The following is a 98,227-nucleotide window of genomic DNA, read 5'->3' as shown; positions in this document are numbered from 1 at the left end:
GGCCCGGGGGGCCGTGCGCACTGCCCCTCCGCACGCCGACTTAAAGGCGATCCCGCCGCGGCGACGAAGTCGACGCCATTAAACTCGGCGCCATTAAACACAGCCCAAGCACCGGGATCAGCGTCAGTGCCGAGATCACCGCCCCCACCGCCACCGGCCCGACAGTACCCAGCCCGGATTCAAGCGCCGCCCCGCCAACCCACGACGCGACCGCGGTCCCAAGATTGAAAGCCGCGACACTCAGCGAAGACCCCAAAGTCGGCGCGTGATCAGCGTAGCGAACGGCCAGCGAGATCAGAATCGGATTCGCGCCGAGCCCGAAGAACCCCAGCAGGACAACCAAAACCGTGGTCGGCACCGCCGCGCTGGCAACGAAGCACATCGCCAGCAGAACGAGCGCGGTCGCCGCGGGTGCCGCGATCGTGGCCGCATGCGGATGGGTGTCGCCGAGCCGGCCGCCCGCGATGGAGCCGGCCAGCGACCCCGCGCCGAATCCGGCCAGCACGAGCGGCACCAGGTTCTCGGCGATTCCCGCACGGCCGGTCAGCAGCGGGGCGAGGTAAGAGTACGCCGCGAGGACGCCGCCGGTCGTAGCCGCGCAGGCCGCCAGCGCGAGCAGCAGCCGACGAGACCGTAGTGCCCGCAGTTCCGCCCGGATCGACACTGCCTGGTGCGCGTCGCCGCTCGCGGGCACGTGCCGGGCGATCAGCGGGATCGCCGCGACCGCGAGGACCGCCAGCGCCCAGAAAGTGCCGCGCCAGCCGAAAAACTGCGTCGCGAGCGCACCGAGCGGGACGCCCAGCACGGTCGCGAGCATGCCGCCCGCGTTCACGACGCCGACGGCCCGCGAACTCGTGCCCGCCGGAGCCACGCGGGTCGCGACCACCGCGGCGAGCGCCCAGAACGCGCCGGTCGCCAGCGCGGTGAGGAACCGGGCGGCGAGCAGCATCGCGAACGCGGAACTCAGCGCGACGATCACGTGTCCCGCGGCGAACGCGGCCAGGGCGAGCATCAGGGTCAGCCGGTGCGGCAGCCGCAATGTGAGCATCGCCATCGCCGGCGCGCCGACGATCATCCCAACGGCGAACACCGTGATCAGCAACCCCGCCTTCGCGACGTCCACCCGCACGTCGACGGCGATCTCGGGCAGGATGCCGGCCACCACGAACTCGGTGGTGAGCATCAGGAAAGTGCCGACTGCCAGGACGTAGACGACCAGCGGCAGACGGGAAGAAGCCGGAGCGGCTTCGTCGGGCATGGCGAACCTCGTGTCGGGATGAATGCGTTTCGCGGACACTGCCCACTACACCCGCGCGGGCCGCGCGCAAGAAGGTCGAGCTTGCGGGGGTACCGGCTCAACCCCCCTCCGGAGGCGCACGGCGCTTATCGTGAGGGAATGGACAACCGTGCCGACATCCGCGACTTCCTCGCCAGTCGCCGCGCGAAAATCACGCCCGAGCAGGTGGGCCTGCCGACCAGCGCGCGCCGCCGGGTCCCGGGCCTGCGCCGCGAGGAGGTCGCGGTGCTCGCCGGGGTCAGCACCGAGTGGTACACCCGGCTCGAGAAAGGACACATCGGCGGCGTGTCCGAGGAAGTCCTGGACGCGGTCGCCAAGGCCCTGCGGCTCGACGACGACGAACGCACCTACCTGTTCGACCTCGCCCGCGCCGCCCGGCCCGCCCGGCGCGCGCCCTCGCGACGCAAGGACGTGCGGGTCCCGGACCGGATCCAGTGGCTGCTCGACTCGATGACGCTGTCGTCGGCCTTCGTCCGCAATGGACGCCAGGACATCGTCGCGAGCAACGCGCTGGCCAGGGCCCTGCACGCGCCGGTGTACGAGAGCCCGGCCACCGCCGAGCACGGCCGGGCGAACATCGCCCGTTATCTCTTCCTCGGCCGCGAATCCGAGAGGTTCTTCCCGGACTGGGACGCTGCCGCGAGCGCGACCGTCGCCCTGCTGCGCGCCGAGGCGGGGCGCGAGCCGCACGACCGGGCCCTGCGCGAACTCGTCGGCGAACTTTCCACGGCCAGCCCGGTTTTCCGCGATCATTGGGCCGCGCACGACGTCCGGATCCGGCACGAGGGCGTCAAACGGCTCCAGCATCCCGACGTCGGATTGCTCGAACTGACGTATCAATCGCTCGAGCTGCCGCTGGGCCAGCGGGCGATGCACGATCTGACGACCTACACCGCCGAGCCGGGCAGCACGTCGGAGGAACGGCTGAAGGTCTTGGCCAGCTGGAAGGCAGCGCCCGCCGAAATTTCCCACCCCGCGACGTGACTGTCCTTAATAGACAGATACTGGTCAGCTGTTCTGTTGCGCGGCAGCGTATTGCTCATCGGTGACCGGTTCGAGCCAGGTGGTGCCGTCTCCGTCGTCGACGCCTTCGGTGACGTGCAAGGTCTGGCCGTTGGCATGAGAGTGCCAGTTGGTGCGGGCTCCCGGAGTGAACCGGACCAGCGCGGCGATCAGCCTCGACGGCGCCTGCGCCTTCTTGATCGGAGTGACGTAAACGTCTCCGGTAAACGCCGCGGCGGGAGCCTTGGCGGTGTCGTTGACCGGGATGAGTTTCATGGAATCGTCCTTTCGTCGCGGTGGCGAGGTTATTCGCGGAAGACCTTCTTCGCGACCGCCATGGCCGCCATCGCCTGCGGCCAGCCCGTGTAGAACGCGAGGTGCGTGATGGCTTCGATCAGTTCGGCTTCGGTGTTGCCGTTTTCCTTGGCCAGGCCGAGGTGATACCCCAACTGCCCGGTGTTGCCGTTGGCGGTCAGCGCGGCGACGGTCACCAGGCTGCGTTCTTTCGAGGTCAGCTCGGTGCGCCGCCATACTTGGCCGAACAGCACGTCGTCGGTGAACCGCACCAGCGCCGGGGCGAAATCGCCGAACATCTTCTCCGCGCCGGTTTTCTCTTCGGTCATTCTTTGTCCTTTCCAGACAGTCCTTTGTAGGCCGCCAAGGCGGCGAGCACCGCGACTCCGGCGGCGAGCAGCAAGCTGAGCCGCGTCCCGCTCCCCATCCCGGCCGAGAGCAACGCCCCGAACACCGCGACAGCCAGCGCACCGCCGAGCTGACGGCTCGTGTTGAGCACCCCGCTCGCCGTCCCCGCTTGATGCCCCGGCACCGCCGCGAGCAGCACCGCGATCACCGGCGGGATCACCGTCGGACCGCCGAGGCCGACCAGCACCATCAGCGCCGCTGTCACCCACACCGGTGCACTGCCGACGGTCAGCGCGACCGCGGTGAGGCCGAGCGTCATCACCAGCAACCCGGTCACCACGACGAGCCGCGCGCCGACGCGCTCCACCAGCCGGGGCACCAGCGGAGTCAGCACCAGCCCGGCCAGCATCATCGGCAGGAACACCGCACCGGCGTCCAGCGCCGAAAGCCCCCGCTGCTGGAGCGACAGGCTCAGCACGAACGGCATCCCGTAGTAGCCGACCATGAACGCGAACCCGATCACCACCGCGACCGCCACCGCCCGGGTCCGGATCAGCTCCGGCGGCACCATCGGATGCCTAACCCTCGCTTGGACCGCGACAAACCCGGCGAACGCGACCACCGCGACCCCGAAAGCCACCCGATCCGCGTCGATCGCCCCGAGCACCAGCGCCGCCATCGCGACCGCCCCGCTGACCTGCCCCGCCCAGTCGAACGGCACCCGATGCCGGACCGACCGCGCGACCCGGGCCAGCAGCACGAGCGCCACCGCGCCGACCGGCACGTTGACCAGGAAAATCCACCGCCAGCTGGCGAGCGTCAGCACCCCGCCGAGCGCCGGCCCGGCCGACGACGCGACCGCGCCGCCCATCGCCCACACCGCGACCGCGCGACCGCGCCTGACCGGATCCGGATAAGCCTGCCCGATCAACGCCATCGACGACGGCATCACCACCGCCGCCGCAGCGCCCTGCACCAGCCGAAACACCACGAGCGCCCCGAGCGACGGCGCGAGCCCGCAAGCCGCGGACGCCACGACGAACCCGCCCAGCCCCCAGCCAAACGCCCGCTTCGCCCCGATCCGGTCGGTGAGGGACCCGGCGGAGAGCAGGAACGCGGCGAACGCGAGGGTGTAGGCGTCGACGACCCACTGCAGTCCGGTGATCCCGCTGCTGAGGTCGGCCCGGATGGCGGGCAGCGCAACGTTGACGATCACGGCGTCGAGGGTGACTACGAAGAAGCCGAGGAGGGCTGCGAGCAGGGTGGCTGTGGTGCCTCGGGCATTCGGTGAGGTGGGCTTCGGAGCCACGGTGCTGGACGATGTTGCCCTCCGCCCGCGCGACAGGCCCCGAATCGCGCCGAAAGACGTCGCAACACTGCCCAGCCAGGCAGGACCCGACGCAGCCGCTCTCCGTTCGAGCGGCAAGCCCCGCCCGCCGAAATCGCCCAGGCTCGCGGGCAGCGGCACCGAGGTGGTCGCAGCAACCCCGCGAAACCGGCGAACATCCGAAGCACTCACCCCACGAGCGAACCCCGCTCCCCGCCGTTTCGGCAGGTCGCGTCGTTCCGGGTCCTGGCAGAACCCCCCTCGCGCGCGGGGCCCGTCGTACCGTGGTGGGCATGAGCGCCAAGAGCAGCGAGGCCCGGGACTTCCTGGTCACCCGCCGGGCCAAGATCACGCCCGCGCAGGCCGGGCTGACCGTCTACGGCGGCAATCGCCGGGTCCCCGGGCTGCGCCGGGAGGAGGTCGCGCTGCTCGCGGGCGTCTCCGCCGACTATTACACCCGCCTCGAAAAAGGCAACCTCGCCGGAGTCTCCGACAGCGTTCTCGACGCCGTCGCCGCCGCGCTGCAGCTCGACGAGGCCGAGCGCGGCTACCTCTTCGACCTCGCCCGCACCGCCAACTCCGCCGGCCGGCCCCACAGCGGCGGGCAGCGGCGCCGTCCGCCGCAGCGCGTCAGTCCGATCGTGCAGCGCATTCTCGATTCGATGACCACCACCGCCGCGTTCGTGCGCAATGGCCGCCTCGACATCCTCGCCACCAACCCGCTCGCCCGCGCGCTCTACTCCCCCGTCTTCGACAGCCCGACCCGCGCCGGCGAGCACACCCCGCCCAACCTCGCCCGCTTCGGCTATCTCGACCCGGCCGCCCATGACTTCTTCCCCGAGTACGAGAAGTCCTGCCACACGTCCGTCGCCATCCTGCGCACCGAGGCCGGCCGCGACCCGCACGACAAGAGCCTCTCCGACCTGATCGGCGAACTCTGCACCCGCAGCGACGATTTCCGCACCCGCTGGGCCGCCCACGACGTCCGCCTCCACCGCACCGGCGTCAAGAACTTCCGGCACCCGGCGGTCGGCGAACTCACCATCGACTTCGAGGCCATGCAGCTCACCACGGACACCAGCCTCACCCTCACCGCCTACACCGCCGCGCCCGACACGGCGTCCGAGGAATCGCTCCGGCTCCTCGCCAGCTGGGCGGCGACCGAAATCGCCGCCGGATCGGGCCGCTAGCGCCAGAGAACCGCCGCGGCCGCCCGAACCGCCAAGGGCCACGGGCGAAACGCCAGAAAGCCGCTCCACACAAGCCCGCGCCCGAGGTACCACTCCGGCCCCTCGCCACCGAAATCCCCGGCGCGATCAAGCCGTGGGCACGGGAAACCCGCTACAGTTGCCCGAAAACTTCTCCCAGGGGGGCAGCGATGGAGTTTCAGGAAGTCGTGCGGCGCAGGCGGATGGTGCGCAAGTTCACCGACGAGCCGGTGCCCGAGGAGAGCCTTCGGCGGATCATGCGCAACGCGTTGCGCGGGCCGTCCGCCGGGTTTTCGCAGGGGCAGGCATTCCTGGTGCTGCAGGGCGACGACGTGCGGCGGTTCGCCGGCATCCTCGAGTCCTGGACGCTGGACGAGGGTCTCAAAGCCGCACCGGTGATCGTGATCCCGTTTTCGGTGAAGGACGTTTACCTCGACCGCTACGCCCAGCCGGACAAGGGCTGGACCGACCGCAGCGAGGACCACTGGCCGGTGCCGTTCTGGTACATCGACACCGGCATGGCCGTCCTGCTGATCCTGCAGACCGTGGTGGACGAGGGGCTCGGCGCGGTGTATTTCGGCATCGGCGCGGAGGATTACGCCAAGGTGCGCACCGAATTCGGCGTGCCGGACAGCCACGAGCCGGTCGGCGCGATCGCCATCGGGTACGACGCCGACGCCAAGATCTCGGCGGGAGCGTCCCCGGCTACTCGCAGGCGGAAGCCGGAAAGCGAGACTGTCCACTTCGGACAGTGGTAGCCCGGCGCGCGGCGGCGGCCGGTTCGGCGAGCCGCAGCACGCCGGATTCGTCGAGCCAGCCGCGGTCGCCGGTCAGGTAAGCCCGCTGGGACACGCCGTCGATGTCCAGTTCCGGGAAGACAGCGGTGCGTTCCGGTGCAGGCAGGCCGCCGAGCGCCAAGCCGGCGCCGGTGAGCGCGATTTCTCCGCGTTCACCGGCCGGTACCGCTTTGGCGCCGTCCCACACTGCGACACCGGTGCCCGCGACCGCGCGGCCCAGCGGGATGCCGCCGTCGGCGTCGAGATCGGCCTGGCTGACCCGGTGGATCGTTGCGACCCCGCAGTTTTCGACCGCGCCGTAAGCGTTGTACAGCGCCAGAGACGGGCAGGCCGCCAGCACGGCCCGGCAGCTCGCCGGGTCGAGCCGGTCGCCGCCGACGGTCAGGGCTCGCAGCCCGGACAGACAGGACGCGTCGTCCGCGACGGCGGCGAACTGGGCCGAGTCCAGAAAGAGATGAGTCGCCCCGCGCCGGACGCCGCCGGAGATGTCGGCGGGCGCGAGTTGATCTTTCCGGTACGGGAGAACGGTTCCGCCGGACAACAGCGTCGCCCACAGTTCCAGGGCGAAGACAGTCCCCGACGTCGCGGCGGCGCAGAGAGTGACGGCGGCCGGACCCAACGGGACGCATCCGCACGCCGCGACCAGCCGAATGGTTGCCCGGTGCGGCGAGAGAACAGTCGTCGAGTCCGAAGTCCAGAACACGGTCGCCGGGTCAGTCGGCCGCGGGCCGGGAAGCGCGGGTCCGTCGCCGGGCTTGCGGAGGCGTTCTACCGGTACGTGGTCGATCGACGCCGCGGCCAGGGCGCGTCCACCGGCCGCGTCGCCGGTGACGACCGCCGGACGCAGGGCGGACACCAAGGCGGCAAGCCGGGTTTCGGAGCAGCGCACGTCTAAGACGCTGTACGCGCAGCCAGCCAGAAGAATTCCGAGTAGCAACGGCGGCAATTCCGGAGTGCGCTTGGCGGCCACCGCGACGATTCCGCCGGGAGGAGCGCCTGACACCGCCAGATTCCGCGCGATACGGCGAGCTTCGGCGACCAGCCGCGCGTAGGTCACGACGTCCAGCCGGTCGCGAATGGCCACGGCGTCCGGCCGGTTCGCCGCCTGCCGGAGAAGCATAACGGTAATCGTTTTCGCACTCGCGGCGTCGGACATTGCCGCATCACCCGAATCTCAGCGCGGACGAGAGCACCGGCTCCACCTTCATGTTTTCCCCTCTGGCGCGATCCGGGAAATCCGGACAACACGAAAATGTTTCAATACAGCCAGAAAACCATGAGAAGGGACATAATTCCAGAGACCGGGCCGACGCCTCCGCCCCGCCGCCGCCGGACGCGGGAATACCGCGTTCGGCCGTTTCTCCCAGGAATCCCGACGCGCGGCCCTCCGGCAGACCTCGGCTCCGGACGGCGCACCTGCGGCGAAACTTCGGCAGAGCAGTGCGACATACCCCGAACAGCGCAACGAAATCATCCGTTCGCCGCGAATCTCACCTCAATGGCACAAACCCACGACCCGGGACGACAATTCCCTCGAAAGTGCCATCAATCCCGCGAAGCAGCGCTTGCATATTCAGGTCCGGAACACAATGTCACCGAATTCGAGGACCAAGGAACCTTGACGGGCGCCCTCCGCGAGCACGGCGGAGCCGGACCGCCGCCCGAAACCGTCTCCGCACAGCGACTTCGCGCCACTCGTCGTGCCACGGATTTCACCCCAGCGGACCAGCCCAACCTCCGCCAACAGGGGAATCCGGCCCCCGAAAGCGGGGAAATCCTGGTAACATCGCCCGTGCGGAGGATCGGTTTGCGGTAAATGCACGACGACGATCAGACTTCACCGGAACCCTTCGCCGGACCGTCCCGGATCCGTCGACAACCGCCACTGGCTGTTGAAAAATAAAGGGTATTCACGGCGTTGGTCCCCTTTGCCAGATTAATGGTTCTTTGCGTGGTCTAGACCTCAATCCCGGCTCGTGTCGTATTTGTCAACCGGGACTCGCATCGAACAGGTCACGAAATTGTCAACACCGACGTCCGTAGGTTACGTCGGCGTTACATCCACCGATCATTAGGCATATGGATCTCACCGAGTACCCGACCGCCCGCCCCGGTCCGGCACCCGACACCGAAGAAGCATTCGCCCAGGTGATGGCCGATGTCACCGGGCAGGAAAACGTGTCGGTCGACAGCAACTTCTTCGCCGATCTCGGGGCCAACTCGCTCGTGATGGCACAGTTCTGCGCACGAGTGCGCAAGCGTGCCGATCTTCCCGCCGTCTCCATCAAGGACATTTACCGGAATCCGACCATCGCCAGTCTCGTCTCCGCTTTGGCCGAAACCGAAGAGGTCCCGGCCGAGGAGCCGGCGCCCGCCCCCGCGGAGCCGCCGAAGCGGGCGAGCCGGCTCGAATACTTCGGCTGCGGGACGCTGCAGCTGCTGATCTTCTTCGCTTATTCCTATCTCGTGGCCCAGGTGCTCGGCGTCGGCACCGACTGGATTCTGGCCGGCACCGGCCTGCTCCACTACTACCTGCGCGCGGTGGTCTTCGGCGCCGTGGTGCTGGCGGTGCTGTGCACCCTTCCGATCGCGCTCAAATGGATCCTCGTCGGCCGCTGGAAGCCGGGAGAGATCCGCACCTGGAGCCTCGGCTACGTCCGGTTCTGGGTGGTCAAGACGCTCGTCCAGCGGAACCTGCTGGTCCCGCTGTTCGTCGGCTCCCCGCTCTACTCGCTGTACCTGCGCGCGCTGGGCGCGAAGATCGGCAAGGGCGTCACGATCTTCTCGCGCTTCGTCCCGGTGTGCACCGATCTGCTCACCGTCGGGGAAGGCGCGGTGATCTGCAAGGACACCTACTTCACCACCTATCGCGCGCACGAGGGCGTGATCCGGACCGGCCCGGTCGCGATCGGCGCGCACTCCTACGTCGGCGAGATGTCCGTCATCGACATCGAAACCCGGCTCGGCGCAGGCGCCCAGCTCGGGCACGCGTCGTCCCTGCACGCCGGGCAATCGGTTCCGGAGGGGCAGAGCTGGCACGGCGTCCCCGCCGTTCCCGCCGACGTGCAGTACCGGCGCGTCGAACCGCGGGCCTGCGGCAGCGTCCGGCGGGCGCTCTTCGCCGTGCGCCAGACCCTGACCGCGGTCTTCCTGCTCGCCCCGCTGGTGCTCGGGCTGCTCGGCTTCGTGCTGAACACGCTGCCGAACCTCAGCCCGGCGATGGGACTCGGCACAGCCGTCCTGGACTTCGCCGAGCCGCAGTTCTACTGGAAAGCCTTCGTCGTCTCCTTCATCCTGTACTTCGGCCTGCGGCTGACCGGCTTCCTGATCGTCACGTTCGTGCCGCGGCTGCTGAACCTCGCGCTCAAACCCGGCGAGGTCTACCGCCTTTACACCTTCCGCTACACCGCGCACCGCGCCATCCGCGTGCTCACCAACCTGCGGTTCTTCAAGACGCTTTTCGGCGACAGCTCGGCGATCGTGCACTACCTGCGCGCGCTGGGCTGCAGGGTGTCCAAGAAAGAACAGACCGGGTCCAACTTCGGGCTCGAGGAGAAATACGAGAATCCGTACCTGTTCGAGGCCGGGGCGGGCACGATGGTCGCCGACGGGCTCTCGGTGATCAACGCCGAGTACACCACCACCTCCTTCCGCCTTTCCCGGGTGCGCGTCGGGGCTCGGAACTTCCTCGGCAACCACGTCGCCTACCCCGCCGGGGCCAGAACCGGGGACAACTGCCTGCTCGCCACGAAGGTCCTGGTGCCGCTCGACGGCCCGGTGCGCGAGGGCGTCGGCCTGCTCGGCTCCCCCAGCTTCGAAATCCCGCGCTCGGTGGAGCGCGACAGCCAGTTCGACCACCCGAAGACGCCGGAGGAATTCCGCCGCAAGCTGGCCGCCAAGACCCGGCACAACGCCGGGGGCATGCTGCTGTACGCGCTGTCCCACTGGCTGTTCTTCTACGGACTGCTCCTGCTGACCTGGGCCTCGGACGTCTACTACGACCTGATCGGCGCCCCGCTGTTCGCGATCGACACGCTCGCTTTCCTGCTGTACGGCATCGTCTATTTCGTCGCCCTGGAACGGATCACCGTGCTGATCCGGCCACTGCGCCCGCTGTCGTGCTCGATCTACGACCGGCGGTTCTGGCGGCAGGAACGGTTCTGGAAAGCCGCGGCGACGAACACCCACCTGCGGGTGCTCGACGGGACCCCGTTCAAGAGCGTGCTGTGGCGGCTGCTGGGCGTCAAGGTCGGCAAGCGCCTGTTCGACGACGGCACGGGCATCATCGAAAAAACGCTGGTGCGCATAGGAGACGACGTCACCCTCAACATCGGGTCCGTCGTCCAATGCCATTCGCAGGAGGACGGCGGTTTCAAGATGGACCGCATCTCCATCGGCAGCGGCTGCGTAGTCGGCACCGGCGCGCTGGTGCATTACGGCGTGACGATGGGCGACCGCTCGACGCTCGCCCCCCATTCCTTCCTCATGAAGGGCACTGAGGTCCCGGACCACGCGCACTGGGGCGGGAACCCCGCGCACGAAATCCGGGCTGTCCGCCGCCAGCTGGCGGGGAAATCGTGACGGAGCAACGACAACCACGGGAAGGACGACCCATGAGAACCGGACTGGGAGCGGTTCGCGAGCACTGGCGCGAGGTACTCACCGCCGGCGGACGCACCAGCGTCCCGCGCTGGACGCTGGAGGCCGGCTCCGCGATCGGCGACCACGAGACGCCGATCCCCCGCGGGATCGCGACCGGGCTGCGGCTGCTGGCCGAACAATTGCGCGTGCCGCTGAGTTCGGTGCTGCTCGCCGCGCACGCCAAGGTCCTCGCCGCGCTCTCCGGCGAGCCGCAGGTGTGCACCGGCTACGTCGCGGGGCCCGGCGGGGCGCCGCTGCCCTGCCGGCTGAGCACCGAATCCGGCACCTGGCGCGAACTGATCGAGCACACCGCGGAGGTCGATGCGCAGACCCTGGCCTTCCGGGACTTCCCGGTCGACGAACTGCGCACCGAGCTCGGCATCATCGCGCCGCCGTTCGAAACGGTCTTCGACCCGACCGGCACCGCCGGGGATCTCGCCGGGGACACTGTGCTGCGGCTGGACGTCTCGCCGGATCTGGAGACGCTGCGGCTGCGCTTCCGCACCGAGGTGCTGGATTCCGAAAGCGCCGAACGCGTTCTCGGCTACCACTTGAGCGCGCTCGCGCTGATCCGCACCGACGTCACCGCGCCGCACCGCGAAACCACCCTGCTGTCGTCCGCGGAACTGAAGCTGCAGCTGGAAGGCCTCGCCGGGCCGCACGTCGAGGTCCCGGATCTGCGCTGCCACGAGCTGTTCCAGCGCAACGCCGCCAGCCGTCCGGACGCGATCGCGGCGGTGCACGGCGACCGGCAGTGGACGTACCGGGAGCTCAACGGGCGCGCCAACCGCCTGGCGCGGGCGCTGGTGGCGCGCGGGCTGCGGCGCGAGGGCGTCGTCGCGGTGGTCACCGAACGCAATCTGGACTGGATGGCCGCCGTGCTCGCGGTGTTCAAGGCAGGCGGCGTCTACCTGCCCATCGAGCCGCATTTCCCGACCGACCGCATCGCGACCACGCTGCGCCGGGCCGACTGCGAACTGGTGCTGACCGAACCCGGCAGCACGACCACGCTGCGCAAGGCCGTCGAATCGCTGCCCGGCGTGCGCACCTTGTTCGTGGACGCCGCGTACGAGGAGGACCACTCCGACGAGGATCTCGCCGTCGCCGTCGAGTCCGGCCAGCTCGCCTACATCTACTTCACCTCGGGTTCGACCGGCGAGCCGAAGGGCGCGATGTGCGAGCACGCCGGGATGGTCAACCATCTCTACGCCAAGATCAACGACCTCGGCATCACCGAGGACTCGGTGGTGGCGCAGGTCGCGCCGCAGTGCTTCGACATCTCGCTGTGGCAGCTGGTTTCCGGGCTGCTGGTCGGCGCGAAGACCCTGCTGATCGAGCAGGACGTGATCCTGGACGCCGACCGGTTCGTGGGCCGGCTGGGCAGCGGCGGGGTTTCGGTGCTGCAGGTCGTGCCCTCCTACCTCGAGGTCGTCCTGACCGCGGTGGACAAGAACCCGGTCGCGCTGCCCGATCTGCGCTGCGTTTCGGTGACCGGCGAGGCGCTCAAGACCGAACTGGCGCAGCGCTGGTTCGCCACGATGCCGGACGTCAAGCTGGTCAACGCCTACGGCCTCACCGAGACCTCGGACGACACCAACCACGAGGTGATGGACCGCGCGCCGACGCGGGAGCGGGTGCCGCTCGGGCCGCCGGTGCAGAACGTGCGCGTGTACATCGTCGACGAAAACCTCGACCCGGTCCCGCTCGGCGCGCCCGGCGAGATCGTGTTCTCCGGGGTGTGCGTGGGCCGCGGCTACATCAACGATCCGGAGCGCACCGCGCGGGCCTTCACCACCGACCCGCACCGGCCGGACGCCCGGCTCTACCGCAGCGGCGACCACGGCCGCTGGCTGCCCGAGGGCAAGGTCGAATTCCTCGGCAGGCGCGATTCGCAGGTCAAGATCCGCGGTTTCCGGATCGAGATCGGCGAAATCGAGAACACGCTGCTGCGAGTGCCCGGCGTGCGCGACGGCGCGGTGGTCGTGGCCGAACGCGGGCAGAGCAAACGGCTGGTCGCGTTCTATTCCAGCCGCGAGCAGCTCGACCTCGAACTGCTGCGGGACCAGCTCGGCGCGGCGCTGCCCGAGTACATGCTGCCCTCGGCGTTCCATTGGCGGGAGCAGTTGCCGTTGACCGCCAACGGAAAAATCGACAAGAAGAACCTCGCCGCGCTCGCCGCCGAACTCGACGCGGTAGACGAGGACTACGACGAGCCGGTCACCGAAACCGAACAGCGGCTCGCCGGCGCCTGGGCGCAGGTGCTCGGCATCCGGTCCGGCCAGATCGGCCGCCGGGACAGTTTCTTCGGCCGGGGCGGCACGTCGCTGTCCGCGGTCAAGCTGGCGATCGCGCTCGACCGCGCGGTCTCGATCAAGGACGTCGCCAAGCACCCGGTGCTCGCCGACCTGGCCGCGCTGATCGACAGCCGGTCCGATTCCTCGTCCCGAAGCTCCTGACCCTCTGCAACCGCGGAAATCGAAGGGATTCCACGATGTCGTTGTCCAAATTCCTGCCGAAGACTTCCCCGCCCGAGCCGGATTTCTGTCCCGGGCTGCCCGCGGTGCTGCGGGCCGAGGCAGGCGGCGACCCGGCCGGCTGGGCGAGCACGCACCGGGAGACGGTGCGAAGACTCGTCGCCGAATACGGCGCGGTGCTCGTCCGCGGTCTCGGGCTCGCCGACCAGACCGCGGTCGCGGCCGTGTTCGGGAGGCTGACCGACCTGCTGATGACCGAGCGGGAAGCCTTCGCACCGCGCGCCGCCTACCCCGGCGGGGTGCACTCCTCGACCGAATGGCCGCCGAACCAGCCGATGTGCATGCACCACGAACTGAGCTACACCCTCGAGTTCCCGGGCCTGCTGCTCTTCGCCTGCGTCAGCCCGCCGTCCTCGGGCGGCGTCACCGGCGTCAGCGATTCCACCGCCGTGCTGGCCTCGCTGCCCGCCGACCTGCGCGCCCGGTTCGAGCAAGACGGCTGGCTGCTCACCCGCAGCTTCAACGACGAGATCGGGGCGTCGGTCGCCGAAGCGTTCGGCACCGAGGACCGCTCCGCGATCGAGGACTACTGCCGCGCCAACCGGATCGAGTTCGAATGGCAGTCTGAGGGCGGACTGCGCACCCGGCAGCGCCGCCACGCGATCGTCGGGCATCCGGTCACCGGCCAGCGCTGCTGGTTCAACCAGATCGCCTTCCTCAACGAGTGGACGATGGCGCCCGAGGTGCACGAGTACCTGGTCGACATCTACGGAGCGGACGGGCTTCCGTTCAACACCCGCTTCGGCAACGGCGACCCGATCGGCGAGGACGTCGTGCAGTTGCTCAACGAGGTGTACGAGGAGCACACCGTCCGCGAACCGTGGCAGGCGGGCGACCTCCTGCTGGTCGACAACGTCCGCACCGCGCACAGCCGGGACGCCTACGAGGGCCCGCGCGAGGTGCTCGTCGGGCTGGCCGACCCGGTACGACTTTCCGACTGCTCGCTCGCTTCCGAGGGGAAAACCCAGTGACCACGCAATCTTTCACCGCCGAATCCGCGCCCGCGGGTCCGGGCGCGGTGCCGCCGTTCGCGGTGATCTCCGGCGCCCAGGTCCAGCAGGCGCTGGCCGGGCGCGAACGGGAGGTCGTCGACCTCGTCGAGACCGCCTACCGGGTGCACGGCACCGGCGATTCGGTGAACCCGCCGTCGTATTTCCTGCGCTTCCCGGACCGCCCGGCCGACCGGATCATCGCCCTGCCCGCCTCGCTCGGCGGGGACACGAACGTCGCGGGCGTGAAGTGGATTTCCAGCTTCCCGGGCAACGTCGCCGCCGGGATCCCGAGGGCGTCGGCGGTGCTGATCCTCAACGACCTCGCGACCGGGTATCCGTTCGCCTGCCTGGAAAGCTCCATCATCAGCGCGACCAGGACCGCCGCGTCAGCCGCGCTCGCCGCGGACTGGCTCAGCCGGACGCGGGAACGGCCCCGGCGCGTCGGGTTCTTCGGCGTCGGCCTGATCGCCCGCTACATCCACACCTTCCTCGCCGGCACCGGCTGGGAGTTCGACGAGATCAACGTGCACGACCTGCACGCCGACAGCGCCGCCGGGTTCCGCGGCTACCTGGAGCAGTCCGGGTTCGCCGACGACATCAGCGTGCACGACACGGCCGAAGGCCTGATCCGCGACAGCGATCTGGTGATCTTCGCGACCATCGCCGGCGAGCCGCACGTGCACGATCCCTCGTGGTTCTCGCACAATCCGCTGGTACTGCACGTTTCCTTGCGCGATCTGGCACCGGAAGTCCTGCTGGCGTCAGCGAACCTCGTCGACGATGTGGACCACTGCCTCAAGGCCAACACTTCGCCGCATCTGGTCGAGCAGCGCACCGGCAGCCGGGATTTCCTGCTCGGCACCCTGGACGACGTGCTGACCGGCCGGATCAGCCCGCCCGCCGACCAGCCGCTGATCTTCTCCCCGTTCGGGCTCGGCGTCCTCGACCTCGCGGTCGGGGCCTTCGTCCACGAGAGAGTGTCCGGCACCGGCGGACTGCACGTCATCGAGGACTTCTTCCACGACCTGCGCCGGTATGGCTGAGCGCCGTCCGCCCCTGAGCTTTTTCTGACGAGGAGAAAAACCGTGCCAGTCATCACCGTTCCCGAAGCCTTCAACGAGGAGGCGCTGTACGTCGACCTCCGCTGGAGTTTCGGCTATTCGCTCTTCCTCAAGTGCGAGGGCTTCAACTTCGCCGGCTCCATCAAGCTGAAGGCCGCCACCGAAATGGTCGACGCGGCCGAACGCGACGGCCTGCTGCGGCCGGGCTCGATCATCGTCGAGTCCTCTTCGGGCAACCTCGGCGTCGCGCTGAGCATGATCGCGGCCAGCCGGGGGTACAAGTTCCTGTGCGTCACCGATTCCCGCTGCAACCTCGCGACGCGGCGCGCCATCGAGGCGCTCGGCAACGAGGTGCACATCATCACCGAACCCAGTCCCGAGGGCGGTTTCCTCGGGGCGCGCATCGACCACGTGCGCATGCTGTGCGCGTCGGACGAGCGCTACGTGTGGCTCAACCAGTACACCAACCCGGACAACTGGGGCGCGCACTTCCACCGGACCGGGCCGGAGATCGCCGCCGCGTTCCCCGCCCTCGACGTGCTGTTCGTCGGCGCGGGCACCACGGGCACCCTGATGGGCTGCGCGCGGTTCTTCCGGCAGTGGCACCGTCCGGTGCGGATCGTCGCGATCGACAGCGTCGGCTCGGTCACCTTCGGCGGCCCGGCTGGTCGGCGGATGCTGCCGGGTCTCGGCACCAGCGTGCGCCCGGCGATTCTTGACGAGTCCTATGTGGACGACGTGGTCCTTGTCGAGGAACCGGATTCGGTCCGGGCGTGCCACCGCTTGGCGCGCAACGGATTCCTGTTCGGCGGCTCGACCGGGACGGTCGTCAGCGGAGCCACCAGCTGGCTGTCCGAACACGACGCGCACCACCTGACCGCGGTGGCCATCGCCCCGGACCTCGGCGAGCGGTACCTCGACACCATCTACCAGACCAACTGGCTGCAGGGCATCTACGGAGAGGACGTGCTTTCCCCGCAGCCCCGCCAATCCGTTTGATCCGTTTGACCAGCGCGGGCGGCGTACCGGCATCCCCCGGTGCGCCGCCACCCGGCGGGGTCAGACCTTCTTCTGCCATTCGTCCCAGCTGAAGCGCCAGTCCGTCCAGCCGTCGCCGGGTTTGAGGTCCGCTCCGGTGTCGGTCACCGTCACGACGTCCCCGCGATGGGAGTTCTCGTAGAACCACTTCGCGTTCTCCACGCTGACGTTGAGGCAGCCGTGCGAAGTGTTGGAGTGCCCCTGCTGCCGGACCGACCATGGTGCGGAGTGCAGGAACTGGCCCGAGTTGGTGAGCCGCAGCGCGTATTTGACCGTGGTGCGATAGCCGCCCGGCGCGTCGGTGGGCACGCCGTACGTGCTGGAGTCCATTGTGTACGGGGACTGCACGGTCATGATCAGCATGGTGCCCGAAACGCTGCGCGCCGACGGCTTGCCGAGGCTGACCGGGGACGTCAGGACGAGCTGGCCGTCCTTGTACGTCCGCATCTGCTTTTCGTTGTCCGACACCTTCGAGATGATCGACGCGCCGGTCTTGAAGCTGATCTTGCGGTCGGCCTTGCCGAACACCCCGTTGCCGAGCGCGCGGCCGGCGATCTTGATGTCGAGCGTGATCGTGGAGTACGCGGGCCAGTATTCCTTGGTGCGGTAGTGCACCTCGTCGTCGCCGAACCAGCGCCACGCTCCGGTCGCGGGCTTGTCGGAGGTGACGGTGAGCATCTTTTCCGCGGCGGCCTTGTCCGCGACCGGCGCGGAGAACTTGATCGTGATCGGCATGCCGACGCCGGTGGTCTCGCCGTCGAGCGGGATCACCGACGGGTACGCCTGCGCCTTGGCGGTCGCCGTGGTGAAGGTGCTGGTGCGGGTCACCGGATTGCCGTCCGCGCCGGTAGAGCGCGCGGTGAGCGTGTACTTCGTGCCGTATTCCAGGGGCTTTCCGCTGCTCCAGCGCTGCTTCGCGGCGTCCATCTCGCCGGGTACCGGAGTCCCGTCCGCGGCCGCGAGGGTGACCTCGTTGAGCGTGGAACCTCCGGCCGCCGCCGTGACAGGTTCACCGGGCGCGACGTCGTTCGAGCCGTCCTTCGGCCCGAGGTCGAGGGTCGCGGGCACCGGGGCGGCGCTGGTCTTCTGGTCGTTTCCGGCGGCGGGGCCGGGCTCCGGTGCGGACGTGCACCCCGCCGTCAGCGCCAGCCCGGCGAGGATCCCCGCGATGATCTGCGTTTTTCGCCCCAGCACCTGATCTGCCCCCGTTCGCGATTACTAACGGACATAGTAGTCATAGCGGTCAGGCGTGGAGCAGGGCGGGAGCCGCCGTCCATGCTCCGGCGACGATCAGGGTCGCGGCCGTGCTCACCGGGAGTAACGCGGCCGTCGCGAGGGCGAGAATGCCGGTTGCCGCGTGGCCGCGGGCGAGGTGCTCGAGCCTGAGCGCGGTGGCCGCCGAACGCACCGGGTGCATCCGGTGCAACGCCGCGCTGACCGTCGCCGGTCCGTGTCGACGGCCGGCCGCGGCGTCCGCGCTCAATTCCACCGCGGCGGCAACGAACTCCGGCGACTGCCGAGCCAGCGGAACGAACGGCAACGCCGCCGACACCGCGTGCGCGAAGCCGACCAGCCGATGGTGCCGTCCGCGCAGATGGGACCGTTCGTGGTCGACCACCGCCGCGAGTTCCGGCTCGGAAAGGTCCCTCGCGAGCCCTTCGGAAAGCACGACGAGATCAGGTTTTCCGGCGATGCTGTAGGCGAACTTCTCCTCCGACGGCAGCCACCAGACACCCGCACTGGCCCGGCACACCATCGACAATTCCGCGAAATGCCTGTCATGCAATCGAAGCTGACGCCGGTACCGGCGGATCGAGGCCAGCGCGAACGCTCCTGCCGCACCCAGCGCGAGCAGCGCGCCGGACACGCCGACCACCTCGTCCAGGTGCAGCACTTCTTGGTGGCGCAAGGTGTCGAGCCGCAGCCATGCGACCAACCGCCGCGCCGCCTCGTGCCCCGGCCCGAACGCCGTCGCCACCGCACCGGCTCCGGCGGCGATCATGCTGCCCAGCAACAGAATCCACGCGGCAAACCGCAGTCGCGCAGGCATCCGCGCCCGCAACACCCAACGCAGGAGGAGCGGTCCGCAGAAACCCACCACCGCCGCAGTCACGACGAGCGCCGCCGAGACGATCACGAGCGCTTCCGCAACCCGCGCCGCAATGCCGCCCGCTCGCCCTCGGACGCCGACTGCGCGAAATGCAGCAGCACTCCTTCGGGATCGCCGACGTCAGCGAGCAGATTCCGCATCGCCCGAGCCGCGGCTTCCTCGCGCGAGAGCGTCGGCGTGTAGCAGTAGGCGCGGCCGCGCTTTTCGCGTGCCACCCAGCCCTTGCTGTGCAAATGATCGAGCACGGTGAGGACCGTCGTATAGGCCAGGTCCCGGTTCAGCTCCTCCAGCACTTCGCGGACCGTGCGCGCTTCGCCCGCGCGCCACAAGACGTCCATCGCCGCCGATTCCAGCTCGCCGAGTCCTTGCACGCCACGCATCCTAGGGCTCGATCATTCCGGTTCGTCCCCGCTCTCCCCCTCGCTTTCCGGAGAGCGCCGGGCCGGATCGCGGGCCTGCGCGACGCCGATCGCGGTCAGCAGGATCGCGAGCACCACGAGAATTGCCAGGAGCGTCCAGCCGCCCGCGGACGAAGCCGCGGCCAGATTGGCTTGCATGCGGGTCCTTTCGTTCGCGGACTCAGCTGCGCCCGGTGAACCGGTAAGTCGGCCCGTGCGATCCTTCGCAATGCTCGGCCCGGTCCTCGTCGACGTGGTCCACCTGCAGCGTCGTGTGGTCCAGCCGGTGCCGGGACCGCATGATCTCCTCGATCCCGGCCCGCACCGCGTGGCAATCCGCCGCGGGCCGCACCAGCACGTGCGCGGACAACGCGGGCTCGCCCGAGGTGATCTGCCAGATGTGCAGGTCGTGCACCTGCACCACGTCCGGTACCGACGCCACCTGCTCGCCCACCGCCTCCGGATCGATCCCCGCGGGCGCGGCCTCCAAGAAGATCCGGCCGGACTCGCGGACCAGCCCCCAGCCCGCCTTCGCCATCAGCGCGGCGACCACCAGCGCCGCGATCGCGTCGGCGCGGGCGAACCCGGTCAGCCACACGATCGCGCCGGCCACCGCGGTCGCGATGAACGCGTACAGGTCGTTGAGGATGTGCTGGAACGCGCCCTCGACGTTCAGGCTCGACCGGTTCGCCCGGCTGATGCACCAGCTGGCCGCGACGTTCACGACAATCCCGGCCAGCGCCGTCACCAGCACCAGCGCGCCCTGGACCTCCGGCGGATCGATCAGCCGGGTCACCGCCTCGTAGAGGAACCACGCGGTCAGCAGCAGCAAGGTGATCCCGTTGGCCTGCGCGGACAGGATTTCCGCGCGCTTGAGCCCGTAGGTGAACCCGCCCTTCGCCGGACGTGCCGCCAGCCGGATCGCGACGAGCGCGAGCACGATCGACGCGGCGTCGGTGAGCATGTGGCCCGCGTCGGTGATCAGCGCGAGCGACCCGGCGATCAGGCCGACGACCAGCTCGACCGCCATGAACCCGACGATCAGCACCAGCGCCCGCACCAGCCACGTGCGGTCCGCGCCCGCCGCGACCCCGTGGCCGTGGCCGTGCCCCGTCTTGTGCTCGCTCACCCCGCACCATCCCCGACATATAGTGAAACGTGCATGTATTGTGGCGCACGCTCCGGCCCGACGTCCACCCGAGGTCACCCGCCCGGTTCGATCCGCACGCCGAGCCCCCGCAGCCAGCGCAGCGGATCGGTCTTGCGCTCCCCCGCCGTCCAGACCTCGAAGTGCAGATGCGGCCCCGTCGACTGCCCGCGATCGCCCACCTCGGCGATCACCTGCCCGGCCGCCACGCGCTGCCCGGCGGAAACCGAGTACCGGTTGATGTGCCCATACACCGTGACCGTTCCGTCCTCGTGCCGGACGCGCACCCACAGCCCGAACCCGCTCGCCGGACCGGCCTCGATCACGGTCCCGGCGAGCGGAGTCCGGATCGGGGTGCCGATGGCGTTCGCTACGTCCAGGCCGTAATGGGTCGTTCCCCAGCGACCGCCGTAGTTCGAGGTGATCGTGCCGGTCACCGGCGCGTACGCGCGGGGTTCTTGACGAGCCTTCTCGCGCTCCTCTCGCTGAAGCCGATCGTCGCGGGTTTTGACCGCGGACTTCAACACCGCCAGCTCCGTCTCCGGCGGACGCGCGGCGATGGGCAGCACCTCATGCCCCGCTGTCACGGGCGGCAGTTCGCTTTTGCGCTCGACTGGAGCCGCCCGCGCAGCCGCGGCGAAAGCCGCCCCGCCCGCGAACCCGGCCAGGACGAGCCCCGCCCCCAGCCCGCCGCGAGCACCAGCGGAAACCCGGCTCGAACGCCGCCTGCGGGCACCCGTCATGGTGTTCCTCTCGCCGGACCATGTACTACGCCGGATAGTAGATCACGCCGGTGTCAGTACGCGGTGAGCCCGCCGTCCACCACCAGTTCGGTTCCGGTGACGAACGAGGATTCGTCGCTGGCCAGGAAAAGCATCGCGTGCGCGACCTCGGCGGGACTGCCCGCGCGGCGCATCGGCGTGCGGACGATGTCGGGCTGCCGGTCGCCTTGCTCGTCGAGCAGGTCCTGGATCATCGGCGTGGCGATCACGCCCGGATGCACCGAATTGACCCGGACCCCACGCGTCGCGTACTCGACGGCGGCGGTCTTGGTCAGCAGCCGCACCGCCCCTTTGGACGCCTGGTACGCGGCCGCCGCGCCGCTGCCGACCAGGCCCAGCACCGAGGAAGTGTTGACGACCGATCCGTTGCCGGAGGCGCGCAGCAGCGGCATCGCGGTCTTCATCCCGAGCCAGGTCCCGGTCTGGTTGACCGCGATCACCCGGTCCCAGGCCTCCGGCGTGGTCTCCTCGATGCCCGGCCAGTCCACGATCCCCGCGACATTGACCAGAACGTCGAGGCGGCCGAACCGCTGCCGGGTCCGTTCGATCGTGCCGCGCCAGTTCTCCGGCGAGGAGACGTCCAACCGGTCGGCCAGGACCTCGGTCCCCAACCGCTGAGCGAGCTTCTCCACCGCCGCTTGATCGACATCGGTGACGACCAGGCTGGCCCCCTCGCGCGCGAACAATTCCGCGGTGGCCTGTCCGATACCGCCGGTCGCTCCGGTGAGCAACACGACCTTGCCGCTGAGCCGCATGGGATAATCCTTTCGTCGGGCGGAAATCAAGCCGCGGTGTAGCCGCCGTCGGCAGCGACGACCGCGCCGGTGACGAACGCGGACCGCGGCGAAGCCAGAAAGCCGATCACCTCGGCGATTTCTTCCGGCTGCGCGACCCGGCCGAGCGGATGGGCGTCGCCGAAGGACCGCAGATACTCCCGGCTGTCAGCGCGGAAAGTGTCGAGCAGATCGGTCTCGATCACGCCCGGGGCGACAACATTCGCGCGAATTCCGTGTGGAGCGCCTTCCAAAGCGAGCACCTTCGTCAATTGCGCCAGCGCTCCTTTGGACGCGCTGTACGCCGCCGCTTCGGCCAGCCCCACCGTGGAAGCGAACGAGCCGACAGTGACGATCGCTCCCCCGCCGTTGTCGCGCATCACCCGAAACGCCTCTCGCGCATGCAGAAACGCGCCGCGAGCGTTGACGGACATCACTTCGTCCCAGTCGGCCGCGGTCGTCTCGGTGAGAGGTTTGTTCACCGAACGACCAGCGTTGGCGACCAGGATGTCGAGCCTGCCGAACCGCTCGAGCGCCGCGGCCGCCGACCGCATCGCGACGTCCTCTTCGGACACATCGCCGACCAGCACGGCCACGCCGTTCTCGTCGGCGAGCTGCGCCACCTCGGGCCGGATATCCGTGGCCAGCACTCGCGCCCCCGCGGCGTGCAGCCAAGCGACCGTCGCCGCACCGACCCCGCGCGCGGCACCAGTGACCAGCGCGACCTTTCCCGCCAGTTCTTTCGTCATGCCGCCCAGTCTCGGCGGCAACGGATCTCGCTGACAGGACGTGCCACACCCACCCAGCCGCCGCCTACGCTGGTCCGCATGGGCAGTACGGAACTGGGCGACTTCCTGCGGGCACGCCGCGCACAACGCTCCCCGGAGGACGCGGATGTGCGCTATTCCGGCAGACGCAAGGTCGCGGGCCTGCGCCGCGAGGAAGTCGCCGTGCTCGCCGGAGTGAATGTCGATTACTACGCGCGCTTGGAACAGGGCCGCGAAACCCGCCCGTCACCGCAGGTCCTCGACGCCCTCAGCCGCGCATTGGACCTGGACCCCGACGCCCGCGAACACCTGCACCGCCTCGCCGGCGCCGCCCCGCCCGACCTGCCGTCCCCGGCGCCCCAAACCGTGAGCCCCGAACTGCGGCAGCTCATGGACAGCCACCCGCACGCACCCGCGTTCGTGCTCAACCGCGTCCTGGACATCCTGGCGGCGAACACCCTCGCCGACGCGCTGTTCTCCCCATTCCGAACGGCCGACAACCTGGCGCGCATGACCTTCCTCGACCCGGCGGGGCGGCAGTTCTACGCCCGCTGGGACTGGACAGCCCAGGCCACCGTGGCGAACCTGCGCGCGGCAGCGGGAGACCCGGCCCTGCCGGGATTGGCCGCGGAACTCAGCGAGGGCAGCGACCAGTTCCGGGCGCTGTGGGAGACCCATCAGGTGCGCGGGAAGACCCGTGAGCCCAAGCAGCTCGTGCATCCGGCGGTCGGGCCGCTGACGCTGACCTATCAGGCGTTCGATGTGCGCAGCGCGCCTGGACAGCAGTTGATCGTCTATCAGGCCGAGCCGGGGAGTTCGAGTGCGGACGCGCTCGCGTTGTTGCGGAGTGTTCCGTTACCGGCGCGCCGATAGCCTGATCACAGACCGACCTCAGCAGGCGGTTTTTCGGAAAGAACCCGCTTCGCCCAACGGAGCACGAAGTGGCCTGCGACAGCGAGCACGACCCCGCTCGCCACGACCAGCCAGACCGGCGCGCCCGCGTTCAGCACAGCGATCACCACGAACGCGTCCAGCAGCGCAACCAGAGTGAACCCGACGTGTTCCACGTATGCGGGAGACGACAGCTGGCCAGCGCGCCGCATACGCCTGGCAAGAACGCCTCGGACCACGAGCACCACGGCCAGCACCACGAACGCGCTCAACAGCACGCGGCCGCCCGAGGGCAGCACGGTCCATTCAACCGCCACCGCCAGCGCCAAGAACACCGTGGTGGCGGTCAGCGAGACAAGGTACGTGTCGAAGAACCGCCCCGCGCGCAGCAGGGCGACCGTGCCTGCCACCAGCGCGATCACGCCGGCCGCGGCATGCAGAGCGATGAAGACGGAGTGTGCCATCCGCTCGACCTTCCACTGTGGGATGTCTCCAGTCTCGACCTCCCACTGTGGGATGTCAACCGGTCGCCGCAGGGCTCCGGCGGACGACCGGGCTGGCACAATGACGGGCCCGACTCGAAGATCAGGAGCATGGATTGGGCGCCCACAAGGTCAACGCCACCGAAGCGTCGCTGCTCGGCTTCCTGCACGCGGGGCCGATGACCGGCTGGGATCTGGTCGCGGCCGCGCAGCAGCGGATCGGGGCGTTCTGGTCGCTCACCCAGAGCCAGGTGTACCGGGAACTCGCGGCGATGAGCGAGGGCGGCCTCATCGAGGCGGGCGAGCAGGGGTCGCGGGCCCGCCGCCCGTACCGCCTCACCGACGCGGGCAGGCAGGCCTTCGAAGACTGGTGCGGCAGCGAACTGGCCGCCGAGAACATCCGGTTCCCGTTGCTGCTCGTCGTGATGTTCGGCCGGGACGTGCCCGGCGGCAGGCTGGCCGAGATCATCGCCGAGCACCGGAAGATCCACGCCGAACGACTGGCCGAGTATGAACGGTCGCGCGCCGCGGTCCCGGAGGAAGAACGCGACCCGTACGCGATGGCCACGCGCGATTTCGGAATCCGTTACGAGCGCGCGGTCCTCGAGTGGTTCGCGGCGCTGCCGGACGTCATCACCGGCGAAGATCGGCGATGAGCACGTCCAGGTGCGGCCGGAAAGCAGCCGACCGCAACGGCGGCACTGAACGGCACCTGCCGCATTCCCTCGCCCTGAATCCAAGTGCGTTTCCGACTCTACTCGCGAAACACACCGGCTGGACAAGGTTGCGAACCACTTCGGCGGCGGTGCGCTCGAGATCTCGGCCTATTCGCTATGGGCGGCCAGGTCAAAGACTGGCGTGCTTTGTCCTCGCGGCAAGGCGTGCGGCGTAAACCCGCCCGCACTTCCGCGAAACCAACCCGCGCCAGCATTCACGTCTGCACGACAAGTTGTGCGGCGCAAGCCCGCCCGCACTCCCGCGCAATAGACCGCGCCGTTGTTCGCGCCCGCACTCCTGCGAAACCAACTGCGTCGACATTCACGTCCGCACGACAAGTTGCGCCGCGCAAGCCCGCCCACACTCCCGCGCAACAGAGTGCGGCGTTGTTCCCGCTCGCACTCCCGCGAACCAACCGCACCAGCGTTCCGTCCGCACGACAAGCTGCGCGGCGCAAACCTGCCCGCACTCCCGCGCAACAGACCGCGCCATTGTTCCCGCCCGCACGGCAAGGCGTGCGGCGCAGACGGGCCCGTGTTCCCACAAAGCAGGCCCGTCCGCTCCGCACGCCGGCCGCCGGGGCGCGCAGCGGTGCCCGAGCGCACCGTTCGCGCGCGCGTGCACCGGCGGCCTCCGGCCGGGGTCGCGCCGCCCGGGGGAAAGCGGCGCGGGCCCGGCCAGGGCCTCAGCGAGGGTTACTTCGTGACGATCTTCTGGCCGACCAGGATCAGGTTCGCGTCCGGGATGAACTTCTGGTTCAGCTGCTGCAGGTGCTGCCAGCCGCCGTCCACGTTGAGGTTCTTCGCGATTCCGGAGAGGGTGTCGCCGGCGGCGACGGTGTAGCTGCCGTCCGGGTTCGAGGTCGGCGCGGCGTGCTTCGGCGCGGACTTGACCTTCGCCTCGGACTTGACCTTCGTCTCGGCCTTGACCTGGACCTTCGGCTTCGCGGCCACGGCCTCGACCTCGGCGGAGCCGCCGGAGGTGTCGCCGCCGAAGTTCGCGTAGCCCGCCGGGCCCGAGCCGCCGCGGCACTGCCACGGGGCCGAACCCTGCTTCGCGTAGATCCGGTCCGCGACGATCTGCTGCTGCGCGGGCGTGGCCTTGTCGGCCGTCGGGGCGAACTGGCCGCCGCCGTTCGCGAGCCAGGTCTTCGTGACGATCTGGAACAGGCCGGCGGGGCGGCCCGCGCGCTGGCCCGCGGCGGTGTTGTTGACCGCGGTCGGGTTGCCGCTGCTCTCGCACTTGACGATGCCGGCCTGCCCCGGGAAGGCGTTGGCCGTGCCCGCCCCGGCGAGGCCGATGCCGCCGAGGGTGGCGCCCGCGAGAGCCGCGGTCGCGCCGGTGCGCTGGAGGACTGTCTTCGTCTTGCTGGGTTTGCTGTGCCGTCCCACGGTAGGTGGGCTCCTTCGCTGTCACACCGCACGACCGTCCTCGTGCCTGGGTCAGGCAGCGAGCCGCGACGGTCCGCGGCGGCTTCGGGTCGCTGATCCTCGGGGTAGATCGCAGGTCACCGCAAAAGCTCGAGAAGATTACGAAACGGAAACAGCAGGTGTACAGAGGCAGTGGGATCGGCCACAGATCGCCTCGGCGCGTAGCAGCCAGACGACAGTCTGTCACACCCCAGGCGGCCTACTTGGTAAATAGTTCACAGCCCAACGGCAACGTTTTCCCTTGAACTATGAGCCACAAGTGGCACCAAACAGCGACGTTGGCAAGTTTCACACTCTCAACTTCGCGTGATAGTTCCCGGCCAACTGATCGTTATGTTTGAGATAAACACGGCTTCGTCACCCCCGTTCACTCCCCGCTACGGCACCCGGCCCGACCGGCACGCGTCCCGCCGGACCAGGCCCGCTCCCCCGGACGCACCCCGCCTTCCGCCCTCCCGCCGTGGTCTGAACCAGTACCGCACCGGTCCAGACCATCCCCCTGGTCTGGACCACCCCGCCGGACGCCCGGCCGAACCCGCCGCCGAAAACGCAGCCCGCTGCCCATCCCCCGCGGAAAACGGCGCCCGCAGCCGGACCCGGCGGCGAAAACGTCAGAAACAACCCGGCGACCTCGATATTTCTCCTGCCCGACATATCCCCGAACGCCTTCGGCAACCGTCCCGAAAACATCCCACGATGCGGTCCGCGGTCGCCGATTCACACGCCGGAAACAGAGCGTGAATATTCACGTTCCGTTTCGCGGAACCGCGAACACCGTTGCCGCTTCAGTCGTTCAGCCCAGCGCGGCGAACTCCGCGAAATCGCCGCCTTCACTCTCCTGGCGCATTGCCTTGCCTAATATCGGCCGATTCTTTTCTTTCCGCAGCCAAGCCCGGCGCGCCCCCGGCCGACGCGCCGCTGCGGCGGAACCGGCTGCGCTACGCTGTGCCCCGCGGTATTCCAGTGAGGTCAACCGGGGAGGGCGGCGCTCAGCGCGGCCCTCCCTCGCCTCTGCCCGCGAAAAACCGTTTCCTTCCTCGCCGGCCGTTTTCGGCGGTCCGCGAATCCCTGCGAAAAAGAGGAGGAGTGCATGACGAACTCGACGCCGGACACGCCGCGCGACGTCGACCGTACGCATCCGCGAGCCGGCACCGAGGCGGGCTGTCCCGAGGAAGGCGCCGCACTACCGCAGAAGCCGAGAGAACGGCTGCTCCGTTTATTCGAGGAGAACGGCCCTCGACGACTCTCCGCGAGCACCCGGCGGGAACGATTCGCCCCGAAGGTCTTTGTCCATTGTGGAGCCAAAGACAACGGCCCTTCCGCCGCGCACCGAGGCGGACCCGGCCGCCCCACCACCACTGCCAGGGGAGAACAGGCCAGATGACCACCCTCGAGCATCCCGCGCCGCTCACCGGCCCCGCCGTCTACTGCGATCTGCCCGGCCCGCGTTCGGCCGAGTACCTCGCCCGGCAGGACCGCCGCGAGCCGCTCCCCCGCGGCGGCCCGCGGCGGCTGCCGATCGCGATCACCGAGGGTTCCGGCAGCTTCGTGCGCGACGCCGACGGCAACGTCTTCATCGACTTCCTCGCCGGGGCGGGCGTGCTCTCGCTCGGGCACAACCATCCCGAACTGGTCGCGGCCATGACCGCGCAGCTGAGCAAGCTGACCCACGCGCTCGACTTCGCGACCCCGGTCAAGGACGAGTTCTCCGAGGCCCAGCTCGCGATGCTGCCCGAGGCGCTGCGCTCGCGGATGAAACTGCACTTCTGCGGGCCTGCCGGGACCAACCCCGTCGAAGCCGCGCTGAAACTCTGCAAAACCGCGACCGGACGCGGCGGCGTCGTGTCGTTCCAGGGCCGGTTCCAGGGCGGCGCGCACGCCGCGCTGGGCCTGACCGGCCGGCCGCGACCGTCCGCGAATCCCCTGACCGGCACCCAGTATCTCCCGTACTCCTCGTGCCCCCGCTGCCCGGCCGGGCACGATCCGGCCGCGTGCGCCGCGGACTGCCCGGACCAGCTCGAACGATCGCTGCACGACCCCGACGCCGGGCTCCCGCTGCCCGCGGCGGTGGTGCTCGAACTGGTGCAGGGCGAGGGCGGAGTGGTCCCGGCCCGGGCGGATTTCGTGCACCGGGTGCGCGAGCTGACCCGGGAGCTGGACATCCCGCTGATCGTCGACGAACTGCAGACCGGCTGCGGCCGGACCGGGACCTGGTTCGCCTTCGAGCGCTACGGCATCGAACCCGACGTGATCGTCGCGTCCAAGGCGCTCAGCGGAATCGGCTCGCCGGTCTCGCTGATCATCTACGACGAGCGCCTCGACAACTGGGCCCCGCGCACGCACACCGGCGCCTTCCGCGGCAATCAGCTCGCCTTCGCCGCGGGCGCCAGGGCGATCGAGGTCGTCAACCGCGACAGCGTGCTGGACAACGTCGTCGAACGCGGATACCAATTCGAAGAGCTGTTGTCCCCGCTGGCCAGCCACCCGTGGGTGACCGACGTGCGCGGCACCGGGCTGATGTGGGGCATCGAACTGACCGACCCGCGCACCGGAGGGCCGGCGTCGGAACTAGCGCTGGCCGTGCAGAACCACGCGTTGCGCCGCGGGCTCATCCTCGAACTGGGCGGACGCGGCGACAGCGTCGTGCGGTTGCTGCCGCCGCTCAACGTCACCGCGGACGTCGTGCGCACGGCCGCCGGGATCCTGCTGGCCGCGCTCGACACCGCGACCCGGGAGGCGCGCTAACCCGTCGGCTGCGCCACCGCCTCGGTTCCGGCGGTGGCGCGGCCGCCGTCTGTTCTACTGTTAGTACGGGTTTCCGGCGAGCGACGGCCAAAGACGTCTTCTGAGTAGGTTTTCGATCACCGGACCGACTGAGCCGCCCGGAATTCCCTTCGGCCGGACGCTCGCCAATACTACGGAAAGTAGCTCCGCAATTCGCACTGCGCGGGACGGGAAATGCGACTTCTTCCGCAGTGTGCGCAGAGTAACCTCCCCCAGCAAGGGGAGCCGGTGATCTTGCCGTTCCCGCCCGGAGAATGCGGTGCCCACCAGCGCACCGGCACCCGGGTCGAGCGGCGAAGATCACCGGCTGTCATTCACTCGAACGGGGCGTAGGGAAATCATGATCTAGTGCTGCTTGTCACCTTTTGCCAGACTGGGAACAACGCACCGTTTCGCCGGTGATTAATCGCCGATCGCGAACGTACGCACCGTTTCCAGGAGGCCTCGTCATGAGGTGTGACGGCACGACCCGAAAACACGCGAGCCGGACGGCTTGCTGGGTCGTGCGTGTCCTGTTCCTGGCGGGGACGGTCGCGGGCGGACTCCTTCTGACGTGGCTGATCTCGACCTCCTCCGCCGCGGCGGAGCCGATCCCGCCGACGCCGGACGTGCCTTCCCTGCTCTCGGACACCGGCGTCCAGCACATCGCGGACAGTGTTCCGCGTCCTGACGTAGCGGCGGTCGGCAAGAAAATCGTTGGCACGGTGGAGAAAACCGTCTCTCGTCTGGTGCGGACCGCGACTCCGGAGCCCGCACCGGTCATTGCCCAGCCACCCCGATCCGTCGTGCAGCCGAAGAAATCCGCCATCGCCGAACGACCGGCGAAATCGGCGGCGCGCGCGGCGGAAAAGGCCAAAGCACCGACGACCGCCGTCCAACGGCAGGCTCCCGTTACGAACGCCGCCCCGTCAGTCGCCCCGTCGGCCGCTCCGGTCAAATCGCCAGTTCGACGCACGATCCACCGGGCATCCGTACCCGAACACCTCACCCCCGCGCCGAAAACAAAGCACGCACACACCCCGACGATTCCGACGTCGCCTGGCGTATTCGTCTGGCAAAGCGGTTCGGCACCGGGCGGAGTACAGCAGCCGACGCGGTTGTCCGAGCCGACACCGGTGGCAATTCCGGCTCGTCCTGGCGACACGTCCTGCCCGGCGAATACGAACGCCCGTCCCGGATACGACCCGGACTAGCCCGGCTCGCTCCCCGTTTCCGGTAACAAGCCCCTTCTTCACGGGCTCTGAAGTCGTGCCCGAAATCTCCGTCCATCACAGAGAACAAAGGAATTCGTCATGCACATTTGGGTCAAGCGCGGCATGCAGACGGCACTCGTCTCGGGCGGCCTGTTCGTCCTCGGCACCGGGGTCGCCTCCGCCGCCGAAAGTCCGGACGCTCCGGCCAATCCGATCGACGCCGGGGTCACCGTGCCGATCGACATCGGCGACAACGTCCTCGGCACCCCGGCCGGGCAAACGAAACTGCCCGGGTACCAGGGCGAAGTCTCCACGAAAACGCTCACCAACCCGCTCCAGCAGGCTTTGAAGCCGAAGACGAGCAGCGCGGCGAAACCAGCGACCTCAGCAGCCCCGGCCGCCGCGAAGCCAACGCAAAAGACGGCGGCCAAGGCCGCGCCGAGCAAGGCCGCTCCCCCGAGCGATCCCTTGCGCGGCAACCGCGCGAACGCGGAACTGGCGGTCCCGGTCCAAATCGCGGGCAACGCCTTCGCCGCGGGCGGACCCGCCGAGGTCGACGGCTCGAACCATCACCAGACCTACCGCAACGACCACGACATCACCACCAGCGGCGCGGGCACCCCGCTGGGCGGAAACGTCGTCGACGCGCGCTGGGCGGTCCCGGTGCAATTCGCGAACAACGCGATCTCCTGGGCCGGCGCCGCGCGCACGAAGGGCGGCCGCGCCGAGCAAACCACCTCGACGACCGGGAGCGACACCACCGACGGCCGCGGCGGCACCGGGTCCGGCAACGTCCTGGCCGGGCAGTGGGCGACGCCGCTGCAGGTCACCGGCAACGCGGCGTCCTGGGGAGGTTCGGCCCAGACCACCGACTCGCAGGCGCACAACACCACCAGCTCCGGCGGTCCGATCTCCAGCGCCGGGAAGGACGGCACGCTCGCGGGCAACGTCGGCGCGGCACCGCTGGCGTTCCCCTGGGAATTCAACGGAAACGCCCCGACCTGGGGCGGTGTGTCCACAGTGGATTCCTCGGACACGACCGACACGGTGACCGCAGGCGGCACCAAGGAAGGGATCAACCACATCCCGTCCTACGTGCAGACCAACGGCGATCGCGGGACCGGCTCCGGCAACATCGTGCAGCCGCAGGGCGCGGGCATCGCGAACGTGGCCAGCGTCGCCGCCGCCTGGGCGGGCAAGTCCAGCACCGGCGGCGTGCACGGCAGCCCGCTGCCGGACCCGGTTCCGCTGCCCGGCTACCCGTTCCCGACCGGCAACCCGCTCACCGGCGGAATCAACCCCGCCGCGCCGACGCCGACCGGCCAGCCGACCCGTCCGGACGGCTCGCCGCTCTGGCCGGTCCCGATCCCCAGCCCGCAGCCGGTTTCGCCGGCGCACGCGCCGAAGTCGGCGTCCAGCTCGAAATCGACCGTCACGTCCGGCGGGTTCTCCTCCACCTCCGCGAAGGACGGCACGGGTTCGGGCAACATCGCCGACGCGCCGCTGGCGGTCCCGGCCGAGGTGTTCGGCGTCGCCGGGAACTGGGGCCTGGAGTCGTACGCCGGGCACGACAACACGTCCGACGTGAAGTCCGGCAGCGGCACCTACTCGAACGGCAACGGCGGAAAGCTGTCCGGCAACCTCGTCTCGGAGCCGGTCGCGGCCAGCCCGGACGTCTTCGGGTCGGGCGCCTCGTGGATCGGCAACAGCTACGGCCAGGCCACCAACACCAAGAACGTCCAGGCCGGCGGCTACGACGGCACCCAGGGCAACAACTCCGAGGGCTCCGGCAATATCGTCACCGCCCCGGCCGCGCTGCCCGCCGAGGTGTTCGGCGTCGGCGGTTCCTGGATCGGCCAGGGCGTCGGAGTCGCCGACGAGCACAAGAAGGTCACCGCCGGCGGCGACGGAAACACCAACGACGACAACGGAAAACTGTCCTCGAACGTCATCGCCGCCCCGCTTTCCGCGCCGACTCAGGTCTTCGGCGTCGGGGCCGCGTGGATCGGCCGAGGTGTCGGCGAAGCGAGCAACCACACCGATTCGAAGGCAGGCGGCGACTACCACGGCACCGGCGCGCTCGGCACGGTCGCCGGAAACATCGCGCAGGCCCCGATTTCCCAGGTCACCCAGGTCGACGGAGACGGAGCGGCGTGGGGCGGCTACGGACAGGGCGTGTCCGACAACACCACCAACTCCCGGGCAGGCGGCAAAAACCTCGCCGACGGCCGCGGCGGCACTCTGGCTGGCAACGTCGTCAACGCGCCGTCCGCCGGAACCGCGGGCGTCTTCGGCGTGGCCCCGGCCTGGATCGGCCGAGTGACCGGCGACGCGACGAACAACACCACCTCCACCGCGGGCGGCGACACCCACACCGCGGGCGACCGCGGCCAGCTCGCCGGTGACGTCGTGTCGGCCGAGGCCCTGCCGATCGCCCAGGTCTTCGGCGATTCGGCGGCCTGGGCCGGGATGGTCGACGGCAGCGCGGTAAACCACACCCGCGACACCTCCGGCGGCGACATCACCAGCTCCGGCACCGGCACGTCCGGCGTCGTGCAGGACGTGCCGACCTCCGAGGTGGCGCAGGTGTTCGGCGACTCGGCGGTGTGGGGCGGAGTCGCGAACGCCTACGGCGACAACGTCACGCACGGCAATTCCGGTGGCCACGTCGTCACGACCGGCCAGCACAACCAGACGCCGGTCGGCGCGGTCGGGCAGACCTACGGCGTTCACCCGGCGCTGCTCGGGCAGGCCACCTCGATCGTCCCGGAGAACGTCACGCAGGTGGTGGACGGGGACACTCCGGCGCAGCTGGACCTGCCGCTGAGCCCGTCGGCGTTGCCTGCCAACGGGATTCCGACCTTGCCGGGTCTGCCTGGCTGAGCCAAGCGGGGTGCCCGGGTCGCGCCGCCCGGGCACCCCGCCTACCCGGTCAGAAACTGAACCATTGCGAGGACACCAGCACCAGTCCCAGCGAGCACACGGCGACCACCACTAGTCCGAGCGCGGCCACGACCAGCGGCCGCAGCCCGCTGCGAGCCATCTGCCGCAGGTCGAAGTTCAGCCCGACCCCGGCGAAGCACAACAGGAACGCCCACTTGGACAGATTCCCCAGGTTCGCGACCTCCGCCTTGGTGAACACGTGCGCGGTCGCCAGCGCGGAAACCGCGATGAACCCCAGCACGAACTTCGGGAAGGTGCGCCACACAAAGCCCGCACGGCCCTTCACCCCACCAGCGACTGCCTTGCCACCGCGAGTCGACCAGTACGCCGCGTACCCGAGCACCACAAGACCGATCAACGCGTTCCGGGTGCTCTTCACCGCCACCGCGACGTCCTGCGCATGCGGCGAGTAAGCCGCCCCAGTCGCGGTCGTCTCCGCGGTGTTGTCCACCGCGAGTCCGGCCCACAGGCCGAATTCGGTGTCAGTCAGGTTCAGTGCGTGCCCGATCGCCGGGAAGGTGAACAGCGCGACCGCACCCAGCGCGAGGATCGCCGCGATGGCGTAGCCGGAATCCTCGTCGTCAGCGTCGATCGAGCCGCGCCCGGCGATGATGGCTGACACACCGCAGATCGACGTGCCGATCGCCAGCAGTGAAGACAGCTTCCCGCCGAGGCCGAAAGCCTTGCCCACCAACAGGATCACCGTCGTGGCCACGGCCATGTCGACCAGGATGAGCCCCAGGCTGAACCCGCCGAGCTTGGCCAGGTCGCCCAGCACGAAGCGGGCGCCGAGCAGGACGATGCCGGTCTTCAGCCAGAACTCGTAGGTCCCGACGCCGGGCCGGAACAGCGCGGGGATGCCGATCGTGTTGCGGATGACCAGTCCGAGGACGATCGCCCACAGCACGTATTCGATGTCCGGCAGCGCGGTCCCGGTCGCGTGGCCGAGGCTGCGCACCCCGTTCTGCGCCAGTGTTCCGACCACGCCGACCGCTGCCAGCAACAGCAGCCCCGGCACATACTTCACGACCGCGGGCACCGTGCGGCGGCCTTCCAGCGCGGCCGTCATTTGACGAGGAACGGGATCGTCGGCAGCACGCCGAACGCGGCCAGCGCCACCAGGACGGCCGCGACCAGCACCGCGGCCCAGTCGGCGCTGATCCGCGCGGCGCCTCGCGGCTTCGAATCGGGACTCATGACCGCAGGACTGTAGGCGGGCCGGCCGCGCCAGTCCGCCCCGTCCACCAGCTGAGAAACCTCCTTTGTGGACACCGGCGGAACAACACCGGCCCGCCGCCCACATCCTGAGCAGCAGTGCGGCGCACCCCGGATTCCGGCTACCTCTGGCACAAACGAATCGAGGGGGCCGTGCCCGCATGAGTTCACCGAAAACCTTGCACCTCGCCGTCGAACTCGACAGCGCTGGAGCACCTCCAGGAGCCGACCCGCACGTGCTGGCGGACGTCGTCGCCGACGCCGAGCGGGCCGGGTTCACGTTCGCCACCTTCGACGACGCGCCCGCCGGCGGCTTCCGGGTCGAGGCCACGGTCCGCGCGGCCTACTCCGCCACCTCGACGTCCCGGATCGGACTGGCCCCGACGTCGCACGTGCTGACCGCCGAACCGTTCCACCTGGCCGCTCAGCTGGCGAGCCTCGACCACGCCACGCACGGCCGCGCCGCCTGGATCGTCGGCACCGCCGCCACGCCCGAAGCGCTCGCGACGATCGGCCGCGCGCACCCGGACGACCTCCGGCAAGAGGTGGCCGACGTCGTCGAAACGATCCGGCGACTGTGGGACTCGTGGGAGGACGACGCGGTCATCAAAGACCTCGCCACCGGCCGCTATCTGGACCCGGACAAGGTCCACCACGTGGACTTCGAGGGGGAAACGTTCTCCGTCAAAGGCCCGCTGATCACGCCGCGACCGCCGCAGGGCAGCCTCGTCGTGCTGGCCGCCGAGGAGTTCGCCGACGTCGTCCGGCCGGACATCGTGCTCACCGACGACCTCCGCCACCGCGACCAAACCGCTCCCCTGGTGTTCGGCGAGCTGGAAGTCCGTTTCGACTCCACCGAGCCGTCGCCGAACGGCCGCACCCGCTACACCGGTTCCCCCGCCGGGCTGGTCACGTTGCTCGATCAGCTCGATCTCGACGGCGTGCGCCTGCACCCCGGCGCGAACGACCTGCCAGTCCTGAGCCAAGAGGTACTCCCGGAACTGCACCGGCGAGGCCTGCTCACCCCGCCGGAACCGGGCGCGACCCTCCGCTCGACGCTTGGCCTCCCGCGTCCCGAGAACCGATTCGCCGTGTCGTCGAAGGGAATCGCATGACCGCGCAGCTGCACCTCGGGGTCTTCTACACCGGCGTCGGACCGCAGTTCCTGTGGGACGACCCGTCGAACGCCGATCACACCGCGATCGAGACGTACGTGTCGGTGGCCCAAACCCTGGAACGCGGGCTGTTCGACGCGTTCTTCCTCGGCGAAGGCTTGCGGGTCCGGGAGAATCGCGGCCAGGTGCACGCCTTGGACGTCGCAGGTCGCCCCGACGCGATCACCCAGCTCAGCGCGCTGGCCGGGGCAACTACGAAGATCGGGCTGGTCGCCACGCAGAACACCACCTACAACTACCCCGCCGACCTCGCCCGTCGCCTCGCCTCGCTCGATTACGTCTCGGGCGGGCGGGCCGGGTGGAACATCGTCACCACCGACAATGCCTGGACTGGAGCCAACTTCCGCCACGGCGGCTGGCTTGCGCACGAGCGGCGGTACGAACGCGCGACCCAGTTCGTCGAGGCGGCGAAAGCCTTGTGGACCGGACCGGTCGAGGCGGACACCGATCTGGTGCGGCTGCGCGCCGAACCGACAGTCTCGCCGAGCCCGCAGGGTCGTCCGGTTTTGTTCCAGGCCGGCGACTCCCCCGGCGGCCGGGAATTGGCCGCGCGGCACGCCGACGTCGTCTTCTCCGCGAACACCGCCTACGACAAAGCGGCTGCTTACGCGGCAGACCTGCGGGACCGATTGGCCCGCCATGGCAGGCCAGCTGACGCGGTACGAATCCTGCCTGGTGCGTCGGTCGTCCTCGGTGATACGCCGACCGACGCCGCTGAACGCGCGGAGGAAATCCGCCGCCGCCAGATCAACCCGCAGCGCGCCATCGCGTTCCTCGAACAGTATTGGGGCCAGGACCTGTCGGCGTTCGATCCGCACGGGCCGCTGCCCGACGTCGAACCGGCCGAGGGCGAACTCGACCCGTCGCGCGGCACGATCTCGATCGAGCACCGCACCGGAAAGCTCGAACGCATCCAGCAGTGGCGCGAACTCGCCGAGGCGAAGAACCTGTCGATCCACCAGCTGGTGCAGGAGGTCGAACCGCGGCATCACTCGTTCGTCGGAACGCCCGCGCAGGTCGCCGACGAATGGGCGCGCTACGCGGCCGACCGCGTGGTCGACGGGTTCAACCTCACCCCGCACCTCGTCCCAGGGACGATCGACGAGGTGGTCGACCGGCTCGTGCCGGAGCTGCAGGACCGCGGCGTCTACCGCACCGAGTACACCGGCACGACCCTGCGCGAACACCTGGAGCTACCGTGAGGTTCCTGCTGATCACCCTGATCACGCACACCCCCGACCCGGTCACCGGGGAACTGGCCGCGCCGGACGCCCGGCTGCGCGAGGTCGTCGAAAACGCCGAACTCGCCGAGGAACTGGGCTTCGACGGCTACGGCGTCGGCGAACGGCACGAGCGGCCGTTCCTGTCGTCGTCCCCGCCGGTGGTGCTCAGCCACATCGCCGCCCGGACCCGCCGGATCCGGCTGTTCACCGCGGTCACGACGCTCAGCCTGCTCGACCCGGTGCGCGCGTTCGAGGACTATTCGATGCTGGACAACCTTTCCGGGGGACGGCTCGAACTCATCATCGGCAAGGGAAACGGCTCGGCGCAGCGCGAGCTCTTCGACGTCACGCCCGAGGACCAGTGGGACCGCAACGCCGAGGGCTACGAGCTGTTCCGCAAGCTGTGGCAGGCGGACCGGGTCACGTGGTCCGGGCGGTTCCGGCCGCCGCTCACCGCCGCGGAGGTGTGGCCGCGGCCGCTGCAGCAGCCGATCCGGATCTGGCACGGGAGCGCGACCAGCCGCGAATCCGTCGAGCTGGCGGCGAAACACGGGGATCCGCTGTTCTCCGCGAACGTCACCAACCCGATCGGCCCGTACGCCGAGCTGATCCGGCACTACCGGGAACGCTGGGCCTTCCACGGCCGCGACCCGGTTCAGGCGGTGGTCGGCGCGGGCACGGCCGGATTCCATCTGGCGAGCCGGTCGCAGGACGCGCTGGAGGCGTACCGGCCGATCTTCGAGGCGCGGCTGGCGCTTCAGCGCAAGCTCGGCCAGGAGGTGGTTTTCCCGACGCTGGAAGACTTCGCCGAGCGCAGCTCCGCGCTGATCGGCAGCCCTGCCCAGGTGACCGAGAAGGTGTTGCGGTACCACGAGCAGTTCGGGCACGGCGTGACGCATCTGTCCGCTGACCGCGACGGCCGGACACCGCAGGAACACCGTGCGGCACTGGAGCTTTTCCAGGCGGAGGTGGCGCCGGCGCTGCGGCGGGCGATAGCTGGACCGGCCTGGCCGTCGAGCTAGTACCGCTGGCCCGGCTCCAGCAACAACACCGCCAATGCGTCCGCACATCGTTGCGCTCGAGAGAGGAACCACGGCAACCGGTCATCCGTCAACGTGTCCGAAGTGGACCGAAGCGCCAACGCCGCGTGCACTCCGCCGACGGCCGAACACCGCAGGAACACCGCGCGGCGCTCGAACTCTTCCAAGCGGAGGTGGCACCGGCGCTGCGGCGGGCGATAGCTGGACCGGCCTGGCCGCCCAGCTAGTACCGCTGGCCCGGCTCCAGCAACAACACCGCCAATGCGTCCGCACATCGTTGCGCTCGAGAGAGGAACCACGACAACCGGTCATCCGTCAACATGTCCGAAGTGGACCGAAGCGCCAACGCCGCGTGCACGTGCCCGGAAGCACGCAGCACCGGCACCGCGATCGTCCGGACGCCGAACGCCGACTCCCCGTCGTTCAGCGCATAACCCGCTTCCCGGACGCGGTCCAGTTCCGCGCGCAGATCGGCTTTGTGCGTGATGGTGCGCGCGGTGTAGGCCGTCAGCGGCGGCAGCGCGTCCAGGTCGTCCTCGCCCGGCGGGGCCCACGCGAGCAGGACCTTGCCCAGCGCCGTCGAGTGCAGCGGGCGGCGCAAGCCGAGCCCGGCGGTGAGGGCGACGCTCGTGCCGGCCAGGATCACCGCGTCGGTGCCGCTGCGGATGGCCAGGTCGGCGGCGGTTCCGGTGGCCTTGGCGACCTCGGTGAGTTCGTCGGCGGCAAGGTGGATTCCGCGCTGGTAAAGCGAAAGCTGGCCGAGTTCGGCGACCGCGGGCCCGAGCCGGTAGCGCAGGCTGCCCTCCGCCAGCGCGAGGAATCCCGTCGCCGCCAGGGTGCGGGCGATCCGGTGCGCGGTCGAGACCGAAAGGTTCATCCGCCGCGCCAGTTCGGAGACGCCGAGATCGCCCGGGTTGTCCCGGAAGCACTGCAGCATGCCCAAGGCCCGGGTGACCGCCTGCGATCCGGCGGGCACGGCTTCGGCGGCGTTACCGGCTTTGCTCACCATGTGGCAAGTGTCGCACAGGTTCTCCGCACTAGTACCAGTAGTCGTCCGCAGATCTCTCATGATGTGGAAATAATTGTCGGCCCGGCACGGCTCGTGCGACGGTTCCGGCCGTCTCCCCTCCTCACCCGCTGGAGCAACTGTGCCCGCCCTGCCGGAAATCTGGTTCACCCGCTGTCCCGTGCCCACCGCGACCGGGATCGCCGCCGACCGCGGCGAACTGGCCCGCGAATTCGCACCGGACGGCATCCGCGTGCGCGCGCTGCAAGATCTGCCCGCCGACCAGCGGGACGCGCATTTCACCCACGAGCTGCCCGGCCTGTTCCGCGAGGGCGGCAATGTGCCGGCGCTGTGGGCCCGCTCGCGCGGCGTCGAAACCCGGCTGATCGCGTTGACGTGGATCGAAGAACGCCAGAACATCCTGGTGTGCGCGGACAGCCCGGTCGCCGAACCCGCGCAGCTGCGCGGACTCCGGCTCGCCGTGCCCCGCCACGAAATCGCGATCGACTTCTGGCGGGCGATGGCGTTGCACGGACACGCCGGGGCGCTGTCGCTCGCCGGGCTCACCCTCGCCGACGCCGACCTGGTCGACGTGCCCGGTTCCCCGATCGGCCAGTGGGAAGGCGAGCTGGCCGCGTTGCGGGACGGCCTCGTGGACGCCGTTTACGTCAAGGGCGCGGTCGCCGTCGAAACCGCGCGCCGGTTCGGGGCCAAGGTCGCGATCGACCTCGACGCCGCGCCCGATCGCCGCGCGCGGGTCAACAACGGCACGCCGCGGCCGGTGACCGTCCACCAGCGGCTGCTCGACGAGCACCCGGACGTGGTGACTCGATTCCTGGCGCTGCTGCTGGAATCCGCCGCGTGGGCCGCTGACCGGCCAGAGGACGTCGCTCGGATACTGCGCGCCGAAACCGGCGCGGGCGTCGAAGGCGTCACCGGCGCCTACCGTCCCGAAACCGCCGCGAACCTCGGGCTTTCGCTGTCCGACGAGCGGCTGTCCTTGCTCGAACAGCAAGAGCTTTTCCTGAGGCAGCAAGGGTTTCTCGAAAGCCCGGTGGAAGTGTCCGCCTGGGCCGCCCCCGAACCGCTGCTCGCCGCCCGCGCGCTCGCAGACCAGCGCGCGACCCCGCTCGTATCCCCGATCTCCCCCGGAGCCCGACCATGAGAATCCGTTCCCTCGCCCTGGCCGCCGCCGCGGTCCTCGCCTTCGCTGGAGTCGCAGCCTGCTCGTCCAGCTCGGCCGACGCGGGCACCGTGAAGGTCCGTATCCCCGACGACAGCAACTCCGGACTGCTCGCGGTGGGCCGCAAAGACGGCTCGCTCGCCGCCGCGCTCGCGAAGGTGCACGCCTCGGTCGAATGGACCGGCACCGCCGGGGCGTTCGCTCCCGCCGCACAACAGCTCGACGCGAACGCACTCGACTTCGCGTCCGGTTCGATCACTTCGGCGACCGCGGCGCTCGCGCAGAATCCCGGCTTCAAACTGTTTTCCGCCACCCAGCCGGACAAACTCGGCGAAGGCATTCTCGTCAAGAACGGCTCGCCGATCACGAATGTGCGAGACCTCATCGGCAAGAAGGTCGCGGTCTGGCACGGCGGGACGAGCGAATACCTGTTGCTGCAGGCGTTGCGGCAGGCCGATGTGCCGATCGATTCGGTTCAGCGGGTGTATCTGCAGCCCGGACAGGTCGCGCCGCTGTTCGCGTCCGGCCAGGTCGACGCGTGGTCGACGTGGGCCCAGTTCTCGGTTCCGCGACTGGCCGACGGGGGTTCCCGCTTCCTCGTGACCGGCGGCCAGGTCGGTTCGGAGAATTACGCGGTCTGGGCAGTGCGCACCGGATTCGCGGATCAGCACCCCGAAGTCGTGCGCGCACTGTACGACTATCTGCGCGCCGCCGGACAGCGTCAGCAGCAGGATCCTGGCTCGTTCCTGAACGTCAAAACCACTTCTGGACCGGAAGCTCTTTCCCCGGCGCAGAAAACCGTCGCGGAGTCGATCAACAAAGCGCTTTCGCCGACCGCCCCGATCGGCGCGGCAGAACTCGACCGCTTTCACAACGTCGCCCGATTCTTCGCCGATCAGCACATCACCAACGGTTTCTTCGACGTCAAGCCGTACGTCATCGACGTGACCTCCTTGCCCGGGAGCCCGAAGTGAGCACGGCGACCGAATTCTCCGTCACGTCGACGGCCGGGCTCGTCGTACCGGACGCCCCCGCGCCGCGCACCCGGCGGCGCGGACTCCGGCTCGCCCTGCGCGTCGTCGGCCCGCTGGTGCTGCTGCTCGCCTGGATCACCGGCTCAGCCACCGGCGTGCTCAGCCCGACGCTGCTCGCCTCCCCCGGTCAAGTATTGGCCGCCGTGGGCGAACTATGGACCAGCGGACAACTCGGCGACGCGCTGGAAGTCTCGCTCGCCCGCGCCGGAGCCGGGCTGGCCATCGGCGTGCTGGTCGGCCTCTCGCTCGGGGTCCTGACCGGATTTTCCCGGCTGGGCGAGGAATTGCTCGACTCGTCCGTGCAGTTGCTGCGGACTGTCCCGTTCCTTTCGCTGGTCCCGTTGTTCATGGTGTGGTTCGGGATCGGCGAAACCGCTCGGGTCGTGCTGATCGCGGTGGCGACGAGTTTCCCCATGTATGTCTCCACTTCCGGCGGAGTCCGCAACGCCGACCGCGGCCTTCTCGAAGCGATGCGGACGTTCGGAATGGGCCGGCTGGCTCTCGTGCGGGAAGTCGTGCTGCCGGGCGCGTTGCCGTCGCTGCTGTCCGGGCTGCGGTTGTCGATGACGCTCAGCGTGATCGCGCTCATCGCCGCCGAGGAGATCAACTCGACGGCGGGCATCGGGTACCTGATGTCGACCGCGCAGGAGTATTCGCGCACCGACGTGCTCACCGTGTGCATCCTGATCTACGCTGTGATCGGCCTGCTCGCCGACGGCGCGGTCCGGTTGCTGGAACGGCTGGTCATGCCGTGGCGGACCGTCGGACGGGGTGCCCGGTGAACGCGGCGGCCGTGCACCTGCGCGGGCTCGAGCGGCGGTTCGGCGACCGCGCGGTGCTGGACAGCCTCGACCTCGACATCCGCCGCGGCGAGTTCTTCGCACTGCTGGGCGCCAGCGGCAGCGGGAAAACGACCCTGCTCCGGTTGCTGGCCGGTCTAGACCGCCCCGACGGCGGAACAGTCCTGGTACCCCAGGTCCGCACGGTGGTATTTCAAGAGCCCCGGTTGGTGCCGTCGAAACGCGTGCTGGCGAACGTCACCGTCGGAATGCCGCGTGGCAGCGCCACCCGGCGGACCGGTCTGGACGCGCTCACCGAAGTCGGCCTCGCCGACCACACCGACGCCTGGCCCGCCACCCTGTCCGGCGGCGAGGCCCAGCGAGTCGCACTCGCCCGCGCCCTCGTCCGCGAACCCGAACTGCTGCTGCTCGACGAGCCGTTCGCCGCCCTCGACGCCTTGACCCGGCTGCGGATGCAAGACCTCGTCGAACGCCTGTGCCGCGTCCACCGGCCAGCCGTCCTGCTGGTCACCCACGACGTCGACGAGGCCATCCGGCTCGCCGACCGCATCGGCGTCCTGCGCGAAGGACGGCTGATCACTGACGAACGTGTCGGCCTGGACCGCCCTCGCGATCCGGCCGATCCCGCGTTCGCCGCGCTTCGTTCCCGCTTGCTCGCCGATCTCGGCGTGCACACCCTTGAGGAGACCTCCCCATGACCGTCCACATCGGAGTCCACCCGCACAACCCGTCCCTCTACCACCTCTCCCGCCTCGGCTTCCTCGAACAACTGCTGCGGCCGCTCGGCGAAGACGTGGAATGGCACCGAATCGGCGGCCTCGACACCGCGGCCGCGCTCGCCGACGGGCGGATCGACTTCGGCGGCACCGGTTCGACCCCGCCGCTGTCCGCACAGGCCGACGGCCACGACCTCGTCTACGCCGCCGTCTCCGCGCCACGGCCGGGCCACGGCGCACTCCTGGTGCGCGACGACATTCAGGCGGCGGACTTGAAGGGCCAGACCGTCGACCTCGCGATCGGCTCATGGCAGACCCACTTCGTCAGCAAGCTCCTGAGCAGCCAAGGACTCGATTACGGACGTGACATCACCGCGCGCCGAGCCGGACCGTCCTCCGCCGAAGACCTTCGCGAAGGGCGCGTCAAAGCATGGGTCGCCCAAGGCGCGGAGCTGTTCGCCGCCCGTCGCGCCGGCAAGGTGCGCACGCTCGTCGAAGCCGGGGACGTGATCGCCGACCGGTCGGTGTTCTTCACCCGCCGCAACGTCGCCGACACCCGGCCCGAACTCGTCGGCGCCCTCGTGGAAGCCCTGCAGCAGGCCGACGACTGGGCTGCCGCGAACCTGATCGAAGCAGCGGACTTCGCCGCCGCCGAGCAAGGCGGCGACGCCGAGGATTGGCATGCCGCGCTGGCGGTGCTGCCCTGGCGACTCGAGCCGGTGAGCGACGTCTTCCTCGCCGAGCAGCAGGAAGCCGCCGACATCCTGGCGGACGCCGGATTCCTGGCGAAACCGATCAAGGTCGCCCAGATCCGGCACGCGGGCCTGGACCGGGCCGTCGCGGCGGCACTCGGCGTGAAGGGCTGAAAACGTGACCGAAATCCTCTGGTACCTCATCCCCCGCGAAGGCGCCTATCCCTGGGAGCCCGAAGGACGCCGCCAAGTCGACCTGGCCTACCTCCAGCAGCTCGGTACCGCGGTCGACCGCATCGGCTTCGACGGCGCACTGTTCGCCACCGATCTTTATGACGTGTGGCCGCTCGCCAGCGCACTCGCCGCGGTCACCAGGCCGTCTTTCAAGCCGTTGCTCGCCGTGCACCCCGGCCTGATTTCCCCGACCCAGCTGGCGAAAATGGCGTTGACCTTCGAGCAGCTCTTCGGCCGGGACCGCCTGCGTTTCAACGTGGTCAACGGATCCACGCCCGCGCTGCGCCAAGCCGGTCTGCAGCTCGAACACGACGAGCGATACGCCCTCAGCGCCGAATACTGGTCGCTGGTCAAACGCCTCACCGCCGGGGAAACGTTCGACCACAAAGGACAGTTCTACGAGCTGACCGGCGCCGGACAGGGACTGAGCGAACTGGTCCCGGACGGCGGCGCGCACGTCCCGCTGTGGTTCGGCGGCTCCTCCCCGGCGGGTATCGAAATGGCCGCCGAGCACGTCGACGTGTACCTGACCTGGGGCGAACCTCCGCACCTGCTCAAGGAAAAGCTGGAACGAGTCCGCGAACGAGCCGCCGCGCACGGCCGCGAACTCCGGCTCGGCCTGCGGTTGCACCTGATCGTCCGGGACACCGAGGAAGAAGCGTGGGCCGCCGCCGACCGGCTCCTCGACGTGACGAGCAACAGCACGTACGAACGCATGCTCGGCGACGCGGCGGCCAATGACGGCGAGGGCTGGCGACGGCAATTCCGTCAGCACGGCGGCGTCGTCCCGGCCCGCGCACGAGAGCTCGAAGAGCACCCGAACCTGTGGCCTGGCATGGGATTGTTCCGTCCGGGGCCGGGCACCGCCGTGGTCGGCAGCACGGAACAGGTGCTGGAGCGGCTGGCGGAATTCCGGGATCTCGGCGTCGACGTGTTCATTCTGTCCGGCAATCCGTTGCTGGAAGAGGCTTACCGGGTGGGGGAAACGATTCTCCCGGCGTTGCGCGGATGAACGCTCTGCTGGATGCCGCCCGCGACCTCGACCTGCCCCGCCTGCGAGCCCGCCTGCATGCGACGCCCGAGGTAGGACTCCACCTGCCCCGGACCCAAGAAACCGTCCTCGCCGCACTCGACGGCCTGCCGGTCGAAATACACACCGGCCGCGCGCTGAGTTCAGTCGTGGGCGTCGTGCGCGGCGCGGCCCCCGGCCCCACCGTCCTGCTTCGCGCCGACCTCGACGCGTTGCCGTTCCCCGATGGACCCCGGCATGCCTGCGGCCACGACCAGCACGCGGCGATGCTGGTCGGCGCGGCACAGCTGCTGTCCGCCCGCCGGGACCGGCTGGCCGGCGACGTCCTGCTCATGTTCCAGCCCGGCGAGGAGGGCCACGACGGAGCGCGCCACATGCTCGAAGAAGGCCTCCTCGCCGCGACCGGCTCCACCCCGATCGCCGCCTACGCACTGCACTCGGCCGCGTCGTCGCCGCTCGGCGCCTTCGGCAACACCGCCGGTCCAGCGCTGGCCGCGTCCGGCAGCGTCACGATCACTTTGCGCGGCCGGGGCGGGCACGGGGCCTGGCCGCACCGCGCCGCCGATCCGGTGCCGGCGGCCGGTGCGCTGATCACCGCACTGTATGCGGTGGTCAACCGGGAGTTCGACGTCCAGGAGCCCGTGGTCCTGACCGTCGGCAGCGTCCATGCCGGGACGCAGGCGACGATCATCCCTGCTGAGGCCCGGCTGGACGCGACGCTCCGGGCGATGTCCGACGCAACACTCGACCGGCTCGCCGCCGCGGTGGAACGCGCTGCGCAAGGTGTGGCGCACGCACACGGAATCCGCGCCGAAACCACCTATCAGCCTGGCTATCCGGCGACGGTGAATCACGTCGGTGAGGCGGATTTCGTGCGCGACACCGTGCACGACGTCTTCGGCCCGGACCGGTTCGTCCGCACCGCTAAACCCGCTCTGGTGTCGGATGACATCGGCCGGATCCTGGCCGCCGTTCCCGGCGTGATGACCAGCGTCGGAGCGTGCCCGCCCGGCCGGGATCCCGCGACCGCACCGGGAAATCACGCGCCGGACGCCGAGTTCGACGACGCCGTCCTCCCCGACGGCGCGGCGCTCCTGGCCGAACTCGCGCAACGGCGGCTCGGATATTCGCTGGACAGGGCTCGCGGCGGCGCGCAAGATCAAGAGACGTGACCGATTTCGCCGCTTTGCCGCTCGCCGATGCCCAGCTGTCCGAAGCCCAACCCGCCGACGCCGCCGAACTCCTTGTGCTGCAACGGTGTTGCTGGGTCCCGCAGGCGATCGTCAACGACACCTTAGACGTGCCCGCGCTGCACGAGGACCTGGACACCGTGCGCGGCTGGATCGCGTCCACTCGCGTGTGGACGGTCCGGATCGGCGGACGGCTCGTCGCCGCCGTTCGCGCGCATCTCGAGGAGGACCGCTGGGAGATCGGCCGCCTGATGGTCGCGCCCGATCTCGCCGGACAGGGCGTCGGCCGGTGGCTGCTGAGCTACGCCGAGCGGCAGGCCCCGCCGCAGGCGACCAGCCTGGTGCTCTACACCGGGTCGGGCAGCGAACGGAACCTGACGATGTACCGGCGCGCCGGGTATCAGGTCGCCGAACCGCCCGCGGACACGCTAGGGAAGCACATTCGCGGGGCGGTTTACCTGACGAAGAGCGCTTAGCGTCGCACGGCGACCTCCTCCCGCCGGAGCCCGGTCGGCCAGGCCGATCTCGGCGGGTCGGGGTCGCTCGCGGCGGGTCGGGGTCGCTCGCGGCAGGTTGGGGTCGCTCGCGGCAGGTTGGGGTCGCTCGCGGCAGGTTGGGGTCGCTCGCGGCAGGTTGGGGTCGCTCGCGGCAGGTTGGGGTCGCTCTCGGCGGGTCGGGTCGCTCGCGCGTCGTCGCGGGCAGCTTCGGCGCGTTCACCGCCCGAGCGGCGTGGTCAAGCAGCCGGAAAACCGCGCCGTCGCGCCAGCACGACGACCGCCAGCACCGGCGCCATCAACACCAGCACGGTCCACGGGAACGAACCGCTGCCAGCGACGTCGAGCAGCACCCCGCCGACGACGCCGCCGGCCGCCATCGCCGCGTTCCACAGCGTCACGAGCATCGCCTGGACCGGGTCCGCGGAGTCGCCGCCCGCCTCCCCGGCCGCGGTCTGCAGCAACGTCGGCACCCCGCCCCAGCCGAGCCCCCACAGCGCGGCGGCGAGATAAACCAGCGCAGGTTCGGTCGCGAGCAGCGCGGCGGCGACCGCGACCAGCAGTGCGCTGACGACCATCAGCAACCGCAGCCGCCGGTGGATCTGCGCGCCGACGATCCAGATGCTCGCGATCGAGGCGAGGCCGAAGGTCAGCAGGACCAGGTCGGTGTCGCCGCCCATGCCGAGGCCGGTGAGGAAGGTGGCGAGGTAGGCGTACAGGACCGTGTGCGCCAGCACGAACACCAGCGTGACGAACAGAACCGCCCCGACTCCGGGAATGCGCAGCGCAGGCAGCATCTTCGGGCGCGCTCCCCCAGCCTGGCCGGGGAAGTCCGGCACCGCCGCGCCGATCCAGGCGAGCAGCAGAACGGTGAGCACGGTCATGGCGAGGAACGCGGTACGCCAGCCGGTGAGCTGGCCCACGAACGTCCCGGCAGGCACACCGAGGCACAGCGCGACGGGGATGCCAGCCATTGCTATCGCGATGGCGCGACCTTGCAGAGCGGGCTCGACCAGGCGTCGGGCATATCCCGCCAGCAACGCCCACGCGAGACCAGCCGCGACGCCTGCGACAAACCGCGCGACCATCGTCAGGCTGTACTCCGACGACACCGCGGTGACTGTGTTGGCCACGGCGAATCCGGCCATCGCGGTCAGGAGCAACCGTTTGCGCCGCCAGCCGGCGGTGACAGTGGACAGCGGGATCGCGGTCAGGACGGTGCCCAGCGCGTAGACAGTGACGGTCTGGCCGGTCGCCGATTCGCTGACGCCGAGCGAGCCGCTCATCGCGGGCAGCAACCCGGCGGGCAGGGTTTCGGTGAGGCTGGTGATGAACACCGCGGTGGCGAGAGACAACAGCGCGAAAAGCGGAAGCCGCTGGACAGGGCTGGCGACTGAGGTGGGGCTCATGCGCCCACTGTGCGGACCAGGGCTTCGGGAATGCTTACGATCAACTGACGGTGACCTGACGATGCGACGGGGGACGGCGATGCGGTTCGGGGTGCTCGGCCCGCTCGCGGTGTGGGACGGGACAGGCTCGCTGATCACCGTCCCGGAGGCGAAGGTGCGCGCGCTGCTCGCCGCGCTGCTGGCGCACGACGGCGGACCAGTCACCGCGGACCGGCTCGTCCAGGACCTGTGGGGCGATCACCCGCCAGGCAAACCCGCGGGTGCGTTGCAGGCCAAGGTGTCGCAACTGCGGCGCATCGTCGGCCGAGACGGCGTCGAACGACACCCCGCGGGTTACCGGCTGCGGATCGAGCACTCGGACGCCGCGCAGTTCCGGGACCTCGTCGCCCAAGCTCGCGCAACACCGGATCCAGCAGCCCGGGCAGCACGGTTCGCCGAAGCCCTGGACCTGTGGCGAGGCGAGGCGTTCGCCGACTTCGCCGACGAGGAGTTCGCGCGCCCGGCCGCACACCGGTTGGCCGAACTGCGGCTGACCGCAGTGGAAGAGCAGGCTGCCGCGCAGGTCGAGGCAGGCGACTACGCCGCAGCCGACGATTTGGCGGATGCCATCGCGCGGAACCCGCTCCGGGAAGGCTTGCGAGCGGCGCAGATGCGCGCGCTCTACCTGCGCGGCCGGCAAAGCGAAGCCCTTGCCTCCTACACAGATCTCCGCACCCAGCTCGCCGAGGAATTGGGCGTCGACCCGAGCCCGGAGCTGCGCGCGCTGTACGAATCGCTGCTCCGGCAAGACCCCGGATTGGCCGCCGAACCGCGTGGCAATCTCCCCCGCCCGCTGACGCCGTTGATCGGCCGGGAGGAGGCGCTCACGCGGCTGGCCGGGTTGCCGGCCCGGCTGGTGACGTTGACCGGGCCGGGCGGGGTCGGCAAGTCGCGGCTGGCCTTGGCCGCGGCGGGAGCCGGTTCTCCGCGAAAGGCACCAGACGGCGGGTGGCTGGTCGAGTTGGCGGGCGTCCGCGGCTCCGCGGCCGACCTGGCCGAAGCAGTCGCCGCCGAGCTCGGAATCCGCGACTCGGCCGACTCCGCCTCCCCGGCGCGACGACTCGCGACAGCCCTGCGCGACCGGCGGATGCTGCTCGTCCTGGACAACTGCGAGCACGTCGTCGAAGCCGCCGCCGAACTCGTCCAAACGCTCCTCCGCGGTACCCGTTACCTGCGCATTCTGGCCACCAGCCAGGAACCGCTTGGGCTGCCAGGCGAAGCCGTGTTCGCGGTGGAGCCGCTGCCGCCCGAGGATGCCGTGCGGCTGTTTACCGAACGGGCCACCGCGTCCGCCCCGGGTTTCGCGGCCGATCTCGACGCGATCACCGAAATCTGCCGTCGCCTGGACGGCCTTCCGCTCGCGCTGGAACTCGCGGCCACCCGCGTGCGCGGCTTGGGCGTGCGAGAACTGGCCGCCCGGCTCAACGACCGGTTCGCCGTCCTGACCCGAGGGTCGCGCGGCGCTCCGGCGCGGCAGCAGACCTTGCGCGCAGTGCTCGACTGGAGCTGGGAACTGCTCAGCGAACCGGAACGGACTGTCCTCAGCAGACTGGCCGTGCACCGCGACAGTTTCGATCTCGCTGCCGCCGAAGCCGTCTGCGCGGGAGACGCGGTCGATCTCGTGCTCCGGCTGGTCGACCGGTCGCTGGTCGCCGTCACGAACGGACCGGCCGGGGTCCGGTACCGGCTGCTGGAATCCGTTGCCGCCTATGCCGTCGAACGGCTGGCGGACCCAGTCGCCACGCGCGGCCGGCACCTGCGCCATTACCTGGAAATCGCCGAGAACGCCCGCTTGCACGGCTCCGAGCAACGGACCTGGCTCGCCCGGCTGGACGTCGAAGCGGGCAACCTGCGCGCGGCACTGGACGAGGCGATCTGCCGGGCGTCCGCCGAAGCGGTGCGGCTCGCGAAAGCGTTGTCCTGGTGGTGGCTTTTGCGAGGCAGGCTCACCGAAGGCCGACGCATGCTGTCGGCCGTTTTAGTAGGTGTCGCCGCAAAGGATCCGGAACTCACTGTCCTCAATGGATCGTTCGCCCTGCTGACCGGTGAACAAGCCCCGCCCGATTCCCCGGACAACGCGCGTGCACTGTGGCTGCGTGCCTACAGTTTGTTCAGCGTCGGCGACATCGACGCCAGCTACGAGGTGAACGAGCACGCCCTCGCGGCTGCCGGGGACGACGAGTGGGGCGTCGCCGCGGCGCTCGGCCTGCGCGCCATGCTGAGCCTGGTCCGCGGGGATCTCGCCGCGCTCGGCCGGGACGGCCTGCGCAGCGCCGAACTCTTCCGCCGCCTCGGCGACCGGTGGGGCGAAATGCAGACCATCCCGCCGCTGGCCGCGCTCGCCGAAATCAAGGGCGACTACGCCGAAGCCGCCCGTCGCCAGCACGAAGGACTCGCGATCGCGCGCGAACTGGACTTGCGAGCGGAAGTCTCGGCGAGGCTGTCCGGCCTAGGCCGCCTGGCCTTGCTCGAACGAGACTGGCCACGCGCCCGCGACCTGCACGAACAAGCCCTTCGCATCGCGTCCGACCACGGCTACACCTACGGCCGGATCCACGCCGAAATGGGCCTCGCCCTGGGCGCCCGCCGCTCCGGCGACCTCGACGCCGCCGAACACCGCCTGACCCGCGTCCGCGACGAATACCGCGGCCTGTCCTCGGTGGCCGGCGACCATCTGCTGTACGCGGAACTCGGTTTCGTCGCCGAATTGCGGGGAGATTCGGCGCAGGCGAAGAAGTATCACCTACAGGGTCTGGAGTATGCGCGGATGCTTGACGAGCCGCGTGCGTTTGCGCTGTCGCTGGAAGGCTTGGCCGGCACGGTGGCTCCGCAGACGGCGGCGTTGCTGCTCGGGGCTGCCGATGCGGCGCGACGGAGCGTCGACGCTCCCCTGCCCGCCGCCGAGCGAGGTGATGTGGACCGGATTACCGAAGCGGCACAAGCGGTTCTCGGTTCCGGCTTCGCCAGCGCGTTCGAGAGTGGTGCGCGGTTGTCCGTCGAGGACGCGGTGCGGATGGTCTCGTGAGCGAGATGATGGCGCCCCGCTGAAACGGGAGGCCCCGGCGCCCGGGACCTCCCGCCAGTCAGTCCACTATGGACGCACAGTGAGGATGAGCTTCCCCATCGCCTTCCGGTTCTCGATGGCCTCCAGCGCCTCCCGCACCTCCGCCAGCGGGTAACTCCCGCCCAGCGGCGGCACGATCGCCCCGGCCGCCAGTTTCGGCAGGAGTTCCGTCCACTGGCCCTGCAGGTACCCGGGACGCCCGAGCGCATACGCTCCCCACCCGACGCCCACGACGTCCAGGTTGTTGAGCAGCAACCGGTTCACCTTCACCTCGGGAATCGACCCGCCGGTGAATCCGATGACCAGCATCCGCCCGTCCGCGGCCAGGCAGCGCAGCGAATCGGTGAACCGGTCGCCGCCGACGACGTCCGCGATCACGTCGACCCCGCGGCCGCCGGTCGACGCCTTCACCGCGTCCTTGAAGCCGTCCGCCAGCACGTACTCGTCCGCCCCGGCCGCGACCGCCGCTTCGCCCTTCTCCGGCGTCGACACCACTCCGATTACCTTGCCCGCGCCGAACGCCTTCGCGACCTGGATCACCGCCGTCCCGACCCCGCCGGCCGCGCCGTGCACCAGCACGGTCTCCCCGGCCGCCATCCGGCCGCGCCGGCACAACGCGAAGTGCGCGGTCAGGTAGTTGAACGGGATCGCCGCCGCCTGCTCGAAGCCCAGTTCGTCCGGAATCGGGAACACCGCGTCCGCCGCGCACGCGACCTGCCCGGCGAACCCGCCCAGGAACGGCAGCGCCGCGACCCGGTCGCCGGCCTTGACCGCCGCACCGTCCGGGGCCTGCGCCACGACCCCGGCGACCTCCGCGCCCGGGATGAACGGCAGCTCCGGTTTCACCTGGTACAGCCCGCGCGTCTGCAGCACGTCCGGGAACGACACGCCGGCCGCGTGCACGTCGATCAGCACCTGGTCGGCAGCGCGCGAGGGCGAATCGACCTCGACGACGGAGACGGTCGACGGGCCTTCGAGATCCTTGATGTGTACGGCGTCCATGGTTCCGGACTCTAAAGTCCGAAGCCGCTCAAGTGAAGCAGCCCCCGGCTATCGCCCCGTCACGGTCTTGGAAGACCGGATCTGCCGCAGCAGGGTCTCGACGATCCGGCCGCGCAGTTCCCCGGTCCGCACGATCGCGGACAGCGTCGTCTGCGCCCACGGCTTGTTGATGGGGATCAGCGTGACCCCGTTCCCGCTGGTCGTCGAGGGCGCGAGGGTGTTCGCGATGGCGATCCCCACCCCGGCCCGCACCATTCGCTGCGCGGTCTCGGCGCCGTCGGTCGTGTACACGATCCGCGCGTCGATGCTGCTGGTCAGCTCCTCGAACGCGCGGCGCAGGATGCTGCCCTCGCGGAAGAAGATCAGCGGCTCGCCGGACAGGTCGTCGAGGTCGAACGTCTCCGCGCGGGCCAGCGGGTGGCTGTCGGGCACGCACAGCACCAGCCTGCCGGTCATCAGGTCGACGTAGTGCAGCCGCTCGTCGTCCGGCGGCTCGCCGGGCAGCGGGACGCGCGTGATCAGGCCGAGGTCGAACGTCCCGTCCAGCACGCCGTCGCGCACGATGTAGGTGCCGCCCTCGGTCACCTCGAAGCGGATGTTCGGGTGCCCTTCGTGCATTTCGCGCACCAGGTGCGGCAGCACGCGCATGCTGCCAATCGCGACGGTGCCCATGCTCACCGTGCCGATCTTGAGGCCGTCGATGGCGCTGGCCTCCTGCCGCAGCAGGTCCTCGGCCCGGATCGCGGACTTCACGTGCGGCAGGATCCGCTCCGCCGCGTCCGTCGGCCGCACGCCGTGCGCGCCGCGCATGACCAGCACGACGCCGAGGTCCTCTTCGAGCCGCTGCACCTGGTTGGTGATCGTCGGCTGGGACACGCCCAGTTCGTGCGCCGCCTGCCGGAAGGATCCGGTGCGCAATGCCGCCTCGAGGTAGCGCAACTGCTCGAATCTCACGCTCGGCCCCTAGTCACGCCGGGCAGGCGGCGCCGCTGCCGCCTGTCTCCCGGCCATCGTATGGTCGAGCACCCCCGAACGCTCAGCGCGCGAGGGCGTCGAGGCCGGTCGCGTCGACCGCGCGCGCCCCGCCGTCGATCGCGAGCGTCGCACCCGTGACATAGCCCGCGGCCGGGGTCAACAGGAACGCGATGGCCGCGGCGACCTCGTAGGGCTGGCCGAGCCGCCGCAGCATCGTCTTGCCGCTGAACTGCTCGATCATCGTGCGGGCGTGCGCGCCGGCGAGGAACCGGGGCGACAGGAACAATCCGGGCGCGACCGCGTTGACCCGGATGCCTTCCGGCCCGTATTCGTCGGCCAGCTGCCGCACCCAGCCTTCGAGCGCGGCCTTCGCCGGGCCGTATCCAGCCGCGTAGCTCCCGGCGCGGCTGCCGTTGATGCTCGAGACGTACACGATCGCGGAATCCGGCCTCGCCAGCAGCGGAACGAGGTGCTGGGCGGCGAGGAACGCGTGCGTCAGGTTGACCCGGAAGTCCTTTTCCCACTCGGCGAGAGTGAAGTCCGGCAGCGGTTTTCGCGTCATCTGGCCGATGACGTCCACGAACCCGTGCAACGGTGTTCCCGAGGCGTATCCGGCCAGCGCTCGCGCACCGTCCTCAGTGGACACATCGGCGGCGAACCAGTCCGCGCCGAGTTCCGCGGCCAGTTTCTCCAGCGCGGCCTCGTCCACGTCGACCAGCAGCAGGTCCGCGCCGAGCGAGCCGAGTGTGCGGGCGACGTGCTCGCCGATGCCGGCCGCGCCGCCAAGGACGGCGAAACGCTTGCCGTCGAGGCGGAACAGCCGCTCGTGCGGGACGTCCGGGGCGGCGACGGCGTCGTGAGGATCGTCGAACACGGTTTCAGGCTCCGTTCACGAAATCGGCGATGATCCGCCAAGTCTGCTCGGGGTGGCTGATGTTCGGGGCGTGCCGGTGCGGCACCGGCGCCACGGTCACCGCCGGGGTGAGATCGGCCAGGTGCTTCACCCAGCCCCGTTCGACCAGCGGATCGCCCGCGCAGTCGAACAGCAGGACCGGCGTCGTGACGTCCGCGAACGGCGCCGGGTACGGATCGGCGGGCCGGGCGAATCGCAACGGTTCCGGCGGCGTGGCGTGCGGGGCGAGCATCCCGGCGTAGTGCCCGGCCATGGCCGCCCACCGCATGCGGGCGTCGATCTGGTCCTCGATGCCCGGGTAGTCGTCGCACAGCAGCCGCACCAGCCGGGTCATGTCCTCGCGGGTGCCGTCGTAGCCGGCCAGTTCGGCGCTCGTCGCGCTGCGCCACGGTCCGCCGGTGCCGCTGATCGAGGTGACCGAGGCGATCCGACCGCGCAGAGCCGGGTCCAGCAGGGCGCGCAACGCGATCGAACCGCCGAAGGAGTTGCCGACGAGGTGAATCGGACCGTCGATGCCGAGCTGGTCGAGCAGCGCGTAGACGTGGCGCAGCCGGAACCCGAACGGCGACTGGTCCAGCCGGACGGCTTTGGCCGAACCGCCGAAGCCGAGCAGATCGGGCGCGACGACGCGATGCGTGCGGGCCGCGAGTGCGGCCACCGCGCCCCACGTGACGTCCGCGGACGCGCCCCAGGCGCCGTCGTGGAGGAAGACCACAGTGGACTCGTGGTCTTCTCCCCCGGCGAGATAGCGGGTCTCGAGGTCGTTGACGACCGTCGTGTGTTCGGTGCTCACAGCGGGAACTGTCTCCTTAGGACGGACGGGGTCGGTCACCGGAACTCGTACTGCTCGGGATCGACGGCCTGGGTGGCGCTGATGTACCGGTGCGCGGACAGCGGCCACATGATGGTCGAGCGGCCTTCCGCGTTCTGGTACCAGCTGTGGGTCTTGGACCAGCCCCACACGCGCAACGCGCTCGCCTCGCCGACCTCGTCGCGGTACTTGGCGAAAACGTCGCGGCGCAGCGAAAGCGAGGACTTTCCGGTGGACAGCAACTGCTCCACTGCGCTCAGCAAATACACCGACTGGCATTCGATGAACAGTACGAGATTGCCGTGCAGCAACAGGTTCGTGTTGGGACCGTACATGCAGAACAGATTCGGGAAGTCCGGGACAGTCAGCCCGAGATACGCGCAGGCATCGACGCCCCACGACTCGTGCAGATCCGTCCCGCCGGCGCCGGTGACCTTCATCGGCATCAGGAAATCCGACGCGTTGAAGCCGGTGCCGAAGACGATGACGTCCACCGGAACGTAATGGCCGTCCTCAGTGTGGATCCCGCTGCCGTCCACGCGGGCGATGCGTTCGGTGACGAGCTCGACGTGCTCCTGCTTGAGCGTGGAGATCCAGGTCCCGTCGTCGCGGATGATCCGCTTCGCGCCCGGCGGGTAGTCCGGAATGATTTTCGCGGCGAGGTCCGGCCGGTCCCGCACCTGGTTCAGCAGATAATCGGTGAGCAGCTGCCGCAATTGTTCATTGGCCGCCGATACCGCCTGCTCGGTGGGCGGATAAGCCGGGTCGACCGTCGCCGCGGCGAGCCGTCCGATCGCGCGCGGGAGAAAGATCGAGAACCGGTAATAGGCGCGGTACAACGGAATTTCGCGCAGCAGCGCTCGTTCCGCCGTCGAGATCTCCTGACGCAGTTCCGGGGTCGGCTGCAGATACGGCGCGCTGCGCTGGAAAACCGTCAGCGACTCCGCTTCCCGGGCGATCGCCGGGGCCACCTGGACGCCGGTCGCACCGGTCCCGATGATCGCCACGCGTTTCCCGGCGAGGTCGACGCTGTGATCCCATTGCGCGGTGTGAAAGACCGGCCCGTCGAAGGTGTCGAGGCCGTCGATGCGCGGGATCATCGGCCGGTTCAGCTGACCGACCGCGGAAACGAGGACGGAGAACTCCTCGGTCCTCTCGGGTTCCTCCGGCCCGGTCGAAGCGACCGCCCAATGCTGCCGTTCGTCGTCCCAGGCCGCCGAAACGACCTCGGCGCCGAAGCGAATGTGGTCCAGCAGCCCGTTTTCCTCGGCGAACCCGCGCAGATAGGAATGGATGACGTCCTGGCGGCAGAAGTACGACGGCCAGTCGTGCGGGAAGAACGAATACGTGTAAATGTGGCTGTGCACATCGATCCGGCAGTCCGGGTAACTGTTCTCGTACCAGGTCCCGCCGACGTCGGCGTTCTTCTCGAAGATCGTGAAGTCCACCCCGGCCTGCTTCATCCGCAGCCCGGCCATCAGCCCGGACAGCCCGGCCCCGACGATCGCCACCCGCATCGGCCGTGCCGGGTCGAGGTCGTCCTTCGTCCACTTCGGAGCGCGCGGATCGGTGCCCGGCGGGACAAATGCGACGCGCAGCAAATCGGCGTCCTCCCCGGCGGAACGGTCGAGTGCCCAAGCCGCGATCGCTTCAAGAACCGTCTCGGACGGCGAACCCGGCCAGCCGGCGACGCCGGCCAGATACGGTTCCAGCGTCGCGAAGCAGAACTCCCGAGCTTCGGCGTCCGTCGAGGCGTCGAGGCCGGTGGCGGGCAGCAGGTCCGGGTTCGGCCGCCACTGCGGGCGCAGCACGGCCGGATCGTCGGTCAGATGCGCGACGAGCATCAGCAACGCGGGAGTCTCCGCGGCCCGCAGCCGGTCGCGCACCTCCTCCGGGGACAGCTGAACTTCAGACAACTCGGGCACCCTTCGGGGTCTCGGCGAGGAATTCGGTCAGCAGGGCGGCCACCGGCCCGGGATGGGTGAACGCGGCGAGATGCCCGCCCGGCGCGAAACGCAGCTGAGAGTGCGGGATCGACGCGTGCAGGTTCTCCAGCACCGGACGCGGCGTGCTGACGTCGTCCTCGCCGCCGATGACCAGCGTCGGCACCGACGGCGGCACGGAAAAGTCGCCGACCGCGGTCATCGCTTCGAGGTAGGCGGCATGAATCGCCGGATCGCCGCTCAGGAACTGCTCGCGGGCCCGGTCGCGCAGCGGGTCCGGGCGGTCGCCGAACCAGCGGGTCATCGTCGCGTCGGCGAGCGCGGCCAGCCCGCCCGGCGCGCGGGCCGCCTCCGCCCGGCTGTGCGCACCAGTTCGGGCCGCGTCGTCGTAACCGCCGGTGGTCGCGATGAGGACGGCGGCGTCGAGAAGGTCCGGATGCCGGTGCGCCAAAGCCTGCACGACCATCCCGCCGAGAGAAATCCCGACGGCGGCGAACCGGTCGATCCGCAGCTGCCGGGCGAGGAACGCGAGGTCGTCGGCCAGCGCGGCCAAGGAAATCGCGCCCCCGTCGCTGTCCCCGTGCCCGCGAAGATCCGGGAGCACGCAACGAAAACTCTCGCCGAGTTCGGCGGCGAGCGGCTCGAACCACGAACCGTCGAGCGCGAGCGAATGCACCAGCACCACCGGCCGCGAGCCGTGGCCGGTGACCCGATAGGACAGACCCGCGTCGGTCATGCCCGTTCCTCCTCCGCCTGCCGGCGTTCCTCGGCGGCCACGACTTCCTCGCGCAGCCGGCCGGACAGGGTTTCCAGGTATTTCGCGAACTCCGGCGAGGACGTGCGCATCTCCTGGGTGCGCGGGCGCGGCAAGTCGATCCGCAGGTCGGCGACGATCCGGCCGGGCCGGGCGGCCATCAGCACGACGCGGTCGCTCAGCAGGATCGCCTCCTCCAGGTCGTGCGTCACGAACACGACGGTCGGCCGTTCGGCTTCCCAAAGCCGGACGAACTCCTGCTGCTGGTTCGCCCGGGTCTGCGCGTCGAGCGCGGCGAAGGGTTCGTCCATCAGCACCACGCGCGGGCTCTGCACGAGGGTGCGCGCGATCGCGACGCGCTGCCGCATGCCCTGCGACAGGTGCAGCACGTCCGAATCGGCGAATTCCTCGAGCCGCACGCGGCGCAGCCATTCGTCCGCCCGCCGCCTGCGTTCCGCGGCCGGGACGTGCCGGACTTCCATGCCCAGTTCGACGTTGCGCCGCACCCGCCGCCACGGCAGCAGCGCGTCACGGGCGAACATGAACGCGACGTCGTCCGACGTGCCGTCGACCGGTTCGCCGTCGAGCAGGACGCTCCCGGCGCGCGGCCGTTCCAGCCCGCCCGCCATGGACAGCGCCGTGGTCTTGCCGCAGCCGGACGGGCCGACGATGCTCACGAACTCCGACGCCGCGATGTCCAGGTCGAAATCCTCCAGGACGAGCACCGCGCGGTCGCCATGGATGAAGTTGTGGCTGACGTGGCCGAAACTGATCGGCGCGCCTGCCTGGCCGGGGCGCTCGTCCTTGCGCTGCGCGGATTCCGGCCCCGGACGCACCATGCTGGTCTGCCTCATTGCAACTCCGCTTGGTCGAGAGAACCGTGATGCTCCGCGACCCCGGCTGCGGGTGTCAATACAAACGCGCGCTGCCGCGGGCTATCGCGCCGATAGCCCGCGAACCGTTGCCACAGCGGCGCCCCGTGGCGAGCCTGAGTCCGAACCGGACCTTCGGAGGAGCGCGATGACACCGGCCCAGCAAGAGGTTTCGCCGTTCGGCGGCGTGCAATTCGACTTTCACGGCCGGGTCGCGGTCGTCACCGGAGCAACCGGCGGAATCGGCGGCGCCATCGCCGACCGGTTCGCCCAAGCGGGCGCGAACCTGGTGGTGCACGGGCGGCGCGCCGACGTGCTCGACGACGTCGTGGCGCGAATCCGCGAGCAGGGCCGCGACGCGGTCGCCGTCACCGGCAACATCCGCGACCCGCGGACTGCCGCCGAAATCGCCGCCGCGGCCGAGGAGCGCTTCGGCCGGGTGGACATTCTGGTCAACAACGCGGGCGGCAACTTCGGCACCCGGCTCGAAGAACTGTCGGTCAACGCCTGGAACGCGATGCTGGAAGCAAATCTCAGCGGAGCGTTCCACCTCGCGAAGGCTTGTCTCCCCGCGTTCCGGCGCCAGGGCGGCGGCGCGGTGGTCAACGTCGGTTCGGCGTCGGCCGGGCACGCGCATCCGCTGCGCGGCCCGTACGCGGCGGCGAAAGCCGGTCTCGCGTCGCTCACCCGCACGATGGCGTGGGAATGGGCCGACGCGAACGTCCGCGTCAACTGCCTCGAACCCGGCGCGGTGGTCACCGCCGCGTCCCGGTTCGCCGACGGGGACGTCGAAGCCCGGGTTGCCCGATTCGTCGCGATGAACCGGCTCGGCTGCCCCGAGGACATCGCGTCGGTGTGCCTGTTCCTGTGCTCGGCGGGCGCGGCGTACCTGACCGGCCAGACCGTGACCGTGAACGGCGGCCCGCACACCGCCACCCCCGCCGACATCGACCTCGTACGCGCCCCGCTCGACTTCCGGGAGGAACAATGAGCCCATCGATCGTCGCGGACTACTCGGCGATGGAACACGCCGTCTTCGCCGAACGACGGAAGCGCCGCTCGCGGGTCCGGCTGCGGGTGTGGACGATCCGGATCGCCGTCGCGGTCGTGATCGTCGGCGGCTGGTACTTCGCCGCGCGCCAGGGCCTGGTCAACCCGCTGTTCGTGTCCTCGCCCGACGAGGTCGCGAAAGGACTCGTGACCCAGCTCGGCGAAGGCGCGTTCTGGACGGACGTGTCCGCGACCTTCAGCGGCGCGCTCGTCGGCCTGGCGGCGGGCGGGCTGCTCGGCATCGTGACCGGGGTGGTGTTCTCGCGCTCAGAGGTCCTCGAACGCGCGGCGACGCCGTTCCTGACGCTCGCCAACAGCCTGCCCCGGCCCGCGCTCGCGCCGATCTTCATCCTGTGGTTCGGCCTCGGCTTCGCGCCGAAAGCGCTCGTCGCGGGCAGCGTCGTGTACTTCGTCCTGCTCACCTCGACGCTCGCCGCCCTGCGCGGAATCGACCACGACGTGCTGCAGCTGACCCGATCGCTGTCGATGTCGCCGGTCCAGCGGTTCCTGAAGATCGAACTGCCGTCCGCGCTGCCGAGCATCGTGGGAGCGCTGCGCCTGGGCGCGGTGTACGCGGTGCTCGGCGCGGTGCTGTCGGAGATGGTCGGCGCGTATTACGGCCTCGGCCAGCGGCTCGTGGTGCTCACCGGCAACTTCAAGGTCGCCGAATCGTTCGCGGTGCTGCTGTTCATGGGGGTCATGTCGATGGTGCTCGACTACGCGATCAAGGGGCTGGAGCACCTGGTCGCGAGCCGGTCGCGGTGAGTGCGCCGCTGCTGGTCACCGGGGGTTCGGCCGGCATCGGCGCCCGGCTGGTCTCGTCGCTCGCGGCGGACCGGCCGGTCGTCGTCCTCGACCAGGCCGCACCCGCCGCACCGGTGCCCGGCGTGCGTTACCTCGCCGCCGACATCACCGACCCCGACAGCCTGACCGACCTCCCCGCGCCACTGTCCGGATTAGTCCATTGTGCCGGAATCTGCCGCACCGGACCGTTCCTGGACATGCCCGCCCGCGACTGGACCCGGGTCCTCGAGGTGAACCTGCACGGCACGCTCGCCGTCGTGCAAGCCTGCGCTCCGTCGATCACCGACGGCGGGCGGATCGTGCTCTTCTCCTCCGGCACCGCGTTCAAGGGCCCGGCCGGATTGGCGGCCTACGCGGCCGCCAAAGCCGGAGTGATCGGTTTCGCCAAGTCAATGGCCGCCGAACTCGGCGCGCGCGGCATCACCGTGAACGTCGTCGCCCCCGGGCTGGTCGCCACCGCGTTGTCCGAAGACCTGCTGCCCGCGGAACCGGCCACCATCGCCGCCAGGGCGATCCAGCGGCCGTCCACTGTGGACGATTACGTCGAACCAGTGCGATTCCTGTTGTCGGACGGAGCGGCCTTCGTAACCGGCCAAACCCTCGTCGTCGACGGCGGCGCGTACAAACACTGACCCCACAAGAAAGCCCGCTCCCCGGCCGAAACCGAGGGAGCGGGCTTTCCGCGCTCACAACGTCACATTCAATTCCTTCAAGCTGAAAAACGCCCGATCGTCCCGATAGGACAGATGCGTCACCTCCGGGTCCACCAGCTTCATCTCCGGGAACCGCGCGAAGATCCGCGGCAGCACGACCCGCAGTTCCATCCTCGCCAGGTTCTGCCCGACGCACTGGTGCGGCCCGAAACTGAACGCCAGATGCTGCGGCCGCTCGACCGGGATCTCGAAATCCTCCCACGTCGTGCGCGCGTATTTGCTCTCGTCGTGGTTCGCCGACCAGATCGACGCGACCACTCCCTCGCCCTTGCGGAAGGTGTGCCCGCCGATCGTGATGTCCTCGGTCGCCGCGCGGCGCGGGCCCATCCGGGCAACCGAGTGCACGCGCAGCAATTCCTCGATCGCGACGTCCCACGTGCGTTCCCCGGACCGCAGCAGCGCGAGCTGGTCCGGTCGGCGGAGCAGGGTGTAGATCGACAACCCGATCATCCCGGCCGTCGTGTCGTGGCCGCCGATGATCAGGATCGTGATCAGCGCGGCGAGCTGGTCGCGGGTGATCCCGCCCGCTTCGTACTGCTCGCGGATGATGTGGCTGAGCAGGTCGTCGGCCGGGTTGGCCTCCTTCAGCGCGGCGTATTCGAGCCCGAGCGCGCGGAATTCCTCGACCGTCCGGTACATCTCCTCCTGCGACAGCGACAGCGTCGTCTGCCGTTCGGTCAGGTCGAAGAACCGCGGCGCGTCCTCGATCGGGATGCCCAGCATCCGCGTGATCACCGTGGTCGGAATGGCCAGCGCGAACTGCGACACCAGATCCGCCTCGCCCGAGCCCGCGGCGAGCGCGTCGAGGTGCCGGTCCACGATCTCCTCGACCTGCGGGCGGTAGCTCTCGACCGCACGCGGCGTGAAGTACTTGACCACGCACCGGCGCAGCGTCGTGTGCAGCGGCGGGTCCTGCCGGATCATGCTGTCGGCCACCAGCGGATGGTCCGAGCCGGGCAGGCCGCGCACCGGGAAGCCCGGCGTGTGCGGGTTCGCGCTGAACCGGGTGTCGGACAGGATCGCCTTCACGTCGTCGAACTTGGTCGCGAGCCACGACGTCTTCCCGCCGCCGAGACCGACCTCGCTGATCGGGCAGCCCGACCGCAGGTCGCCGAAGTACGGCGGGTCGTCCAGCGGCCGCTCCGGGGCCGGGTCCAGCGACAGCTCCCGCAGGTGCGGGCAGCCCTCCTGCGATGCGGCGGTGGTGCGCTCTTCCACGGGGTCTCCTTGCTGCTGAGCGATGGGCGCGCGTTCCGGCCATCATCGCCTCGCCGCCCCGTCCGCGGAAGGCGTCGCGCGCTGGCGCACCGATCGGGACCGGCTATCGCACCCGGGCAGGCGCGATAGCGATCCGCCATCACCGGTCCACGGTTCGCGGCATTCCCGGGACCCGCCGCGACCGGCCACACTCGCCGCACCACGAGCCGTGCTTCCGACCCGGCCGCCGGGCACGAACGAAGGGAAGACGCTTGACCGAGAACGCGACCCGGACCGCGATCGCCGGGCTGGCCGCCGCCGGCGCCCCGGTCGTCCCCGAGCCCGAAGCCAAGGACCTGCTGCGCGACGCCGGAATCACCGTGCCGCGCGGCAGCGCCCACGCTGATCCGCTGATCGCCGCGCAGGGGCTGGACGGCGATCTGGTCCTCAAGGCGGTGTCGCCGACGCTGGTGCACAAGTCCGACGCGGGTGGCGTCCGAATCGGACTCTCTCGCGACGACCTGCCCGCCGAAGCCGCCGCGATGACCGCCGCGCTCGCCGCGCACGGCCACCGGATCGACCGGTTCCTGGTCGAGGAAAAGGCCGGCGCGGGCCACGAGGTGATCGTCGGCGCGGTGCGGACGCCCGGCGTCGGCTGGGTGGTGATGCTCGGCCTCGGCGGCATCTTTGTCGAGGTGTTCGCCGACGTCGCCTTCGGCATCGCCCCGCTGACCGCCGCGGACGTCCACGCGATGCTGTCCGAACTGAAGGGCGCGGCGCTGCTTCGCGGTGCGCGTGGCGGAACCGCTGCCGACCTCGACGCGCTGGTGGACTTGGTTCTGCGGGTCAACGGCTTGCTCGCCTCCCTGCCGCCGGAGGTCGTCGAGGTCGATCTGAACCCGGTCATCGTGACCGCCGACCAAGCCGTCGCCGTCGATGCCCGGCTGGTCCTGTCCGAAATAGACGAAACACCCCTCGGCGAGACCCGCACCGCGCGCACCGACTTCGGACGCCTGTTCCGCCCGCGCACGATCGCCGTGCTGGGAGCGAGCGCGACCGGCACGAACCTCGCCAACCGGTATCTGACCGGCCTGCGGCGTTCCAGCTTCGACGGCACTGTCCTGCCGATCCACCCCTCCGCCACCGAGATCGAGGGACTGCCCGCCTTCGCGTCGCTGCGAGAAACCGGCCAGCCCGTGGACTACGCCTTCGTCGCCCTCCCCGCGAAAATCGTCCCCGACGCGCTGGCCGCCGAACCCGGGACGCTCGCGTTCGCCCAGGTCGTCAGCAGCGGTTTCGGCGAGGTTCCCGAAGGCGTCGAACTCGAACGCGACCTCGTCGCCCGGATGTCCGCCCAAGGCACCCGGCTGCTCGGCCCGAACTGCCTCGGCCTGCACAGTTCCGCCGCTCGGATCAGCTTCATCCCGGAACCGCCGCTGTCCCCCGGCGGGATCGCGGTGGTGTCGCAAAGCGGCGGCCTGAGCGTCGACATCCTTCGTCTCGGCGCGGCGCGCGACCTCGCGTTCCACAGCGTCACCAGCATCGGCAATTCGTCCGATGTGGACGCCGCGGAACTGGTCGAGCATCTGCTGGGCGAACCGGACGTCGAGGTCGTCGGGCTGTACCTGGAATCGCTCGCGGCCGGTCGGGAAATCCTGGACCTGCTGGCGCGGCGGGGAATCAGCAAGCCGATCGTGCTGCTCGCCGGCGGACGCACCGCCGCCGGTTCGCGCGCGGCGACCAGCCACACTGGCGCGCTCACCGGAAACCACCGGCTGTGGCCCGCATTGTGCCGTCAAGCCGGGATCGCGCTGACCGAATCCCTGGAAGAATTCCTCGACGTACTGCTGGCTTTCGACACCGTCCGGCTGGACGGGCCGCCGCCCGCCACGCGCGACGCGGTCCTCTTCGGCAACGGCGGCGGCGCGAGCGTGCTGGCGACGGATGCGTTGGCCCGCTACGGATTCTCCGTCCCGACCTTGCCGGACCGCACCGTCGCGCGGCTCGAAGCGCTCGGGCTGCCGCCCGGCAACGGGCTGGCCAACCCGATCGACACCCCGGCGGGCACCCTCGCGGTGGACGGCGGCGCCATCGCCGGACGGCTGCTGTCCCTCGTTCTCGACGAGGCACCGCCCGCGGTCCTCATCACGCACCTCAACGTCGGCATCATCCAGCGAAATCTCGCCGATACTCACGGCGACGTCACCGGCACGATCATCCGCGGCATCGCCGGACTGCCCGCTGGCACGCAGCAGTTCCTCGTGCTCAAGGGCGACGGCCGCGCGGACATGGCCGACGCGATCGCCGGCTACACCCGCCAAGCGCACCGGCTCGGCCTGCCGGTGTTCGGCACCGTCGAGGAAGCCGGACGGGTCGCCCGCTCGCTGCTCGACTTCCAGGAACGCCGCCTGAACGACCGGAAAGGCCAGCCATGACCATCGATCACGAACTCCGCCACAAAGAACGGCGCGCACATGCCCTCGCGATGGGCGGAGAACGCAAACTCGCCGCCCGGGCCGAACGCGGCGAACTGAACGCCCGCGAACGCGTCGCCCGGCTCTTCGACGAGGATTCCTTTCGCGAAACGGGCCTCTTCGCCACCTCGAACGTCGACGCGGATCAGCACGTGACCCCCGCCGACGGCAAGGTCACCGGCACCGGTCGCGTCGAAGGCCGCCGCGCGGGAGTGATCGCCTACGACTTCACTGTGAAGGGCGCGTCGTCCGGCGCGGTCAGCAACAAGAAAATGGGCCACCTCAAGGAACTCACCGCCCGCACCGGAATCCCGCTGGTCTACCTCGCCGAATCCACTGGCGTGCGGATGCCCGACGTCATGGGCGGCACCGGGCTCGGCAACGCCAACGATCGCACCCGGTTTCTCCGCCGCCGCACCAATCCGTGGGTCTCGGCCGCCTTCGGCTACTCGTTCGGCTCAGCCGCGTGGCACACCGTCAGTTCGGATTTCGCGGTGCTGCGCAAGGGCGCGGTCATGGCGGTGTCGAGCCCGCAGCTCGTAAGCCGAGCGACCGGACAGCAGGTCGACGGCCAGGATCTCGGCGGCTGGAAACTGCATTCCGAGATCACCGGGTTCGCCGACGCGGTCGCCGGCACCGACGAGGAAGCGATCGACCTGCTGCGCCGGTTCCTGAGCTACCTGCCCGCGCACAACGGCGAAGCGCCGCCGGTCGCGCCGGTGCCCGCGGGCTCGGCCGGACGCGGCTCCCAGCTGCACTCGATCGTCCCGCCGGAACGCACGAAGGTGTATGACGTGCGCAAGGTCATCGAGGTGGTCGCGGACCTCGGCAGCGTGTTCCCGATCAAGGAACGCTACGGCAAATCGCTGGTCACCTCGCTGTGCCGGATCAACGGCCAGTCGGTCGGGATCATCGCGAACAACCCGATGTTCAAGGGCGGCGCGATCGACGCGGCGGCGTGCGCCAAGGCGACGAGCTTCATCGTGCTGTGCGATTCCTACAACATCCCGCTCGTGTTCCTGGTCGATCAGCCGGGCTTCCTCATCGGACTGGACGGGGAGCGCGGCGGCATCGTCGGCAAGGTCATCAACTGGATGAACGCCCTGTCCCTGGCGACCGTGCCGAAGGTGACGGTGATGCTGCGCAAGAACTACGGCCAGGGCTACGTGAACATGGGCGGCGCGTGGACGACCGACGCGATGGCCGCGTGGTGGACCGCCGAAGTCAGCTTCATGGACCCGCGCTCGGCGGTCGGCGTGGTGCACGGGATCGACCAGGCGACCGACCCGGAACTCTACGAACGCCGGCTGGCCGAAATGGCCAAGGACTCGACCGGGTACGACGTCGCCCGCGTGTACGGCGTGCAGGACGTCATCGATCCGGCCGACACCCGCGAGTTCATCCTCGGCGCACTGGAAGACAACGCGCTGAGCCGCACCGGCGGCGTCGGCGAGCACCTTCTCAGCACCTGGCCCACGAGCTACTAGGCGGATCGGATGAACCAGCCCTTCCCCCGGCGGCTTCTCGTCGCCAACCGCGGCGAGATCGCCCGCCGGATCATCGCCACCGCGCGGCGGCTCGGCGTCGAAACAGTCGCCGTCCACCACCAGGTCGACGCCGGGCTCCCCGGGGTCGCCGAAGCCGATCTCGCCCGGGAAATCACCGGCGAACCGCCTGTCGCGGCTTACCTCGACATCGAGCAGATCGTCCGCGTGGCAACGGAAACCGGTGCCGACGCGGTCCACCCCGGCTACGGTTTCCTCGCCGAGAACGCCGATTTCGCCCGCGCTGTCGAAGCGGCCGGACTGACCTGGGTCGGCCCCTCCCCCGACGCGATCACCGCGATGGGCGACAAAGTCGAAGCACGCAATCGGGTCGCTGCCGCGGGTGTTCCGGTCAGCGGCGGGGCCGGGGCGGCGTTGTCCGATGTGGACGAAGCGGTCCGCGAGGCCGAACGGATCGGTTACCCGGTCATGGTCAAGGCTTCCGGAGGCGGAGGCGGCATCGGCATGACCATCGCCCGCGACGCCGACGCCGTGCGCAAGGAATTCGCGCGCACGCAAGCGATCGCGGCCCGCAGCTTCGGCTCCGACCGGGTGTTCCTCGAACGGTTCGTCGAATCGGCGCGGCACATCGAGGTCCAGGTGCTCGGGCTCGACGACGGCACGATCCTGACACTCGGCGAGCGCGACTGTTCGGTGCAGCGCCGCAACCAGAAACTAGTGGAGGAAGCACCCGCACTCGGCCTCGATCCCGTTGTGCGGCAACGGTTGCACGACGCTGCGGTCAACGCGGCCAGCGCCGTCGGCTACCGCAACGCGGGCACGGTCGAGTTCTTAGTGGACGCCCGGACGCAGGAGTTCGTCTTCCTGGAAATGAACACCCGGATCCAGGTCGAGCACCCGGTGACCGAGCTGATCCACGGCGTCGACCTGGTCGAGCAGCAGCTGAGCATCGCCGCGATCGGCTCCGTCACGCCCGGCTTCGCACCGCGGCAGCACGGGCACGCGATCGAATTCCGGCTCTGCGCCGAGGATCCGGCCCGGTTCTTCCCGAGCCCCGGCCCGATCGAGGAATGGGAAGAACCTTGCGGCGACGGCATCCGCGTCGATTCCGGCTACCGGGCCGGTCTCGCGGTCACCCCGCATTTCGACTCGCTGATCGCCAAGATCTGCGTCTTCGGCGAGAACCGGGAAGCAGCGCTCGAACGCGCGAGAGAAGCACTCGACGGATTCGCGGTCGGACCGCTTCGCACCAATCTGCCGTTTTTGCGCGACCTGGTGGACCGGCCGGAATTCACCGGCGGCGGATACGACACCGGCATCGTCGCGGCCGTCACCAGCCGTCCCGCGGCGTCGACACGGAGGTAGCACTGTGCCCGAAACCATCAACGCCGACATGGGCGCCAGCGTCTGGAAAGTCCTGGTCGCCGCGGGCGACGCGGTCGAGCCCGACACCACCGTGGTGGTGCTCGAATCGATGAAAATGGAAATCCCGGTGCTGGCCGAATACGCCGGGTCGGTGACCGCCGTGCACGTCGCGGAGGGGGTGACGGTGCAGGCGGGCGATCCGCTCGTGGACATCGAAGAGCCGTAAGGAAAACCCCACCATCGCAGGGAAAGGGCGGGCAATGAAGCTCACCGTGGACGCGGGCAAATGCTGTGGCTCCGGGCAGTGTGTCCTGGCCGCGCCGGAATTCTTCGACCAGGACGACGACGGCATCGTGGTCCTGCTGGCCGACGAGGCAGGCGACGACGCGGCCGGGGACGTCGAGGAGGCCGTGTTCTCCTGCCCCACCGCGGCCATCGAGATCGTCGGGCGCTGAGACCGTGCCCCCGATCCGCCGCGTCGTGATCGCCGGAGCCGGGCAGGGCGGCGTGCACACCGCCGCCTCCCTGCGCCGGCTCGGCTACGACGGCGACCTCACCCTCGTCAGCGCCGAGCCCTCGCTGCCGTATCAACGGCCGCCGCTGTCGAAAACGTTCCTCCGCGACCCGGATCCGGCGCACATCGACTTCCACGACGCGGCGCACTATTCCACTCTGGACACCCGGCTCGTCCTCGGCGATCCGGTGACCACTGTGGACCGTCCGAACCAGACACTCAGCCTGCGCTCCGGCGAAACCGTGCGCTACGACCATCTCGTCCTGGCCACCGGCTCCCGGCCGCGCCGGATCACCGATCTGGCGCACCTGCGCAACGTCTTCCACCTGCACGACCGGGACTCTTCGGCGGCACTGGGCGAACAGTTGCGCGAAGGCCGGTCGATGCTGCTGGCAGGCGGCGGTTTCATCGGCTTGGAGATCGCGAGCGCCGCCGCCGATCTGGGGTGCGCGGTCACTGTCGTGGAGCAACTGCCGTCGATCCTCGCGCACGCGGTCCCGACGCAGGTCAGCGATTTCCTGCTGGACCGGCACCGCGCCCGCGGCGTCCGGTTCCGGCTCGGCCGCTCCGTGGTCGCGTTCACGACCGACGGCGACCGGCTCGCCTCCGTGACCACCGATGACGGGTCCGAGATCGCCGCGGACGTCGTGGTCGTCGGTATCGGCTCGGTCCCGTGCACCGAACTGGCCGCGCATGCCGGCCTGAAAGTGGACGACGGCGTCGTCGCCGACACCCGGCTGCACACCTCGGACCCGCACATCAGCGCCATCGGCGATTGCGTCCGGTTCCCCTTGGCCGGCCGCCCAGTCCGGCTCACGTCCGTCCAGCACGCCATGGACTCGGCGCTGCACGTCGCCAAGCAGATCACCGGCCGCGACGCCCCGTACCGCCCGGTGCCCTGGTTCTGGACCGACCAGGCCGGGGTGAAGGTGCAGATGGCCGGCGCGCCCCGCGCCGAACACGACCGCACCGAATTCGTCGCGGGCCCGTCCGACGCGGCCTTCGCCGTGCGGTCCTTCCTCGGCGACCGGTTCGTCGGCGGCGTGACGGTCGGGATGCCCCGCGAGCACCTGGCCATGCGGCGCGAACTAGCCGCCTCCTGACCTCCTCCGTCGCAGCCCCGCGTTGCCAGAGAAAGGAAAACCCCCGCCATGCGTTTCCCAGAATCGGCTCCCGCCAGCCGTCGCACCGTGCTCCGAATGGCCGGGGCTTCCCTGCTCGCCGCCGGCGCCGGCGGTCTGCTCGCCGCCTGCGGCGACGGCCCCTCCTCGGCCACCACCGGCGACGCCAAGGGCGCGGCCGCGCGGCCGACCCCGTTCCGCGTCGCCACCGCTCCCGGCGACAACTACTTCATCGACGCGGTCAACCTCGACCAGAAGCAGTTCGGCAAGTACAACCTCCAGGTCCCGAAGTTCCTGCACCCGTCCAGCGGCGTGCAGGGCATGCAGTTGCAGACGGCGGGCCAGATCGACGGGCAGATGCAGGACACGCTGCTCACGATGGCGACGTTCGCCAACTCCCGGCCGGGCGAGCGGCCGGTGATCATCGGCATGCGGATCCCGGAGACGACGTACTCGATCGTCGTCGGCAAGGGCTCGTGGCCGTCCGCCTCGGCGAGTTTCGCGGACAAAATGGCCGCGCTGAAAGGCAAAACGATCGGCGTCACCGCGATCGGCGCGGGCGCGGACAAGCAGCTGCGGCTCGCGCTGCGCCAGGCCGGCCTCTCCGACGGCGACGTCACCCCGCTCGCGGTCGGCCAGACGACGCCCGCGATCGCGCAGATGAACGCGGGCAAGATCGACGCGTACGTCGGCATCACCTTCGCCACCGCGCGGCTGATGGCCGAGCAGACCGGCGGCCGGGTCCTGATCGATTTCGCCGCCGCCGGGGTGCCGGACCTGCTGAGCAAACAGCAGGTCGACGTGCTGATCGCCCGCGAGGACTACGCGAAGTCCCACGCGGACGCGTGCCGAGCCTGGCTGGCGGCGCAATGGGCGGCCAAGGACTGGATCCTGGCCAACCAGGATCAGGCCGCGGACCTGCTCAACACCGACAGCTTCGACGGGAAAGGCCTGGCCGTCTCGAAGCAGTACATCCAGCACTTCGCCGAAGTCGTCGTGCCGAAGCTGCAGCCGCAGTGGAAGGTGACCAAGGAGGCGATCGACCTGATGATCAAGGTCGCGATCCAGACCGGCGCGGTGTCCGCCGGGCAGGTCGCCTACGAAACGTTGGTCGCGGACTTCGCCCGGGCCTGACTCCGCGGTCTGTGAAAGGGCGCCTTGAGGAATTCCCTCAAGGCGCCCTTTTCGTCACAGTGCGGAAAGGATGTCGTTGACCCGATCCTTGGCGTCGCCGAAGAGCATCGCGGAGTTCTCCCGGAAGAACAGCGGGTTCTGCACGCCCGCGTACCCGGAAGCCATGGACCGCTTGAACACGATCACGTTCTCCGCTTCCCACACCGTCAGCACCGGCATGCCCGCGATCGGGCTGCCCGGGTCCTCGGCCGCGGCCGGGTTGACCGTGTCGTTCGCGCCGATCACCAGCACCACGTCGGTGTCGGCGAAATCGTCGTTGATCTCGTCCAGCTCCAGCACGATGTCGTACGGAACCTTCGCCTCGGCGAGCAGCACGTTCATGTGGCCCGGGAGGCGTCCGGCGACGGGGTGGATGCCGAAGCGCACCTCGATGCCCTTGTCCCGCAGCTTCCGGGTCAGCTCAGCCACGCCGTACTGGGCTTGCGCGACCGCCATCCCGTACCCGGGCGTGATGATCACCCGCGACGCACCGGTGAGGAGCTCAGCCGCGCCTTCCGCGGTGATTTCCCGGTGCTCGCCGTAATCCTTGTCCCCGCTCGGCCCGGCCTCGATGCCGAAACCGCCCGCGATGACGGAGATGAACGAGCGGTTCATCGCCTTGCACATGATGTAGGACAGGTACGCACCGGACGAGCCCACCAATGCGCCGGTGATGATCAGCAGGTCGTTCTCCAGCAGGAAGCCCGACGCCGCCGCGGCCCAACCGCTGTAGCTGTTCAGCATGGACACGACCACCGGCATGTCGCCGCCGCCGATCGAGGCGACCAGGTGCCACCCCAGCGCCAGCGCCAGCACGGTGACCACGACCAGCAGCCACAGGTGCGGACTGACCACGAACCACGCGGTGAACGCCACGAACAGCACCAGCGCGCCGAGGTTGAGGAAGTTCTTGCCCGGCAGCATCAACGGCGCGGACTTCATCTTCGCCGACAGCTTCAGGTTCGCCACGATCGACCCGGTGAACGTCACCGCACCGATGAACACGCCGATGAACACCTCGGCGTGGTGAATCCCCAACGTCCCCAGCGCTTCCAGATGCCGCGCCTCGGCGCCGGAAGGGTCGCATTCCACCTGGAGGTACCCGTTCCAGCCCACCAGAACGGCGGCGAGACCGACGAACGAATGCAGCAGGGCGATCAGCTCGGGCATCCCGGTCATCTCGACCACCGCCGCCCGGCGCAGCCCGATCCCGGCGCCGATCACCATCGCGATGATCATCAACGCGATCGAGGTGCCGGTGATCTCCCCGGACACCGCTTGGGCGATGGTCGCGATCAGCGCGACGATCATGCCGGCGATGCCGAAATAGTTGCCGACTCGCGCGGTTTCGTGCCGGGACAGCCCGGCCAGCGCGAGAATGAACAACAGCCCGGCCACGATGTAAGCGGCCTGGCTCGCAGTGTGCACAGTCATCTGAAGAAGGCCTCTCAGGTCAGCTGCGGGAGAACATGGCGAGCATCCGGCGGGTCACCGCGAACCCGCCGAAAATGTTGATCGTCGCCAGCAAGGTCGCCACCGCCGCCAGCACCACGACCACCGTGTTGCCGCTGACCAGATTCAGCAGAGCGCCCACGACGATGATCCCGGAAATCGCGTTCGTCACCGACATCAACGGCGTGTGCAACGCGTGATGCACGTGCCCGATCACGTAATAGCCGATCACGATCGCCAGCGCGAACACCGTCAAATGCGGCAACAGGGCCGCCGGAGCCAACGCCGCCAGCAGCAGGAACACCGCCGCGATCCCCAGCACCACACCCAGCCGACGCCCCGAGGACATCGGCTCCTTCTTCGCCTCCTCTTTCTTCTCCGGCGCCGCCGCCGGTTTCTGCGGAGCGGCCGAGACTTGCACCGGCGGTGGCGGCCACGTCAGCTCGCCGTTCTTCACCACCGTGATCGACCGGACCACCACGTCCTCGAAGTCGACGACCAGCTGGCCGTCCTTCTCCGGCGTCATCAGCTTCATCAAGTTCACCAAGTTGGTGCCGTACAGCTGCGACGCCTGCGCCGGAAGCCGGCCCGCGAGATCCGTGTAGCCGAGGATCGTCACCCCGTTGTCCGTGACGACCTTCTCGCCCGCCACCGAACCCTCGACGTTCCCGCCGTTCGCCGCGGCCATGTCCACAATGACCGAACCGGCCTTCATCGACGCCACCATCTCGCCGGTGATGATCCGCGGCGCCGGACGGCCCGGGATCAACGCCGTCGTGACGATGATGTCGACCTCGCGGCACTGCGTCGCGTACAGCTCAGCCTCGCGCGCCTTGTAATCGTCGCCCATTTCCTTGGCGTAGCCCGTGGCGGAGACTTCGGCGTTCGGGTCCTCGATGGACAGATACTCCCCGCCCAGGCTCTTCACCTGATCGGCGACTTCCGGCCGCGGGTCGGTCGCCCGCACGATCGCCCCGAGGCTCCCGGCCGCGCCGATCGCCGCCAACCCGGCGACACCCGCGCCCACGACGAGGACCTTCGCCGGGTTGACCTTGCCCGCCGCAGTCACCTGCCCGGTGAAGAACCGCCCGAACGTGTGCGCCGCTTCCACCACCGCGCGGTAGCCGGCGATGTTCGCCATCGAGGACAGCACGTCCAGCGACTGCGCCCGGCTGATCCGCGGCACCGCGTCCATCGCCAACGCCGTGATCGGCCGCTTCGCCAGATCCTCCACCAACTCCGGCTTCAACGCCGGAGCCAGCAGACTCACCACCGCCGCGCCCGGCTTCACCGCGTCCAACTGCTCGGAAGAGGGAGCGTTCACCCCGAACACGACGTCCGCGTCCGCGATCGACCCGGACGTCGCGCCCGCGTCCGCATAGGCTTCGTCGAAGAACCCCGACGCCAGCCCCGCCCCCGGCTCCACAGTGACCTCATAGCCCAGCCCGCGCAGCTTGCCCACCGTCTCCGGGGTCGCCGCGACGCGCGTCTCCCCCGGTTGTGCCTCCTTGAGCACCCCGATCAGCATGCTGTCTCCTTCCCGCTCGTTCGCGGAAGATCCGCCGGCCGGGCCTGACGGCGTTTTGGGTCGCCACCTGGTCCGACTTCGCCCGCTTCAGGTACAGATGCGCTGGATACTCCCATGCCGCCGGGCCTCCGGCAGCCAACCGGAGGCCCTTTTTCGACGGCGAGTGCGACGAGATCACGGTCATAGCCGTGGGCTATCGCGGCCCCCGCCGGAAGAGCGTCGCCTCCGTGCCACACGGGCCGCCACGCACGTCCCGAGCCGGGAAACCGCCGACTACCCGCCTGAACCGCCCCCGCCCCTCTCCTGGCGGTTCCCTCCCGCGTCGCCCGCCGCTCCGCCCCGGCCGTGACCGCGGAATCGATCGCCTGATCGATCACGACGTCCACAGTGATGTCCGCCACTTGACAAACGGCTTCCGCACGTCAGCCGACTCAATGGCGCAACCCGCTGCTCCGCTCGGAGCCAGCCGTCACGTAACGGGTCAGCATGGCCACCAGCTCGTCCTCGAAAGCGGCCAAGTCGAGCGGCTCCGGTCCGGCGATCATCTTGTGCACGAGCAGTTCCACGGTGTTCACCACGATCCGCGCCGCCAGGTCCACATTGGACACGTCCGCTTCCGGCTCGAGCAGGCCGCGCACGTACGCGACCCGCTCCTCCTCGTACCGCGCGACCTGCTCCAGCAACTCCGCCGAACGCGGGGCTTGCTCGGCCATCACGCGGAACAACTGCGGATCGTCGAGGTGGTTCTGGATCGCGACGTGCACGAGTTCGCGAAGCGCAGCGTCCAGGGTGTCCGGCGGCCCAGCCGTTTCCCTGTGGCGGCGCAGGGTTTCCGCCCCGGCGTCGAGATGCCGCGAGGCCAGCGCGACGAGGATGGCGTCTTTGTTCGGGTAGTACTGATACAGCGACCCGATCGACACCCTCGCCCGCTCCGCGATCCGATTCGTAGTGCCCGCCGCGTACCCCATCTCAGCGAACACCCGCGCGGCGGCCGCGAGGATGCGCTGCCGGGTCAACTCGCCCCGGATCTGGCGGGGCTCCTTGCGCGGCTGCAGCTGCTTTCCGGGCATCGGGCCTCCTCCGGGGGTGAGCTTTTGCTCATAATAGGCCGGTGAGCAGGGTTGATGCCGGGATTGCGGTGGGTTCCCGAGGGATGGGACTGGGGATTGCTGCTGTCTCGCGTTGGTGCCGCGTCTGACTGAGTTACCTTGTGTCGGCGAGGGCCAGACCCGATGCAAGGACCTGATCCGTCTGGTGGCCCGCTGCGCACGCGAATCCCCCGCCCGCGGCTCGCCGGCCAGATGAATCCCCGGACGGATCCAGCTGCCCAGCCCACTCGACCGGCGCGCTCCGGCAAACCAGGCCTGTCGCCTCTGCTCAGGCAGACCTTCCGGCGCGTCCGGGCCGCTTCGCCCACCTCGCCGAATCGCCACTCCCCACCAACCTCGGCCCGCCTCTCGGCGCGACGTCGAATCGCCGCTCCCGCCAACTTCGCCCCGCCCCTCGGCAACAGGCCGAACCGCCACTCCCCGCCAACTTCGCCCCGCCCCCTCCGCGTGACGTCGAATCGCCACTCCCGCCAACCCCGGCCCGGCCCAGAACACGAGCCGGGCCGAGGTTCGGTCAGCGGCCGAGGCCGGGCAGCGGAGCCGTTCCCTCCTCCCGCACCGCCTGCAACGCACGCGGGTCCAGGTTCAGCAGCCGCAGGATCGTCGGCGCGATCTGGGTCGTCTCGACCGCCGCCGGGATCCGCGCCCCGTGCCCGCCGCTGACCACCAGCGGGACCGCGCGGTCGTCCGCCGCCGCGCCGCCGTGTTCGGCGATTTTCGAGTGGCCGCCGGTGTACACGACGCCGTGCTGGGCGATGCCGACCAGATCCGGCACCCGCGGGTCGCCCGGGCGCACCTGGAAGTAGCGGGCGGCGTCGGTTCCGGCGTAGACCGTCGTCAGGCCCGCGTGCGTGAACGGTTTCGGCGCGCCGGTGCTGCCGTTTCCGGTACCGGACTGCGCCAGCAGGTACTGCCGCGCGAACTCGGCTGCCTCCGGCGAGCGGTCGGTGAACCACAGCAGCATCGCGTCATCGTCGGTCGATTGGGCGACCAGATCGGGCGCGCCGGGATGCGCGGCCCGCCAGGCGGCGTTCAGCCCGGAGAGCAGCGGGGCGTCGTCGATGCGGGTCAGCGCGGACGGGTCGATCGGCGACTGGCCGTGTTTCGCGGAGAGGATCACGGTCGTCGAGCGGTCGAGGTGCCGGTTTCGCAGTTCGGCGGTGAACCCGCCCACCTGCCGGTCGACAAAGTCCAAAGCGGACTGCAGCACCGGACCTGGCGTGCCGTCCGGACGGTATCCGCCCGGCTGGCCGCCGGAGAGCGGAAGCTTCTGCGCGGTCGAAACGGACTGGAAGTTCATGCCGAACACCCCGGGCGTACCGGCGCGAGTCTGTCCACTGTGGTCGAAGCCGTCGATCTCGTTCAGCACGGCTTTGGCTTTGTAGCCGTCATAACGCTGGGTCGCGGAGTTGTCCTTCGTCCAGTCGCTGGAGCTGGGAGCCTTGCTGTTGATCTCCGGAGTGAAGAGGTCGTCGATGCCGCTCCCGGACGGGCCGCTGAGCATTTCGTACGCCGGGTGCTTGTCCGACCACGCGGTGCGCAACCCGGCCTGCCGTGCGACCTCGAACACGGTGTTCACTCGCAGATATTGGTGCGGGTAAACAGGTTTGCACGTCTTCGGGTCAACGGGCAACGCGGCCGGGTTGATCAGCGAACGCGGGTTTCCGGTCATCGCGAGCACGCCGTCGGGCAGGTTCGGCAGCCCCTGCCCGGCGTCGATGGCGTTCATGTTGCGGTCAAGATCCTCGGTGTAGTCCACTGTGGACCCCGGCTTGACGCCGGCGCAGGACGTCGTGCCCGCCGGGAGCAAAGCCCGGTTGTAGGTGGCGTCGTAGTAGATCCCGGTGCTCGCGGGGTTGCCGCCGGTCACCTGCGCGACCATGCCGGGGAACGAATCCGACGGCACCGGCGTGTTCGCGTGCGCGTACTCGGTGCCGTGCGCCGCGAGCGCGGCCAGCGCGGACCCGGGATGGGTGCGCGTGTACCAGTCCAGGTCCGACTGATGGAGGCCGTCAACCGAAAGCAACAACACGTGCTCGGTGCGCACCGGCGCGGCCAGCGCGGGCACAGCCGCCGCGACAGTACCGGCCGCGGCCATCGCCGCCACGGCACGCCAACGAATTCTCGACACAGGAGTCCTCCTAGTCCCTGCCGCCCGACACGGCGACCGGCGTATTCCAGGCCGCGCACAAAGACAAGGGAAAACCGCCGGAGAAACAGCAGATGAACGCTATCTCCGGACTGCCGCACAGATTTCCGTACCGGGAAGGAAACCGTTCTTCGGCACAGCGGACGCAATTCGCCTGATTCGTCCACCAGAGCGGATACCCGGCAGGCACTCGCCGAAGTGCTTGCGTTCTGCCAGCACTTGTGGTCTCCTGGAAGTGCTTGCAGATCAAAACCACTACGAAGGGACCGGTCATGATCCGTCGAGTGCTCGCCCAGTGCACCGTCTCCGACCTCGCCCGAGCCGAGGCGTGGTACGCGGCCCTGTTCGACCGCGGCCCGGACGCCCGCCCGATGCCCGGCCTGCTCGAATGGCATCTCGGCGACACGTTCGGACTTCAGGTGTGGTCCGAACCCGCCCGAGCCGGACAATCGACGGTCGTCCTGGACGAAACGGACCTCGACGCAGCCGCCGCCCACGCCACGAAGGCCGGCGCCACCCACGACGGCCCACAACCCGGAGGCGGCGCGCGCATCCTGCCGCTCACGGACCCGGACGGAAACCGCGTGGTCTTCATCGGGAAGTGATTCCTGCGGCGGGCAATTTCGGCGAGCCTGGCGGAATACGGTCATTCCGGACCGGATGGCGAAAGTCTCCGGCAGCACATCTGCCGAAGGCCCCGCGCAACACCGCGCGCCTCAGGTTCGCTCGTCGCAGCATTCGCAACGACCGCCCAGCCGAAGACCGCGTTCCCGCACCACACCGAGTCGCCAGGCCCGCACGACAGAGACTCGCCCGGGACCGGTCGCCACCGACGACCGCGCCCCGTTCCGGACCGCCGAGGCCTGCAGCGCCGGAAGACGGAAGACCCGCACCGAGCCGCATTGTCCAACCGCCAGGGGGCGCGGCCTCGCTCACCAAGCAGTCACCACGGCCGCCCTACCCAAGACCCCATCTCCAGACCGGGTTGACCGCTCAACCCGGAGCGGCCTAGTCTCGCGGCTAGAGCGATCACTCTAGTCGCGAGACCCGAGGGAGGGCCGATGCCGCGCGTGGAACTGTCCGCCGGGCCGATCGACTACACCGACACCGGCGGGGCCGGCCCGGCGCTGGTGTTCGGGCACGGGTTTCCCATGTCCGGCACGCAATGGCGCAAGGTCGTCCCGCTGCTGACCGGCTACCGCTGCATCCTGCCCACTCTTCCGCTCGGCGCCCACCTCGCACCGATGCGGGCCGACGCTGATCTCACGCAGTTCGGGGTCGCCCGGCTGCTCGGCGAATTCCTCGACGCGCTCGACCTCCACGACGCGACAATCGTGCTCAACGACTGGGGCGGCGGCCAATTCCTCGTCGCCGACGGCATGGCACCCGCCGAGCACGTCGCGCGGGTCGGGCGGCTCGCGTTGGTCGCCTGCGAGGCCTTCGACAACTTCCCGCCCAAGCCCGCGCGTCCGGCGGTCAAACTGCTCCGGCTCCCGGGCGGGCCGTGGCTGCACGCGCAAGTCACCCGGACGTCCTTCTACCGGCACGCCAAAGCGGCCTACGGCGGAATGTGCGAAAGCCGCATCCCGGACGACATTCTCGACGGCTGGTTCGCCCCGGCGTTGCGGGACAAGGAAATCCGCCGGGACCTGGTTAAATTCGCCACCGGCAGCCCGCCGCGGCGGGAACTGCTCGCCTGGACCGAGCGGCTGCGGGCATTCGATCGGCCGGTCCTCGTCGTCTGGGCGGGCCAGGACCGGATGATGCCCGCCGACCACGGGCGGCGGCTCGCCGAACTCTTCCCGGACGGCCGGCTGGTCGAAATCCCGGACAGCGGCACGCTGATCCCGGAGGATCAGCCCGACCGGCTGGCCAAGGAGCTGACCGCGTTCCTCACCGAAACCGGAGCCGCGCCAGCGTAAACGCGGTGAGAACGGGCAACGGCTCCCGGGAACATACGAATGCGGATCCCGGAAAGCCTGCCAACGAATCGACCACGGAGCGGCCCGAAACCGGAGCCAAGCCCGGCGAGATCACGCACCAGCGCACCGCTCCACCGCCGCGATCCCGGGCAGCTGAACGCGGTTGCCCGAGCACCGCACTCAAGCCGAAACAGTCAACGGAAACCGCACTCCGGTCAGCTCCTCAGACACTGTCCACAAGCGACGCGCGACCTCCTCGTCCCGCGCTTTCGCCGACCGCCCAACGAGTTTCGGCGCGCCGCGGTTCTGCAGGAAACCACGAGGCCCGGCATAGCTGTTCCCGGGAACATCCGCCAACGCGGCATAAAGCGTCGGCCGCGCCCCCTCTTCCGAATTCTGCGCCACCAGTCGAATACCGGCCTTGGCCAACGAGGACAACACCGGCGTCTCGACCTTCAACAGATTCGTCGCCGCCGTCCCAGGATGCGCCGCCGTCGCCAGCACCGGCGAACCGACTTCAGTCAGCCGCCGCTGAAGCTCAGCGGTGAACAGCAGGTTCGCGAGCTTCGACTGCCCGTAAGCCGCCACCGCCCGATACGGCTTGCGCTCCCAATTCAGATCGGCGAAATCGATGGCGCCCACCCGGTGCCCGTTCGACGAAACCGTCACCACCCGGCCCCGGATCCGCGGCAAAAGCAGGTTCGTGAGCGCGAAATGGCCGAGATGATTGGTCCCGAACTGCGATTCGAACCCGTCCGCCGTGCGCGACAGCGGCGGGATCATGATGCCGGCGTTGTTGATCAGCAGGTCGATCGGCTCGGCGAACTCCGCGGCGAACGCGCGGACCGACGCCAGATCGGCGAGGTCGAGCTGCCGGACTTCGACGTCGCCGGGCAGTTCCGCGGCAGCCTCGCGACCGCTGCGCAGGTTGCGCACCGCGAGCACCACCCGCGCGCCCTTGGCTGCCAGCGCCGCCGCTGTCGCGCGGCCTAATCCGCTGTTCGCACCGGTGATCACGGCGGTGCGGCCGGTCTGGTTTTCCGCGATAGGGTCCATGCCTCCAAAGTAGGCACCAGCAACAATGTTGTCAACGGAAACATGCTGCTAGACTGACCGGGTGCCCGACCAGTCCGACGACCGCCCCTACCACCACGGCAGCCTCCGCATCGCCCTGCTCGACGCGGCCGAACGCGGCCTGCGCGCGCACGGAGCCGATCAGCTGTCGTTGCGCGACCTCGCCAGGGAGATCGGCGTCAGCCACGCCGCGCCGCGCCGGCATTTCCCGGATCGGCAGGCGTTGCTCGACGCTCTCGCCGAAGCCGGGTTCGCCCGCTTGGACAACGCGTTGCGCACGGCGTTGAAGACCGCGGACGACTTTCCGGGTCGCGTCCGCGCGGCAGCCACGGCGTACACCCGCTTCGCCACCGAGAACTCGGCGCTGCTCGAATTGATGTACACCAGCAAGCACCGTCCCGGCGCGTCCCGGATCGTCCAGGCCGCCGAAGCGCCGTTCGGGCTGATGAACGACCTGATCGTCGAGGGCCAGGAGCAGGGCGCGCTGCAGGACGGGCCGCCGCAGCGGATCGGGGTCGTGTTGTTCGCGACGCTGCAAGGAATCGCGACCCTCGGCAACGGCGACCTCGTTCCGGCGGAATTGCTCGACGGGCTCGTCGAGACCGCCGTCGAACAGTTCCTGCGCGGCGCTCGTCCATAACAAAACCGGTCGGCCACGCGAATGCGGCGCCCGATTGGATACCGTGGGCGGCATGGCTGACCAACGACCGCTCGGCTTGCGAGAACGCAAGAAACTCGACACGCGCAAAGCGCTGAGCGACGCCGCCGTGGCGCTGATGTACGAGAGAGGTCCAGACAACGTTGTCCGCGAGGACATCGCGGAGCGGGCCGGGGTGTCGCTGCGGACTTTCAGCAACTACTTCGCCACGAAATACGACGCGGTCGCCTACCGGCAGGAGCACCGGATCCGGCGCAGCGCGGAGCTGCTGCGGGAGCGTCCGGCGCACGAGCCGCTGTGGACCGCGCTCGCCGAAGCGCTCATCGAACCGTTGCGCGCCGACGGGGTGCCGTACGGCCAGCCGGCATCCGACCAGCTCAGCGCGGTGCAAGCGTGGAGTGCGACACCCGAGATGCGCACCGCGCTGGCCCGGGTGGAAACCGGCGATCTGGTCAAGGCGATCGCCGAACGCACCGGGACGCGGGTCGGCGAGCTGTATCCGCAACTGGTGTCCGACATCGCGATCGCGGCGATGACCACCGTGCTGAACCGGTTTCTGGACGAGAGTCTGGAGAAGACGGTGCCGACGACGCTGCGAGAGGCGTTCGCCTCGATCTCCCTGGGGCTCCCGCCGCGCTGATCAGCGCCGCGACGCCGCGGGCAGCGAGTTTTCCCGGCCGTACGCGCGGAATTCGGCCCGCAGCTCGCGGCGGTCCTCCGCGGTGAGCGGCCGGTACGGGTTGGTCCGGTTCGGCGCGTACCAGACCCGGTCGTCCTCCCAGCCCTGCGCGCGCAACGGCGCTTTGTCGACCTTGCCGCTGCCGGTGACCGGAGCCTCGTCGATGATCCGGACGAATGCGGGTCGCCATTTCGTACCGAGATCCGGTTGTGCGGCAAGGAATTCGTCAAAGTCTTCCGGATCGAACGCGGCATCCTCAGCGAGAATGACGGACACCATCAGCAGATCTCCGGTCTTCGGGTCGGGCACGCCGTAGCAGTGCGCCGCCGCGAACGCCGGGTAGCGGCCCAGAATCCGCTCGACCGGGGCGGTGCCGAAGTTCTCGCCGTCGACGCGGAGCCAGTCCGCGGCCCGGCCGGCGAAGTACAGGTAGCCGTCGCGGTCGCGGTAGCCGAGGTCGCCGGTCCAGAAGTCCTCGCCGCCGAATTTCAGCCGTTCGGCCATTGCGGCGGGGTGCCGGTAGTAGCCCTCGAACGTTTTCCCGCGCCCCACCGCGACGATCTCGCCGGTCGCTTCCTCCGCGTTGAGCAGCAAGCCGTTCTCGTCGAACTCCGCGAGCGGGCATTCCCGGTTGTCCTGGTCGCGGATTTCCGCGCGCATTCCGGGCGCGGGGCGGCCCAGCGCGTTCGGCGGCGCGTCCGGCTCCGGCACGATGCGAAGCCCGCCCTCGCTGGAACCGTAGCCTTCCCGTACCTCGCAACCGAATCGACGGCGGAATTCGGTGGATTCGCCCGGCGCGGCTTCCGAGCCGAACGCGACCTCCAGCCGGTTGTCGGCGTCAGTCGGCTGTTCCGGCTGCGCGACGACGTAGCTGAGCACCCGGCCGACGTAGTTGAAGTAGGTCACGCCGTGCGCGCGGAGGTCCGGGATGAACTGCGACGCCGAGAACTTCCGGACCAGGACAATCGTCGCGCCGACCTTCGCCGCCGCGGCGAGGTTCATCATGATCGCGTGGCCGTGGAACATCGGCAGGCACAGGTACGTGACCGAATCGCGGTGCAGCGAGACGCGTTCGGCCAGCGCGTCGGTCAACCGGCCGAGGCGGCCGTTGCTGCAGATGACCGCCTTCGGCGTGCCGGTGGAGCCGGAGCTGAACAGCAGCAGGAAGATCGCCGCCGGGTCCGGGAGGGACGCGGGCATCTCCGCGTCGGCGTGCGCGGCCAGCAGGTCTTGGTACTCCGCCGATTCCACGTCGAGGACGCGACGGACAGCCGGCAGGTCAAGGCTCGCGATTTCCGTGCCGTACAACGGTTCGGTGAGCAGCACATCGACGTCCGTGTGATTGATGTCCGCCGCCAGCTCCGCGCCGCGCCGGGTGGAGTTGATGCCGACCAGGACGTCACCGCTCACCGCGGCGGCGAGGATCCAGAACACGAAGTCCGGCAGGTTCTGCAGCAGCACCCCGACGTGCCGCTGAGTCCGGCCAGGCCCCGGCTCGAACGTGCGCAGCAGCGAGGCTCGCACGGCGGCCTCGCGGACGACCTCGTCCCACGTCCAGCTTCGGCCTTCGAACCGCAGCCCCTCGTGCGTGTCCCCGCGCCGGGACCGGACTACTTCCGCGAACGTCTCCATCAGCGGTCCGCCGCGAGCACGATCGCCGAGTGCGGCACCGGAGATCCGCCGGTGACGAGCACGTGTTCCAGGGATTTCGCGGGCTGGTTCACCGAACTGCCGCGAATCAGCCGGACGCCCTCGGCGATCCCGTTGACCCCGTGGATGTACCCCTCCCCCAGCTGGCCGCCATGGGTGTTGACCGGCAGCCGTCCGCCGAGTTCGAGCGCTCCGCCGGCGATGAAGTCCTTCGCTTCGCCGCGGCCGCAGAATCCGTATTCCTCCAGCTGCAGCAACACCATCGGAGTGAAAGCGTCGTACAGAATCGCGGCGTCGATGCCTTCCGGCCCCACGCCGGATTGCGCCCACAACTGCTCGGCGACCAGCTGCACCTCGGGCATTTCGTCGATGTCGTCCCGATAGTAGCTGCTCATCGAAATCTGTTGCGGCCCCACGCCTTGCGCCGCTCCAGCGATCACCGCGGGCGGATGCGGCAGGTCGCGCGCCCGCTCCGCGCTCACGATCACCAGCGCTTGCCCGCCGTCGCTTTCCTGGCAGCAATCGAGCAACCGCAACGGATCGGCGATCATCCGCGACGACTGGTGATCTTCGAGGGTGATCGGCCGCCCGTGAAACCACGCTTGCGGATTCACTGCCGCGTGTTTGCGGGAGAGCACCGACACGCGGCCGAAGTCCTCGCTCGTCGCCCCGTATTTGTGCATGTACCGCCGCGCCAGAAAGGCTTCCTGCTGCGCGGGGGTGAGCAGGCCGTACGGATTGATCCAGTTCCGGTATTCCTGATCGGTATTCGCGGTGTAGGCGAACGGCGGCGGCCCAGCCCCGAAACGGTGGCCGGAACGCTCGTTGAACGCCCGGTACACCACGACGACGTCGGCGACCCCGGAACTGACCGCGAGCGCCGCCTGCTGCACCGGCGCGCACGCCCCGCCGCCGCCGTGCGGGATGCGGCTGAAGAACTTCAGCTGCGGGATCCCCAACGCCCGCGCGACCGCGATCTCCGGGTTGGTTTCCATCGTGAACAGCGCGAATCCGTCGACTTCTTCGACCGGGATCTGCGCGTCGGCGAGCGCGGCGAGGACGCATTCGCAGGCGAGTTGCCATTCGCTGCGGCCGGAGTTCTTGCTGAATTCAGTCGCGCCGATTCCGGCGATCGCCGCCTGCCTCGCGAAGCTCATGCCGACACCTCCACAAGGAGTTGCACGCTAGTCGATCGGGAGGTGCCAGCATGAATATCGATGATTCGCTTGCAAGCTGCGCTCATGCCGACACCGTCACTCGAGCCGACACATGCACACCACGGTCGTGGCTTCCGGTGACCTTGATCGTCGCCGCGTCCTCAGTCACCTCGATGATCTCGCTGGAGAAAGTGAGCGTGTCACCGGGAAACAACGGCAACCCGAGCCGCAGCGAGACCTTGCGGATCCGGGTCGCCGGGCCGCACACGTCGGTGACGTAGCGGTCGATGAACCCGTTGGTGGCGTTGATGCTGATGAAGACGTCCGGCATCCCGCGTTCGGCCGCCTTGCCCGGGTCGTGGTGCACGTCCTCGAAATCCTGCGACGCGATCGCCGTCGCGACGATCGTGGTGCGGTCGAACGGGATCGCCAGCTCCGGCAGCCGGTCTCCGAGAGCCAGGGTCATCGGGTGTGCTCCTTCGGGTCTCGCGGCCGCAGCTGCGGGAGGATTTCGCCGTGCGCGTGCTCGCTGAAGCCCACCTGCAGCGGCAGGCCCACTTCCAACTGGTCGTGGTCGACTCCGGCGATATCCGCGACCAGCCGGATGCCCTCCTCCAGATCAGCAAGGCCGACGGCGAGCGGGTAGTCGAACGCGGGGTCCTTCGGGTGGTACAGCACCGTCCAGCTGTGCAATACCGCGCGACCGCTGGCGACGACCGTGTCCCACGCGAAGCTCCGGCACACCGGACACGCCGGGCCGGGCGGATGCCGGAGGGCCTGGCAGTCGGTGCAGCGCTGGATCTCCAGCCGTCCCTCGCGGGCGGCGTCGAAGAAGAACCGGTTGTCCTGGGTGATCGTGAGCCGCGGGACCGCGGTGTGCTCCCCCATCACGCGCTCCGCTCCGCCGGGCGGAACCGCAGGATGCGGAAGCGTTCGTCGACCAGCAGCTCGCCCGCTTCGTCCAGGTAGTGCTTGCGCAGCGTGACGAAATGCCCGTAGCCGAGCGCGGTCTGTTTGCACCCCGAGACCGCCTCGATGGTGAAGTGGCAGGTCACGTGCGTGCCCGGGGTGATCTCGCGGACGTACTCCTGCTCGACGTCGGTGGCCACCACCGAGGTGTAGCCTGCCGCGTCGAGCACGCTCATCAGCCGCGAGTACGCGAAGTCCTCCACCGCGCCCTCGCGGCGCAGCTCCTGGATCTCGCGGTAGCGCCGGTATCCGGCCATGATCCAGGTCGAGCACATCGCGGGCGGCGCGATCACGCCGGGACGGCCGGTCGCCTTGGCCGCGGCGTCGTCGACGTACACCGGATTGCGGTCGTCGACCGCCTCGACCCAGTTGCGGATCATCGCCTCGTTCACCGCGTACCGGGCCACCCGCGGCGGCTCGGCCCGCTGGCCGGTGAACTCGGCGAAGTCCGTCCGGAGACCGGTCATCACCCCTCCTTGAGCAAGCGTTTGGCAGGACGCTAGGTCGCGGAGGGACGGGCGGCAAGCGCCACTCCCGCTGGGCGGACAGCCGGACCCGCCCGCACGCGGAAAAACTCCCGGCGAGCGGCGCTCACCGGGAGTTTCTCCGGGAAATTGTCAAGGAGTGCCCAGGTCCAGGGACTGGACCGACGAATTCACGCTGTCCAGTCTCCAGCCGCCTCCCGCGGGACCGCACCGCACAGTGGTGTCCCGGGTGTCCGAGACGTTGGTCGCGGTGTTGAACGCGGTGTTGGGGGTGGTCGCGAGGACATTGGTGTAGAGGAATTTGCCGTTGGTGTACACGCACTGGTGCAGATTCAGGAACCGGCGGGCGGCCAGATCCAGGGATTGCACCGCCGTGTTCGCCGCGTCGACCGTCCATCCGCTGACCGCCGGACCGCAGCCCACCGACGAATCCGGCGTGTAGGAAAGATTCGTTCCGGTGGTGAACGGCGAATTGGGCGTGGTCGCCAGCAAGTTGGTGTACAGGAAATTGCCGTTGCTGTACACGCATTGATGCAGATTCAGGAACCGGCCGCGGACGCGGTCGAGGGGCTGCACCGCGGTGTTCGCCGCGTCGGCCACCCAGCCGCTGGCCGCCGCACCGCATCGCGCCGCGTTGTCGCGCGGGTCCGCGATGTTCGTCCCGGTATTGAACGAAGTGTTGGGAGTGGTGGAAAGTTCATTCGTGTAAAGGAAACTGCCGTTGGTGTAGACGCATTGGTGGAGGTTGACGTAACGGTCCGCCGCCGCCAGGGCGGGGGCCGCCGCGACCGCGAGCGGGCTCAGGCACACCACCGCCACGACCGCGGATCTCCATGACTTCAGGGCTTTTGTCACGTGCATGCTCATTCCTCCTGCTGCTTTGGCCGAGCCGCACCGTTCACCAGCGAAGACATCTCACGGTGGCGCAGAAAACGGCGGCCGTACAGCAGCCAGAGGGACGAATCGGCTCGTCCTTTTCGCGAAGAACGGTTCAGCGCGCGGGAATCGCCAGCCGCAGTCCGGACAGCAGCCGATTCCGCAATTCCGCGGGATGCACGACGTCGTCGTAAGTCACGGTGCCCGCGAGCCGCCACGGCCCCGCTGCCTCGCCCTCGGCGAGGGCTTGGCTGGTCCCGGCGTCGGCTTTGGACGTCTCGGCTCCGACGCGCGCCGGCATCGCGCCGAGCGTCGCCCCCGGCAGCGCGAGGCTGAGGGTCTGCCGGTCGAAGGCGTTCTGGCCCATCACCGAACTGCCGAAACCGAACGCCTTGCGCATCGTCACGTGGAATTTCGGCACTTCCGCGCGGTGCTGGGCAAGGAACAGCCGCGCACCGGCGCGCAGTACGCCCGCGCGTTCCTGGTCCCGGCCGCCGAGCAGGCCCGGGTTGTCCGCGAGCATCAGCAGCGGCACGCCGAATCCCGTGACGTGCTCGATGAACCGGGCCGCCTTGTCGGCTGCCGGCGTGTCGATCGCTCCGGCGCGCACCGCAGGCTGGTTCGCCACGACGCCGATGACGTGTCCGCCAAGCCTGCCCAGCCCGGTCAGCATCGACGCGGCGTGGTCGCGGCCCAGCTCGAACCAGGTTTCGCGGTCAAGCAGTTCCTCGACCACTGGCCGCACGTCGTAGGGCACGCGGTCGTTCGGCGGAATCAAGTCCAGGAGCGAGTCCGTCCGGCGTTCTTGCTCGGCGGCTAAGGCGGACGGCGGGATCAGGCTCAAGTAGCGGCGCACTTGCCCGATCGCCTCGGGGAGGTCAGCGGCGACGAGGTCGACAAGTCCACTGTGGACCGCGTGGACTCCGGTTCCGCCCAGTTCCTCTTTGGACACGTCTTCACCCAAGGCCGCACGCACGAGCGGCGGACCGGCGGAGAACAGCTGCCCGCTCCCCCGCACCAACACCACGAGGTTCGCGAGCGCGGCGGTGAGCGCGCTGTGCCCGGCCGACGGCCCGGCGACCACCGCGACGACCGGCACTTTCCCAGACAGATCAGCCAGCGCTTGGAGATCGTTCGGGGCCGGACGGTGCGGGTGCAGACTGTTCGACGGCCGGTGTCCGGCGCCTTCCAGGAACATCAGCAGCGGCACGCGTTCCTGTCCCGCGAGCCGGGCGATTCGTTCCCGTTTGGACGCCGCGGCAACCCCGATCGACCCGCCAGCAACGGAAAAGTCCTCCGCACCGACCAGCACCGGCTTCCCGTCGACGCTGCCGCTTCCGGCGACGAAGCCGTCCGCAGGCAACTCTCCGCCGAGCAAGCCGATCTCAGCGAAGCTGCCGGGGTCGAGCAACGCCGCGATCCGGTCACGCGCGTTGGGGCCGCCGAGCCCGGCGAGACGTTCTTCGCCGCCCATCGCCTGTGCGGCCGAGCGACGGGCGGCCAGGTCGGCGAGCAGCGGCTCCCACTGCTCACGGTTCACTCCCATCGCACCAGCCGCCGGACCACCTTCCCGGTCGCGTTGCGCGGCAACGGGTCCCGGGTCAGGAACCAGGCCGCCGGGACCTTGTACCGGGCAAGCCGGTCAGCGAGATAGCCGCGCAGGGTGTCAGCGTCCACTTCGGACTCGCCACGCAACACGACCTTCGCGGCGACGATCTGGCCGTAGTCCGGATCCGGCAGCCCGGCCACGATGCATTCGGTGACGCTGGGGTGTCCGGCGAGCTGTTCTTCCACCTCCGCCGGGTAGATGTTCTCCGCCCCGCGCAGGATCAGGTCGCTGCGCCTGCTCAGCACGGTCAGCGCACCGTCGCGCAGCTGGCCGAGGTCGCCAGTCCGGAACCAGCCGTCCTCGGTGAACGCGGCCTCAGTCGCCGCCGGATCGTTGAAGTAGCCGAGCATCACCTGTGGGCCGCGAAGGTGGATTTCGCCGTCCGTGCCGTCCGGGACCGGGCGGCCTTCGGTGTCGCGGATCTGCACTTCCATGTTCGGGACGGGACGGCCCGCGGTGTCCGGGTCGGCGAGGAGTTCGGCCGGAGTCGCGAGGGTGGCGGCGGTGGACGATTCGGTGAGGCCGTAGTTGGTGCTCAGCGAGGCCCCCGCCCCGGGCAGCGCGTCCCGCAGCTGGTCTTTCAGCTCGGCGGTCGACGGCGCGCTGCTGACTGAGACCGTCTTGAGCGAGCTGAGGTCGTAGCCGGAAAGATCGGCTTCGACCAGGCGCGAGAGCATCGTCGGGACCGCGCCCCAGTTGGTGATCCGCTCGGTTTGCACGAGGTCCAGCACCCGGTGGATGTCGAATTTCCCCTGGTGCAGCACGGCGGTGTCGCCGACCGCGAGCCGCACGACGGCGAGGTTGTGCAGGGCGGCGATGTGGAACAGCGGCGTGGCCAGCAGGAACCGGCGATCCTTCGCCGGACGGCCGAATTCCGCCGCGAGCGCGTCGTTGAACAGGTGGAACCAGACCGCGGCGAGCACGTTGCGGTGCGAATGCGTCGCGCCCTTCGGATGCCCGGAAGTGCCGCTGGTGAAGAGGATGACGGCCGGGTCGTCCTCGTCGACCGGCTCCGGCTTCAGCTCGGCGCCTTCGTGGCGGCCGAGGAGTTCCCGGTACTGCGGGCTGCCGAACTCGAGCACCGGATACCCGTCCGCGACCAGCGGTTTCCGGGCCGCGTCGGTCAGCACGACCTTCGGCGTGGTCAGGTCGAGTCCGTGCGCGACCTCCGGCGCGGCCCACATCGAGTTCATCCCGACCGCGATCGCGCCGAGCGACACCGCCGCCCAGAATCCGACAATCCACTCCGGACAGTTCGCCGCGCACAACGCGACCCGGTCACCGCGCCCGACGCCGTATTCGGTCCGCAGCACCGCGGCCAGCGCGGCGACCTCGTCGTAGTGCTGGGAAAAAGTGAGCCGACTGTCCACAGTGACCAGATACTCGCGGTCGCCGAACTCGCGGGAGGCAGCCAGCAATTCGGTCAAGCTCCGATGCCGCCGCGCGAACACCTTCGCCGGACGGCCCGCGACCGGTTCCGGCCGGATCTCGAACTCCGCGCCCGGCGCGGTCAGCCGCGCGATGATGTCGTCCCGATCGGTCATCGGTCGCCTCCCTTAATGATCAGTGTCGGTCAACGGATCGTCAGCTGCCCGCCGTCGACGTTCCAGCATTGCCCGGTCACCCAGCCCGCCTCCGCGCTGGCCAGGAACACCGCGGCCGCCGCGATGTCGGCCGGTTCGCCGGCCCGGCGCAACGGCACCTGCGCGCGAACGTACTCGGCCCATGAATCCGGGTCCACGTCATCCAGCCTGCTCGTGCCGACGACGCCGGGGCACAGCGCGTTCACCCGGATCCCGTGTTCGCCCAGCTCCTTGGCCGTCGAAGAAGTCAACGACTGCAGCGCGGCTTTCGACGCGGAATAGGCCGCCGATCCGGCCCCGGACAGCTTCCCGCCGATCGAGGAGATGTTCACGAACACCCCGCCGTCGCCCTGCTCGACCAGCCGTCTGCCGAACGCGCGGGTCATCAGGAACGGCCCGCGCAGGTTGACCTCGATGACCCGGTCCCAGATCTCGACGTCGAGGTCCAGCACCGGCACGCGATCCGGTCCGCGCGCGGCCGCGGCGTTGTTGACGACGATGTCCACGCGGCCGAACGCGTCGAGGACTGTCTCCAACAAGCGGTCGACCTGCACCGGGTCAGCGACATCGCTCACCACCGGCAACGCCTGGCCGCCGAGCTGACGGATCTCGTCGGCCACGGACTGGATGTCCTGCCAACCGGCCGCTTGCTCTTCCGCCGGGAATCGGCTGGATGCGCGGCCGCTGCCGGTCACCACGACCGCGCACCCCGCCCGAGCCAGTTCGACCGCGATCGACCGGCCGATCGACCGCATCCGGCCCGCACCGGTCACCACCGCGACCTTGCCGTCGAAACCGCTCAGCCGATACATCTCAGAGCCGCTCCACGATCGCCGCGGTCGCCTGTGCCCCGCCGGCGCAGATCGCCACCAGACCCAGCGTTTGGTCCCGGCGTTCCAGTTCGTCCACGATCTCCGCCAGCAGCCGGATCCCGGTCGCGCCGACCGGATGGCCGATCGCGATAGCACCGCCGTTGACGTTCAGCCGGTCCTCATCGACGCCGAGCGTGCGGGCAAATGACAGCGGAACCGACGCGAACGCTTCGTTGACCTCGAACAGATCGATGTCCGCGACGGTCATCCCAGCCCGGCCCAGCACGCGTTCGGCGGCGCGGATCGGCCCGTCGAGCAGGTACTTCGGCTCGGCGCCGACGATGGTCTGCGCGACCAGCCTGGCGCGCGGGCGCAGTCCGAAGGTCTGGTCGGCGTCGACCAGCAGCGCAGCCGACGCGCCGTCGGAGATCTGAGACGCCGTGCCCGCGGTGTGCAGGCCTTCTTCCTTGATGGGGGCGAGTCCGGCGAGGGCGTCGGTGCTGGTGTCGCGCAGGCCCTGGTCGCGGTCGAACAGACCGTCGTCGAGCGGGACCGGCAGGATCGACCGGCCGAATCGGCCCTCGTCCCAGGCGCGGCGGGCGCGTTGCTGCGAGCGGAGGCCGAACGCGTCCAGATCCGCGCGAGTGAGCCCGCGACGTGCGGCAATCCGGTCGGCGGCTTCGTACTGGGCGGGCAGATCGACCTTCCAGGAATCCGGACGTGGACGGCCGGCATCGCCGAGGTTGCTCAGCAGCGGCACCCGGCTCATCGACTCGACCCCGCACGCCATGCCGACGTCCACCAGCCCCGCCGCGATCTGCGCGGCGATCAGGTGCACGGCCTGTTGCGCGGACCCGCATTGCGCGTCGATCGTGGTGGTCGCGGTCTCGTCCGGGAGTCCGGCGTGCAGCCAGGCGAAGCGGCCGACGTTGTTCGACTGCTCCCCGGCCTGCGTGACGCAGCCGGCGACGACATCGGTGACCAGCGAGGGGTCGATGCCGGCGCGTTCGATGATTCCGCGCTGCACGTGGCCGAGGAGTTCGACCGAGTGGATGCCGGACAGTGCGCCGCGGCGTTTTCCGAACGGGGTCCGGATCGCGTCCACGATGACCGGAGTGCCCATCACGCACCTCCTGAAGTCGTGCGGGCCCAGGCATCGGTGAGGACTGCCGCGTCGTCGCGTTCGGGGCAGGTCACGCGCAGGGCCAGTTCATTTTCTTGTTGCCAGACCGAAATTCTCAATGTCTCTCCAGGAATCACCGGGCCCGCGAAGCGTGCTCCCAGTTCGCGGAGCCGCGCGGGGCGGCCGTCGAGGAGGTGGTCCACGACGGCTTTGGCGACCAGGCCATAGGACGCGAGTCCGTGCAGGATCGGCGCATCGAAGCCTGCTGCGGCGGCGAACTCCGGGTCTGCGTGGAGCGGGTTGAGGTCCCCGTTCAACCGGTAGAGCAGTGCCTGGTCGTCGGTGGTGGCGACGTCTAGCACATGCGTCGGGTCGCCTTCCGGTTTCTTCGGTCCAGGCTCGGTGCCTGGGTCTCCCCCGAAACCGCCCTCGCCGCGCGCCCAGATGGACATTGTGGACGTCCATAGTGGACCATCGGCGTCCGCGACCTCGTGGACCAGCACGATGACCGCGGCCTTGCCCTTGTCCTGGACTTCGGCGATCCGCGTGGTTCGCTCCGCCGAGCCAGCCGCCGGCAATCGGTCGCGGTGGAGCGTGACGACCTGTCCGGCGTGCAGCAGTCTCCTGAGATCGACGTCTACGCCGGGCAGTGTCAGACCCTCCGCCGGAATGTCTCCGGCGGAAATACCTTGTCCGGCAACGAGAGCAAAGGTCGGCAGGACTTCCAGATCTCGTTCGTAGCTGTACCGGAGCGAGCTGCCGGAGCCCAGAGAAAGGTGGTACAGCAGGACGTCCCGAGTGGTCCAGGCGAGCTGTTGGGTACGGGGCGGGGCGTTGAGCGCCTTGTCGAGGTCGATGGGCACGGGAGTCTCCTAGGCCGGGGCGCCGATCGGGGGTGCGGACGGGAGTCGCTCCCCGAGTTCGGCGGCGAGTGCGTCGGCGGTGCCGAGAGTGAAGGCGACCTGGCGTCCCCAAAGGAAGTAGCGGTGGATCGGATAGTCGACGTCCGCGCCGATGCCGCCGTGCAGGTGCTGGGTCGCGTGCACCACCCGCAGTCCCCCGCGCGACGCCCACCATTTGGCCACCAGTGCGGCGATTTCTGCCTCGTCCTCGCGGCCCTCGTCCAGCAACCAGGCGGCGCGCTGGGTGCAGACGCGGATCGCCTCGGTGTCGAGGTAGGCGTCGGCGGCCCGCACAGCGACAGCTTGATTTGTCGACAGTGGACGTCCGAATTGGACTCGCTCCGAGGTGTACTTCGCGGTGGTCTCCAACGCCTGAGCACACACGCCGACGCTGACCGCGGCCAGCGCGACCCGGAGCCTGCGGAGTGTCCACTGCAGAGCGTCGTCGCCGGAGACCAGGATGTCCTGTGCGGTAACCACGGCTTTGTCGAAGACGATCGACGCGTGGCTTTCACGACTGGTGACTTCGACCGGGGTCACACTGAGGTTGACCGTCGGGACGAGTGCCAAGTGGACCTGGTCGTGTTCCCGGACCGGCACGAGAACCAGGTCCGCCTCGGTGCCAGCGGGGACCGAGACCACTTCGCCGGCGAGTTCGAGTTCGTCGCCGCGCCGGGTCGCGGTCACCGAAACCGTGTCGTCGAACGCACCGACCAGCAGCGTCGAACCGTCCAGCACGCGCGGCAGGATCCGGTTCCGCTGATCCTCGGTGCCGAACCGCGCGACCGGCAACAGCCCGCCCGCGATCACGTTCCACAACGGAACCGGTGCGACGTGCCGGCCCGCTTCTTCGAGCAGCACCGCCAAGCCGGACAGGCCCAACCCGGCCCCACCGTCCCTTTCGGACAGGCAGATCCCGAGGAGATCCGCTTCGGCGAGCACCCGCCAGAGGTCGGCGTCGAAGCCGCCCTGCTTCTCGACGGCCACCACCCGCTCGACCGTCGCACGGTCGGCGAAGATCTTGGCGGCCAGCTCGCGGACCGCGCCCAGGTCGTCGTTGAGGTCGAAATCCATGTCAGCTCCTGGCCTTTTCCGGACGACGGCGTGCGGACAGCGTCATGCCGAGGGTCTTCGCGGCGACGATCTCGCGCAGCACCTCGTTGGTGCCGCCGCCGAAGGTATTGTTCTGCGCGCGCCGGGCGAGCGTCTCGACGCGTCCGTTCACCGCTGCCCCGGGCGAATCGGGCCGCAGCAGGCCGCGAGCGCCGAGCACTTCCTGGAGCCTGCTGTACGCGGTCACCACCGCTTCGGTGCCGAACACCTTGGCAGCAGCGGAATCCCCGCCGCCAAGGGTGCCCGCGGCGACGTCCGCGACCAGGCGCAGGTTGATCAGGTCAGTGGCACTGAGCAGCGCGTACACCTCGGCCAGCGTGTGCCGGACCCACGGCAGGTCGTACACCGTTCCCGGACCGAACGGCTCCTCCTGCGCCCATTTGAGGACCGCGTCGTACATCTGGTTCGCGATTCCGCCGCGCGCGGCGAGGGCGACGCGCTCGTGGTTGAGCTGGCTGGTGATGAGCCGCCAGCCGTTGTTCAGCTCGCCGACCACATTGGACAGTGGAATCCGGACGTCCTCATAGTACGTCGCCGACGTGCTGATCCCGCCCACCGTATGGATTTCGGTGGCGGAGAAGCCAGGCGTGTCAGTCGGCACGAGCACGACGGAGATGCCGCGGTGCGGGGGCGCGTCCGGATCGGTCCGCACGGCCAGCCAGATCCAGTCGGCGAAGATTCCCGCGCTGGTGAAGATCTTGTTGCCGTTGATGACGAGCGAGTCGCCGTCGATCTTCGCCCGCGTCTGCAGCGACGCCAGGTCGGTGCCCGCGCCGGGTTCGGTGTAGCCGATGGCGAACATCAGCTCGCCGCGCAGGATCGGCGGCAGGAAGAACTTCTTCTGCTCCTCGGTGCCGTGATGCATCAACGCCGGCGCGACCGTGTTCAACGTGACCAGCGACAGCGGGGCGCCGGCGCGCAATACCTCGTCGTAGAACACGAAAAGCGCTTCCGGATCCTCGCCGCGGCCGCCGTATTCTTCCGGCCAGCCGAGGCCGAGCCAGCCGTCCGCGCCCATGCGGCGCAGGATCCGGTCGAACACCGGACCGCCCTCGGTCTGCTCGACCAGCGCGCGGCGGTCGTCCTCGTCGATGATGCGGGCGAAGTACTCGCGCAACTGCGCGCGGAGCCTTCGCGAGCGCTCCGACAGCTCCGGATGCATGCGTTTTCTCCTAGTAGTCGGGTCAGCGGGGCAAGCCGAGGACACGTTGAGCAATGACATTCAGTTGAATTTCGACCGTGCCGCCGCCGAACAGCACGGCGGGCAGGCCGAGATGGTCGATGACGTGCCCGTCCTCCGCGCCGGCCGAACCGTGGCCGAGCAGGGCGATCACCTCGCGCGACCCCTCCTGCTGGGCAAGCGCGCTGAACACCTTCTGCACGCTGACCTCGGCCCCGAGATCCAGCCCGGCGAGCCGCGCCAGCACGCTGCGGAGGCCGAGCGTGGCGAGCGTCAGTTCCCGTGACACGCAGCGGCCGAGCGCGGACAGCGCGTCGGGATCGTCTGGATTGTTACGGAGCAACTGGCGGATCCGGTCCGATGAACCGTGCGCGAGCGTCGCGCCCATGTTGTGCCGCTCGTTGGCCAGCGTGGTCGTCGCGAGCCGCCAGCCGCTGTTCGGCTCGCCGACGAGGTCGCGGTCCGGGACGAACACGTCGTCCAGGAAGACCTCGTTGAACTCCGCGCGTCCGGTGGCCTGCCTGATCGGCCGGACCGTGACGCCTTCCGCGGCCAGGTCGACGAGAAAATACGAGATCCCCCGGTGCCGCGGCGCGTCCGGGTCGGTCCGGGCGAGGCAGACGCCCCAGTGCGCTTCGCGGGCGAGCGACGTCCAGACCTTCTGGCCGGAGATCCGCCAGCCACCGTCCACTTTGGTCGCCCGGGTGGTGAGCGAGGCGAGGTCCGAACCCGCGCCCGGTTCGCTGAACAGCTGACACCAGCGGATCTCACCGCGCAGAGTCGGCAGGACGAACCGGTCGCGTTGCTCCGAGGAGCCGTGCACGAGCAGAGTCGGCAGCACCCATTCGCCGATCACCGTGGTGGGCTGGGGAATTCCGCGCCGCTCGAACTCCTCGGCGATGACGGCTTGCTCAAGCGGTCCGGCATCCAGTCCGTAGGGTTTCGGGTAGTGCGGCGCGGCGAGACCGGCGTCGGCGAGCACGCGAGCGGACGGCTCGGCCTGGTCGAGGACTGATGCGATCTGGCCGCGCAGCTCGAGGCAGTCTTGGGGGCTGGCGAGGGTCAGGTCGCGGGTCGTGGTCTGGGCGCGTTCGCCGAGGGTGCGGGCGGCTGATCGGCCGAGGGATCCAGACAGCGCGACGGCGCGACGCCAGTACAGGTGCGCGTCGTGTTCCCAGGTGAAGCCGATCGCGCCGAGGAGGCGTACGCAGCTGACGGACGCGTCCACGGCGGCGGGAAGCGCGGCATTCCGAGCCTGCGCGGCGGCAAGTGCCTGCTGCGCAACAGAATGCTGCTCGGCGCGGGCCGCGTCCCAGGCGGCGGCCGTCGCGATCTCCCGTTGCAGAAGGATGCCCGCCGCTTGATGCTGCACGGCTTGGAACGAGCCGATCGGACGGCCGAACTGGACGCGGGTGCGGACGTGGTCAACGGCGCAGTCCAGAGCCCAGCTGCACAGCCCCGCCGCCTCCGCCGCCGCCGGGACCGCGAGGGCCAGCTCGGCGCGTTCCGGCTGGATCTCAATGAGGTTGTCCGGAGATACCAGGAAGTTCTCCAGCGTGAGCCGCGCCGCGGATCTGGTCAGATCAACGGCTTCGACCGGGACCAGCTGGCCGGACTCTGGTCGCAGCACGAACCAGATCTCTTGCGCGCGGACGACCGCGATCTCCGCGTCCGCGAGTCCGACCGCCGGACTGCTGGTGCCATTGATCCGCCAACCGTCGGCAGTACTGACAGCGCTGAGGCCGTCCAGTACGACAGCTCCAGTCGCCCCGGCGGCGAACGCGGCGAGCTCTTCCGTCGGCCCGGCCGCGGCGAGGACGGCGCTGGCGGTGACGGTCGGCAGGAACGGGCCGGGCACCAGGTGGCGGCCGAACTGCTCGGCCACCACGGCGAGTTCGAGCAGCCCAGCGTCTTGGCCGCCGGCGGATTCCGGCAGGTGCAAGGAGTGCCAGCCTTGTTCGGTGAGGGCCTTCCAGAAGTCCGGCCGCCCGGATTCGGCCAGGCCGCCGTCCGCCTCGGTCTGGGGTTTCCCAGCATCCGGCTGGCCGCCTAATCCGGCACGAGTCTCGGCGATCGGCGCGTGCCGCATGGCCCACCCGGCGGCGGAGGCGGCCAGGTCGCGGTGTTCCTCGGACAGGGCAATCGGCATGGCTCAGATCCGTTCGACGAGCACGCAGCTGGTGGCGGCCGCGGCGCAGATCGCGATCATCGCGAGACTGGCGTCGCGGCGTTCGAGTTCCTCGACCGCCGTCGCGAGGAGGCGGATGCCGGTCGCGCCCGCCGGGTGGCCGAGCGCGATCGCGCCGCCGAGGACGTTGAGCTTGTCCTCCGGGATGTCGTGCGCCTGCGCGAAGGACAGCGGGACGGCGGCGAACGCCTCGTTGACCTCGAAAAGGTCGATGTCGCCGATCGTCAGGCCGGTGCGGTCGAGGAGTTTCCGCGCCGCCGCGACCGGTCCGTCGAGGAGGTACTCCAGGTCGCCTCCGATGACGCACTGGGCGAGCAGCCGCGCTCGCGGGCGGAGGCCCAGTTCGCCGGCGCGGCTCCGGGTCATGAAGAGCGCGGCGCTCGCGCCGTCGGAGACTTGGGACGAGGTGCCCGCGGTGTGCAGGCCGTCCGGGACGGTGGTGCGGAGTCCGGCGAGCGCTTCGGTCGAGGTTTCGCGGAGTCCCTGATCGCGGGCGACAGTTTCTCCGTCCGGCAGTTCCAGCGGGAGGACTTGCCGGTCGAAAAGCCCGGCGTCCCAAGCTTTTCGCGCGTTGTGCTGGGAGCGGAGGCCGAACGCGTCGAGGTCCGCCCGGGTCAGCCCGCGCTTCCGGGCGATGCGGTCCGCCGCGGTGTACTGGTCGGGGGTGGTGAGATGCCAGTCGGCCGGCCTCGGCGTGCCAGCGCCTGTCCCCTGCTTCGGGGTGAGCGGCACGCGGGACATCAGCTCGACGCCGCACACGACACCCGCGTCGGCCGTCCCGTTCGCGATCTGCCCGGTGAGCAGGAAGGACGCCTGCATCGACGTGCTGCACTGGGCATCGATGGTGGTGGCACCGGTGGCGGTCGGGAGCCCGCCGTAGAGCCAGGCGGTGCGGACGACGTGGCCGTACTGTTCGCCCAGCGGCGTGACGCAACCGCCGATCACCTGGTCGACCGCGTGCGGGTCGAAACCGGTGCGGTCGAGGACGCCCCGCTGGACGCGGCTGAGCAGCTGGACGGCGTGCAGGGCGGAAACCCAGCCGTCGCGTTTGCCGAACGGCGTGCGGACCGCGTCGACGAGGACTGGCGTCGTGTCTTTCAAGCCCGGATCTCCTTCTCGCGGGGAAGGCAGGACCGGCCCCTGGTCGTCGAGGTAATCGAGCAAGCGTTTGGTTGGAGGTTAGCTTCGGCCCGGTGGGCGGGACAAGCGCGCGTACTGGTGAGCGGGAGTGGCCAGCCCGCGTGCAACCTCGGAGAGTTGCTGCCAGCCTGCGGCACTTCTCCCCCGGCACGAGCCGCCGATGCCACTCACCGGGAGCGGCCACCCGTCACCAGGCCTGCCCTCGGCACCATTGCGGCATCCCTTCCCGGCATTGGAGGCCCCGTGTCCCACCCCAGCACCGCCCTGTCCGGCCGCACCGCCGTCGTCACCGGAGCCGGTGCCGGGCTCGGCCGGGCCGAAGCGCTCGCGCTCGCCGCGGAGGGGGCGAATGTCGTGGTCAACGATGTGAGCGACGCCGGGGACAAGGTGGTCGCCGAGATCGAGGCGCGAGGCGGCCGGGCGCTGGCCGTTCCGGGCGACATCGGTGACTGGCAGTACGCCGAAGACCTCGTCACGGCGGCGACCGAGCACTTCGGGTCGCTCGACATCGTCGTCAACAACGCCGGCATCACCCGCGACGCGATGCTCTTCAACCTCGACGAGAAGGACTGGGACGACGTCATCCGGGTCCACCTCAAGGGCCACGCGGCACTGTCCCGCGCGGCCGCGCGGCACTGGCGGCAGCTCAGCAAAAACACTGGTGAGCCCACCTATGGCCGCCTGATCAACACGTCGTCGGAGGCTTTTCTCCTCGGCGGCGCGGGGCAGCCGAACTATGCGGCGGCGAAGGCGGGGATCGCGGCGTTGACGCTGTCGTGCGCGCGGGGGTTGAGCCGCTACGGCGTCCGCGCGAACGCGATCTGCCCGCGCGCCCGGACGGCGATGACCGACGGGATCTTCACCGCCGGACGCAGCGCGGGAGAGTTGGACATCCTCGCGCCGGAGCGAGTGGCGGCGTTTGTCGCGTACCTCGGTTCCCCGGCCGCGGAGGCGGTGAACGGGCAGGTGTTCGTGGTGTACGGAGACATGGTCGCGCTGCTCGCCCCGCCGACGGTCGAGCATCGATTCGTGTCCGGGCAGGGCGCGTTCGACCCGGCCGAGCTGGAGCGGACTGTCACGCCGTACTTCGCTGGCCGCGACCCGCGGAAAACGTTTGCGGCCAGCGACATCGTGGGGCTCGACGACACGGAGACGACCGCTTAGCCAAGGCCTCGTGAGTGGC

At 69.6% G+C, this 98,227-nt stretch carries 88 protein-coding genes; 41 read left to right on the top strand and 47 right to left on the bottom strand.

What is annotated here, in order from left to right; translation table 11 throughout:
• Window positions 1-40: 40 nt before the first annotated feature.
• On the bottom strand, window positions 41-1,258 hold the full coding sequence (locus ABD156_RS40615; protein ID WP_344286367.1) for an MFS transporter: 1,218 nt from the start codon (window positions 1,256-1,258) through the stop codon (window positions 41-43).
• A 138-nt stretch (window positions 1,259-1,396) separates the two neighbouring features.
• Between ABD156_RS40615 and ABD156_RS40610 the strand changes: the two genes are divergently transcribed.
• Window positions 1,397-2,281, top strand: coding sequence for a helix-turn-helix transcriptional regulator (locus tag ABD156_RS40610; RefSeq protein ID WP_344286366.1), 885 nt, complete (start codon window positions 1,397-1,399; stop codon window positions 2,279-2,281).
• Between the two features lie 24 nt (window positions 2,282-2,305).
• Here the strand turns inward: ABD156_RS40610 and ABD156_RS40605 are convergent, their stop codons facing one another.
• The 3 genes from ABD156_RS40605 to ABD156_RS40595 are packed head-to-tail and all read right to left on the bottom strand — an operon-like array spanning window position 2,306 to window position 4,250.
• A complete protein-coding gene (locus ABD156_RS40605; RefSeq protein ID WP_344286365.1) occupies window positions 2,306-2,575 on the bottom strand; it encodes a cupin domain-containing protein in 270 nt (89 codons plus the stop codon).
• A gap of 29 nt (window positions 2,576-2,604) precedes the next feature.
• On the bottom strand, window positions 2,605-2,922 hold the full coding sequence (locus tag ABD156_RS40600) for a carboxymuconolactone decarboxylase family protein (protein WP_344286364.1): 318 nt from the start codon (window positions 2,920-2,922) through the stop codon (window positions 2,605-2,607).
• Window positions 2,919-4,250 (bottom strand): MFS transporter, encoded by a 1,332-nt coding sequence (locus tag ABD156_RS40595; RefSeq protein WP_344286363.1) that lies wholly within the window; start codon window positions 4,248-4,250, stop codon window positions 2,919-2,921. Before ABD156_RS40595 ends, ABD156_RS40600 begins: the two co-directional genes overlap by 4 nt.
• 311 nt (window positions 4,251-4,561) lie before the next feature.
• Here ABD156_RS40595 and ABD156_RS40590 point away from each other — a divergent pair, with 311 nt between their 5' ends.
• Both ABD156_RS40590 and ABD156_RS40585 read left to right on the top strand, forming a co-directional pair.
• Window positions 4,562-5,458, top strand: a complete 897-nt coding sequence (locus ABD156_RS40590; RefSeq protein WP_344286362.1) for a helix-turn-helix transcriptional regulator — start codon at window positions 4,562-4,564, stop codon at window positions 5,456-5,458.
• A 188-nt stretch (window positions 5,459-5,646) separates the two neighbouring features.
• Window positions 5,647-6,234: a nitroreductase family protein gene (locus ABD156_RS40585; RefSeq protein WP_344286361.1), complete on the top strand. Its 588-nt coding sequence runs from the start codon at window positions 5,647-5,649 to the stop codon at window positions 6,232-6,234.
• On the opposite strand, the gene ABD156_RS40580 is transcribed toward ABD156_RS40585, so the two are convergent.
• A complete protein-coding gene (locus ABD156_RS40580; RefSeq protein ID WP_344286360.1) occupies window positions 6,182-7,393 on the bottom strand; it encodes an AMP-binding protein in 1,212 nt (403 codons plus the stop codon). The two genes, ABD156_RS40585 and ABD156_RS40580, sit on opposite strands and share 53 nt — an antisense overlap.
• A 959-nt stretch (window positions 7,394-8,352) precedes the next feature.
• Between ABD156_RS40580 and ABD156_RS40575 the strand changes: the two genes are divergently transcribed.
• From ABD156_RS40575 to sbnA, 5 genes are read left to right on the top strand one after another with little or no spacing between them, the layout of a single operon-like run.
• Window positions 8,353-10,854, top strand: coding sequence for a Pls/PosA family non-ribosomal peptide synthetase (locus tag ABD156_RS40575; RefSeq protein ID WP_344286359.1), 2,502 nt, complete (start codon window positions 8,353-8,355; stop codon window positions 10,852-10,854).
• A 32-nt stretch (window positions 10,855-10,886) separates the two neighbouring features.
• The gene (locus ABD156_RS40570; RefSeq protein ID WP_344286358.1) at window positions 10,887-13,370 is read left to right on the top strand and encodes a non-ribosomal peptide synthetase; all 2,484 of its coding nucleotides are present in this window, start codon (window positions 10,887-10,889) and stop codon (window positions 13,368-13,370) included.
• A 35-nt stretch (window positions 13,371-13,405) separates the two neighbouring features.
• The gene (locus ABD156_RS40565; RefSeq protein ID WP_344286357.1) at window positions 13,406-14,419 is read left to right on the top strand and encodes a TauD/TfdA family dioxygenase; all 1,014 of its coding nucleotides are present in this window, start codon (window positions 13,406-13,408) and stop codon (window positions 14,417-14,419) included.
• Window positions 14,416-15,483 (top strand): 2,3-diaminopropionate biosynthesis protein SbnB, encoded by a 1,068-nt coding sequence (gene sbnB / locus ABD156_RS40560; RefSeq protein ID WP_344286356.1) that lies wholly within the window; start codon window positions 14,416-14,418, stop codon window positions 15,481-15,483. Before ABD156_RS40565 ends, sbnB begins: the two co-directional genes overlap by 4 nt.
• Before the next feature lie 42 nt (window positions 15,484-15,525).
• On the top strand, window positions 15,526-16,500 hold the full coding sequence (sbnA, locus tag ABD156_RS40555; RefSeq protein ID WP_344286355.1) for a 2,3-diaminopropionate biosynthesis protein SbnA: 975 nt from the start codon (window positions 15,526-15,528) through the stop codon (window positions 16,498-16,500).
• Between the two features lie 60 nt (window positions 16,501-16,560).
• On the opposite strand, the gene ABD156_RS40550 is transcribed toward sbnA, so the two are convergent.
• From ABD156_RS40550 to ABD156_RS40515, 8 genes are all read right to left on the bottom strand, one after another.
• Complete coding sequence (locus ABD156_RS40550) at window positions 16,561-17,733, bottom strand: L,D-transpeptidase (RefSeq protein WP_344286354.1); 1,173 nt, start codon at window positions 17,731-17,733, stop codon at window positions 16,561-16,563.
• A gap of 49 nt (window positions 17,734-17,782) precedes the next feature.
• Entirely contained in the window at window positions 17,783-18,676 is an 894-nt protein-coding gene (locus ABD156_RS40545) for a M56 family metallopeptidase (RefSeq protein ID WP_344286353.1), read from the bottom strand.
• On the bottom strand, window positions 18,673-19,020 hold the full coding sequence (locus ABD156_RS40540) for a BlaI/MecI/CopY family transcriptional regulator (RefSeq protein ID WP_344286352.1): 348 nt from the start codon (window positions 19,018-19,020) through the stop codon (window positions 18,673-18,675). The genes ABD156_RS40545 and ABD156_RS40540 overlap by 4 nt, the downstream gene beginning before the upstream one ends.
• A gap of 21 nt (window positions 19,021-19,041) precedes the next feature.
• Window positions 19,042-19,206 carry a hypothetical protein gene (locus ABD156_RS40535; RefSeq protein ID WP_344286351.1) on the bottom strand — a complete coding sequence of 55 codons (165 nt, stop codon included), beginning with the start codon at window positions 19,204-19,206 and terminating at the stop codon, window positions 19,042-19,044.
• Between the two features lie 22 nt (window positions 19,207-19,228).
• A complete protein-coding gene (locus tag ABD156_RS40530) occupies window positions 19,229-20,176 on the bottom strand; it encodes a cation diffusion facilitator family transporter (RefSeq protein ID WP_344286350.1) in 948 nt (315 codons plus the stop codon).
• 74 nt (window positions 20,177-20,250) lie between these two features.
• Complete coding sequence (locus ABD156_RS40525; protein WP_344286349.1) at window positions 20,251-20,937, bottom strand: M23 family metallopeptidase; 687 nt, start codon at window positions 20,935-20,937, stop codon at window positions 20,251-20,253.
• Between the two features lie 53 nt (window positions 20,938-20,990).
• On the bottom strand, window positions 20,991-21,731 hold the full coding sequence (locus ABD156_RS40520; RefSeq protein WP_344286348.1) for an SDR family NAD(P)-dependent oxidoreductase: 741 nt from the start codon (window positions 21,729-21,731) through the stop codon (window positions 20,991-20,993).
• A gap of 26 nt (window positions 21,732-21,757) precedes the next feature.
• Window positions 21,758-22,498, bottom strand: coding sequence for an SDR family NAD(P)-dependent oxidoreductase (locus tag ABD156_RS40515; protein ID WP_344286347.1), 741 nt, complete (start codon window positions 22,496-22,498; stop codon window positions 21,758-21,760).
• 78 nt (window positions 22,499-22,576) lie between these two features.
• Between ABD156_RS40515 and ABD156_RS40510 the strand changes: the two genes are divergently transcribed.
• Complete coding sequence (locus ABD156_RS40510) at window positions 22,577-23,389, top strand: helix-turn-helix transcriptional regulator (protein WP_344286346.1); 813 nt, start codon at window positions 22,577-22,579, stop codon at window positions 23,387-23,389.
• 5 nt (window positions 23,390-23,394) lie between these two features.
• Here ABD156_RS40510 and ABD156_RS40505 read toward each other — a convergent pair whose 3' ends face one another.
• The gene (locus tag ABD156_RS40505) at window positions 23,395-23,871 is read right to left on the bottom strand and encodes a hypothetical protein (protein WP_344286345.1); all 477 of its coding nucleotides are present in this window, start codon (window positions 23,869-23,871) and stop codon (window positions 23,395-23,397) included.
• A gap of 134 nt (window positions 23,872-24,005) precedes the next feature.
• Between ABD156_RS40505 and ABD156_RS40500 the strand changes: the two genes are divergently transcribed.
• Window positions 24,006-24,545: a PadR family transcriptional regulator gene (locus ABD156_RS40500; protein WP_344286344.1), complete on the top strand. Its 540-nt coding sequence runs from the start codon at window positions 24,006-24,008 to the stop codon at window positions 24,543-24,545.
• 756 nt (window positions 24,546-25,301) lie between these two features.
• On the opposite strand, the gene ABD156_RS40495 is transcribed toward ABD156_RS40500, so the two are convergent.
• Window positions 25,302-25,997, bottom strand: coding sequence for a LysM peptidoglycan-binding domain-containing protein (locus ABD156_RS40495; RefSeq protein WP_344286343.1), 696 nt, complete (start codon window positions 25,995-25,997; stop codon window positions 25,302-25,304).
• 1,129 nt (window positions 25,998-27,126) lie between these two features.
• Between ABD156_RS40495 and ABD156_RS40490 the strand changes: the two genes are divergently transcribed.
• From ABD156_RS40490 to ABD156_RS40475, 4 genes are all read left to right on the top strand, one after another.
• Window positions 27,127-27,420 (top strand): hypothetical protein, encoded by a 294-nt coding sequence (locus ABD156_RS40490; protein WP_344286342.1) that lies wholly within the window; start codon window positions 27,127-27,129, stop codon window positions 27,418-27,420.
• Window positions 27,417-28,781: an aspartate aminotransferase family protein gene (locus ABD156_RS40485; protein ID WP_344286341.1), complete on the top strand. Its 1,365-nt coding sequence runs from the start codon at window positions 27,417-27,419 to the stop codon at window positions 28,779-28,781. The genes ABD156_RS40490 and ABD156_RS40485 overlap by 4 nt, the downstream gene beginning before the upstream one ends.
• A gap of 488 nt (window positions 28,782-29,269) precedes the next feature.
• Window positions 29,270-30,013, top strand: a complete 744-nt coding sequence (locus ABD156_RS40480) for a hypothetical protein (RefSeq protein WP_344286340.1) — start codon at window positions 29,270-29,272, stop codon at window positions 30,011-30,013.
• Between the two features lie 99 nt (window positions 30,014-30,112).
• Window positions 30,113-32,896: a beta strand repeat-containing protein gene (locus ABD156_RS40475; RefSeq protein ID WP_344286339.1), complete on the top strand. Its 2,784-nt coding sequence runs from the start codon at window positions 30,113-30,115 to the stop codon at window positions 32,894-32,896.
• A 49-nt stretch (window positions 32,897-32,945) separates the two neighbouring features.
• Here the strand turns inward: ABD156_RS40475 and ABD156_RS40470 are convergent, their stop codons facing one another.
• Entirely contained in the window at window positions 32,946-34,025 is a 1,080-nt protein-coding gene (locus ABD156_RS40470; RefSeq protein WP_344286338.1) for a YeiH family protein, read from the bottom strand.
• A complete protein-coding gene (locus ABD156_RS40465; RefSeq protein WP_344286337.1) occupies window positions 34,022-34,153 on the bottom strand; it encodes a hypothetical protein in 132 nt (43 codons plus the stop codon). The genes ABD156_RS40470 and ABD156_RS40465 overlap by 4 nt, the downstream gene beginning before the upstream one ends.
• A gap of 179 nt (window positions 34,154-34,332) precedes the next feature.
• On the opposite strand from ABD156_RS40465, the gene ABD156_RS40460 reads away from it, so the two are divergent.
• Genes ABD156_RS40460 through ABD156_RS40450 form a run of 3 tightly spaced genes read left to right on the top strand, consistent with a single transcriptional unit; the run spans window position 34,333 to window position 37,591 of the window.
• Window positions 34,333-35,286 (top strand): LLM class flavin-dependent oxidoreductase, encoded by a 954-nt coding sequence (locus tag ABD156_RS40460; protein WP_344286336.1) that lies wholly within the window; start codon window positions 34,333-34,335, stop codon window positions 35,284-35,286.
• Window positions 35,283-36,548, top strand: coding sequence for an LLM class flavin-dependent oxidoreductase (locus ABD156_RS40455; protein ID WP_344286335.1), 1,266 nt, complete (start codon window positions 35,283-35,285; stop codon window positions 36,546-36,548). Before ABD156_RS40460 ends, ABD156_RS40455 begins: the two co-directional genes overlap by 4 nt.
• Window positions 36,545-37,591: an LLM class flavin-dependent oxidoreductase gene (locus ABD156_RS40450; protein WP_344286334.1), complete on the top strand. Its 1,047-nt coding sequence runs from the start codon at window positions 36,545-36,547 to the stop codon at window positions 37,589-37,591. Before ABD156_RS40455 ends, ABD156_RS40450 begins: the two co-directional genes overlap by 4 nt.
• A 241-nt stretch (window positions 37,592-37,832) precedes the next feature.
• Here ABD156_RS40450 and ABD156_RS40445 read toward each other — a convergent pair whose 3' ends face one another.
• Window positions 37,833-38,618, bottom strand: coding sequence for an IclR family transcriptional regulator (locus tag ABD156_RS40445; RefSeq protein WP_344286333.1), 786 nt, complete (start codon window positions 38,616-38,618; stop codon window positions 37,833-37,835).
• A 139-nt stretch (window positions 38,619-38,757) separates the two neighbouring features.
• Here ABD156_RS40445 and ABD156_RS40440 point away from each other — a divergent pair, with 139 nt between their 5' ends.
• The 8 genes from ABD156_RS40440 to ABD156_RS40405 are packed head-to-tail and all read left to right on the top strand — an operon-like array spanning window position 38,758 to window position 45,970.
• Window positions 38,758-39,780: an ABC transporter substrate-binding protein gene (locus ABD156_RS40440; protein WP_344286332.1), complete on the top strand. Its 1,023-nt coding sequence runs from the start codon at window positions 38,758-38,760 to the stop codon at window positions 39,778-39,780.
• Window positions 39,777-40,772 (top strand): NrtA/SsuA/CpmA family ABC transporter substrate-binding protein, encoded by a 996-nt coding sequence (locus ABD156_RS40435; protein ID WP_344286331.1) that lies wholly within the window; start codon window positions 39,777-39,779, stop codon window positions 40,770-40,772. Before ABD156_RS40440 ends, ABD156_RS40435 begins: the two co-directional genes overlap by 4 nt.
• The gene (locus ABD156_RS40430) at window positions 40,769-41,614 is read left to right on the top strand and encodes an ABC transporter permease (protein WP_344286330.1); all 846 of its coding nucleotides are present in this window, start codon (window positions 40,769-40,771) and stop codon (window positions 41,612-41,614) included. The genes ABD156_RS40435 and ABD156_RS40430 overlap by 4 nt, the downstream gene beginning before the upstream one ends.
• Window positions 41,611-42,330, top strand: coding sequence for an ABC transporter ATP-binding protein (locus tag ABD156_RS40425; RefSeq protein ID WP_344286329.1), 720 nt, complete (start codon window positions 41,611-41,613; stop codon window positions 42,328-42,330). Before ABD156_RS40430 ends, ABD156_RS40425 begins: the two co-directional genes overlap by 4 nt.
• Window positions 42,327-43,214: an ABC transporter substrate-binding protein gene (locus ABD156_RS40420; RefSeq protein ID WP_344286328.1), complete on the top strand. Its 888-nt coding sequence runs from the start codon at window positions 42,327-42,329 to the stop codon at window positions 43,212-43,214. The genes ABD156_RS40425 and ABD156_RS40420 overlap by 4 nt, the downstream gene beginning before the upstream one ends.
• 4 nt (window positions 43,215-43,218) lie before the next feature.
• Window positions 43,219-44,286: an LLM class flavin-dependent oxidoreductase gene (locus tag ABD156_RS40415; protein ID WP_344286327.1), complete on the top strand. Its 1,068-nt coding sequence runs from the start codon at window positions 43,219-43,221 to the stop codon at window positions 44,284-44,286.
• Window positions 44,283-45,476: a M20 metallopeptidase family protein gene (locus ABD156_RS40410; protein ID WP_344286326.1), complete on the top strand. Its 1,194-nt coding sequence runs from the start codon at window positions 44,283-44,285 to the stop codon at window positions 45,474-45,476. The genes ABD156_RS40415 and ABD156_RS40410 overlap by 4 nt, the downstream gene beginning before the upstream one ends.
• Complete coding sequence (locus ABD156_RS40405) at window positions 45,473-45,970, top strand: GNAT family N-acetyltransferase (protein ID WP_344286325.1); 498 nt, start codon at window positions 45,473-45,475, stop codon at window positions 45,968-45,970. Before ABD156_RS40410 ends, ABD156_RS40405 begins: the two co-directional genes overlap by 4 nt.
• Before the next feature lie 257 nt (window positions 45,971-46,227).
• Here ABD156_RS40405 and ABD156_RS40400 read toward each other — a convergent pair whose 3' ends face one another.
• Window positions 46,228-47,397 carry an MFS transporter gene (locus ABD156_RS40400; protein ID WP_344286324.1) on the bottom strand — a complete coding sequence of 390 codons (1,170 nt, stop codon included), beginning with the start codon at window positions 47,395-47,397 and terminating at the stop codon, window positions 46,228-46,230.
• A gap of 61 nt (window positions 47,398-47,458) precedes the next feature.
• Between ABD156_RS40400 and ABD156_RS40395 the strand changes: the two genes are divergently transcribed.
• Window positions 47,459-50,461, top strand: coding sequence for an ATP-binding protein (locus tag ABD156_RS40395; RefSeq protein WP_344286323.1), 3,003 nt, complete (start codon window positions 47,459-47,461; stop codon window positions 50,459-50,461).
• A gap of 66 nt (window positions 50,462-50,527) precedes the next feature.
• On the opposite strand, the gene ABD156_RS40390 is transcribed toward ABD156_RS40395, so the two are convergent.
• The 7 genes from ABD156_RS40390 to ABD156_RS40360 form a co-directional block, all read right to left on the bottom strand.
• Complete coding sequence (locus ABD156_RS40390) at window positions 50,528-51,502, bottom strand: NADPH:quinone oxidoreductase family protein (protein WP_344286322.1); 975 nt, start codon at window positions 51,500-51,502, stop codon at window positions 50,528-50,530.
• 48 nt (window positions 51,503-51,550) lie between these two features.
• Entirely contained in the window at window positions 51,551-52,456 is a 906-nt protein-coding gene (locus tag ABD156_RS40385) for a LysR family transcriptional regulator (RefSeq protein WP_344286321.1), read from the bottom strand.
• Between the two features lie 82 nt (window positions 52,457-52,538).
• A complete protein-coding gene (locus ABD156_RS40380; RefSeq protein WP_344286320.1) occupies window positions 52,539-53,351 on the bottom strand; it encodes an SDR family NAD(P)-dependent oxidoreductase in 813 nt (270 codons plus the stop codon).
• A gap of 4 nt (window positions 53,352-53,355) precedes the next feature.
• Window positions 53,356-54,183: an alpha/beta fold hydrolase gene (locus tag ABD156_RS40375; protein WP_344286319.1), complete on the bottom strand. Its 828-nt coding sequence runs from the start codon at window positions 54,181-54,183 to the stop codon at window positions 53,356-53,358.
• A 35-nt stretch (window positions 54,184-54,218) separates the two neighbouring features.
• Window positions 54,219-56,117, bottom strand: coding sequence for a flavin-containing monooxygenase (locus tag ABD156_RS40370; RefSeq protein WP_344286318.1), 1,899 nt, complete (start codon window positions 56,115-56,117; stop codon window positions 54,219-54,221).
• Window positions 56,110-56,880 (bottom strand): alpha/beta fold hydrolase, encoded by a 771-nt coding sequence (locus ABD156_RS40365; protein WP_344286317.1) that lies wholly within the window; start codon window positions 56,878-56,880, stop codon window positions 56,110-56,112. The genes ABD156_RS40370 and ABD156_RS40365 overlap by 8 nt, the downstream gene beginning before the upstream one ends.
• Complete coding sequence (locus ABD156_RS40360) at window positions 56,877-57,752, bottom strand: ABC transporter ATP-binding protein (protein ID WP_344286316.1); 876 nt, start codon at window positions 57,750-57,752, stop codon at window positions 56,877-56,879. Before ABD156_RS40360 ends, ABD156_RS40365 begins: the two co-directional genes overlap by 4 nt.
• 166 nt (window positions 57,753-57,918) lie before the next feature.
• On the opposite strand from ABD156_RS40360, the gene ABD156_RS40355 reads away from it, so the two are divergent.
• From ABD156_RS40355 to ABD156_RS40345, 3 genes are read left to right on the top strand one after another with little or no spacing between them, the layout of a single operon-like run.
• Entirely contained in the window at window positions 57,919-58,761 is an 843-nt protein-coding gene (locus ABD156_RS40355) for an SDR family NAD(P)-dependent oxidoreductase (RefSeq protein ID WP_344286315.1), read from the top strand.
• Complete coding sequence (locus ABD156_RS40350; protein ID WP_344286314.1) at window positions 58,758-59,585, top strand: ABC transporter permease; 828 nt, start codon at window positions 58,758-58,760, stop codon at window positions 59,583-59,585. Before ABD156_RS40355 ends, ABD156_RS40350 begins: the two co-directional genes overlap by 4 nt.
• Complete coding sequence (locus ABD156_RS40345) at window positions 59,582-60,256, top strand: SDR family NAD(P)-dependent oxidoreductase (RefSeq protein WP_344286313.1); 675 nt, start codon at window positions 59,582-59,584, stop codon at window positions 60,254-60,256. The genes ABD156_RS40350 and ABD156_RS40345 overlap by 4 nt, the downstream gene beginning before the upstream one ends.
• A 54-nt stretch (window positions 60,257-60,310) precedes the next feature.
• On the opposite strand, the gene ABD156_RS40340 is transcribed toward ABD156_RS40345, so the two are convergent.
• Window positions 60,311-61,555 (bottom strand): cytochrome P450, encoded by a 1,245-nt coding sequence (locus ABD156_RS40340; RefSeq protein WP_344286312.1) that lies wholly within the window; start codon window positions 61,553-61,555, stop codon window positions 60,311-60,313.
• A 251-nt stretch (window positions 61,556-61,806) separates the two neighbouring features.
• On the opposite strand from ABD156_RS40340, the gene ABD156_RS40335 reads away from it, so the two are divergent.
• From ABD156_RS40335 to ABD156_RS40305, 7 genes are all read left to right on the top strand, one after another.
• Window positions 61,807-63,969, top strand: a complete 2,163-nt coding sequence (locus ABD156_RS40335) for an acetate--CoA ligase family protein (protein WP_344286311.1) — start codon at window positions 61,807-61,809, stop codon at window positions 63,967-63,969.
• Entirely contained in the window at window positions 63,966-65,495 is a 1,530-nt protein-coding gene (locus ABD156_RS40330) for an acyl-CoA carboxylase subunit beta (protein ID WP_344286310.1), read from the top strand. Before ABD156_RS40335 ends, ABD156_RS40330 begins: the two co-directional genes overlap by 4 nt.
• Before the next feature lie 9 nt (window positions 65,496-65,504).
• Window positions 65,505-66,878 carry an acetyl-CoA carboxylase biotin carboxylase subunit gene (locus tag ABD156_RS40325; RefSeq protein ID WP_344286309.1) on the top strand — a complete coding sequence of 458 codons (1,374 nt, stop codon included), beginning with the start codon at window positions 65,505-65,507 and terminating at the stop codon, window positions 66,876-66,878.
• 4 nt (window positions 66,879-66,882) lie between these two features.
• A complete protein-coding gene (locus tag ABD156_RS40320) occupies window positions 66,883-67,104 on the top strand; it encodes a biotin/lipoyl-binding carrier protein (RefSeq protein ID WP_344286308.1) in 222 nt (73 codons plus the stop codon).
• Window positions 67,105-67,138: 34 nt separating this feature from the next.
• Window positions 67,139-67,333, top strand: a complete 195-nt coding sequence (locus ABD156_RS40315; protein ID WP_344286307.1) for a ferredoxin — start codon at window positions 67,139-67,141, stop codon at window positions 67,331-67,333.
• 4 nt (window positions 67,334-67,337) lie between these two features.
• Window positions 67,338-68,495 carry an NAD(P)/FAD-dependent oxidoreductase gene (locus ABD156_RS40310; protein ID WP_344286306.1) on the top strand — a complete coding sequence of 386 codons (1,158 nt, stop codon included), beginning with the start codon at window positions 67,338-67,340 and terminating at the stop codon, window positions 68,493-68,495.
• Window positions 68,496-68,591: 96 nt separating this feature from the next.
• A complete protein-coding gene (locus ABD156_RS40305) occupies window positions 68,592-69,647 on the top strand; it encodes an ABC transporter substrate-binding protein (RefSeq protein ID WP_344286305.1) in 1,056 nt (351 codons plus the stop codon).
• Between the two features lie 54 nt (window positions 69,648-69,701).
• Here ABD156_RS40305 and pntB read toward each other — a convergent pair whose 3' ends face one another.
• The 4 genes from pntB to ABD156_RS40285 all read right to left on the bottom strand — a co-directional run bounded on the left by pntB (window position 69,702) and on the right by ABD156_RS40285 (window position 75,873).
• Window positions 69,702-71,120, bottom strand: coding sequence for a Re/Si-specific NAD(P)(+) transhydrogenase subunit beta (gene pntB, locus ABD156_RS40300; protein WP_344286304.1), 1,419 nt, complete (start codon window positions 71,118-71,120; stop codon window positions 69,702-69,704).
• Window positions 71,121-71,139: 19 nt separating this feature from the next.
• Window positions 71,140-72,666: a Re/Si-specific NAD(P)(+) transhydrogenase subunit alpha gene (locus tag ABD156_RS40295; protein ID WP_344286303.1), complete on the bottom strand. Its 1,527-nt coding sequence runs from the start codon at window positions 72,664-72,666 to the stop codon at window positions 71,140-71,142.
• A gap of 431 nt (window positions 72,667-73,097) precedes the next feature.
• The gene (locus ABD156_RS40290; protein WP_344286302.1) at window positions 73,098-73,736 is read right to left on the bottom strand and encodes a TetR/AcrR family transcriptional regulator; all 639 of its coding nucleotides are present in this window, start codon (window positions 73,734-73,736) and stop codon (window positions 73,098-73,100) included.
• A 553-nt stretch (window positions 73,737-74,289) separates the two neighbouring features.
• Complete coding sequence (locus tag ABD156_RS40285) at window positions 74,290-75,873, bottom strand: alkaline phosphatase family protein (RefSeq protein WP_344286588.1); 1,584 nt, start codon at window positions 75,871-75,873, stop codon at window positions 74,290-74,292.
• 323 nt (window positions 75,874-76,196) lie between these two features.
• On the opposite strand from ABD156_RS40285, the gene ABD156_RS40280 reads away from it, so the two are divergent.
• Window positions 76,197-76,529, top strand: a complete 333-nt coding sequence (locus ABD156_RS40280; RefSeq protein WP_344286301.1) for a VOC family protein — start codon at window positions 76,197-76,199, stop codon at window positions 76,527-76,529.
• A gap of 456 nt (window positions 76,530-76,985) precedes the next feature.
• Window positions 76,986-77,846 carry an alpha/beta fold hydrolase gene (locus tag ABD156_RS40275; protein ID WP_344286300.1) on the top strand — a complete coding sequence of 287 codons (861 nt, stop codon included), beginning with the start codon at window positions 76,986-76,988 and terminating at the stop codon, window positions 77,844-77,846.
• A gap of 180 nt (window positions 77,847-78,026) precedes the next feature.
• On the opposite strand, the gene ABD156_RS40270 is transcribed toward ABD156_RS40275, so the two are convergent.
• Window positions 78,027-78,902: an oxidoreductase gene (locus tag ABD156_RS40270; protein ID WP_344286299.1), complete on the bottom strand. Its 876-nt coding sequence runs from the start codon at window positions 78,900-78,902 to the stop codon at window positions 78,027-78,029.
• A gap of 61 nt (window positions 78,903-78,963) precedes the next feature.
• Between ABD156_RS40270 and ABD156_RS40265 the strand changes: the two genes are divergently transcribed.
• The gene (locus ABD156_RS40265; RefSeq protein WP_344286298.1) at window positions 78,964-79,560 is read left to right on the top strand and encodes a TetR/AcrR family transcriptional regulator; all 597 of its coding nucleotides are present in this window, start codon (window positions 78,964-78,966) and stop codon (window positions 79,558-79,560) included.
• 52 nt (window positions 79,561-79,612) lie between these two features.
• Window positions 79,613-80,218 (top strand): TetR/AcrR family transcriptional regulator, encoded by a 606-nt coding sequence (locus ABD156_RS40260; protein WP_344286297.1) that lies wholly within the window; start codon window positions 79,613-79,615, stop codon window positions 80,216-80,218.
• Here ABD156_RS40260 and ABD156_RS40255 read toward each other — a convergent pair whose 3' ends face one another.
• The 15 genes from ABD156_RS40255 to ABD156_RS40185 form a co-directional block, all read right to left on the bottom strand.
• On the bottom strand, window positions 80,219-81,889 hold the full coding sequence (locus ABD156_RS40255) for an AMP-binding protein (protein ID WP_344286296.1): 1,671 nt from the start codon (window positions 81,887-81,889) through the stop codon (window positions 80,219-80,221).
• Entirely contained in the window at window positions 81,889-83,064 is a 1,176-nt protein-coding gene (locus ABD156_RS40250) for a lipid-transfer protein (RefSeq protein WP_344286295.1), read from the bottom strand. Before ABD156_RS40250 ends, ABD156_RS40255 begins: the two co-directional genes overlap by 1 nt.
• 82 nt (window positions 83,065-83,146) lie before the next feature.
• Window positions 83,147-83,530, bottom strand: coding sequence for a hotdog family protein (locus ABD156_RS40245; protein WP_344286294.1), 384 nt, complete (start codon window positions 83,528-83,530; stop codon window positions 83,147-83,149).
• Window positions 83,527-83,952 carry a Zn-ribbon domain-containing OB-fold protein gene (locus ABD156_RS40240; RefSeq protein WP_344286293.1) on the bottom strand — a complete coding sequence of 142 codons (426 nt, stop codon included), beginning with the start codon at window positions 83,950-83,952 and terminating at the stop codon, window positions 83,527-83,529. The genes ABD156_RS40245 and ABD156_RS40240 overlap by 4 nt, the downstream gene beginning before the upstream one ends.
• A complete protein-coding gene (locus ABD156_RS40235) occupies window positions 83,952-84,500 on the bottom strand; it encodes an FAS1-like dehydratase domain-containing protein (protein ID WP_344286292.1) in 549 nt (182 codons plus the stop codon). Before ABD156_RS40235 ends, ABD156_RS40240 begins: the two co-directional genes overlap by 1 nt.
• A 150-nt stretch (window positions 84,501-84,650) precedes the next feature.
• Window positions 84,651-85,385, bottom strand: a complete 735-nt coding sequence (locus ABD156_RS40230; RefSeq protein ID WP_344286291.1) for a hypothetical protein — start codon at window positions 85,383-85,385, stop codon at window positions 84,651-84,653.
• Between the two features lie 124 nt (window positions 85,386-85,509).
• Window positions 85,510-86,940 carry a carboxyl transferase domain-containing protein gene (locus tag ABD156_RS40225; protein WP_344286290.1) on the bottom strand — a complete coding sequence of 477 codons (1,431 nt, stop codon included), beginning with the start codon at window positions 86,938-86,940 and terminating at the stop codon, window positions 85,510-85,512.
• On the bottom strand, window positions 86,931-88,547 hold the full coding sequence (gene casG / locus ABD156_RS40220) for a steroid-24-oyl-CoA synthetase (protein ID WP_344286289.1): 1,617 nt from the start codon (window positions 88,545-88,547) through the stop codon (window positions 86,931-86,933). The genes ABD156_RS40225 and casG overlap by 10 nt, the downstream gene beginning before the upstream one ends.
• A gap of 29 nt (window positions 88,548-88,576) precedes the next feature.
• Window positions 88,577-89,398: an SDR family NAD(P)-dependent oxidoreductase gene (locus ABD156_RS40215; RefSeq protein WP_344286288.1), complete on the bottom strand. Its 822-nt coding sequence runs from the start codon at window positions 89,396-89,398 to the stop codon at window positions 88,577-88,579.
• 1 nt (window position 89,399) lies between these two features.
• On the bottom strand, window positions 89,400-90,521 hold the full coding sequence (locus ABD156_RS40210; protein WP_344286287.1) for a steroid 3-ketoacyl-CoA thiolase: 1,122 nt from the start codon (window positions 90,519-90,521) through the stop codon (window positions 89,400-89,402).
• Window positions 90,521-91,384 carry a MaoC family dehydratase gene (locus tag ABD156_RS40205; protein ID WP_344286286.1) on the bottom strand — a complete coding sequence of 288 codons (864 nt, stop codon included), beginning with the start codon at window positions 91,382-91,384 and terminating at the stop codon, window positions 90,521-90,523. Before ABD156_RS40205 ends, ABD156_RS40210 begins: the two co-directional genes overlap by 1 nt.
• Window positions 91,385-91,393: 9 nt before the next feature.
• Entirely contained in the window at window positions 91,394-92,497 is a 1,104-nt protein-coding gene (locus ABD156_RS40200) for an acyl-CoA dehydrogenase family protein (RefSeq protein WP_344286285.1), read from the bottom strand.
• A gap of 1 nt (window position 92,498) precedes the next feature.
• Window positions 92,499-93,698, bottom strand: coding sequence for an acyl-CoA dehydrogenase family protein (locus tag ABD156_RS40195; RefSeq protein WP_344286284.1), 1,200 nt, complete (start codon window positions 93,696-93,698; stop codon window positions 92,499-92,501).
• A 22-nt stretch (window positions 93,699-93,720) separates the two neighbouring features.
• Entirely contained in the window at window positions 93,721-95,865 is a 2,145-nt protein-coding gene (locus ABD156_RS40190; protein ID WP_344286283.1) for an acyl-CoA dehydrogenase family protein, read from the bottom strand.
• Window positions 95,866-95,868: 3 nt separating this feature from the next.
• Window positions 95,869-97,005 (bottom strand): steroid 3-ketoacyl-CoA thiolase, encoded by a 1,137-nt coding sequence (locus ABD156_RS40185; RefSeq protein WP_344286282.1) that lies wholly within the window; start codon window positions 97,003-97,005, stop codon window positions 95,869-95,871.
• Window positions 97,006-97,287: 282 nt separating this feature from the next.
• Here ABD156_RS40185 and ABD156_RS40180 point away from each other — a divergent pair, with 282 nt between their 5' ends.
• Window positions 97,288-98,208, top strand: coding sequence for a 3-oxoacyl-ACP reductase (locus tag ABD156_RS40180; RefSeq protein ID WP_344286281.1), 921 nt, complete (start codon window positions 97,288-97,290; stop codon window positions 98,206-98,208).
• Window positions 98,209-98,227 lie beyond the last annotated feature (19 nt).

This window comes from Amycolatopsis albidoflavus (assembly GCF_039525725.1).
Classification (GTDB): domain Bacteria; phylum Actinomycetota; class Actinomycetes; order Mycobacteriales; family Pseudonocardiaceae; genus Amycolatopsis; species Amycolatopsis albidoflava.
This window is presented reverse-complemented; position numbering and strand designations above follow the sequence as displayed.

What these genes read in the sequence shown, in the direction of transcription:
- ABD156_RS40480 (WP_344286340.1), top strand. Translation starts at nt 29,270, where the DNA reads ATGAGGTGTGACGGCACGACCCGAAAACACGCGAGCCGGACGGCTTGC.
- ABD156_RS40610 (WP_344286366.1), top strand. Translation starts at nt 1,397, where the DNA reads ATGGACAACCGTGCCGACATCCGCGACTTCCTCGCCAGTCGCCGCGCG.
- ABD156_RS40580 (WP_344286360.1), bottom strand. Translation starts at nt 7,393, where the DNA reads ATGCTTCTCCGGCAGGCGGCGAACCGGCCGGACGCCGTGGCCATTCGC.
- ABD156_RS40615 (WP_344286367.1), bottom strand. Translation starts at nt 1,258, where the DNA reads ATGCCCGACGAAGCCGCTCCGGCTTCTTCCCGTCTGCCGCTGGTCGTC.
- ABD156_RS40460 (WP_344286336.1), top strand. Translation starts at nt 34,333, where the DNA reads ATGAGTTCACCGAAAACCTTGCACCTCGCCGTCGAACTCGACAGCGCT.
- ABD156_RS40290 (WP_344286302.1), bottom strand. Translation starts at nt 73,736, where the DNA reads ATGCCCGGAAAGCAGCTGCAGCCGCGCAAGGAGCCCCGCCAGATCCGG.
- ABD156_RS40520 (WP_344286348.1), bottom strand. Translation starts at nt 21,731, where the DNA reads ATGCGGCTCAGCGGCAAGGTCGTGTTGCTCACCGGAGCGACCGGCGGT.
- ABD156_RS40255 (WP_344286296.1), bottom strand. Translation starts at nt 81,889, where the DNA reads ATGGAGACGTTCGCGGAAGTAGTCCGGTCCCGGCGCGGGGACACGCAC.
- casG (WP_344286289.1), bottom strand. Translation starts at nt 88,547, where the DNA reads ATGACCGATCGGGACGACATCATCGCGCGGCTGACCGCGCCGGGCGCG.
- ABD156_RS40510 (WP_344286346.1), top strand. Translation starts at nt 22,577, where the DNA reads ATGGGCAGTACGGAACTGGGCGACTTCCTGCGGGCACGCCGCGCACAA.
- ABD156_RS40270 (WP_344286299.1), bottom strand. Translation starts at nt 78,902, where the DNA reads ATGGACCCTATCGCGGAAAACCAGACCGGCCGCACCGCCGTGATCACC.
- ABD156_RS40245 (WP_344286294.1), bottom strand. Translation starts at nt 83,530, where the DNA reads ATGACCCTGGCTCTCGGAGACCGGCTGCCGGAGCTGGCGATCCCGTTC.
- ABD156_RS40210 (WP_344286287.1), bottom strand. Translation starts at nt 90,521, where the DNA reads ATGGGCACTCCGGTCATCGTGGACGCGATCCGGACCCCGTTCGGAAAA.
- ABD156_RS40285 (WP_344286588.1), bottom strand. Translation starts at nt 75,873, where the DNA reads ATGGCCGCGGCCGGTACTGTCGCGGCGGCTGTGCCCGCGCTGGCCGCG.
- ABD156_RS40195 (WP_344286284.1), bottom strand. Translation starts at nt 93,698, where the DNA reads ATGCATCCGGAGCTGTCGGAGCGCTCGCGAAGGCTCCGCGCGCAGTTG.
- ABD156_RS40470 (WP_344286338.1), bottom strand. Translation starts at nt 34,025, where the DNA reads ATGACGGCCGCGCTGGAAGGCCGCCGCACGGTGCCCGCGGTCGTGAAG.
- ABD156_RS40395 (WP_344286323.1), top strand. Translation starts at nt 47,459, where the DNA reads ATGCGACGGGGGACGGCGATGCGGTTCGGGGTGCTCGGCCCGCTCGCG.
- ABD156_RS40505 (WP_344286345.1), bottom strand. Translation starts at nt 23,871, where the DNA reads ATGGCACACTCCGTCTTCATCGCTCTGCATGCCGCGGCCGGCGTGATC.
- ABD156_RS40200 (WP_344286285.1), bottom strand. Translation starts at nt 92,497, where the DNA reads ATGGATTTCGACCTCAACGACGACCTGGGCGCGGTCCGCGAGCTGGCC.
- ABD156_RS40525 (WP_344286349.1), bottom strand. Translation starts at nt 20,937, where the DNA reads ATGACGGGTGCCCGCAGGCGGCGTTCGAGCCGGGTTTCCGCTGGTGCT.
- ABD156_RS40305 (WP_344286305.1), top strand. Translation starts at nt 68,592, where the DNA reads ATGGCCGGGGCTTCCCTGCTCGCCGCCGGCGCCGGCGGTCTGCTCGCC.
- ABD156_RS40325 (WP_344286309.1), top strand. Translation starts at nt 65,505, where the DNA reads ATGAACCAGCCCTTCCCCCGGCGGCTTCTCGTCGCCAACCGCGGCGAG.
- ABD156_RS40235 (WP_344286292.1), bottom strand. Translation starts at nt 84,500, where the DNA reads ATGACCGGTCTCCGGACGGACTTCGCCGAGTTCACCGGCCAGCGGGCC.
- ABD156_RS40400 (WP_344286324.1), bottom strand. Translation starts at nt 47,397, where the DNA reads ATGAGCCCCACCTCAGTCGCCAGCCCTGTCCAGCGGCTTCCGCTTTTC.
- ABD156_RS40575 (WP_344286359.1), top strand. Translation starts at nt 8,353, where the DNA reads ATGGATCTCACCGAGTACCCGACCGCCCGCCCCGGTCCGGCACCCGAC.
- ABD156_RS40605 (WP_344286365.1), bottom strand. Translation starts at nt 2,575, where the DNA reads ATGAAACTCATCCCGGTCAACGACACCGCCAAGGCTCCCGCCGCGGCG.
- ABD156_RS40390 (WP_344286322.1), bottom strand. Translation starts at nt 51,502, where the DNA reads ATGGACGCCGTACACATCAAGGATCTCGAAGGCCCGTCGACCGTCTCC.
- ABD156_RS40490 (WP_344286342.1), top strand. Translation starts at nt 27,127, where the DNA reads ATGACGAACTCGACGCCGGACACGCCGCGCGACGTCGACCGTACGCAT.
- ABD156_RS40275 (WP_344286300.1), top strand. Translation starts at nt 76,986, where the DNA reads ATGCCGCGCGTGGAACTGTCCGCCGGGCCGATCGACTACACCGACACC.
- ABD156_RS40350 (WP_344286314.1), top strand. Translation starts at nt 58,758, where the DNA reads ATGAGCCCATCGATCGTCGCGGACTACTCGGCGATGGAACACGCCGTC.
- ABD156_RS40240 (WP_344286293.1), bottom strand. Translation starts at nt 83,952, where the DNA reads ATGGGGGAGCACACCGCGGTCCCGCGGCTCACGATCACCCAGGACAAC.
- ABD156_RS40365 (WP_344286317.1), bottom strand. Translation starts at nt 56,880, where the DNA reads ATGACCGACGCGGGTCTGTCCTATCGGGTCACCGGCCACGGCTCGCGG.
- pntB (WP_344286304.1), bottom strand. Translation starts at nt 71,120, where the DNA reads ATGACTGTGCACACTGCGAGCCAGGCCGCTTACATCGTGGCCGGGCTG.
- ABD156_RS40475 (WP_344286339.1), top strand. Translation starts at nt 30,113, where the DNA reads ATGCACATTTGGGTCAAGCGCGGCATGCAGACGGCACTCGTCTCGGGC.
- ABD156_RS40280 (WP_344286301.1), top strand. Translation starts at nt 76,197, where the DNA reads ATGATCCGTCGAGTGCTCGCCCAGTGCACCGTCTCCGACCTCGCCCGA.
- ABD156_RS40330 (WP_344286310.1), top strand. Translation starts at nt 63,966, where the DNA reads ATGACCATCGATCACGAACTCCGCCACAAAGAACGGCGCGCACATGCC.
- ABD156_RS40535 (WP_344286351.1), bottom strand. Translation starts at nt 19,206, where the DNA reads ATGCAAGCCAATCTGGCCGCGGCTTCGTCCGCGGGCGGCTGGACGCTC.
- ABD156_RS40420 (WP_344286328.1), top strand. Translation starts at nt 42,327, where the DNA reads ATGACCGTCCACATCGGAGTCCACCCGCACAACCCGTCCCTCTACCAC.
- ABD156_RS40410 (WP_344286326.1), top strand. Translation starts at nt 44,283, where the DNA reads ATGAACGCTCTGCTGGATGCCGCCCGCGACCTCGACCTGCCCCGCCTG.
- ABD156_RS40465 (WP_344286337.1), bottom strand. Translation starts at nt 34,153, where the DNA reads ATGAGTCCCGATTCGAAGCCGCGAGGCGCCGCGCGGATCAGCGCCGAC.
- ABD156_RS40355 (WP_344286315.1), top strand. Translation starts at nt 57,919, where the DNA reads ATGACACCGGCCCAGCAAGAGGTTTCGCCGTTCGGCGGCGTGCAATTC.
- ABD156_RS40565 (WP_344286357.1), top strand. Translation starts at nt 13,406, where the DNA reads ATGTCGTTGTCCAAATTCCTGCCGAAGACTTCCCCGCCCGAGCCGGAT.
- ABD156_RS40600 (WP_344286364.1), bottom strand. Translation starts at nt 2,922, where the DNA reads ATGACCGAAGAGAAAACCGGCGCGGAGAAGATGTTCGGCGATTTCGCC.
- ABD156_RS40315 (WP_344286307.1), top strand. Translation starts at nt 67,139, where the DNA reads ATGAAGCTCACCGTGGACGCGGGCAAATGCTGTGGCTCCGGGCAGTGT.
- ABD156_RS40260 (WP_344286297.1), top strand. Translation starts at nt 79,613, where the DNA reads ATGGCTGACCAACGACCGCTCGGCTTGCGAGAACGCAAGAAACTCGAC.
- ABD156_RS40215 (WP_344286288.1), bottom strand. Translation starts at nt 89,398, where the DNA reads ATGTATCGGCTGAGCGGTTTCGACGGCAAGGTCGCGGTGGTGACCGGT.
- ABD156_RS40435 (WP_344286331.1), top strand. Translation starts at nt 39,777, where the DNA reads ATGAGAATCCGTTCCCTCGCCCTGGCCGCCGCCGCGGTCCTCGCCTTC.
- ABD156_RS40485 (WP_344286341.1), top strand. Translation starts at nt 27,417, where the DNA reads ATGACCACCCTCGAGCATCCCGCGCCGCTCACCGGCCCCGCCGTCTAC.
- ABD156_RS40295 (WP_344286303.1), bottom strand. Translation starts at nt 72,666, where the DNA reads ATGCTGATCGGGGTGCTCAAGGAGGCACAACCGGGGGAGACGCGCGTC.
- ABD156_RS40190 (WP_344286283.1), bottom strand. Translation starts at nt 95,865, where the DNA reads ATGCCGATTGCCCTGTCCGAGGAACACCGCGACCTGGCCGCCTCCGCC.
- ABD156_RS40360 (WP_344286316.1), bottom strand. Translation starts at nt 57,752, where the DNA reads ATGAGGCAGACCAGCATGGTGCGTCCGGGGCCGGAATCCGCGCAGCGC.
- ABD156_RS40250 (WP_344286295.1), bottom strand. Translation starts at nt 83,064, where the DNA reads ATGAGCTTCGCGAGGCAGGCGGCGATCGCCGGAATCGGCGCGACTGAA.
- ABD156_RS40570 (WP_344286358.1), top strand. Translation starts at nt 10,887, where the DNA reads ATGAGAACCGGACTGGGAGCGGTTCGCGAGCACTGGCGCGAGGTACTC.
- ABD156_RS40230 (WP_344286291.1), bottom strand. Translation starts at nt 85,385, where the DNA reads ATGAGCATGCACGTGACAAAAGCCCTGAAGTCATGGAGATCCGCGGTC.
- ABD156_RS40585 (WP_344286361.1), top strand. Translation starts at nt 5,647, where the DNA reads ATGGAGTTTCAGGAAGTCGTGCGGCGCAGGCGGATGGTGCGCAAGTTC.
- ABD156_RS40225 (WP_344286290.1), bottom strand. Translation starts at nt 86,940, where the DNA reads ATGGGAGTGAACCGTGAGCAGTGGGAGCCGCTGCTCGCCGACCTGGCC.
- ABD156_RS40445 (WP_344286333.1), bottom strand. Translation starts at nt 38,618, where the DNA reads ATGGTGAGCAAAGCCGGTAACGCCGCCGAAGCCGTGCCCGCCGGATCG.
- ABD156_RS40515 (WP_344286347.1), bottom strand. Translation starts at nt 22,498, where the DNA reads ATGACGAAAGAACTGGCGGGAAAGGTCGCGCTGGTCACTGGTGCCGCG.
- ABD156_RS40590 (WP_344286362.1), top strand. Translation starts at nt 4,562, where the DNA reads ATGAGCGCCAAGAGCAGCGAGGCCCGGGACTTCCTGGTCACCCGCCGG.
- ABD156_RS40455 (WP_344286335.1), top strand. Translation starts at nt 35,283, where the DNA reads ATGACCGCGCAGCTGCACCTCGGGGTCTTCTACACCGGCGTCGGACCG.